This window comes from Flaviaestuariibacter terrae (genome assembly GCF_054777635.1).
In genome coordinates this window covers 115,343-203,989 of the sequence record NZ_BAAHAL010000022.1, presented here as the reverse complement: position 1 = coordinate 203,989, position 88,647 = coordinate 115,343, and the positions used below count along the sequence as shown (strand labels likewise).

At 59.7% G+C, this 88,647-nt stretch carries 33 protein-coding genes, 2 tRNA genes and 1 pseudogene (1 of these 36 running past the window's edge); 12 read left to right on the top strand and 24 right to left on the bottom strand.

The window, feature by feature from the left end:
• The coding region (locus tag ACYU7Z_RS17610) for a T9SS type B sorting domain-containing protein (RefSeq protein WP_460572891.1) at nucleotides 1-2,597 on the top strand (2,597 nt) is incomplete at its 5' end.
• 24 nt (nucleotides 2,598-2,621) lie between these two features.
• Complete coding sequence (locus tag ACYU7Z_RS17605; protein ID WP_460572889.1) at nucleotides 2,622-3,635, top strand: PorP/SprF family type IX secretion system membrane protein; 1,014 nt, start codon at nucleotides 2,622-2,624, stop codon at nucleotides 3,633-3,635.
• Between the two features lie 536 nt (nucleotides 3,636-4,171).
• Here the strand turns inward: ACYU7Z_RS17605 and ACYU7Z_RS17600 are convergent.
• Nucleotides 4,172-4,245 (bottom strand) — tRNA-Pro (locus ACYU7Z_RS17600).
• Nucleotides 4,246-4,403: 158 nt separating this feature from the next.
• On the opposite strand from ACYU7Z_RS17600, the gene ACYU7Z_RS17595 reads away from it, so the two are divergent.
• Entirely contained in the window at nucleotides 4,404-5,618 is a 1,215-nt protein-coding gene (locus ACYU7Z_RS17595) for an aminopeptidase (protein ID WP_460572887.1), read from the top strand.
• Nucleotides 5,619-5,700: 82 nt separating this feature from the next.
• On the opposite strand, the gene ACYU7Z_RS17590 is transcribed toward ACYU7Z_RS17595, so the two are convergent.
• From ACYU7Z_RS17590 to ACYU7Z_RS17580, 3 genes are all read right to left on the bottom strand, one after another.
• Nucleotides 5,701-5,789, bottom strand: a tRNA-Ser gene (locus ACYU7Z_RS17590).
• Between the two features lie 80 nt (nucleotides 5,790-5,869).
• Nucleotides 5,870-8,287, bottom strand: coding sequence for a hypothetical protein (locus ACYU7Z_RS17585; protein ID WP_460572885.1), 2,418 nt, complete (start codon nucleotides 8,285-8,287; stop codon nucleotides 5,870-5,872).
• A 69-nt stretch (nucleotides 8,288-8,356) separates the two neighbouring features.
• On the bottom strand, nucleotides 8,357-9,712 hold the full coding sequence (locus ACYU7Z_RS17580) for a voltage-gated chloride channel family protein (RefSeq protein WP_460572883.1): 1,356 nt from the start codon (nucleotides 9,710-9,712) through the stop codon (nucleotides 8,357-8,359).
• 111 nt (nucleotides 9,713-9,823) lie between these two features.
• Between ACYU7Z_RS17580 and ACYU7Z_RS17575 the strand changes: the two genes are divergently transcribed.
• Nucleotides 9,824-10,018: a hypothetical protein gene (locus tag ACYU7Z_RS17575; protein ID WP_460572881.1), complete on the top strand. Its 195-nt coding sequence runs from the start codon at nucleotides 9,824-9,826 to the stop codon at nucleotides 10,016-10,018.
• 78 nt (nucleotides 10,019-10,096) lie between these two features.
• On the opposite strand, the gene dnaA is transcribed toward ACYU7Z_RS17575, so the two are convergent.
• The 3 genes from dnaA to ACYU7Z_RS17560 all read right to left on the bottom strand — a co-directional run bounded on the left by dnaA (nucleotide 10,097) and on the right by ACYU7Z_RS17560 (nucleotide 13,338).
• Nucleotides 10,097-11,530 carry a chromosomal replication initiator protein DnaA gene (dnaA, locus tag ACYU7Z_RS17570; RefSeq protein ID WP_460572879.1) on the bottom strand — a complete coding sequence of 478 codons (1,434 nt, stop codon included), beginning with the start codon at nucleotides 11,528-11,530 and terminating at the stop codon, nucleotides 10,097-10,099.
• Between the two features lie 130 nt (nucleotides 11,531-11,660).
• Nucleotides 11,661-12,596, bottom strand: coding sequence for a bifunctional metallophosphatase/5'-nucleotidase (locus tag ACYU7Z_RS17565; RefSeq protein WP_460572878.1), 936 nt, complete (start codon nucleotides 12,594-12,596; stop codon nucleotides 11,661-11,663).
• A complete protein-coding gene (locus ACYU7Z_RS17560) occupies nucleotides 12,586-13,338 on the bottom strand; it encodes a bifunctional UDP-sugar hydrolase/5'-nucleotidase (protein WP_460572876.1) in 753 nt (250 codons plus the stop codon). Before ACYU7Z_RS17560 ends, ACYU7Z_RS17565 begins: the two co-directional genes overlap by 11 nt.
• Before the next feature lie 186 nt (nucleotides 13,339-13,524).
• Between ACYU7Z_RS17560 and ACYU7Z_RS17555 the strand changes: the two genes are divergently transcribed.
• A complete protein-coding gene (locus ACYU7Z_RS17555; protein ID WP_460572874.1) occupies nucleotides 13,525-15,090 on the top strand; it encodes an NAD(P)/FAD-dependent oxidoreductase in 1,566 nt (521 codons plus the stop codon).
• 302 nt (nucleotides 15,091-15,392) lie between these two features.
• Here the strand turns inward: ACYU7Z_RS17555 and ACYU7Z_RS17550 are convergent, their stop codons facing one another.
• Complete coding sequence (locus ACYU7Z_RS17550; protein ID WP_460572872.1) at nucleotides 15,393-16,388, bottom strand: zinc dependent phospholipase C family protein; 996 nt, start codon at nucleotides 16,386-16,388, stop codon at nucleotides 15,393-15,395.
• 151 nt (nucleotides 16,389-16,539) lie between these two features.
• Here ACYU7Z_RS17550 and ACYU7Z_RS17545 point away from each other — a divergent pair, with 151 nt between their 5' ends.
• From ACYU7Z_RS17545 to ACYU7Z_RS17530, 4 genes are all read left to right on the top strand, one after another.
• Nucleotides 16,540-17,475, top strand: coding sequence for an ABC transporter ATP-binding protein (locus tag ACYU7Z_RS17545; protein WP_460572870.1), 936 nt, complete (start codon nucleotides 16,540-16,542; stop codon nucleotides 17,473-17,475).
• A 12-nt stretch (nucleotides 17,476-17,487) separates the two neighbouring features.
• Nucleotides 17,488-18,810 carry an ABC transporter permease gene (locus tag ACYU7Z_RS17540; RefSeq protein ID WP_460572868.1) on the top strand — a complete coding sequence of 441 codons (1,323 nt, stop codon included), beginning with the start codon at nucleotides 17,488-17,490 and terminating at the stop codon, nucleotides 18,808-18,810.
• Nucleotides 18,811-18,993: 183 nt separating this feature from the next.
• On the top strand, nucleotides 18,994-19,677 hold the full coding sequence (locus ACYU7Z_RS17535; protein ID WP_460572866.1) for an HlyD family secretion protein: 684 nt from the start codon (nucleotides 18,994-18,996) through the stop codon (nucleotides 19,675-19,677).
• A gap of 139 nt (nucleotides 19,678-19,816) precedes the next feature.
• Nucleotides 19,817-20,365 carry a 2'-5' RNA ligase family protein gene (locus ACYU7Z_RS17530; RefSeq protein WP_460572864.1) on the top strand — a complete coding sequence of 183 codons (549 nt, stop codon included), beginning with the start codon at nucleotides 19,817-19,819 and terminating at the stop codon, nucleotides 20,363-20,365.
• Nucleotides 20,366-20,467: 102 nt separating this feature from the next.
• Here ACYU7Z_RS17530 and ACYU7Z_RS17525 read toward each other — a convergent pair whose 3' ends face one another.
• The 4 genes from ACYU7Z_RS17525 to ACYU7Z_RS17510 form a co-directional block, all read right to left on the bottom strand.
• Nucleotides 20,468-20,875: a carboxypeptidase-like regulatory domain-containing protein gene (locus tag ACYU7Z_RS17525; protein WP_460572862.1), complete on the bottom strand. Its 408-nt coding sequence runs from the start codon at nucleotides 20,873-20,875 to the stop codon at nucleotides 20,468-20,470.
• A gap of 50 nt (nucleotides 20,876-20,925) precedes the next feature.
• Nucleotides 20,926-21,873 carry an NAD(P)H-dependent flavin oxidoreductase gene (locus ACYU7Z_RS17520; RefSeq protein WP_460572860.1) on the bottom strand — a complete coding sequence of 316 codons (948 nt, stop codon included), beginning with the start codon at nucleotides 21,871-21,873 and terminating at the stop codon, nucleotides 20,926-20,928.
• Nucleotide 21,874: 1 nt separating this feature from the next.
• Nucleotides 21,875-22,306, bottom strand: a complete 432-nt coding sequence (locus tag ACYU7Z_RS17515) for a DUF4293 domain-containing protein (protein WP_460572858.1) — start codon at nucleotides 22,304-22,306, stop codon at nucleotides 21,875-21,877.
• A 129-nt stretch (nucleotides 22,307-22,435) separates the two neighbouring features.
• Nucleotides 22,436-23,713: a serine hydroxymethyltransferase gene (locus ACYU7Z_RS17510; protein ID WP_460572856.1), complete on the bottom strand. Its 1,278-nt coding sequence runs from the start codon at nucleotides 23,711-23,713 to the stop codon at nucleotides 22,436-22,438.
• A gap of 180 nt (nucleotides 23,714-23,893) precedes the next feature.
• Between ACYU7Z_RS17510 and ACYU7Z_RS17505 the strand changes: the two genes are divergently transcribed.
• A complete protein-coding gene (locus ACYU7Z_RS17505; RefSeq protein ID WP_460572854.1) occupies nucleotides 23,894-24,886 on the top strand; it encodes a sugar phosphate nucleotidyltransferase in 993 nt (330 codons plus the stop codon).
• A 146-nt stretch (nucleotides 24,887-25,032) separates the two neighbouring features.
• Here ACYU7Z_RS17505 and ACYU7Z_RS17500 read toward each other — a convergent pair whose 3' ends face one another.
• From ACYU7Z_RS17500 to ACYU7Z_RS17475, 6 genes and pseudogenes are all read right to left on the bottom strand, one after another.
• Nucleotides 25,033-37,812, bottom strand: a complete 12,780-nt coding sequence (locus ACYU7Z_RS17500) for a fibronectin type III domain-containing protein (RefSeq protein ID WP_460572852.1) — start codon at nucleotides 37,810-37,812, stop codon at nucleotides 25,033-25,035.
• 1,022 nt (nucleotides 37,813-38,834) lie between these two features.
• Complete coding sequence (locus ACYU7Z_RS17495) at nucleotides 38,835-39,794, bottom strand: PorP/SprF family type IX secretion system membrane protein (RefSeq protein ID WP_460572850.1); 960 nt, start codon at nucleotides 39,792-39,794, stop codon at nucleotides 38,835-38,837.
• A gap of 30 nt (nucleotides 39,795-39,824) precedes the next feature.
• Complete coding sequence (locus ACYU7Z_RS17490) at nucleotides 39,825-51,731, bottom strand: Ig-like domain-containing protein (RefSeq protein ID WP_460572848.1); 11,907 nt, start codon at nucleotides 51,729-51,731, stop codon at nucleotides 39,825-39,827.
• A 471-nt stretch (nucleotides 51,732-52,202) separates the two neighbouring features.
• On the bottom strand, nucleotides 52,203-52,442 hold the full coding sequence (locus ACYU7Z_RS17485; RefSeq protein ID WP_460572893.1) for a T9SS type A sorting domain-containing protein: 240 nt from the start codon (nucleotides 52,440-52,442) through the stop codon (nucleotides 52,203-52,205).
• A 4,095-nt stretch (nucleotides 52,443-56,537) separates the two neighbouring features.
• Nucleotides 56,538-63,368, bottom strand: a pseudogene (locus ACYU7Z_RS17480) (beta strand repeat-containing protein); the annotation flags it as partial.
• Between the two features lie 1,564 nt (nucleotides 63,369-64,932).
• Nucleotides 64,933-78,105 carry a hypothetical protein gene (locus ACYU7Z_RS17475; RefSeq protein WP_460572847.1) on the bottom strand — a complete coding sequence of 4,391 codons (13,173 nt, stop codon included), beginning with the start codon at nucleotides 78,103-78,105 and terminating at the stop codon, nucleotides 64,933-64,935.
• A gap of 372 nt (nucleotides 78,106-78,477) precedes the next feature.
• On the opposite strand from ACYU7Z_RS17475, the gene ACYU7Z_RS17470 reads away from it, so the two are divergent.
• Nucleotides 78,478-79,692: a GAF domain-containing protein gene (locus tag ACYU7Z_RS17470; RefSeq protein ID WP_460572845.1), complete on the top strand. Its 1,215-nt coding sequence runs from the start codon at nucleotides 78,478-78,480 to the stop codon at nucleotides 79,690-79,692.
• 117 nt (nucleotides 79,693-79,809) lie between these two features.
• Here the strand turns inward: ACYU7Z_RS17470 and ACYU7Z_RS17465 are convergent, their stop codons facing one another.
• From ACYU7Z_RS17465 to ACYU7Z_RS17440, 6 genes are all read right to left on the bottom strand, one after another.
• Nucleotides 79,810-80,406 carry a hypothetical protein gene (locus ACYU7Z_RS17465; RefSeq protein WP_460572843.1) on the bottom strand — a complete coding sequence of 199 codons (597 nt, stop codon included), beginning with the start codon at nucleotides 80,404-80,406 and terminating at the stop codon, nucleotides 79,810-79,812.
• A 324-nt stretch (nucleotides 80,407-80,730) separates the two neighbouring features.
• Nucleotides 80,731-82,662: a protein-disulfide reductase DsbD family protein gene (locus ACYU7Z_RS17460; protein WP_460572841.1), complete on the bottom strand. Its 1,932-nt coding sequence runs from the start codon at nucleotides 82,660-82,662 to the stop codon at nucleotides 80,731-80,733.
• A gap of 67 nt (nucleotides 82,663-82,729) precedes the next feature.
• Nucleotides 82,730-83,182, bottom strand: a complete 453-nt coding sequence (locus tag ACYU7Z_RS17455; RefSeq protein ID WP_460572839.1) for a protein-disulfide reductase DsbD domain-containing protein — start codon at nucleotides 83,180-83,182, stop codon at nucleotides 82,730-82,732.
• Nucleotides 83,183-83,264: 82 nt separating this feature from the next.
• Nucleotides 83,265-83,945 (bottom strand): phosphoribosylformylglycinamidine synthase subunit PurQ, encoded by a 681-nt coding sequence (gene purQ / locus ACYU7Z_RS17450; protein WP_460572837.1) that lies wholly within the window; start codon nucleotides 83,943-83,945, stop codon nucleotides 83,265-83,267.
• 135 nt (nucleotides 83,946-84,080) lie between these two features.
• On the bottom strand, nucleotides 84,081-85,064 hold the full coding sequence (locus ACYU7Z_RS17445) for a hypothetical protein (protein ID WP_460572835.1): 984 nt from the start codon (nucleotides 85,062-85,064) through the stop codon (nucleotides 84,081-84,083).
• A 5-nt stretch (nucleotides 85,065-85,069) separates the two neighbouring features.
• Nucleotides 85,070-86,596 (bottom strand): hypothetical protein, encoded by a 1,527-nt coding sequence (locus tag ACYU7Z_RS17440; RefSeq protein WP_460572833.1) that lies wholly within the window; start codon nucleotides 86,594-86,596, stop codon nucleotides 85,070-85,072.
• Between the two features lie 174 nt (nucleotides 86,597-86,770).
• Between ACYU7Z_RS17440 and ACYU7Z_RS17435 the strand changes: the two genes are divergently transcribed.
• On the top strand, nucleotides 86,771-88,647 hold the 5' portion of the coding sequence (locus tag ACYU7Z_RS17435; RefSeq protein WP_460572831.1) for a KUP/HAK/KT family potassium transporter. The gene runs 94 nt beyond the window's last position; 1,877 of the gene's 1,971 nt are visible here — the first part of the coding sequence; its start codon is at nucleotides 86,771-86,773; the stop codon falls past the right edge of the window.

The following is an 88,647-nucleotide window of genomic DNA, read 5'->3' as shown; positions in this document are numbered from 1 at the left end:
GCACCGATACTACGGTACTGCACCTCACTATCGCCAGCGGCCTGCACAGCGATACCACGGCTACGGCTTGTGGATCTTACCAGTGGAACGGACAGACCTATACCACGAGTGGGGATTACAGCTTCACTACGACCAACGGAGCCTGTACCGATACTACCGTGCTGCACCTCACTATCGCTAGCGGCCTGCACAGCGATACCACGGCTACCGCCTGCGGATCCTACCAGTGGCACGGACAGACCTATACCACGAGTGGGGATTACAGCTTCACTACGACCAACGGAGCTTGTACCGACACTACCGTGCTGCACCTCACCATCGCCAGTGGCTTGCACAGCGATACCACGGCCACGGCTTGTGCCCAGTTTATCTGGCATGGACAGACCTACACGTCTTCGGGAGACTACAGCTTCACAGCCCCGAACGGTGCCTGCACCGATACCACCGTGCTGCACCTGACCATCGCCAACGGCACCCATACCGATACCACGGCTACAGCCTGCGCCCAGTATGCATGGCATGGACAGACGTATACCACATCTGGAGATTACAGCTTCACGACTCCCAACGGTGCCTGCACCGATACCACCGTGCTGCACCTGACCATTGCGAACGGTACCCATACCGATACCACGGCTACGGCTTGCGGCTCCTACCAGTGGCATGGTCAGACCTATACCACCAGTGGTGACTACAGCTTCACCACGACCAACGGAGCCTGTACCGATACTACGGTGCTGCACCTCACCATCGCCAGTGGCCTGCACAGTGATACTACGGCTACTGCCTGCGGCTCCTACCAGTGGCATGGTCAGACCTATACCACCAGTGGTGACTACAGCTTCACCACGACCAACGGGGCTTGTACCGATACTACGGTGCTGCACCTCACCATCGCCAGTGGCCTGCACAGTGATACTACGGCTACTGCCTGCGGCTCCTACCAGTGGCATGGTCAGACCTATACCGCATCTGGAGACTACCCCTTCTATGCTACCAATGGCTCCTGCCAGGATACCGTAGTTCTCCACCTCACCATCGCCAGTGGCCTGCACAGCGATACCACCGCTACGGCTTGTGCCCAGTTTATCTGGCATGGACAGACCTATACTACCAGCGGCGACTACAATTACTATTTATCCGGACCGGGCTGCACCGACACTACGGTGCTCCACCTCACGATCACGAACGGTGGCACACGCACCGACACAACCGCCACGAGCTGCAACCCCTTCGACTGGTACGGCGTTACCTATCCCGAAAGCGGCACGTATTACCACATCACGCAGGATCCCGCCGGCTGCCCCGATTCGATCGTGCTCCACCTCAGCATCAACGCACCGAATCTCCGCATCAACGACCCCGCCATCACGTGCAACCAACCGACCGTTGACCTGACCGCTCCGGCCATCACCGCCGGCAGCAGCCCGGGGCTGAGCTATTCGTACTGGATGAACCCGGGCGCCACCCAGCCGCTGCCCAACCCGAACGCCGTAAGCAACAGCGGCATCTGCTACATCAAGGGAAGCGGCGCCAGCGGCTGCCACCGCGTATCGCCGGTCAACGTGCGCATCTCCAACATGAGCCTTACCGCCGATGCACAGGCTGCAACCTGCAGTGGCGCCACCGGCTCCATCAGCGTCAACGCCAGCAACGGCGTACCACCCTACCGCTACAGCCTCGATGGCAGCAACTACCAGCCCTCGCGTATCTTCAATAACCTGGCGGCCGGCACCTATACCGTATATGTACAGGACGGCGGCGGCTGCGTCGGCCAGCTGCAGGTAACGCTCGAAGGCAGCATCAGCGCGCGGATCGAAGGCGGCGGATCGCTTTGCAGCGGCAGCTCCGACACCCTGCGCGTATACTGCACCGGTTCCGGTCCCTGGACGCTCGTGTACAGCGAAGGAAGCGTACAGCACAGCATCAGCGGCATCAGCGCATCGCCCTACCTCATCGCTGTAACACCCGCCGGCAGCACGACGTACAGCCTCGTGAGCATCGCCAACGCACAGTGCAGCAACAACAGCCTCAACAGCTCCGCGACGATCAGCGTAGCGCCCGCGATCACCGGCGTACGTTACCCCACGGAAATGGCGGAATCTGATACGCCCAAGCAATTACAGGCAAGGAATTTGGGTGCTAATTGTAGTTATCAATGGGCACCGCCAACGGGCCTGAACCTCACGACAGTCTACAACCCGGTATTCCGGCACAACCAGGACCAGGAATACCTCATCCGCATCAGCAACGGCACCGGATGCAGCACGGTAGATACCGTATTGGTACAGATCCGCAACAGCACGACACAGAGCATCCATTCCGACATCTTTGTGCCGAAAGCCTGGAGCCCCAATAACGATGGACATAACGACCGGCTCTACCCGCTGACGGTCCACATCAGGGAACTGTACTACTTCCGGATATTCAACCGCTGGGGACAACTGATGTTCGAGACCAATATCATCGGGGCAGGCTGGGATGGCCTCTTCAAGGGACTACCACAAGTGAATGATACTTATACGTGGACACTGGAAGCCGTGGGCGAGGATGGAAAGTATTACAAGCGAAGTGGCAACTCAGTATTGTTACGCTGACCGCTAACCTATAAACACCCTACCATGACTTGTCTTCGACTGATGGCAATCGTATTGTCATTTGTTAAGCTGACGCGTGCCGACGCGCAGGACCCGAGCTTTTCGCAATTCTTTTCCTCACCGCTCAATATAAACCCCGCCCTCACCGCCAATATCAATTCCGACTGGCGCGCCATCATGCACTTCCGCGACCAGTGGAGCGGCCCCGCGCATCCTTACGTGACCGGGACCCTTTCCTTCGACAGCAAGATCCTCCAGCACAAGATCGCCCACATGCCCGAGCAGCCCAACATCTGGGGCGTAGGCGGGCTGCTGATGTACGACCGGACGATGGGCGGCGCCGTACGCAGCACCTATGCCACGATGACCGGCTCCTACAGCATGCGTTTGTACGACGGCGACTATGTTCACCGGGTCAACGTCGGCTTCGGCGGCACCTACGGTCGGCGCTATATCGATTTCACACGGCTTGATTTTGAAGAGCAGTTTACCGGCAACGGCTTCGACACTAACCTGCCCACCGGCGAAGTGTACCTCGAGAATATGAAGCCCTTTGTTTCGCTGAGCGCCGGACTCACCTACAGCATCAAAAGCGAGCGGACCAACTTCGACGCAGGCCTGGCAGCCTACCACCTCAACAAGCCGCAGCAAACCTTTCTCAAAAACGACAACCAGGTGATCCCGCTGCGGAAGGTGGCCCATGTCAATTTCGAATCGCTCATCGGCGACGAGCTGCTGCTCAGCACCAACGCCATCTACCAATACCAACTCAACGCCAACTACCTGTCGGTAGGCGGTGCGATGGGTTACTTCATCAACGAAGCAACGATGATCGACGCGGGCGTCTGGTATTGGTCGAAGAACGCGATCATTCCCTACATCGGCTTCGGGATCGGTTCCCTGCAGGTCGGGATTTCGTACGATGCAACCCTGTCAAAGCTCAAAAGCGCATCGCCACGACCCAACACCTGGGAGGTGGCCGTCATCCTGCGCGGCATCCGCGAGCCGACCAAACTGATCTATTGCCCATGGAAGTAAGTCGACGCAAACGCACAGCCAGCCTGAGCTTCGCGCGAAGCACGCGGCAATGGCGGCACAAAAAAAACAGCGCACTTTCCCCGTGGAAATACAATTGTGGCACTCTATTGGTCTTTGAATTACCGGCAGCGATCAATAGACCCGGCAACCGCCGGTCGATTTGGTCCGGCCGTTGCTAACCTCCTATCTTACCCGATCCTGCGCATTGTTGCAGGAGTCAAAAAGGCCTCTTCCAACGAAGAAGCCTTTCCTTTTTTTAATGCCTGCGGGAAGTTCCGCTGCGGGTACTACCTGTTCATTGGCAAGTGAATGCTGGCGAAACTTTCCGTAGTGAAAAATTGATGTCAAAAAATGAATCAAGTGCCGAAGGCTGTTGCTTTCGGGAAGGCTGGCCAGTGTTCGAATCTTCTGCTCAATGACGTAAACCGGATTTGAACCGTTCTTGTCGGGCCTCGCCCGACGAAGCCCGCTGCAAATCGGGACACGTGCGAAAATAAAAAGCCCGCCGTCGCTCTATCGAGCTCTGGCGGGCGATGTCGGGAAGACAGGATTCGAACCTGCGACCACCTGGTCCCAAACCAGGTACGCTACCGGACTGCGCTACTTCCCGAACCTGTCCGCCGAAGCCTGGGCGATGGCGGGCCAGTTCCCTCTGCAGGGGCAGCAAAGCTAGACTTTTCAAAGCTAGCAAGCAAAAGAGTTTGCAGGGCGCAATAAAACCGCCGCAGTTGCCCGCAGCTTACCTTAGTCGCACCCAAATGTTGAACTATGCAGCTTGACGACAGCCTACTGAAAAAATACGCCCAGGTGATGGTTCGCTACGCCCTTAACCACGGCAAGGGCATCAACCCAGGCGATACCGTGTTCCTTGTGGCACAGGAGTGCGCCAAAGACCTCTTTCTGGCCGTAGCCCGCGAAGTGTACGAAGCCGGCGGCAACCTCATCCCCAACTTCCAGCCCGACAACACCCGCGGCGGCAGCCTCGCCCGCCTGCTGCTCGAAAAGGGCTCCGAAGAGCAGGTGGCCTTCTTCGCAAAACCTTACTGGCAGGGCATCGTCGAGGCAACGGACCATTTCCTCTTCCTGCTCTCCGAGCCCGACATCCACTACCTCGAGGGCATACCCGCCGCGCGGATCAGCCGGATGAACAGCGCCCGTGCCCCTTACATGCAGATGCGCGAGCAAAAGGAGCAGGCCGGCAAGCTCTCCTGGTCGCTTTGCCTCTACGGCACGCCCTCCATGGCCGAGGAAGCCGGCCTCTCGCTCGAGGACTACTGGGAACAGATCATCGAAGCCTGCTACCTCCGCGAAGACGACCCGGTGGCCAAATGGAAATCGGTGCAGGCCGAGATCGAAGCCATCAAGGACCGCCTCGACGCGCTGCAGATCGAGTCGCTGCACATCGCCGGCGACGATGTCGACCTCCGCATCCGCCTCGGCGCGGGCCGGCAGTGGCTCAGCGGCGGCGGCAAGAACATCCCGAGCTTCGAGATCTTCACCTCACCCGACTGGCGCGGCACCGAGGGAAGCATCCGCTTTGACCAGCCCCTCTACTATTCCGGCAAGCGGATCGCCGGCGTATCCCTCCGCTTTGCCAACGGTGTCGTTGTCGAAGCATCGGCAACGGAAAACGAGGAAGCACTCAAGGAAATGATCGCGCAGGAAAACGCCGACAAAGTGGGTGAATTTTCGCTCACCGACCGCCGGCATTCGCGCATTACCAAATTCATGGCCTCCACCCTCTTCGACGAAAACCGCGGCGGCGAGTCCGGCAACACCCACATCGCGCTGGGCAATGCCTACAAAGACGCCTACCCCGGCGACATCGCGGCGATGACCGAAGCGCAGTGGGCCGACCTGGGCTACAACGCCTGCCCCAAGGTGCACACCGATATCGTCAGCACGAGCAACCGCACGGTCACCGCGCTGCTCCCCGACGGCAGCGAGCGGGTCATCTACCGCGATGGCCAGTTTGTTTTGTAAAGGAAGGGTCCTGCTCCGTCCGTCCTTGGATCACAGGCCGGGAAATAAAAAACCCACGCGATTGCGTGGGCTTTTTTTGGTGCGGTGAGGGCGGGATTCGAACCCGCGGTACAGTTTAACCCGTACGGCAGTTTAGCAAACTACTGATTTCAGCCACTCATCCACCTCACCTTTCCGTAGAGTGGGGGGCAAAAATAGGGAGTTCCGGTTAACTGCCCAAGATTTTTGACGCAAAAAACTGCTGGCCGCCACTACTTTACCGCCGCGGCCGCCAGCTTTTTCTCCACGTGAATCAGCTTGCCGTCGGCATTGAAGCCTTCGAGCACGATGCGGAAATTTTTCGTGATGTCGTTGTTGTAAAACGACACGCGCGCCTTGCGGCGGTTGCGGTCGAGGTAAATCACCGGCGCCCAGTACAAGGTCGTGCGGTAATCGGCCACCGAGGGAGCATCGGCGCTGGCGTAATCGGGCGAATAAAAAACACGCTTCGGAGTATACCCCATCACGCGGGCCGAGCCCATATTGCTTGGCTTGTTGTCCACCGCTACGTCGCCGCCCTTGCGGGTGTATACAGCGATCACGCCACCGCCACCGCCCGACATGATGCTTTCACCGGGCCGGAACACTTTCACATAGGCGATCTCGCTCATCGGCGTACTCGCCAGCTGCTCCACATCGGCCTGCATCTCGTTGAGATAGATCGCCGGGCTGCCCCCGCGCCACTGCAGGCTCGTACTGGGTCCGCCGCCGGTGATCTGGAGCCCCGCCACCTTTCCCTGCAGGTATTGAAAGATGTTGGCGTAGTTGCGCGCAAACGGATCGTTCACCAGGTCGAAGGCCGGCGCATCGCCACCGAAAAGAGCGCTTACATATTTCTGCTCCATCTTATCCTTCGTTGTCTTGCTCCGCCCTTTTACGGTGATGTTCTCGAGCTCCACGTTCCGTGCGAGCTTCGTAGCACTTTCACGTGCAACAGCAGCTATCCGTGCGTTTACAGCCGCTACCGCAGGCGATACGTCGGGAAGAGCGCGGAAGAGCGCCGAGTCGGGCCGGAAGCGGGGCGCGCCTTTGTACAACCCGTTCTGCAGTTGCAGCAGGCCCGTGCCGGGAGGAATGCCTTTATCGCTGAAGCTGAAATAGAACCGGGCGGTGTCATAAAACACGAGCCCGTCGGCCAGCACGCCGCCCTTGCGGTCAACGGGGAGCACGATAAAGCTTCGCGCCGATTCGGCCGTCTCGAGGATGCCATTGAGCTCCAGGTGGCCCGACAGACGCCCGGGCGGAAGTCCCTGCACCTGGCCCTGTACCTGCAGGTACTCGGTTTCGGCAAAGCGATGCGCCTCCGTATCGCCCGACAACACACGCGGCCAGTCGTAGCGACGCCAGCCGTGCGTAAGCAACACGAGATCGAGCTGCACCGGGATGCTGTCGTTGTTGCTGTAGAAATAATAGTAAGGATTCTCAATGCGGCCGCGGAGCTCGCTGGTCAGCAGCAGCCGGCTTACGATATTATCGTCCATACCGGCCGCCTCGTTGATGTCGGCATCGGTTACCGAAAGCGAAAGGTTGGCGAGCGACGTATCGGTCATCGCGATCTCCAGCTTGTTGAGCGCGCGCTTCGCATCGCTCTTCTGCACCAGGTACGCATCGGCATCGAACTCCATATCGTGCTTGTTCACAAAGCTGACGCGCTCCTGCAGCGGACGGTAATTGTTGTCGAAAACAGTGATACAAAGAATCCCCGAAGGAAGCGGCCCCGTGGGGAAAAGCCCGCTGGCCGTGCTGCGCACCGCGAGGTTGATATCGGCCTTGTAAAAAAGAGCGCCGTTCATCGTAGCCACCACGTGCAGGCTCTTCGCGGCTTCGCCGGCAGCAGCCGTGCGCGTTACCGTAAAGCGCTTGTTGTCGCCATCGTCGGCCACGCGGAGACTTACGCCCTCGGCCTGCACGGCGGGCAATGTTGTGTTATAGGTCTTGCCCCGCGCATCCTTCCAGCGCGCCGTATAGGTAGTACCTACCTGCCCTGTGAGTTCCAGCTTGCCCATACCGTTGTGGATGCTCGCGAAATCGGCCAGCTTCACGCCCTTAGCGTCGACGATGGTTCCGCTCACGGCCACGGGTAGACCCTTCGCATCGCTGGCGATAAAGGCGATCGTTGTCGGGATGCCGGCTACCCAATCACCTCCTTCGGGCAGGAAGCTCAACGAGGTGAGGGCCGGAGCAGTTGCAACCGGGCGCGCAGCGACAGCGGTCTTCGGTACCACGCGGATTGCCTTGTTATATAGAAATGACGTGTCGCTATTGAGCATCGACATCGTATAGGCACGGAAATAAAGCGCGCTCTTCGCATAGTTGCTGTCGAGGGCAAAAGACCCGCTGGCGCCGGAGAAGCTGACGGGCGTAGTCACGCGCGCCAGCACCCTCCCGCCTTCATCGGCGAGCTCGGCGTATACGTTCCTGCTCACATCCGAGGGCATCCCCCCGGCAAAGAGGTAGGCCTTGAACCAGATAATGTCGCCGGGGTTGTACAGGTTCTTGTCGAAGTGCACATAGATTTTTTCGCGGGGGTCGGCAAGTCGTTGCCGCTCTAGGAGCGAGTCGAGACCCTGGGCGCGAAGTCCGATGGAAGAAAGGCCCAGTACGAGCAGGAGCAATACACGTTGGATCATAAGCACCGCTAAGTAAGCGCAGTCCCGTCAAACCGCCGCGACATTAACACGGCGTTTACCTGTGCCCCCTTAGTCCTCGTTCACCGCAGCCTTATGCCGCGCCTTCATCTGCTCGTAAAACGAGTGCCGGTCTACCAGGTTGGCCGCCAGGCTGGCGATCATACCCGCAAGCAGCAGCTGAAAGATCACGTTGTGCCGGTCGGTCATCTCGAGCACCAGGATCGCCGAAGTAAAAGGCGTGCGGGTTACACCGGTGAGGAAGCCGACCATCCCGGCCAGCACCAGCACATTGGCCGCGGCGCCGCCTGCGCCCGTGATGCCGGCCACCCAGCCGCCGATGGCCGCCCCGCCGGCAAGGGCGGGCGCAAATACGCCACCCGCCGCGCTCACGTTGAAGCAAAGCAGCGGCCCTGCCATCCGCAGCAGGATCGTGGTAAAGCTACAGGCCTTGTCGGCGGTGAACAGCAGGTGGTTGATCAGCTCCTTGCCCGAGCCGAGCACCCCGGGATCGATGTAATAGCACAGCGCGGCCATCGCCAATCCGGCCAACAGTATATATACAATATGTCCCCAGAGCGGCATCCGGCTTTTCATCCGCACAAGCGCCAGGATGGCCTTGCACAGTCCCGCGCCGCCGAAGGCCGACAGCACCGCTACGAGCCCCAGCGCCGGGAACAGCCGGAAGCTCAGGCCCGGCACATCGGGGTAGCCGAGGTAGAGATAAGGCCCCAGCAGCGCCTGGGCGGTAAGGCCCGCGACGATAACCGAAGTAAAAAGGGCCGTACGGAAATAGCGCACGTGCACACGCGCGAGCTCCTCCACGGCAAACACGAGACCGCCGAGCGGCGTGTTGAACGCGGCTGCTAGCCCCGCCGCGGCGCCGGTAAGCAGGAAGCTTTGCCGCGCGAGCCTTGGCCAGCTCGATGGGATCCATTTATTAAAGGCGTGGAAGATGGAGCCGGCGATCTGGATCGTGGGACCCTCGCGGCCGATGGCGCCGCCGCCGAGCACCATCAGGAAGCTCGACAGGATCTTGACCCATACCACCCGCAGGCTGACGAGCTTCTTCACCTTGTGCTCATGGCCGGGCACCGACAGGTCGATCGCGGCCATCACCTGCGGGATGCCGCTGCCGCGGGCAAAAGGCGCCCAAAGGTGCACGGGCAGCCAGGCCAGGAAGAAGAACAGCGGGGCCAGGAAGAAGATCCAGGCCCGGTGCGCGTGCAGCACGTCCTGCAGGAGGTGCTCGCCGAAACCGAAGATCTTGGTGTACCCTACCGCAACAAGCCCGACGGTAAGCGAGGCGAGCCAGAAGGGAAGCGCGTGCGCCGCATGGCGAATGAAGGGCCGGTTCATCCAGCCTTTCCGCACGGGGGTAAGGGCTTCCGTCGCAGCCACGGGTGTTTCAACAGGTATCTCGCTCATGGCGCAAATTTCGACGCAATACCGGGAGGCTGCGGGCGAACTAACCGCATTCTAATTAGGGCCGCCGTTCATGCCGGTATCATTGTTGCGGCTCTTCTCAAAACAAAGGTTATGAAAGACGATAAAAAAACGCCGGGATCTCCTGCCGATGAGCAGAACCGCAAAACAGAAGAGAAGAGCCGGGAGAAGCACCTGACCGATGACGGCCGCGAGTCGAGCAACGGTAAGGTACGCGGTGTCGAAGGCAAGGACTATGTGATCCTTTCCTCGGGCCTTGGTATCGATGAAGACGAAGTAACGGGCTAGATCCCTGACGATATCCGCAAATCGAAGATCCCGCCACGAGGCGGGATCTTTCATAAGGCAAGCAATCGCGAAAAATAATCAGAGGGCCGCCAGCTGCACTTTCTGCTGCAGCTCAACGACGTTCTCCCGGAAGCCGCTGTCGGTGTCCATCAGGTCCTTCACGGTCTGGCAGGAGTGAATAACGGTTGTATGGTCGCGTCCGCCGAAGTGTTCGCCGATGCTCTTGAGCGAGTTCTTGGTAAAAGCCTTGGCGAGGTACATTGTGATCTGGCGTGCCTGCACGATCTCGCGCTTGCGGGTTTTCTGCAGCAGCTTTTCGTAGGGCACCTCGAAGAAGTCGCACACCATCTTCTGGATGGTATCGATGGTGATCTCCTTGCTCGAAGACTTCACGAAGTTGCGGAGCACCTTCTTGGCCAGCTCCAGGTCGATCTCCTTGCGGTTGAGCGACGACTGGGCAAGCAATGAAATCAGCGCGCCTTCAAGCTCGCGGACGTTGTTATTGATGTTATAAGCGATATACTTCACCACTTCGGCCGGCATCTCGAGACCGTCGTTCTTCATCTTGCGCTCCAGGATCTCGATACGCGTCTCGTAGTCGGGCACCTGCACGTCGGCGCTGAGGCCCCAGCGAAAGCGGCTCAGGAGCCGCTCCTGCACGCCCTCGAGGTCCTTGGGTGCCTTGTCGGAAGTCAGCACGAGCTGCTTGCCGCTCTGGTGCAGGTGGTTGAAGATCGAGAAGAACGCGTCCTGCGACTTCTCGGCCTTGTTGAAGAACTGTACGTCGTCGATGATCAGCACGTCGATCATCTGGTAGAAGTGGATAAAATCGTTGATGGCCTGGTTGCGGCTGTGGTCGATAAACTGGTTGATGAATTTCTCCGACGACACATACAGCACCACCTTGTTCGGATGCGTGCGCTTTACCTCATTGCCGATGGCCTGCGCGAGGTGCGTCTTGCCAAGGCCCACGGTACCATAGATCACCAGCGGGTTGAAGGAGTTGGCACCGGGCTTCTCGGCTACGGTCTTGCCGGCGCGGCGGGCTACGCGGTTGCAGTCACCTTCTATATAGGCGTCGAATGTATAATTCGGGTTGAGCTGCGGGTCGATTTGCATCTTCTTCAGACCGGGAATCACAAACGGGTTCTTGACCGGCGTGTTGATCACGAGCGGGAAGTCCATTTCGTTTCCGGCAAAAGATTTATAGCCCTGGCCCGCCATATCAACAGTTACGGGCTTGTTGTAGTTGTTGCCCCCGTCGACCATGATGCGGTATTCGAGCTGCGCATCTTTTCCGAGCTCGCGCTTGAGCGTCTTGGCGAGCAGGTTTACGTAATGCTCTTCGAGGTATTCGTAAAAAAACTGGCTGGGAACCTGGATGATTAATACGCTCTCTTTAAGGGCTACGGGTTTAATGGGTTCGAACCATGTTTTGAAATGCTGCCACTCCACAATATCCTTGATGATCGCCAGGCAATTGTTCCAAACAAGTTCAGCATTCTTCTCCATGCAATTCAAGCAGTTTATATTGAGTTAGGACTTTTCAACGCGGTGTTCACATTCGCACAAGCCGTGGATAACTTAATTTTTTTAAGTCAGGAGGACGAAATTGACTTAAAAGAAACTCAGAAAAAAATTTTTATCCTTCGGTTTTTTTCGTAACTAAAATCGACTGTGAATTAGCCAAATTTTTTCCTTTCTTTTTCTCAAAAACAAAGTCCAGGCGACCCAGCTGGATACCGGCCCAACCCACCTGGTTGATCAGGATATCGTCGCCCTTGGTATTCTTCAGCACCTCGGGTGCCTCCATGAAGGTGTGGGTATGTCCGCCGATGATCAGGTCGATATCCTGCGTAGCCACGGCAAGCTTGCGGTCGGAGATGCGGTTGTCGCTGTCGTACTTGTAACCTAGGTGCGAGAGGCAGATGACGAGGTCGCAGCCTTCGCGCTTCAGGAGGGCGGCCGTCTCGTTGGCCTTCTGCACCGGGTCGAGGTATTTGGTGCTGGCCCACAGGTTGGCGGGAATGAGCCCGTCGCCGTCGATGCCCACGCCGAGCACGCCGATCTTTAAGCCGCCCTTGCGGAAGATCTTGTACGGTGCATACATCGTTTCCATCGGCGTGCCCGTGAAGTCGTAGTTGCAGACGATCATCGGGAAGCGCGCGTGCCGCGAGAGTTGCGTGGCCAGGTCCTCAAGCCCCGCGTCGAAGTCGTGGTTGCCGATCGTCGTTGCATCGTATCCCATCGCGGTCATCGCCTTGATCTCGGGCTCGCCTTTGTAAATATTAAAGTAAGGTGTGCCCTGGAAGATGTCGCCGGCGTCGAGCAGGAGCACGTTGGCCTCGCGCTCGCGGATCGATTTGATCAGCTCGCTGCGTGCGGCCACGCCGCCAAGGCCCTGGTTCTTGCCGCCATCCATCGGGAAAGGATCGATGCGGCTGTGGGTATCGTTGGTATGCAGGATCGTCAGTCGCTTCGGCGCATCGGCTTCCTCCACGGCTCGGGCAAGGGGCGCAACGAGCAAGGCGCCGGCGGCCAGTGCTGTTTGCTTCAGGAATGTTCTTCTAGGGTACATTGACAACACGGTTTTCTTCGTTAGCGGAAATATTTTTCCCCTCGCTCTTGAGGTGACGGATGTATACGAACAGCGCATCGCGCATCAGGTAGCCGACATTCTGCTGCGGGATGTCCTTCAGCATCGCGGCCTGGTCGCCGCCGTTGGCCACGTAGTCGGAGTTGACGAGCGTGTAGATCCTGGCAGGATCGAGCGGCTGCCCGTTGATCTTTACATTGACCGCCTTGCCGCCCTGGATCTCCATCGTGATGCCGTGCACGGGCCATCCTTTTTTGGAAGCCGTGAGGTCGAGCAGTTGCTGCAGCACGCTGCCGGGCACCTTCTGCAACACGAGCAGGTTATCGAAGGGCATCAGCTCGAATACCTTGCCGCGCGTAACCGCGCCGGCGGGAAGCTGCGTGAGGCGGATGCCGCCGTAGTTGAGGATGCCCACATCGGCCTTTACGCCGAAGGCCTGCTCTGCGCCATAGAAGAAGGCGTCGACCATGAAGTTGCCAAGTGTTCCTTCGGGCTGTTTTTTGTCGAGGCTCTTATCGGCATAGCCCACCACTTCGTTCATGCTCCGGTCGACACTGTCGCGGTAAGGACCCATCAGCCGCTGCAGCACGGTGTCGCGCCGCAGATCCGTAGTTATACGGTAATCGTTGTAGTCGGCCCGTACCGGCTGCTGCGTAGTCCGGCAGGAAAGTGAGCCGGCCAGCAGCACAAGAAGGGCTACAGATGTATGCGTTTTTTTCAACATGGTTATTCGTGTGGAAAAGTAGTTCCGGGCGGTTAAAGTACACAAGTTTTCAACATTTCCCGAGGGGTATTTTCCGCGCCGTTGCCTTTCGGTTGCCAAAGCGTTAAAAGACGCGGGGCAAGGAAAGATCCCGCCAAAATCCCGGACCTTTGCAGCACGTTTCAGGATAAAAACCTGACCTCATTTATGCCCCAGCAGATTACCCTTCGCATCCGCGCCGAAGAAGCGCAGGAGGAGCAAAGCATCCGCCGCGCTGCCGCCGAAACGCTCGCCCTTCCCGAAACCGCTATCAGCGGTGTACAGCGGCTCCGCCAGTCGCTCGACGCACGGGGCCGCCAGGCCTGGCTGCAGATCAAAGCCAATGTATTTGTCAACGAGCCCTATAGCCCCGAGCCTCCGCTCCACCTGCAACTCCCCGACGTGAGCCGCGCACCGAAAAGCGTCATCGTTGTTGGGGCTGGTCCCGCCGGCCTCTTCGCCGCCCTGCGTCTTATCGAACTCGGGATAAAGCCCGTTGTGCTGGAGCGTGGCAAGGACGTTCGCGCCCGCCGCCGCGACCTGGCCGCCATGAACAAGGAAGGCATCGTCAACCCGGAAAGCAACTATTGCTTCGGCGAGGGTGGTGCCGGCACCTACAGCGACGGCAAGCTCTACACCCGCAGCACCAAGCGCGGCGACGTGCAGCGCATCCTCGACCTGCTCGTGAACTATGGCGCCGACGACCGCATCCGCTACGAGGCACACCCGCATATCGGCACCAACAAGCTGCCGCATATCATCACCGCGATCCGTGAGGCCATCATCGCACAGGGCGGTGAAGTGCTGTTCGAAAAAAAGCTTAGCGACTTTACGCTGGAAGGCGACCGAGTTACCCGCATCCGTACCGCGGATGGTGATGAGCTGCCCGCCGATGCGCTGATACTGGCAACAGGCCACTCGGCCCGCGATATCTTCGAGCTGCTTCCCAACAAAGGGCTGCGCATCGAGTTCAAACCCTTTGCGCTCGGTGTCCGCATCGAGCACCCCCAATCGATCATCGACCAGGGACAGTACCACTGCGACCTGCGCCCCGAATGGCTGCCGCCTGCAGCCTACAGCCTCGTACAGCAGGTGGATGGGCGCGGCGTCTTCTCCTTCTGCATGTGCCCGGGCGGCATCATTGCTCCCGCGGCTACCGCGCCCGGCGAAGTGGTGGTGAACGGCTGGTCGCCGTCGAAGCGCAACAATCCCTACGCCAACAGTGGCATCGTCGTGAACGTGGAGGAAAAAGACATCCGGGATTTCCGGAAGATGGGACCGCTTGCGGGCGTGGGCTTCCAGGGCGCCGTGGAGCGGAAAGCCTTCGCCGCCGGCGGCGGGAAGCTCGTGGCGCCGGCGCAGCGCCTTGTCGATTTCACCAAAGGAATTACCTCTCCTACCCTGCCCGACTGCAGCTACCTTCCCGGTATTCATTCCGTAGATCTACGGTCCGTGCTCCCGGGCTTTGTGCACGCCGCGCTGCAGCAGGCCTTCAAAGAATTCGGCCGCAAGATCCGCGGCTATTATACGAACGACGCCGTTGTGGTGGCTACCGAGTCGCGCACCTCCTCGCCCGTACGCATCCCCCGTGACCCCGGTACGCTTGCGCACCCGCAGGCCGCCAACCTTTATCCCTGCGCCGAGGGCGCGGGTTACGCCGGCGGCATCGTTTCGGCCGCAATGGATGGCGAGCGGGTAGCGACGCAAATCGCGAAGGTTCTCGTGGGTGCTTAGGGTACTGAAAGGTTTTGAAGGTTTTGGAAGGTTTTGAAGGTTTTGAAGGTTTTGGAAGGTTCGGGCGCGAAGCGTCATTGCGAGAAACCGTTGCTGAAGGCAAACGGCTTCGAAGCAATCTTTCGGGGTTTTACGCTGAGGTAACACATGGCCGCAGCGTATACCCCACGGGATTGCTTCGCTGCACTCGCAATGACGGCCCTAACAACAAAAAGGCGCCGCACGCGCGACGCCTTTTTTCATAGCCATTCTATTCTATTAGTAGTCTATTCCATTAGCAGACTACCCAATTAGCAGACTTCTTAATCAGCACTCCCCTCCTGCTTCTCGCGGGCGCGGAGCATTTTGTTTTGCAGCAGCTGGTTTGTTTTGTACGAGATCAGCTCCTGGGCCCAGGCGCTGCGGGCTTCGGGTGTTACGGGAGCTTTCAGCAGTCCGTCCAGGTTGGGTTTGCCCGCGTCGACCCAGGCGGTGTACCAGAAGTCGGCGATGAGGTGCGCGGACTTGAGCAGCTGCTGGTTGATCGTCGGCGCCAGCTTCGCGGCATAGGCACGGGCAAAGGCAGACGAATAACTCCGCGACTCACGACCGTTGCGCATCTGCACGCGGTACTTCGTGGAATCGGTGAAGTCTTTCGACACTTCCTTCTCCATATCGAAAAGCTGCGGAAGGAGGGCGTGCGCCTCGCGCACGGCTTTCCATACTGCCTCTTCGGGCTTTTTGAGGTAGGTGGCCTTGTGCTCCTCGTAAAGATTGTAGCCGGCGAGCTCGATCTCCGGGATGGTGCTTTCCCAGAGGCTGTGCAGGCCCTTCTGGCCGGTCAGCTGGCCGTCGTGGTTTTCGGTGGTATGCAGCGGAACGTTGGCATCGCCTACATAGTGGGCGAGGTCGGCGGCATAGAACAGGATGCTGTCGCGGTTGCCGCTGCGGAAGGCCTCGGTTAGCTTGTCTTTCTGGTTGACGACCCAGTAGGGAACAACGCCGTTGCGGGTGAAGCTGTCGGCGCCGTACTTCGCCACCGCGCTTTTCCAGTCGAGGGGCATCGTGTTGGCTGCATCGGGGCCGAAGCGCTCGAGATCGATGAAGTGTTTCGGACCTTCCGTGGGATCGCTGTTGCGGCGCTGGTCGGGGCGCACCGAGTAGCGCACCAGGTAGTCCATGTTGTCGTAAAAGAAGTGTTGCACGTTATCGGGAAGCTGGTATACGGCCAGCTGGGTCGTTGTGCGGTGCACCAGGAAGCCCCAGGAGCTGAGACCCAGAACGAGCACGGCCAGGAAAAGCAAGCGAGCGTTGCGCATGTTCGGAAATTTTGGGCAAAGGTGGCCCTTTCTGCAACAGCACCCAAAGGGCGCGCTCCATTTCGTCCTGCCGAAACGCGCTTTTGTCAAATATTTAGCGGCAAACGGGCCCGGTCGGGTAGCTTGCATACACTTCAACCAAAACAAGGATATGATCCTGGAACTTCGCAATCTCCGGAAACACTACGCCACCCAGAAGGCCGTCGACGACATTTCCTTCTCCGTAGAGGAAGGCAGCATCTTCGGGCTGCTTGGCCCTAATGGCGCCGGCAAAACGACCCTCATCCGCATGATCACCGGCATCTTTCTCCCCGACGCGGGTGAAGTGCTTTTTGAAGGCCGCCCCTTCCGCCCCGAGCACGACATTGCCGCCATCGGCTATATGCCCGAGGAGCGTGGCCTGTACAAAAAAATGAAAGTGGGCGAGCAGGCCGTCTACCTCGCGCGGCTCCGCGGTCTTGGCGCCAAAGAAGCCGACGAGCGCGTACGCGAGTGGTTCGACCGCCTCGGGATGCAGACCTGGTGGAACCGTAAGGTCGAAGACCTCTCGAAAGGCATGTCGCAGAAATTGCAGTTTGTAACAACGGTCGCCCACCGCCCCCGCCTCATCATCCTCGACGAGCCCTTCAGCGGCCTCGATCCCGTCAACAGCAATATCATCAAGGAAGAGATCTTCCGCCTGTCGCGCCAGGGCAGCACCATCCTCTTCAGCACCCACCGCATGGAGCAGGTGGAGGAGATCTGCAACGGCATCGTGCTGGTCAACAAAGGCAAAAAGATCCTCGACGGCACCATTAAGGAAGTAAAGCAACACTTCAAGGAAAACCTGTTCCGCATCGGCTTCGACACATTGCCGCGCGTGCTGGAAGGCCCCGGCTTCGCCGTTATGGGCGCCGTACCCCACGAGCCCGTCATCACCGTGCGCATCGACGACGGCGTATCGCCCAACCAGGTGCTGCAGTTCTTTATCGAAAAGGATATCACGGTGCGCTCCTTCAACGAAGTGCTCCCCACCCTCAACGACATTTTCATCCGCCTCGTGGAAGGCACCACCGCCTCCCGCTCCTTCCAAACCATCACCGAATAAATACGGGCCGCCATGAGTAAGATTGGAATCATCATCAAACGCGAATACATCAGCCGCGTACGCAAGAAGACATTTATCCTCACCACCCTCCTCACACCGCTGTTCTTTGTGGCGCTGATCGCGGTCGTCACCGCCATCACGATGAAGAGTATCCGCAAGGAAAGCATCGCCGTGGTCGACCCGAGCGGCCTGCTGAAGGAGACGCTCCTGAGCAGCGACAACATGGGGTACGACTTTTCCGCCAACGCCGACACCAGCAACTTTACCGCGAAAGGCTTTTCGGCCATCCTGTATGCGCCACACACGGGGATCAACCAGGGCAATGCCTACCAGGTGGTATCGCAGAACAGCCTGAGCCGCTTTGCCCACGACAAGATCGAGCATGACATCGACCGCGCGGTGGAGAATCACCTGATCAGCCGCGAGCTGCAGGTTGATCCGAAGCGCATCGACTCGATCAAGAAGGTTGCCGACAAAACGAAGATCGTACAGATCAAAAAGAGCGACCTCGAGCGGAACACGCAAAGCAACTTCGGTCTCGGCCAGGCCATCGGCTACGTGACTGCCTTCCTCATTTACATCACGCTGTTTATTTATGGAGTGATGGTGATGCGCGGCGTCATTGAGGAGAAAACGACGAAGGTCGCCGAGGTGATCGTGTCGTCGGTGCGCCCCTTCGAGCTCATGATGGGAAAGATCCTCGGCATTGGCGCCGTTGGCCTCACGCAATTCTTTATCTGGATCCTGCTGATCACGGGACTCAGCATGGCCGCCAGCGCCTTCATCCCGCACGAGCTGCTGTCGCAGGCACAGCAGGCCTCGCAGCAGGTGCCCGGCTCGATGCAGCAAAGCTCGGAAGCCGCGCAGGCCATCATCCAGGCGCAAACGATGCTCGGCTCGGTCAACTGGCCGCTGGTCATCGGCTGTTTTATTTTCTACTTCATCGGCGGCTACCTCTTTTACGCGGCACTCTTTGCAGCCGTGGGCAGCACCGTTAACGAAGACCCGGCCGACGCACAAAGCCTCACACTCCCGATCACGATGCCGATCGTCGTGGCCATTATCATCATGATCAATTCCATCAACGACCCGAGCAGCCCGCTGGCCACCTGGGCGAGCCTCATACCCTTCACGTCTCCGATCGTGATGATGTCGCGGATTCCCTTCGGTGTGCCTGATACTGTTCCGTATTGGCAGCTGGCCGTCTCCATGATCCTGCTGGTGGCCGGCTTCCTCGGCACCACCTGGCTCAGCGCACGCATCTACCGCACGGGCATCCTGCTGTATGGCAAGAAGGCAACGTGGAAGGAGATGATCAAGTGGATCGCCCGGTAGAACGCACGGGGATAACGCAGATAGATACAAGGGGCCGTTGCTATGCAACGGCCTTTGTCATTGCGGGCGCAGCGATCCGGACAGCCTTCGTTAACAATTCCAAAAAATCCACGGGCAACATTCTATTTACGAATTTCATCGTATTATTGTACGAAACATTTCGTTTACCACAAAACCCTTGTTATGAAAAAGACCCCACGCAACCTGCTCTTGGCCACCCTCCTGCTCGCCGCCTGTGGCGCCGCCGCCCAGCCTGCACGCCCGAAAGCTCCGGAAGCCGCACCGACGCCGCCGGCCACCGAGCGGAAGATCCGCAACTTCGATGACGTCGAAGCCGAGCTGAACCGGGTGCAAAAGCAACTTGATGAAATGCAGGAGTCTCGCCTGCCTGCGCCGCCTCCACCGCCACGCATCGACTTCGCAGAGACCCGCCGTGAGCTCGACCGCGCGGACAAGGAGCTCGCACGCACCCACGAGCTGAGCGCCCGGCAACTCGAAGACGCGCGCCGCCAGATGGCCCGCGCCCGCCAGGAAATGGCCCGCGTGGAAGCCGACCTGCCGCGCATCCAGGCCGAGGCAGCACGCTCCCGGGAAACCGCCCGCCAGTCGATGGCCGAAGCGAAACTGCGCATGGCCGAGGCGCGCGCCGAGATTAAGTCGTACAGGGAATTTGAAGACGCGCTCGTAACTGCCGGGCTCATCAGCCGCGATCACTATACCATTGAGCACCGCGACGGCAAGCTCTTTATCGATGGAAAGGAGCAGCCCGCCTCCGTGTACGAAAAGCACCGCGCTTTCCTCGACAAGCACAAGCGCTTTACCTGGAAGAAAAGCGACGACGAGTTCCAGATCAACGATCATGACTAAGCAGCGTGAGCGTGTGAGCAAGTGAGCGGTGAACGAGGCACAATGCCAGCCAAACGGTCGACGGAGATAAGCTCACCGCTCACCACTCACCGCTCACTGATACCACTGTCCCGTACCTTTACCAGTACGGGATTTTTTTATGCAGATGTACTACGTAGCGATCGTACTTCCGGAGGAACTCAACCGGAAAATACATCCCTTCAAGGAGTGGATGCGCGAGCGCTTTGGCTGCCTGGTGGGATTGAAGTCGCCGGCCCACATCACCCTGCTGCCGCCGTTCTGGATGGACCCGGCCCGCGAGCCGGACTTCAGCGCCGACCTCGATGCCTTTGCCCGTACGCAGGCACCGATACCGGTAACGGCTTTGGGCTTTTCGGCGTTCAAGCCGCGCACGCTGTTTATTGATGTCGTGGCCGACGAACCGCTGCGCGCGTTGAAGGCAGCCTGCGATCATTGGTTTGAAGCCCGCCCGCAATACGGGATCCGGATCGACCGGCGTCCCTTTCACCCGCATATCACCATTGCCACGCGCGACCTGCCCAGGGGTTCCTTTGCCGAAGCCTGGGCGCACTTCGAAGGCCTTCGCTTCCAGGAAACCTGGACGGCCGATGCGGCAACGATCTTAAAGCACAACGGAAAGGGCTGGGATGTTTGGACGGCCGCGCCTTTCGGCAATCGTGAATCGTGAATGGCTGGCGCCAACAAAAAACGGATGCCTTTGGCATCCGTTTTCTTTATTGGCCGCGCATTGCGGATTGACGATTCACGATTGACGATTCACGACTCACCACTACTGAAAGTCGAAGAAGTGCGCGGGGCCGGGCGTAAAGTCGTACGTAGAATGTTCTTCGAGTGTAACGTTCAGCTCGGCAGCCTCATCGACACGCTGGATGGTTTTTTCGCGAACCACTTTGCGGAAGCCGGCCTTCTCGAACACGAACCGGTAGGTTCCGGGCTTCAGGTCGTCGAAGGTATAGGCGCCGCTGGCGTCGGTCTGCACCACCTGTTGTTTCTGGTTGTTGCTGTAAGCGGTAACGGTAACGTTACTGAGCGGCTTTCGCGAGTCGCTGTGGAATACACCGCCGGCGACATCCGTCTTCCGGGTGCTTTCTTCGCCGGCGCCGCAAGTGCCGTTATTGGCGCGGGCGCCCACTGTGCCTGCAAGCAGACCAACCAGCAGCAGTAAACGTAGTTTCATGACCGTTGTTTTGGATGAGGAAAAAGCCAGGAACGAACTCCTTCGTAAAGTTATAGTTTTTGCAGCGGATTTTCCAAGGCTTCCGAAAATTCCTTCCACACCTCTTCCACGATGGCCGCGGCCGGCTCGATCTGCCGGATCAGGGCGCACACCTGGCCGATCTCCAGCTCACCTTCATCGAGGTCGCCCTCGTACATGCCCCGCTTGGCGCGGGCACGGCCCAGCAATTCCTGCAGCTCCTCGGCCGATGCGCCTCTCGCCTCCGCTTCCTGTACCTGCGCGGCAAATCGGTTGCGCAGCAGCCGCACCGGTGTCAGTGCTTTTAAAGACAGGCGCGTGTCGCCTTCCGCTGCATGGACCACGGCATCCTTGAATGCCGGGTGCGACGAAGCTTCTTCCGAAGCTACAAAGCGCGAGCCCATCTGCACCCCTTCGGCACCGAGCACCATGGCTGCCAGCATCTGCCGCCCGGTGGCGATACCGCCCGCGGCGATCACCGGGATCTGCACGGCGCGCGCCACGGCAGGCACAAGCACCATCGTGGTGGTTTCCTCGCGGCCATTGTGCCCGCCGGCCTCAAAGCCTTCGGCCACCACGGCATCGCAGCCGGCTTCCTCCGCCTTCCTGGCAAACTTGCTGCTACTCACCACGTGCACCACCCTGATACCCTGCTGCTGGAAATGCTTTGTCCAGGTTTTCGGGTTGCCCGCCGACGTAAATACGATGGGAACTTTCTCTTCGATGATGACCTCGATATGCTTGTCGAGATCGGGGTACAGCAGCGGCACGTTGACGCCGAAGGGGCGGTCGGTGGCGGCGCGGCACTTGCGGATATGATCGCGGAGCACTTCGGGGTACATGCTCCCGGCACCGATGATCCCCAGGCCGCCGGCATTAGACACAGCGGCAGCAAGGCGCCAGCCGCTGGCCCAGATCATACCGGCCTGGACGAGCGGGTAGCGGATGCCGAAAAGACGGGTGATTCGGTTCTCAAACATGTCAGCGGAGTCGGTCCATGCTCCGGATCAGCTTCTGGTCGCGCACAACACCGCGGATGGCCAGGAAGAAAGAGACCGGGATTACAAAATAAAAGATGCTGGATAGCGCCATGGTGCCGCCGGCAAAGCCCGTAAGCTTTACGAAATAAAGGGCGAGCAGGAGCAGCGACAGCAGGAGGCCGAAGATGCAGAAGCGCAGCTGCAGCTTGCGGTTGCCGTACAGGAAGATCGTAACGAAGGCAAGGCCGCAGAGCAGCGCCGTCAGGATCGTATACAGCAGGCTTGTTTGTGCGGTCAGCTCGAGGTGCATCGGCGGAACGACGCTTGTCCACTTCGGATCGCGGTACTCACCGGAGTAAAACGGAAAGCGAAAGGTTGTGGCGGCGAAAGCAGCAGCCAGCAGCAGCCATACACTTTGAATACGTTGTAGCATAGAAATAATTAGTTTATTGGTTGACGGACCCATCGGCTGCAGCCGGGACGACAACGAGTATTGTCAGCCCCGGGACAAATCCTTTCAAAACCCTTCAAAACCTATCAAAACCTTTCAAAACCTGTACACTTAAAGACCCGGGTACAAGGGGAAAGCTCCCATCAGTTCCTTCACCTCTACTGCCGTCTTCGCAACCATGGCCGCGTCATCGATATGCATCAGCACATTATCGATCAGCGAAACGACGGACTCCATGTGCTCTTCCTTCATACCACGCGTAGTGATCGCGGGCACACCGATGCGGATGCCGGAGGTAACGAAGGGGCTTTTGTCGTCGTAGGGAACGGCGTTCTTGTTGAGGGTGATATGGGCGCGGTCGAGGGTCTCCTGCGCTTTCTTTCCGGTGATGTTCTTGTTGCGCAGGTCGATCAGCATCAGGTGGTTGTCGGTGCCGCCCGAGGTGATCTGGTAGTCGCGCGCCACGAGGGCCTTTGCCATCGCCTGTGCGTTGCGCTGCACCTGCTGCGCGTAGGCCGTGAAGTCGTCCGACAGGATCTCGCCAAAGGCTACGGCCTTGCCGGCGATGACATGCTCCAGCGGGCCGCCCTGCGAGCCGGGGAAGACGGCCATATCCAGCACGTGCGACATGGCGCGGATGTTACCCTTCGGGTCTTTGATACCAAAGGGATTATCGAAATCCTTGCCCATCAGGATAATGCCGCCGCGGGGTCCGCGGAGCGTCTTGTGGGTGGTGGATGTAACAAAGTGGCAATGCTCGAAGGGCGAAGCCAGGAGGCCTTTTGCGATGAGACCGGCGGGGTGCGCGATGTCGGCCATCACGAAAGCGCCTACTTCGTCGGCCACGGCGCGGATGCGCGCATAGTCCCAGTCGCGGCTGTATGCCGAGGCGCCGCAGATGATCAGTTTCGGCTTCTCGCGACGGGCCACTTCTTCGAGCTGCTCGTAGTTGACGAGGCCGCTCTCTTTATGCACACCGTAGAAATGCGGTTCATAGAGCTTTCCGCTGAAGTTGACCGGCGAGCCGTGTGTCAGGTGGCCACCCATGCTCAGGTCGAGACCGAGGATCTTGTCGCCCGGCTTGAGGATGGCGAGCATCAGGGCGGCATTGGCCTGCGCGCCGCTGTGCGGCTGCACGTTGGCGTATTCGGTGCCGAACACCTGCTTGATGCGGTCGATGGCAAGCTGCTCCACCTCGTCGACAAATTCGCAGCCACCATAGTAGCGGCGGCCCGGGTATCCTTCGGCGTACTTGTTGGTCAGCACGGAGCCCATGGCCTGCATCACGGCAGGCGATGTGAAGTTTTCGGAGGCGATCAGCTCGATGCCCTGGCGCTGGCGCTCCAGCTCTTTGCGGATGATATCAAATACGGCGGCGTCTTGTTGCATAAGGGTTGTATTGGTAACGATGCGGGCAAAATTAAGCCCCCTCGCCATAGGCGAGGCAAATTGCCCGGTAAATTCAGCTAATTTTGCCGGCTCGTTCATAATTTAGCCCAACGCCATGGCGTTAGGTTCCTGGTGGTGCAGCGAAAGGCAGGTGCAGAAAGACCATCCAAACAAAACCGAATGAAAGCGATCATACCCGTGGCCGGTGCAGGTACCAAACTCCGGCCGCATACTTATACACAACCCAAAGCTCTCATACCGCTGGCCGGCAAAACGGTCTTGAGCATAATCGTGGACCAGCTCCGCAACGCCGGGATCAACGAGTTCATCTTCGTGGTGGGCTACCTTGGCGAGAAGATCCAGGACTACGTTCGCTACAATTACCTCAACATCACCGCGCACTTCGTGCAACAGAACGACCGGCAGGGCATCGGCCATGCGCTGCAGCTCTGTGCCGACATCGTGAAGGACGACGAGATGCTGGTAGTGCTTGGCGACACGCTTTGCGAATACGATATCGACTCCGTGCTCCGTAGCGAGCATTCGCTCCTCGGCGTCAAGAAGGTCGACGATCCGCGCTCCTTCGGTGTGGCGGAGATCGATCCCGACGGCAACGTGACCCACGTGGTGGAGAAGCCGCAGATCCCGAAATCGAATATGGCACTTGTGGGGATTTACAAGATCCGCGAGAGCGCCCTCCTCTTCGAGTGCCTTGCCTCCAATATGGCGCAGGATCTCCGCACGCACGGCGAGTTCGGCATCACCGATGCCATCGACTGCATGATCCGCAAGGGCGCCGGCTTCCGGGCCTTCAAGGTCGACTCCTGGTTCGATGCGGGCAAGCGCGAAACACTGCTCGAGTCCAACTCCACGCTGCTCAAGAAATTCGGCGGCTCCATGATGTCAAGCCAGGCCTATGAGAACACCGTGATCATCCAGCCCGTGCGCATCGGCAAGGGCTGCGATATCCGCAACTCCATCATCGGCCCCAACGTCACCATCGGCGACCAGACCACCGTCGACTCCTCCATCATCAAGAACTCCATCATCGGCTCCTACTCCAACCTCTTCGACATCGTACTCGACTACTCCATCATCGGCTCCGACACCGGCATCCGCGGCGAAACCCGCACGCTCAACATCGGCGACAATACGGATATAGATTTAGGATAAAGACGAGAACAACAGAACAGCAGAACAAGGAACAAGGAAGGCTGAATAAAGAAGGGATGGCTGAATGAATTCCTTGTTCTTTCTTCCTTGTTCCTTGTTCATCTGTTCTAACAAAAAGCCCCGCCAACCGGCGGGGCTTTTTGTTATCAGAGCTTAACGATCTGTTTTTGTACCGTTTGCTGTGTGCGCGGGTTGATGACCTGCAACACATACACACCCGGTGTCAGTCCCGTGAGGTCCATCGTATAGCTGCTGCCCGTGAAGGTAGCCGGCTTCGTAATGGCCTGGCCGTACTGCGTAATGAGCTGCACGGTGAAGGGACCTTCGTCCGTGCCGCGGTAGCTCACCGTCACCCGGCTCGTCGCCGGGTTCGGGCCAACAACCACCTGGTCGGCGATACGGGCCGTCACATCGCTGCCGCTATGGTCGCCGGCCTGCGTGGCGCAATCAGCAACCATCAGCACAAAGGCGTAGGGCGTGCCGGCGCACTTGCTGGCCATGGGCGTTACCGTTACCGTGGCAGTGCTCGCGTTGCCGGCAAGCGGATTGGCTGCAGTGAAGGCCGGGATACCGCCGCTGCCGCGGCTGCCCAGGCCGATCGCCGTGTTGCTGTTGGTCCACGTGTAGGAAGTACCGGGCGTTGTGCTCGTGAAGGTCACGGGCGTTGTGAGTACGCCGCGGCAATAGGGAGCCACCGATACCGGGTCAACCACCGGGCGCGGGTATACGGTGTAGCGGAACGCCAGCGGGCTGGAGTTACAGGTGCTGCTGCCATCGCCCAGCGCCATTACGTTGACCTGTGCGGTCACAACCGTCGAGCCGTTGTTGACGGCCGTGAAGGACGGAATCGCGCCGTTGCCCGAGGCTGGCAGGCCAACAGAGGGGTTGAGGTTTACCCACGAGTAGCCGATGGCGTTACCGGTTGGTTGCACGAGCGTTGTTGCATTGCCTGCGCAGACGGCCTGGTTGGAGATGCCGCCCGTAATGGTAGCCGCCGGGAGGATCGTGATCGAAGTGGTAGCTACGCCACCGCAGCCGCCGGCCGCACCCGTGATCGTATACGTTACCGTGTAGGTGCCCGGTGTAGAGGCTGCCAGGTTGATCTCGCCGGTGGCGGTGCTGTAGAATACAATACCGGCCGGTGCGGCGTATACCCCCCCGCGGGTGCCGGTGAGCTGCGGGGCAGCCGGCCCGGCCTGGCAATAAGGCGTATTGGGATAAGCGATCGTGGCCGAAGCCTTGTTGACCGTGATGCTGAACGAAGACGAAGCTCCGGCGCAGCCACCCAGGTAGGGCGTCACCGTGAAGTTGGCCGTAAGGGTGGACTGGGCGCTGTTGTTCAGGGCCACGAACGACGGGATGGTACCGGCGCCCTGCGCCACCATGCCGATGGCCGGCGTCGTGTTGGTCCAGTTGTACGTGGTTCCGGAGAGCGCGCCGCTGAAGGTAATGGCCGTTGTCGGCGTACCCGCGCAGAGGCTTTGGTTACCGACGGCGTTGACGGTGGGCTTGGGCTGCACGAAAATCCGGAAGATGATCTTGTGCACCTCGCAGCCGGCTTGCTGCAGGTTGGGCCATACGGCGATGTCAGTATAGACGTTGCCGGTTGTTGCGTTGACGGCGGTAAACGATGGCAGCTGGGTGCCGGTGCCGGAAGTCTGCGCGAGGCCGACCGCCGGGTTGCTGGAGGTCCAGTTGTACGTAGTACCGGCAGGGAAGTTACCCGTGAAGGCGATGGGGCCTACTACAGAACCTGCGCAGACGCTCGGGTTAATGAGCTGGTCGGCAACGAGTGCTCCTACATAAACGGTAGTGCCGGTAGTGACAACAGTTGCGCAAGTGCCGTTGCTCACGGCGGTGATGGTATAGGTCGTGTTGACGTTCAGCGCCCCTGTGGGGAAGCTGGCGGCACCACTGCCATCAAGTGTATAGGTTGTCGCGGCGCCGCCGTTCGTGCTGACGCTCACTGTTCCCAGGGCCGGGCCACCACTGATGCGGATCATCGTGGCCGAGCCGGTTGTGCAGAGAATGTTGTTATCAGCACTGATGCTCGCCGTAAAGGGACCGACAGCGTTGAGTACCGCGGAGCCCGACATCGAGCGGGAGCATCCCGAAGCGTTGCTGGCCACGACCGTATAGGTGCCCGAAGGTTGTGCGCCGAAGCTCAGTGAAGCACCGGTGCCCGCAACAGGAGCACCCTGGTTGACGCCGTCTTTCAGCAGCTGGTAGCTGGCACCTGCTTCGGAATTCGACAGGCTGACGATGCTGCCGATGCCGTCGCAGTAGGTAGCCGAGCCCTGCACGGTGTAAACAGCCGGGTAGCTGTTCACCGTGAGCAGCACGCTGTTGGAGTTGGCCGAGGAGCAACCGCCACCACTCGTAACAACAGCCCGTACATAGAGCGATTGTGTAAGGGCCCCGATCTCGGCGCCGGTCAGCGTTGCCGCCGACGAGCCGTAGGTCGTGAGGTTCTGCGTAAAGGCCGCATCCGTAGCCGACTGCCATACGATCGTGCCGGTGGAGCCACTGAGCGTGAGGTTTGCCGCGCTGCCGCCCGAGCAGATGCTTTGGGCTGACGACAGTGTGCCGCCGGCCGATGCCGCATACACCGTAACGGCAACCGGGCTTGCCGCAGCAACGATCGGGCTGCAGGGAGCCGTACCGCCTTCGGCGCGGAGGTAGTAGCTCGTGGTCGCCGTCGGCGATACCGTGAGCTGCGCGTTGGCCGAGGTCAGCTGGCCACCCACGGTTTGCGTGAAGGAAGCATCCTGATACCACTGCCAGTAAGCACCCTGGCCCAGCGTGCCGCCGGTTTGGGTGAGGATGACGTTGGTGCCGGGGCAGAGAGTTCCTGCAGCAGACTTGTTGAGCGTGCTCGGAGCAACGGAAGGCGTTACCGTAGTAATCGTCACCTGGTTGCTGCTGGTACAGGTGGATCCAGCAACGGAAGCCGTTACTGTATACGTGAAGGTTCCGGTTGTCGCAGGGGTTACACTGATGCTGGCGTTGCTGGCAGTGGCTGCCTGTTGAGCCAAGCTCAGTCCCGAACCCGTTGCCGACGACCAGGCATACTGCGCAACCGGTGTAGCGATCACCGAGATATTGTCCACGGCCCAGAAATAGTCCCAGGTAGCGTCATAGCGGAAACGGATCCGCACATTCGGCATTCCGAGAGCAGCTTCGGGGAGCGCCGCGCTGATGTTTACAGCAGTGGGAAGCGTTGTGGATGCATTTGCCGTCGACGCGGTGTATTGCTGCACTGTCGCCCAGGTTGTACCGTTGTCGGTGCTGTATTCAACGCCGGTGAATACCTCGGAGGCGGCGCGGAAGAAGTGTGTGAAGTTGACGACCCCGGCGCTGTAGCCTACCGTGCTGAACGATGTGGACACAAGGCGCGTATTGGTCTTGCTGCCGCTTCCTGCCGAATCGCTGTTGGCAAGCATGAAGGGCGTGTTGTCGAGGGTCGCGTTTGTCAGCGTTGTTTTATACGAGTACAGTGCCGGGCGGCGGATCCAGCTCGTTCCGGTATTGTTGACCGAGCTGTCTACGACGGTAAAGTTGTAGGGACCGCTGCCATTGAAGTTCTCGCTCAGAAGCGTAATGCCGGGCGTCGAATTGCCGACTGTAGACGCCGCCGAGAGGCTGACTGCGCTGCCGAGGCAAACGAGCGTGCTGGCGGAGGGCGTGATTGTAATGGCGCCGGGGAACGGTGCCAGTGTCACGGTCGTGCTGGCCGATGTCGCGACGCAGCCGGTGCTTCCGTCGGTAACCCGGAGGCTATAAGTGCCGGAGGCAGATGCCGTATACGAAGACGTCGTTGCACCGCCGATATTGCTTCCATTGAGCAGCCATTGGTAGCCCGCGCTGGCAGCATTGCTGCTCGAGCCGAGCGCCAGCGATGTGGCACACACGGTTTGTGTTCCGCCCGGTGTAACCGTTACCACCGGCAGCGCTGTTGCTGTTACTGTTACCTGGCTCGAAGTCATCGTACCACAGGCATCGGTAACACTAACTGTGTACGTAGTGGTAGTGCCCGGGCTCACCGAAACGCTGGCCGTAGTGCCGATGCTGTTATTCGACGCATCTTTCCAGCTATAGGTATAAGGCTGGCCGCCACCGGTTGCCGTTACATTGAGCGTGGTGGTTGTACCCGAACAGATTGCAGACGCTGTTGCGCTTGCCGTTGCCGACAGGGCACCACCGACGGTAATGGTAATCGGCGTTGCCGATACAGCGCAACCCGAAGCAGTATGGGTATATACCGCCGTGTAGGTGGTTGTGGCCGATGGTGTAACCGAGACCTGGGCGGCTGTGCCTACCGTGCTGCTGCCGTCGCTCCAGCTGGCAGTAAGCCCGCTGTTGCTCGAAACACCGGTGCCGGCAAACTCGACGTTGGGACGCGACTTGCTCAGCGTCGCCGTCGGGCTGGAAGTCCAGAACGATGTGTTGTTTGTTGTCGTGTAAGCGTAGGCCACCGAGTTGAAGGCCGTCGTCGTATAATAAGTCAACGCATTGTACAGGCCATCATTACCCGTACCGCGGATGTCGACAATGATATTATCTGTTCCGTTCCATACAAAGGGCGTCAGCGTAAACGCGTTGTCGCCACTTTGCTGGGTGAACGACCCGTTGAATACCGTGCTGAGGCCGCTGGTTACAAAGTCAGTCAGGACGCTGTTGCTGGTAGCCCCCATGCGGATCGTCCAGCCGGAAGGTGTACCCGATGCAACGTCATTGAGCTTGAACGTAAGCTTCGTGATGGGACCTGCGCGGAGTCCAAGCGCCTGCAGTTCAGCAGCGGTGAAAAGGAACTGTTGCCAGTCCTGGTAGTTATAATATCCGAACAGTGTCGGGTAGCCCGAGCTGCTGCTGTTATAGGTCGTGGCGGTACCCGCAGCAGCGGCAACGTTCGGCGCAAGAACCGACGAAGTAAGCGTGGCGCTGTTGCCGGGGCACAGGCTGCCGACACTGCTGCTGGCGATAACGCTGATACCGTAGTTGGGCTCGTCACTGTACGACGAACCGTTTCGCTGCACGGTGAACGATCCGTCGTTAACACGTACATAATAGCTTACCGACGCATTTGCGGGTGCGGCAGCTGCAGGGATATCAGCTGTCCAGTTGTTGCCACCGCCGTTCGTCATGCTGATGGTCGTCGCCGACCCGCCGTTGTAGGCATACGTCAGCGTAACCATGCCCGCAGTGATCGGCGTACCGCCTGCAGTCACCACAGCGCTTACCGTATGACTGACGGCGGCACATTGGTTCCCGGCAGGCGTGTGGCCGTTGAGCGTAACCAAAGGCACAGCAGAAATACCCGCGAACTCATAGGCTCCGATGTCGGGCGTGCTGCTGTTACGCGTCGTCCCGGCAAAGTCGGTCGTGATACCGCTGACGGGAGTCGCCTGGCCTTCCAGGGCCGAAGGCAGTGCTGCATTCGGGCTCAGGTCCGGTACGGCAGCCGTCGGGTTGTTGAAATTCGGGTCGGCCGAGTAGGAGCTCAGGTCCAGGCCCGGGCCATTGCCCGAGGCATAAGTCGTGGTCTTCCAGGCAGTCAGGCTCGTTACATCCGTGGAGTTGTAGCGACCGAGAAAGCCGCTGGCCGTGTAGTACACGTTGTTGTTCAGTGTCAGGCCGCTCGGTGACGCCGTCGTTCCACCTACGTTGAGCACATAGTGCTTTCCGCCGGTAGTAGCGTTGCTGCGAGCATTCTGGAACGCGTTATTCTGTATGACGCGTGAGCCCGTATTCGTGCTGTAAAAGGCATAGGTGCTGCTTGTAGCCGTGCCCGCGCCGCTGCCGCCGATATAGATGCTGTTGTAATACCAATTGTTGGTACCCGATGTTTCGAGCACACCGTTGATGGTATTGGCGAGCGTCTGGTTGACGAGGCCGAGGCGGATGACGTTGTTGTCGAAAGTTGTGGCACCGGCGTTTACCTGGATGCCGTTCAGCACAGAGGAAGTGCTCGTACCGGTCACACCGAGGCTGTACACCAGGTTGCGCGATACGTTGTTCACACCCGTCGTGCTGCCGGTGAGGCTGATACCGGTTACCGTTACTCCGGAGTTGGAGCTGTTCGTGAGATTATAGATCGTGTTGGCATTGATGCTCTGGCCGGTTGCGCCGCTGCTCATGCTGATACCGATCAGCGAGGCGCTGCCTGTCGTGGATGTATTGGTCGCGCTGCTGGACAGGTTGCGGATCGTGTTGCCGTTGCCGGCGGCACCGATCGTGTTGGCACCAGCCGTTACGCTGATACCGGTTACCTGGGCAGAGGAGCTTGTGCTGGTCGACATGAGGTAGCCGATGCTGTTGCCGCTGATCGAGAACGTTCCTGCGTTCGACTTTGCGATACCGTTGACGGCACTGTTTGTGCTGTTGGTCAGGGGGGCAGCGGCCGTGCCGATCGTGTTGCCGCTGATGACGTTCGTACCGGTCATGGTTGTGACCGAGAATACATTGATACCCGTGAGCTGGCTGGTATTCGAACCCGACACGGCGATACCGGCAACGGTGTTCCCGATGATCGACAGGTTTTGGCCGGTCGTCGAAGTTCCGTTGAGGGCCACGAGGCCACTGAAGCCACCCGCCGACCCACCGCTGAAGGCAATAGAGCCCGCCGTGCTGGCACTACCGATCGTGTTGTTGCTGATCGTAGCCTGGCCCGCATGGACCCCGATGCCGTAGTTGAGTGTGGTGGTTGTGTTGGCCGTTGTGATGCTGATATTCTGTACCGTATTATTACTGATCGTGCTGGTACCCGTAGAGCCCGGGAAGAGACGCATGCCCGAGAAGGCATAAGCGCCTGCGCCGCTCAGCGTAAGGGCAGAGCCGCCGGCAGCTGCCTGCGTACCACCGATGTAGTTGCCGGTGATCGTCAGGGTCGGGCCATCCCCGCCATCCTGGTTGATGGCGTGAACACCGGTTACGGCGTTCGCGTAGCTGCGGGCCACGGTCTGGTAAAAACTGTTGCCGCTGATGGTCCAGCTGCCGCCTGCCGTTACCGAGTTACCGCCGCCGATCTGGATACCGGTGTTGCGGATAGATGCGACGTCGCTGTAATAGTTGTAGATGTTGTTGTTGCTGATCGTGATAGACTTGTTGTCGGCAGGAGCCGCCGAGCCCGACGCGTAGACCCCGTTGGGCGAGGTGCCATTGCCGTCGATGTTGTTGTAGCTGATCACGTTGTTGTTGTTGCCGTTGCTGGTGGTTGCGCCGGCAGCAGAGGTGATGCGAACGACACCGTTGCTGGCCGACGTGTTGGCCGCCTTCAGGGTTGTGTAGGTGATGGTATTGTTCTGCGCGTCGTTGAAGAGACGAACCGCAGCACCATCACCCGTGTTGCTGATCGTCAGGTACGAGGTCGTGCCGGTGCTTCCGGGACGGCCATCGATGCTGTAATATTTTGCACCCGAGAAATCGATCAGGGGGCTGCTGCTCGAGCCGCTGAGCGTGAGCATAGACGATACCGCATCATCCGGGCGGATGCTGATCGTATTCGTGGCGCTGGCGCCGCTGTTGGCATAGAATACAACAGGATAGGTATCGCCGGCGCCGTTGTAGTCGGCGTTCAGCTTGACTACCGTTGGCTGGCTTACCGGGCAGCCATTGAGCAGCAGGGCGGCATCCGACAGCCGGGCAAAGTCAGCACCCGAGGCACCTACCGTTACCACGCTGTTGATCGTGGTACAGCCGGAGGTCGACTGCGAGCCCATGAGAGCCGCGCCGAACACAGGGCCGTTGAGGCAGCTCGTGTTGTTGTACGGGTAGATATAGAAGTCGTAAGCCGTGCTGGGCGACAGTCCGGTGGCGGTAAAGCTGGTGCCGGTCAGAACGTGCGTGATAACGCCTGTACCGAGGCTTTGACCAACCGTGTAGGAAGTCGCATTGCTGGGTGCTACTTCGGCAGCGCCGGCTGGATAGCGTACCACCATGTAGCCGCTTGGGGCGGTTGCCGCCGCCGTGAAGGAACCGTTGATGGTGCCGGGGCCCGTTGTCGGGAAGGTCAGCGCCGTAGGAGCCGTCGGTGTGGCACACGGAGCCTGCACGGATATTTCGTCCACGTACAGGTAGAACTGGTTGGCAGCCGAATAGGCATTGAAACCGATGTAATACACCGCCGACACCGAAGGAGTGAACGTTACCGCATCGCTGCCAACAGTAGCACTGTTGATGGTCGGGTAATCTTTGATCAGGTTCGTCATTGATGCCGATGTAGCCGAAGTGCCGTAGTACACTTTCATCTTCTCTGTGTACGTAGCGTTATTATTTCCGTACTTGAAGCTGAGGCGATAGGTGGTACCGGCTGTCAGTTGTAAGCCTGGCGTATACCACCATGCGTTGGCCGCGTTCGAACTATTGTAGGGGTAGTACAAAACATTTCCGGTGTACCCGGTAGCCGAGGTAACCGACCAGTTGTTGCCGCTACCGGCATTCTGGGTACTGCTGCAACTGGGTACCGACGAAGCGACGTCGAAATTCTCCGAGTAAGGCACGGTGAAAACGGGGCACACGGAAATAGTGTTGCTGCTCGCAGAAGCGCAGGCGCTGTTTACGGCACGCACGCGGTAATACAACTGCACGTTGGTGTTGCCCGCGTTGTTTACCACAACGCTGGTAACATTGCCAACGTTGCTGCTGTTATAACCACTGATAAAGCTGCTGAAACTGCTCGAGGTCGAGACGTCGAGCTGGTAGCTGACGGCACCTGTGACGGCAGTCCAGTTGGCGGTAAATCCTGAAGCGGTCGTATTTGTGGCCGCATTGGCGGCCGGTGCCGTGGGACAGGTCGTGAAGCTGGCGCTCAGCGGCGCTGCCGTATTGTAGGCGATCCCGGCGCAAGCGGTATTGTTATACGAATAGATATAAAACGTGTAGATGCTGTTCGCGGTCAGCGAGCTGGTTGTGAAGCTGAGGCTGCTGCCCGAGCTCACAACCGTACCCGTGCCGAGCGTCGCTGCGGCGGCATACGTGCTGCCGTCGGCCGGTGCCGTCGGCGTGGAGCCGTTGGGATAGCGTACAACGAGGTAACCCGAGGCACCGCCCACCGCAGCTGTGAAGCTGCCATTGAGCGACGTAGCTGTTGACGCGGTATTCAGCAGGTTGCTCGGCCCGTTGGCAGGCGCCACGCAGGGCGTCAGTGTGGCAAAGGCGAGATACGCATTGGCTGTCAGGGTCGCAGCGGCAATACCGGCGTTCGTAGTCACCGTGCCGCTGGCAAACGACGTGGTTAGTCCGCTGATGGCATCGTAGACACCTGCGGCGCTGGAAGCCTGTACCAGCGACTGGCTGGCCGACGTGATGGCAGCATCCGATACGCGAACCCGGCTTGAGGTCAGGTTGGCAAAGCCACTCGTAGTAGCTACCTCCCAACGGTTGCCGGAAAGACCGCTCACCCCGTTGGCCGTAGTGCCACTATTGCCGGTAAAGCCTTCTGCACGAAGCACAACGGCACCGGTCGTTGTAGGGTCAAGATAGATCGTAGTGAGCACGCTGCCCTTACCTACCGGGAACATCGTCGTGGCATCGTAGGTGCCCGTGGCGCTGCGGGTAGCGAACGTACGCGCAAAGGGACCAACGATCATGTTGGTCGCTGAAGGCGTTGCGCTCAGCGTACCGGCGGCGCTGGCTGTGCCGAGTGTCAGCAGGTTCGTGCTGCTTGTATTGATGAGACCGCTGGTCATCGTCAGTGTGCCGCTCACGGAGAGCGGAACGTTCAGCGTGATGCCCGAGGCGTTGCTGTTATTCGTAGTCAGACCGGCAAGGTTGGCGCTCGGGGACGTCGTTGCATTTCGGAAGATACCGGTGCCACCGATTGTCTGCGCATTGGTAGCCGCCGAAAGAGTCAGGTTGCTGCCGTCGAGGAAGCTCGAGGCGCCGATATAGAGCAGTCCTGTAGAAGTAAGGGTACCATTATTGACCACGCTACCCTTGACATAGCTATTTGTTACGGCCCATTCACTGTTGGGATTGATGGTAAGATCGCCGACAACAGGAAGGTTGTAGAGGCTTGCAACAAGGCGGTTAGTTCCACCGTTATTGTCTACGACCACATTTCCCAGGGGAAGGCCAGTCGTGTTTGACCAGGTATTAAGATAGAAGCCATTGCTGATTCCACCGGCATCGGTGGATGCGCCATTACCAAAGCGGAAGGTATGACCGGAAGTCACATTCACGCCGCCGGAAACGGGGCCGCTGAGGTACACCGCATACGTAGAGGTGCTCGAGCTTGCATGCGGATCCACGATGGTAATGCGGCCGCCGGTAAGATTCACGCTCGTCAGGGCAGTTGGGTTGAAGGAAAGCAGGTGCGTTCCCGAAGCCACACTGTTGGCCGCAACGCCCGCGGCATTACCGTCGATGGTCACCTCACCACCCGACTGGTTGAACGTCGACGAGGAGGCATTATTGAGGTTACCGTAGATATTCAGGTTGCCGCTCTGGATCGTAAGCGTTCCGTTGTTGGTGAACGTGCGGTTGTTGACTGTGTTGTTGGTCACTCCCAGGCTCACCGTGGCGCCGTTCACCGTAATGGTGCCACTATTGGAAATACCCGAAGCCGAAGCCCCGGTGATGCTTAGCGTACCAGCCGTGGCGCTGATGGCTCCTGTGGAAGCAACATTCAGCGAAAGTGCGGCGGCATTGCCGGTTACCGTCACAGTATGACCAGCCGCGATGTTCACCACGTCGGCAGATGTTGGCACCGTCCCTTTATACCAGGTACTCGCATTGTTCCAGTCGCCGCTTTGTACAGATATGTACGGCACGTCGGAGCTGTTGATGCCCATAAAGAAGGAGCCGCTGGTAAGATCGGCCAGCGAAAGCGTAATGCGCTGGGCATGCGGAAGCACGGTGCCTGTCTGGTTGGCGCCCAGGACGGTGCCGCTGGTTACGAGGCGTGCGTTGGCCGAACTCGGTGCAATGCCGAACGCGCCGGGCGCGGAAGCCGCAAGTTTAAACGATCCAGCCGACGGCGTTGTACCGAAGGTGCTTACTGTCCAGAAGCCGTTGTAGATCTGGTTAACGAGGTAGCCCGCGTCGTTGGCAGAAAACGAAGAAGTACCCGAGCCGCCGGTGTAGGTAACAGCCGTAATGCCTGCAGCCGCAGGCGTAACGCGCTCGATCCAGGCGTGGCGCACGTTAGCACTGGCGCTGGCAGCATCAATAAACGGGAATTGACTTGTGGTTGCCGCAGGTACCGTACCCGCCGCAATAGTTCCGCCGGTTTGACCACCGCTCCAGCTACGGGCGAACGTGCTGCCTGGAAGCATACCACCCGATGTGATCGTCAGGGCAGTGCCCTGGCCGGAAACGGTTCCCCAGCAAAGTGCGTTACCGGTAGCTGTAGTGGCATACCCGTTAAAAATGAGTGTACCTGAAACGCTGGCCCCGCTGAAGCTGGCATAGGTTGGTGCAAATACATTATTGAGCGCCCCAAAGGTGACGCCGCTCGACGAGGTATTGGTGATCGTAATACTGGTGAAGTTGGCCGTAGCTGAAGAAGCCAGGTTCTGAATCGAACCCGTGCCGCTCACGCTGACGCTCTGGGCCGTTGTTTGTGCTACGGCTGTAGTGCCGCTGCTAACGGTGGCAAAGTTGATCGTGCCTTTGGCATACAGGGTAGCGCCGGTTGCCACGCTGATATTGCCGCCGACGATCAGCGTACCTGTATTGGCATCGAATGCATTGGATGTCACAGTCAGGTTGCCGAGGATGGCATTGCTCGCGGTTCCCACCGTCACAAGACGGTTCGTGCCCGTATTGCTGTTGACCACAACGGAGCCTAGATTCAGGCGGCCCGAGCCGGCAAAGAGGTCCCAATAGAAACCGGAGGCAGAAGCGCCGGCACCCGTCGATGAGCCATTGCCGAACTGTGTTGTGTGGCTCGGCGAAGCAAAGAAGTTAACACCCGAAGCCAGGTTGCCATAAATCGAATACGCGCTGGTATTCGTTGCGCTGCCCGCATGTGGGTCCACGATCGTAAGCGTACCTGCCGTGAGGCTGATGGTACCGGAGCTGTAGGAAGTACCTGACGTACCAAACCCCAGGAGCGGACTGCCGCTGGCTACCGAGTTGGCATTGCCCGTAGTACCACTGTTGTCGTTACCGTCGATATTGACGGCGCCGCCCGACTGCTTGAACGACGAGCCCGAAGCATTGGCGATATTGCCATTCACGGCAAGCGTACCGCCCTGCACATCAATCGTACCGCTGTTGTTTACGAAGGCATTGTTGTTGGTACAGCCCACCGTCAGTGTGCTGCCGGTTACCGTAATTGTACCGCCGCTGTTGATCGTCAGCGTACCTGCGTTGGCCACGCCATCTGCGGCGCTTACCGTTACGTTGTGACCGCTGGCGATAACCACATTGGTACCACAAACGGGGACAACACCACCTACCCAGGTGCTGCTTTGGTTCCAGGGACCCGAAGCAGCAGAGGTAGTAACGGCCGACGTCGATTGAGAACCGGAAAGGGCTGTCGAAGTGGTGGCTTCCGACAAGGCAATGACACGCCAGTAATAAGTAGTGCTGTTGCTCAAGCCACTTGCCGCGTACGTGTTTGTGCCCACCGGAACCGTGGTAATGAGGCTGAAGTTGCTATTATCGGTAGAGCGGTAGATGCCGTATCCATAAACAGCGGTCGCGGGCGATGAAGCCGACCAGTTGAGCGTCATCCCGGTCAGCGATACGCTCGAAAACGAAAGACTCGTCGGAGCGGCTACCGATGCGGCGGGTGTGAAGCGGAAATAGCGACGGCTGCCGTTTGTTGCCGAATTCAGATTTGTAATAGCCGAATTCGCAGCATAGGAAGTTGTCGTGTACGAAGTACTGCTCGTATTATAAGTTGGTGTTCCTGTAATTGTAGTTAACTGGCCAATAGAGCCAGCCGTATTACTCGACGAAAAGCCAATAGAGGAAGACACAGAAGCTGATCCGTTATTGAACATCTGACCATATACGTATTCGACTGTTCCATTTTCGTATAAACGCGCTTGGAAAGTAGAGTAGCTAGCGTTCGATGCTCCGTTAAAGGGAATCTGAATTCCATTCCATTCAACGATCATGACGCGGTTAGGCGCTGATCCTTGTGTTTTGTAGACAACTTTACCGTTGGTTGCATTCGTTTTTGCATCCGAGTTGTGAAGGATCAGTAATGAAACCCCTGACGTTGCGCTCGACGAAGTTGCAGTACTGATTGCAGTTCCCCCTAACCTCATCTGACCATCAGGGTTAACGCTGAATTGGGTGTAGGTTGTACCCATGAAAGGAAACGTAAAGCCGATGTTTTGGACCGCGCCCGTGTAGGTATCAACGTTCGCACCGTATATCTGTGTAGTACCCGAAGTCATATCCACTGAGCTGCTGTTCAGGTCGAGGACCAAGCTACCTGTTGCACCCGTGGAATAAGTGTAGTTCGCCGTGCTTTGCGCCTGCACCGCCCCTCCTATCGCCAGTGCGGACAGGAAGGCAAGCAGTCGCCGCCCGAAGCGGGCTTTGCGGTTTGAGGCGGGGGTGCCGGCAATAGACGGCAGGGCGCACGCAGGGGTGCGCGAGAGAGCGGGTTGCTGACTCATAAAGCAGGTTATGTTTTTGGTTGGCTCCTCAGGGATGTCGGGGCGGTCTCAGTTGGTCGTTCTGGTAAGAGAAAAAACGGAAGGGTAGAGGAAAGTTAAGCCTATTTTAATCCGATCCTAATATCCAGGTAAGTGTAATTCCGCACATGATGGGGAAAAAGGTCCTTTTTTCGACGAAATGGGCCGAACGCCGGATGAAACCACAACCCTTTTCTACCGCTTCCCCTCCCCTTTCCCCAAAAAAAGGCGCCCCTCGGGGCGCCCATTCTATCGGTCTTTCTATTTCCTTGTTCTGCTGTTCCTTGTTCCTTGTTCCTTGTTCCTTGTTCTTCTGTTCTAAAAAGAAAGCCTCCCATCAGGAGGCTTTCTTTTTAGAAACTATGTGCGAGCATGATCTCCAGGCTCTGCCGGTTAAGGCCGGCCTGCTTGCTCTGCGAGGTGGTGACGTCGTAGGTGATGGCTCCCTTCGTGCGGCCGTAGCTCAGGCCCAGGTAGGGAATGATGGTGCGCGTGTCGCGGCCCAGCAGCCCCAGGTCCAGCGTCGTCTCGGTGGTGGACAGGTGGATGTTCTTCGAAAAGATCAGCCCACCCTGCAGGTAGCTCTGCTCGCCAAAGGAGTTGTACAGCGCCTGCACCGTTACCTTGTCGCCGCCCGAGGTGCGGCCATACACCTGGCCGTGCACCGTGTAGGCCATCGGCAGGTGGTAGTCCGCGTTCCAGAACGATTCCTGGGGACGGTTCACGTGGCGCAGCGCTCCGCCCACGGCTGCACCCCAGCGGGCGGCATCGTGGGTAAGCTGCAGGCCTACGTTGAGGTCCAGGTGGTGGTCGGTGCCGCCGCGGGCAGCATCGCGCGAGGGCACGGTGGAAAAGCCGCCGGAGCCGAACTGGTCTTCGAAGGTGAGCTTGTTGGTGTTCAGCGAGCGGGCGGCATAGAGGGCCTGCACGCCCACGCCCAGGCGGGTGGCACCCGTGGTGTTGAGGGCTTTGTTGAAGGCCAGCGAGGCGCCGAAGTAGTTGGTCTTGAGCGCGCCGCCGGAGCTTTGGTCGAGGTAGCCGAAGACACCGAAGCCGAGGCGGTCGTTGTCGGAGACGCCCTTGAACTTAAGGCGGGTGTCGGCGGAGAGGTAGCCGGTGGAGAAGGCATTGGTACCGCCCGAGAAGGAGGTGTTGCGGTAGCCGCCGGCAATGCGCCACTGCTTGTCCATGAGGCCCGTCTGCGCGGCGTTCAGGAGCAGCGGCGCATTGAAAATCTGCGACAGCTGCGCATCCTGCGCCCCGGCCGCCGTAGCGGCCGTGAGCAGGGTTAAGGTTGCCAGTATCTTTTTCATAATTCGGTTTTTAGTTTATCAGTGTTCTTGTTAGCGTACCAGTACTACCTGGCCTGTTTTGCGGATGATCTGTCCGTTGCTGTCGCGTCCTTCCACGACCCAGATGTAGGTCTCTGCCGGCAGCGCTGTTCCGCGGAGCGTGCCATCCCAGCCCTGGTTGATCTGGTTGGTCGCAAACAGCTCGCGGCCCATGCGGTCGTAGATGTGGAAACTGCGGAAGGTGCTGAGGCCAACGGTGATCGGGCGCAGCACATCGTTCACGCCATCGCCGTCGGGCGAGAAGGCCGTGGGAACGAAGATGTCATCACCCTTCTGCACGCGTACCAGCAGGGTATCCACTGTGATGCAACCCGAGTTGAACGACATCTGGATGCGGTACTCCTGCTCCTGGCTCAGCGTGGCCACCGGGTACCAGAGAGCGGGGTTGCTCAGGCCGGTCGTGGGTGTCCAGCTGTAGTGCGCGTTGGGCAGGTTGCGGGCATGGATCTCCGTGGGGCGGTTGGCCACAACGTCGATCGTAGCGAGGCGCTGGCCCGGGAGCGGTGCTTCGATGCCGATGGTCTTGGTCACCGTATCGTTAAGCGAGGGGCAACCGGAGTAGGAAGCCACGAGGCGAACGGAGTAGTTACCCACCGATGCAAAGCTGTGCGTGGGGCTCGTTTGCGTGCTCGTGCCGCCGTCGCCGAAGCTCCAGCTGTAGTCAACGGGGATGGTAGCCGACGTTGTTGTCGTATTGGTGAACTGCACAGGGCTGTTCACGCAATAGCTGTTGAACGTGAAGTCGGCAACCGGCGCCTGTACGGAACCTACCGTGATGCTGTTGCTGGCAGGACCGGTACAGCCCTGGGCGTTCGTGATATTGACCGTATACGTACCCACCTGCGCGGCGCTGTAGCTGGAGCCTGTGGCGCCGGTGATCGGGTTGCCGTTGAAGAACCACTGGTACGATGTACCGCCGGTTACCTGCAGCGGAACCGCCGTACCCTGGCAGATCAGCGTGCCGTTGGGCGCCGTGATGGTACCTGTCGGCATCGGGTTCACCGTGATGCTGAAGGTGTCAGGACGACCCGGGCAGGTCTGGCTGCCGCCCGTGAACTGCGGCGTTACCGTGATGATCGCCGTTACAGGGCTGCTGCCGCTGTTCGTAGCTGCGAAGGAAGCGATGTTGCCGGTACCCGAAGCCGGGATGCCGATCGACGGGGCGCTGTTGGTCCAGCTGTAGGTGATGCCGGCGGGGCTGCCGTTGAAGGCGATCGCCGTCGTGGATGTACCCGCGCAAAGCGTCTGGTCAGCTACCGGGTTGACCGTCGGGTTCGGGTTCACGGCGATAGTAGCCGTTGCCGCCGGGCCCGTGCAGGTCGTACCGCCGTTGCTGTACGATGCCGTTACCGTGATCGTCGCGGTTTGTACCGTACCGGTTGCGTTGGCAGCCGTGAACGAGATGTTGCCGCTGCCCGAAGCCGGGAGTCCGATCGAGGGATTACTGTTGGTCCAGGCGTACGTGGTGCTGCCACCGGTAGCCTGTGTGCTGAAGTTGAGAGCGGTCGCCGCGCCGCTGCACACCGTTTGCGCAAGCAGCGAAGGCGTCGTTTGCGGGATCGGGTTCACGTTCACCGTTACCTGCTGCGATACCGAAGTGCCGCAGAAGTTGGTTACGGTTACTGTATAAACACTGGTCGTAGCCGGGCTCACCGTGAGAGTGGCGCTGCTGCCAAGGTTCGTGTTGCTGGCGTCGGTCCAGGCGTAGGTGTACGGAACACCGGTGCCCGTCGGTACGGCCGTAAGCGTGGCGCTGCTGCCGGCGCAGATCGTGGCCGGGCTGCTGCTGGCCGCAACGGTGAAGGCCCCTCCTACCGTTACGCTCACCGAGTCCGTGGCAAAGCAGCCGGTGCTGGCGTTGGTGGCGCGCACCGTGTAGGTCTGAACGCCGCCTGTGGTTGGTGCCGGTGCGATCACCTGGGCGCCCGAAAGGTTGCCCGGGTTCCAGGTCCAGTTCAGGGTGCCGGTAACATCCGTATTCACCTGGCCTTCCACGATGATCCGCGGGCGGGTCGTGTAGGTCAGCAAGTTGGTCGTTACATCGCCACAGATCGTCGGCGATGTGGCCGCGGAGGTCACATGCGTTTTGATCACCGAGGTGTACGAGGTGACGTCGGCGGGCGAAGTGCTCGACAGCGTGGCGGTGGAAGACGGGTTATAGAAGCAGAGATCGATCACGAGGTTCGAAGTGCCATCCCAGTTGAAGGGAGTCGTCAGGGCTACGCGGTTGTCCGTGTTGGCTGTCTGCGCCAGCGAGGGAGCCGTGAAGACCGTCGTCAGACCCGACGTGAGGAACGTGCTCATATCGGCCTGCGCCGTTTGCGCGAGCTTGATGGTTACGTTCTGGATCGCGATCGTACCTGCGGTGGTCGGGAAGTTCAGGGCCGTGATGTTGCCGGCGCGCAGGTTGGCGGCGGTCAGCTCGGAAGCCTTGATCATGATCTGCATGTGCTTGTTCGACCAGAGCGAGTAGAACGGAGCGTTGTACGTCGAAGTGGTCGTGGCGCCGGCACCGATGCCCGTGCTGCCCGCAACAACGTTGTTGCTCGAAGCCGTCAGGGTGATGGTACCACCCGAGCAGACAAGCGTCGGGTTGGCCGAGATGGACGTGATGGCCGGGTTCGGGTTCACCGTCACGTTGGCCGACGAGATCACCGTGCAGGAGCCGGCGGGGTCGAAGGCAGTGACTGTGTAGGTATAGGTACCGGCAGCGGTCGGTGTGACCGTCTGCGTCGCGCCCGTTACCGGTGCGCCGAGGCCGGAGCCTGCGGCGGGCGATCCCGTCCAGGTATACGTGTAGTTGTTGCTGCTGCCGGTCTGCGTGGCGCTGAGGTTTACCGCGCTGCCCAGGCAGATCGGCGAGTTCGCGCTTGCGGTCACGGCATCGGGCTGGGTCACGTTGGCCGTTACCGGTACACGTGCGCTCTCGCAGCCTGTCGTCGTATTTACTTCAGATACGTAGAAGGTGGTCGTTGCATTGATCGCAGTCTGGTAAGTGGTCTGCGTACCGGTCTGTACCGCAGTACCGCCGGTGGGGGCTGCATACCAGTTGAAGGTCGGGGTGGCGAGGCCGCTGTTCGAGGCAACCGATGCCGTCGGTACGGCAACACCGCACTGCGTGCTGTTGGTAGCCGTCGGGGTGGCAGGCGTTGCGTTCACCGTAACGTTCACCGTAGCGCTGCTGGCGCAGCCCGTCGTGGCATTCGTAGCGGTTACCGTGTACACCTGTGTGATCGGCGCACCGGTGTTGTTGGCGGGAGCCGTAGCCGTTATCGAGGCGCCCGTGAGGCCACCGGGGTTCCAGGTCCAGGTATAGTTGCCCGTCAGCACGTTGCCGACGCGTGCACCGAAGATCATGTTCGGACGCATGCTGGCCGAGCCGCTCACCGATGTGGAGGTGCAGGCGCCGCTTCCACCCGCGCCATCGGCAGCGTAGTATACGCTCGAGGAGAAGGACGTAGCGGTCTGCTTCGTTTGTGCGGAGCCGTTACCCGTTACGCTGTTGGAGAAGCAGATGTCCACGATCAGGTTGGACGTGCCATCCCAGGCAAACGGGGTCGTGAATGTGTGCGTATTGATGCCCACAACCGGCGTATAGTTCTGCGGGCCCCACACCGTAGTGAAGGATCCTGCCTGGAACGCCGTGATCGAGGTTGCCGTGGTTGTGGCGAGCTTGATGGTATAGCCGTTGAGCGTGGCGGGGTCGCCGTTGGCGGTCACCACGTCGAAGGCGATCGAGGTCAGGTTGCCCGGAACAACGCCCAGGGCCTGGAGCTCCGAAGCCAGTACGAGGTACTGCTGGCGGCCGTTGCCGAACCAGGTCGGGTAGGCAGCAGCCGACGATGTCGTAGTACCATTCGTACCCGTGGCGGTGCCGAGAGCGACCGTACCGTTTTGTGCCGGAACGCTCTGCGCCGACAGGGCCACTGCCGAGCCCGGGCAGACAGCGCTGCTGGGGCCGGTAGCCGATGTGATCAGCGGGTTCGGGTTTACTGTTACCGAAACCGTGCTGAAGGTCGTGCAGGCGCCGCTGACGCCGGTTACGGTATATACATAAGTGCCGGCGGCCGTCGGGTTAACCGTCACCGCAGCACCGCTTGCGGAGCTGGGGATGCCGGAGCCCGCAACCGGGGAGGCGGTCCAGGTATAGGTATAGTTCTGCGTGTTGCCCGTTTGCGTAACCGTCAGGTTCACCGCACCGTTGGCGCACACCGTGCCCGCGTTGGCAGCAGCGGTGATGGCATCGGGTTGGTTTACGGTAACTGTCACCGGCACGCGAGCGCTTTCGCAGCCTGTCGTCGTATTGACTTCAGATACATAGAAAGTTGTCGTTGCGTTGATTGCGGTCTGGTAGGTCGTTTGTGTTCCGGTCTGCAGCGCCGTACCGCCCGTCGGGGCAGCATACCAGCTGAAGCTCGGCGTGGCCACACCGGTGTTCGAAGCTACCGAGGCCGTCGGCACACCGTAGCCGCACTGCGTGCTGTTGGTAGCCGTCGGGGCGTTGGGCGTCGGGTTCACCGTGACGTTAACGACAGCGCTTGTCGAGCAGCCGTTGGCGGCGTCGTTGGCCGTAACCGTATAGGCCTGTGTGATGGGGGCACCCGTGTTGTTGGCGGGAGCCGTCGTTGTTACCGAGGCGCCCGTGAGGTTGCCCGGGTTCCAGGTCCACGTATAGTTCGACGTGATGTTGCTGACGGCCTGGCCTTCCAGGATCACCTTCGGACGGGTCGTGTAGGTCAGGAGGTTGGTGGTCGTGTTGCCGCATACCGTGGCTGCTGCGGTAGCTGCCGAGATGTGGGTCTTGATCACCGAGGTAAAGGAGGTCACATCGGCGGGCGAGGTGCTGCTAAGCGTCGCGCTCGAAGAGGCGGTGCCGAAGCAGATCTCGATTACCACGTTGGAGGTGCCGTCCCAGTTGAAGGGCGTGCTCAGCACCACGCGGTTGTTCGTGTTGGCGGTTTGTGCGAGCGAGGCGGCCGTGAAGACCGTCGTGAAGCCGGAGCTGACGAAAGTGCTCAGGTCCGTCTGGGTCGTATTCGCCATCTTGATCGTTACGTTCTGGATCGCGATGGTGCCCGAGGTGGTCGGGAAGTTCAGGGCCGTGATGTTGCCGGCGCGCAGGTTGGCGGCGGTCAGCTCGGAGGCGCGGAACATGATCTGCTCGTGCTTGTTCGACCAAAGCGAGTAGAACGGAGCCGGGTAGGTCGACGTCGTCGTCGCGCCGGCGCCGATGCTGGCTGTGCCGGCACCAACACCGATGCTGGTTGCCGCGAGGGCCACGCTGCCACCCGGGCAGATGGTACCCGGCGTAGCCGTTGCCGTCGTGATAACGGGGCTCGGCTTCACGGTAAGGTTTACAGTCGACGAAGCCGTGCAGCTTCCGTCAACGGCGGTTACCGTGTAAGTGTAGGTGCCCGAAGCCGTCGGTGTTACCGAAACCGTAGCGCCGCTGATGCTGGTCGGGATGCCCGAGCCGGCAACGGGGCTGGCGGTCCAGGTATAGGTATAGTTCTGTGTCGAGCCGTTTTGTACCACGCTGAGCGAGGCGGCCGTGTTGGGGCAAACCGGACCACCTGCAGAGGCGGTGACCGGATCCGGCGCGGCAACCGTGATGGTCACCGGCACGCGGCTGCTTTCGCAACCCGTTGCGGTATTTACTTCAGACACATAGAAGGTGGTGGTTGTGCTGATCGCAGTCTGGTAAGTGGTCTGCGTGCCGGTCTGTACCGCGGTACCGCCGGTGGGGGCTGCATACCAGTTGAAGGTCGGCGTAGCGAGGCCGCTGTTCGAGGCAACCGATGCCGTCGGTACGGCGAGGCCGCACTGGTTGGAGTTGGTAGCCGTCGGGGTGGCAGGTGTTGCATTCACCGTAACGTTCACCGTAGCGCTGCTGGAGCATCCGGTCGTGCTGTTGGTAGCCGTTACCGTGTACACCTGTGTGATCGGGGCGCCGGTGTTGTTGGCGGGAGCCGTGGCCGTTACCGAGGCGCCCGTGAGGCCACCGGGGTTCCAGGTCCAGGTGTAGGTCGACGTAAGATCCACACCGGCAAGTCCGCCGAAGATCATGTTCGGACGCATATTCTCAGAGCCGCTCACGGTCGTGGTAGTACAGGCGCCGCTTCCACCCGCGCCATCGGCAGCGTAGTATACGCTCGAGGAGAAGGACGTAGCGGTCTGCTTCGTTTGTGCAGAGCCGTTACCGGTTACGCTGTTGGAGAAGCAGATGTCCACGATGAGGTTGGACGTGCCATCCCAGGCAAACGGGGTCGTAAATGTGTGCGTATTGATGCCCACAACCGGTGTATAGTTCTGCGGGCCCCACACCGTAGTGAAGGATCCGGCCTGGAACGCCGAGATCGACGTTGCCGTGGTTGTGGCGAGCTTGATGGTATAGCCATTGAGCGTGGCGGGATCACCGTTGGCGGTCACCACGTCGAAGCCAAGGGAGGTCAGGTTGCCGGCTACCAGACCGAGAGCCCGCAGCTCCGAAGCCAGTACGAGGTACTGCTGGCGGCCGTTGCCGTACCAGGTCGGGTAGGCGGCTGCCGAGGAAGTCGTTGTGGCATTGGTACCCGTGGCTGTGCCGAGGGCAACCGTACCGTTTTGTGCCGGAACGCTCTGCGCCGCAAGGGCAATAGAGGCGCCGGGGCATACCGGCGAGGTGCCCGTTACCGAAGTAATGGCGGGCGGTGCCGTGATGGTTACATTCACCGTAGCAGAGGCCGTACAGGTACCGTCAACTGCAGTGAGCGTGTATACGAACGTGCCACCGGCAGTCGGCGTTACGGGTACGCTGGCACCGGTAACGTTTGTCGGGATACCCGAGCCGGCTGCAGGCGAGGCAGTCCAGGTATAAGTATAGTGCTGCGTGTTTCCGGTCTGCTGGGCCGTGAGTGTTACTACTGTACCCGGGCAAACGTTGTTGACGTCGCTCGAAGCCGTCACAGGGTCAGGCGTGGTCACCGAAACGGTCACTGCCGTGCGGGCGCTTTCGCAACCGGTGCTGCTATTGAGCTCCGACACATAGAAGGTCGTGGTTGCGCTGATGGCGCTTGTGTACGTTGCCGAGGTGCCCGATTGAAGCAGGTTGCCGCCCGTGGCCGCATCGTACCATTTGAAGGTCGGCGTGGCTGCAGCCGTGTTGGAAGTAACCGAGGCCGTCGGAACCGCGAGACCGCACTGCGTGCTGTTGTGGGCCGTCGGGGCTGCCGGGAGCGCATTCACCGTGATGGGAACGAGGTTGGAGATATCGGTGGTGCAACCGTTGGCATCCACACCAAGAACCGCAGCGTTTTCACTTGTCGTCGGAACATAAGTATAGGTGTTGCCGGTCGTGCTGTTGCCGTCCTGCCACAGGTAGCTGTTGAAGGTGCCCGAGCCCGGGAGGCCGATGCGCACGTTGTCGATCATCCAGCCGTAGTACTGCACCGAGCCGTCGCTGGTGATGCGGAAGCGGATGCGGAACTGGCTTGTGAGGGCAGCCGCGGGAATGTTGATCGTTTCGTTCTTCCAGAGGTTATTGTTCGGAACAACGGTAGCTCCCGTATAAGTACTGATCCAGTCGGAGTAGCTCTTCGTGGAGAAGCTCACGGCGCTGTTGAACAGCGTGCCGCTGCCGGCATAGCTCGAGGTCGGGAAGTTGGTCCATGTAGCACCGCCGTTGGTCGAGTACTGCACGTAACCGTAATCATAGGAAGTAATGTATCCTTCAAGGATCGCCTGGTGGCTGAAGGTCAGCTGGGCGCTGCTGAAGCCAGACAGGTCGAAGTTCTGCGTCATGGCGTAGCCGGCGTCCATATTGTCGGCGTAGGTAAGGCGAACCGCGCTGCTGCCTTCTGCGAAGTAGGCCGTGCTTTGCGTTGCCGTGAGCGGTGCCGTCGCTGCGAAGGTTGTCACCGGGAAGGATTCAAAACGCTCGCGGAACGAGGGGTTTGCCGTGAGGGTTACCGGTTGGCCCGCGCACACCGTAGTGGGGCTGGCTACCAGGAAGGGCACAACGCCTACCAGCGGTGCGTCTTGATAAGGTGTGCCGGTGATGGTCGATGTGAGTGAGTTGGCATCGGTAACCGTTACGCTCCAGGCAACCGTAGCACCTGCAGGAGTTACCGAGGGGATCGAACCGCTGAAAGTCGATCCGCTGAGGGTCATCGTTACATTCTGGGGCGTACCGCCATTCACGGTATACGTGAGCACCGCGCTGTAGGGAGCGGAACCGCCGCTGACGTCCACCGTAACCGTGTGCGGAGACGAGGTCGTACAGTTGACGCTCGTCGGCGCGATCGTCAGGTTGCTCAGCACCGGGGGCGACTTGAGCGCCATCAGGTAGAAGCCTGCCAGGCTCGTAACGGCCGGTGTCGTAGAAGTGATGCTGCCTGCAGCCAGCGTCGGCGAAGCACCGCCAACCAGCGTGTAGGTGCCGGCCTGGGTGGCGCTGTAGCCGATGGCATCGAAGGAGCCGCGGGTATCGTTGAGGCGGATAAGCGAGCTGCCGAAGTTGGCGTTGCCGCTCGGCACCTGCACTTCCCAGTAGCGGGTCGTGCTCAGGCTGCTGAACATCGTTCCGGGCGTGCCGCCTGCGTTGCCGTCGAAAGCTTCTGCGCGAACGATCACGGTACCACCTGCGGTGGTCACCGGGTTCACGAGGTCGAGGCCGTTGTAGCCACTCTTGCCCACAGGGAACGAGAACGTGCTGCCGGTCGCGAGGCTCGCGGGCAGCGTGCGCTGCAGCGGTCCGTTCACATAAGAGGCAGCCGAGCCACCGCTGACGCTGCCGGCAGTGATACCGGTTACGGTGAGCAGGTTGCTGGCGCTTGTATTGAGGTTACCGGCGGTAAGGGTCAGCGTGCCCGAAGAGAGCGCGCCGTTGAAGGTGACGCCGTTGGTGTTGTTCACGATGAGGGCGCCGATGCTGCGGCTGGCGGGGATCTCCAGGGCCAGTGTGCGGAGAACGCTTTCCTGCTGGGCCGAGATCGTATAGGTGCCGGTACCGAGGTTGAAGATCGGCGATACGTCGAAGAAGCCCCCGGGACCGGTATTGCCGGCATAACCCGTTTGCACCGTTACGCCAAGAGCGGCGCCCGTGCCGAGGATGATCTTGTTGCTGTTCGTGATGGTGCCGTTCTGCAGCTCCACGCGCAGGGTATTGAACGAGCTGGCGTGGCTGATCGTAAGGCCGCCACCCGAGCGCACGATCAGGCCGTCGAGGGGTGTCGTGAAGGCACCGCTTCCCGCGAGGGTCTGGGCGCCGGCCGACAGGAACGACAGGCGGCTGCCCGATGCGCTGCCGTTGATGGTGCCGTTGTTGGTCAGCGTCGTACCGCGCTCCGTCAGGGATGTCCCGTTCAGGTTGAGCGTTGTACCGATGTTCACCAGCACGTCGCCGTAAGCAATGGCTGGTGAGGTTGCCGAGAGTTGGGCCGTCTTGTTGTTCGTTGTGTTATCGATCACCACGTTGGGCATCGAGCCCATGATGACGAAGGTGAATTTAGTGACCGTTGCAGCCGTACCGACATTCAGGGTACCGCCGGTAATGGTCGGGTTGGCAGCCGCTACATAATAATCGTAGGGCGTAGTGCCGGTCGAGGCCTGCACCAGGTTGATGCTGCCGCCCGACATGGTGAAGGAGGCCGCCGTGCTCGTGATGCCGAGGCCGGCAGCGGTGGTGCTGCTGTTGCCAACGGTGGTCACGTTGATGGTGCCGCCCGACATATTGAAGGTGATGGCGTTTGCAGTGTTGAAGCGGCCGGCGAAATTGATCGTACCGCCGGTCACCTGGATGTTGGCGGTAGCGGCAGCGCCCATGGAGTTACCGGTAGCGGTACCAACATTATAGGTACCTGCGGTCATCGTCAGCTTGCCGTTCAGTGTCGGCGAGCCATTGAGCCCGGTGATGACGGCGTTGCTGTTGTTGACCGTCAGTCCGCCGGTAGCCGGGATCGTGTACGCCGCTGCCGCGAAGAGCGGAAGCTTGTAGGCCTGCGTGCCACCTGCTACGAACGTACCGTTCGTCAGGGTGAGGAAGCCCGGGCTGGCAGCCGACAGGTTGGAAACCGTGGAGCCGAGGACGACGGCATTGGCCGACAGCGCAGTCGTGGGCGCCGCGGATACGGTGAATTGCGTGCCGCTGTTCACCGCCGTAACCTTGGTGCCGGCAGCGAACGTGCCGGTACCCGACACAACGCTTACATACATACCTACGGTGAGGCCGGTGGTGCTGGCTACCGAGATGGTCGTGCCGGAGCTCACGGCGCCGGCGGCCGACAGGAAGGAGGCGGGTGCGCTGAAGGTCAGCGTAGCTGCTGCGGAAGTGCCTTTGTTGACGGTAACGCCGGCGAAGTTGGCCATCGTGCCGTTACTCAGGTCGAATATATTGTTGCCCGTGCCGGTGAAGGTCACAGCGACGCGAGATGCATTTACGGCGGTACCGCCGGCTCCTGCCGTGGAGGCGAAGTCGATCGTGCCGTTGTTTACAAGGTTGCCGCCGATGGAAAGGGCATGCGTCGTGATGGTGCTGGTGGATCCAACAGCCGCTGCACGGAAGGAGCCGCCGCTGTTGATCGTCAGTTGGCCGGTCACGGTGAGGGTCTGCGCAGCATTGGGGTTGTACACCAGGATGCCGGAGGTCCCCTCCCCGATCGTCAGGTTGCTGACAACGGGGTTGACATCGATGATCACCGTAGAACCGTCGACGATGGTTACCTCGTCGCCGGGACCGGGCACCGTGCCGCTAACCCAGGTAGCAGGCTGGCTCCACAGGCCGCCGGTAGCAGTCGAGGTATAAACAGCCGGGATCAGCGTGGGGTTGGAACCCGTCAGCGCATCCGACAAAGAGCCTTCCCCTACCGCGTATACTTTCCAAAAATAGTTGGTGGCGGGCGTGAGGCCGCTGGCGGTAAAGCTGTTGGTGCCTACGGGAACCGAGCCGGCAAACGTAAAGCTGCTGTTGTCGGTGGACGAATAAATAGCGTAGGCTGCCGTATTGCTCAGGGGCGTGGGCGCCGTCCAGTTCAGCGTCATGCCGAGGGCCGTCGTGTTCGTGAACTGCAGGTTCGTCGGGGCGGCAGTCGGGGCGGTCGGTGTAAAGGTGTACACGCGGCGGCTGCTGTTGTCCGTGGAGCTCACAGGGATCGTAGCCGGGGCAGTCGAACCAAGGTTGTAGTTGGTCGTGCCGCCGGAGGTCGTCACGGCATTGCTGCCGATATTGATCGTAGCGTAGGTATTGTTCGTGTTCGACGACTGGATACCGGCCGATACGGTGGTGGTTCCCGGTACGTAACGGTAGGTCATATCGCCGTAAATGAAGCGGATCGATCCGTCTTCACCGAGCAGTGCCTGGTAGGTACCATCGGCGGTACCTGAGTTCCATCCGATCTGCATGTTCAGGAACTCGATCGCCAGCACGCGGTTGGGTGCCGTGCCGGTAACCATGTAATGGACCTTGCCGGTGGCCGACGTTTTCGTGTCGAGCGAAAAGGGCGAGATCAGCGGTGCCGAGGCGGTTCCGCCGATCTGCGTGTTGCCCGTCGTTCCAACAGCTGTTCCACCGAGGCGGATGAGGCCGTTGCTGTTCACGGAAAACTGCGTGTAGCGGGTTCCCATAAACCAGAAATCGAAGGGGAGGTTGGTAATGGCCGACTGCGCATCGTCCTGGCTGCTGGCGATAAGCTGGGTGGTTCCCGAGCTCATATCAACGAGCGAGCCGTTGGTAGCGGTGCTGAACACATAGTTGGCGGTACTTTGCGCTTGTACGGATGCTGCGAGGACCAGAAGGCTCAACATGCCAACCAGGCGACGGCCGAAGCGGTGCCGGAGGGAATGGCGGGTCTTGTTTTCGCGAACGAGGGTAGCGGGCAGGTAGGCACACACAGGTGTACCAGGCAGGGCGGTGCACTGTCTCATAAACAGATAAAGGTTTTTGTTTGCTCCCAGGAAGAATGCTTCCGGGAAAGCGTTTTGGCGTTTTTCGAGGTCGTAGCGTGCATCGACCGGCGGCCAGCCAGGAGCGTCGGAACGCTATCTGCCTGAAAACAAGTCGTTTACCCGGTTCCTTAGATTGGTTTCGATGCTGTGGAACCGAATTTTGCAGGCGAAAGTTAGGCGATATTTTTTTAATATTTCATTCACAGTTATTAGAATCCTGATAGAACTGCTTGACTTACACCGCGTTTTAAGCGTAAAAAATTAAAAAAGGGCCCCTTTCCGGGAGCCCTTTTTCTAATCTTCTTCCCTCCTTCCGGAGGCACAATTCCTTGTTTTTTCTTCCTTCTTCCTTGTTCTTTCTTCCTTGTTCCTTGTTCCTTGTTCCTTGTTTCTTGTTCCTTGTTCCTCTGTTCTAAAAAAAGCCCCGCCAACCGGCGGGGCTTTTTGTTATCAGAGCTTAACGATCTGTTTTTGTACCGTTTGCTGTGTGCGCGGGTTGATAAACTGCAACACGTACACACCCGGTGTCAGTCCCGTGAGGTCCATCGTGTAGCTGCTGCCCGTGAAGGTAGCCGGCTTCGTAATGGCCTGGCCGTACTGCGTAATGAGCTGCACGGTGAAGGGACCTTCGTCGGTGCCGCGGTAGCTCACCGTCACTCGGCTCGTCGCCGGGTTCGGGCCAACAACCACCTGGTCGGCGATACGGGCCGTGACGCTGCCACCGCTGGTGCCAACTGCCTGCGTTACCGGTGCGCAGTAGCTTACCGTGTAGCGGAAGGACATTGGCTTACCGGCGCATACGTTGGCGTCGGCCACCGGTGTTACGCGGATGGTGCCGTAGATCGAGGTGGGTCCCGGGTTCGTAGCTACGAACGAAGGCAGGCTGGTGCCGCTGCCCGAAGCAGCGAGGCCGATGGCCGGGTTGTCGTTCGTCCAGTTGTAGCTGGTAGCCGTACCGGTGAGGGCGATCGGGTTCGTCGTCACACCCTGGCAGGTAACCTGGTTGGCGATTCCCGTAGCAACAGCCACCGGCTTGATGCGAACCTGCGTCTGAACAGGGCCGTTACAGCCACCAGCCGTTGTCGGCGGGCTGTAGGTCACGGTGTAGAGGCCTGCGGCAGAAGAGTTCAAAGTGATCTGTCCGGTGCTGGCGTTGATCGACAGGCCTGCAGGCGATGCCGAGAACGTACCGCCGCGGGTGCCGAGCAGGGTCGGGTTCACCGAGCCGGCCTGGCAGAACGGACCGTTGGCGTAGCTCACCGAGTTGGCCGAGCTGTTGACGCTGATCGTAAAGGTCGTCGGCGTGCCCGAGCAACCACCGGCTACCGGCGTTACCGTAAACGTTCCGGTAATGCTGCTGGAGCCTGTGCTGTTCTGGGCGAGGAAGGCAGGCAGGTTGCCGCCACCGGCCGACGTGATGCCGATCGCCGGGTTGCTGTTCGTCCAGTTGAAGGTGGCCGTAGGCACCGACGAGGAGAAGGCAACGGGGCTGGTCATCGTACCGGCGCAAACCGTCTGGCTGCCTACGCCATTGATCGACGGCGAAGGCTTGACGAAGATGCGGAATCGCATCGGCTGCACCTTGCATTCAGAGTTCGAGATGATCGGTGTTACCGTGATATCCGTGTAGATCGAGCTGCTGCCGTTGTTGACTGCAGTAAACGAGGGAAGCTGCGTACCGGTGCCCGAGGCCTGGGCCAGTCCAACCGCGGTGTTGGAAGAGCTCCAGTTGTACTGGGTGCCCGCAGGGAAGTTACCTGTGAACACGATCGGTGCTACAGTCGTTCCGCCGCAAACTTCGGGGTTGTTGTTCTGGTTGGCCATCAGCACGCCGACGTACACGGTTGTGGACGCGGTGGTCGTTGCTGCGCAAACACCATCCGTTACCGAGGTAACCGCGAAGGTTGTGTTGCTGCTGAGCGGATCCGAAACCATCGTGCCGTTACCCGAAGCATCGAGCGTTACGCTGCGCGGGTTGGCGCCGTTGCTGGTGACGGTCACGGTGCCGTTGGCCGGGCCACCGCTGATGTTGAGGCTGGCGCTGAGGCCTGTGGAGCAAAGCACCGGCTGCTGGGCCGTGATGCTGGCCGTGAGCGCAGCGCGTACCGATACCGTTACCGAACCGGATGCGGCTACCGTGGAAGCACAGGGAGCAGTGCCGCCTTCGGCGCGCAGGTAGTAGGTGGTCGTCGTGGTCGGTGTTACGGTGATCTGCGCGTTCGCGGAGCTAAGCGCGCCACCTACCGTTTGCGTGAAGGCAGCATCCTTATACCACTGCCAGTGTGCGCCGTCGCCCAGTGTGCCGCCCGTTTGGGTCAGGATCACGTTGGAGCCCGGGCAGGTCGGCGTCGACACCGAGGAGTTCAGCATGGCCGGCGTCGTCGAAGGCGTCAGCACGTTGAGGGTAACCGTTGTGGTATTGGTGCAGGAGTTACCGGGCACCGAAGCCGTTACCGTGTAGGTATAGGTTCCGGCAGCCGTGGGCGTTACGCTGATGCTGTTATTGGCAGCTGCAGCGGTTTGGGCCGGCGTCGTGAGGCCAGCGCCCGTACCGGAGCTCCAGGCGTAGTAAGCCTGCGGCGTACCAAGAATCTGGATGTCGTCCACACCCCAGTACCAGCTCCATCCGGCATCGTAGCGGAAGCGAACCTGCACGCTGGGCTGGTTGAGGGCACCAGCGGGGAAGTTCAGGCTGGTCGACGTGATCGTCGGCGAGGTCGTCGTGGCACCAGTAGTACCCGCGCTGAAGTCGCCGTTGGTAAATGCCGTCCAGGTGCTGCCGTTGGTGCTGTATTCAACGATCATGGTTCCACCCGAGCGGGCGAAATGCTTGAAGTTGATCACCGCGGCATTGAGACCTGCCGTGCTGAAGGCATTGGAAACAAGACGCGTTTGCGTCGTGCTGCCCGAGCCGGCGGCATCCGTGTTGGCGAGTATGAAGTTCGTTCCGTCGATCGTCACGTTTGTGAGGTTCGTGCTGTACGTATACGGGGTCGCACGAACGGTCCACTGTCCATTGAGGTTGGTCATCGTGCCGTTCACTACAGAGAAGTTGTAGGGACCAGCGCCGTTGAAGTTCTCCGCAAGGATCGATGCCGAGGGAACCGTGTTATTCTGCAGCGTTGCCGACGAGGTCAGTGTCTGGCTGCTGCCGAGGCAAATGGTAGTAGTCGTAGCCGGTGTCGCTGTAAGGCTTGCGGGGTAAGGCAGCAGGTTGACCGTTGTGGCGGCCGAAGTCTGCACGCAACCCGTTACACCATCCGTCACCTTGAGGCTGTAATTGCCCGTGGCGGTAGCGCTGTAGGCAGCACCCGTTGCCGCACCGATGTTGCTGTTATTGAGCAACCACTGGTAAGCAGGCGAAGCAGCGCTCGTGCTGGAGGTCAGGTTCTGCGACGAAGCGCACACGTTGGTCGTCGTGGACGGAGTGATGCTTACCGTCGGCAGCGGGTTGACCGTTACCGTGATGGTTTGCGAAGCGCTGGTATTGCAGAAGTCAGATACGGTAACCGTGTAGGTCGACGTAGCTGCCGGCGTAACCGATATGCTCTGGGTAGTGCCCACAACGGTGTTGTTGGCATCCTTCCAGCTATAGGTATACGGAGCACCACCGCCCGTTACGTTGGCTGCGATCGTGGCGCTGCCGCCTACGCAGATCGCGGGAGGCGTGCTGCTGGTAGTGACTACGAGCGCGCTGCCGACCGATACGGTAACATCCTGGGTGCTGAAGCAACCTGTGCTGCCGTTGCTGGCCTTGGCGGTGTACGTAACCGTACCAGGCGTACCGGGCACTGTGGCTACTACACTGGCGCCACTGAGGTTGCCCGGGTTCCAGGTCCAGGTATAGTTCGACGTGATGTCGGTGAACAACTGGCCTTCGAAGATCACTTTCGGACGGGTTGTGTAGGTAACTACGCTGTTGGTCGAATTGCCGCAAACCGTGGAAGCCGTGGCCGTAGAGGTCATGTTATTCTTGATCACCGAAGTGAACGAGGTAACATCGGCGGGCGACGTACTGCTCAGGGTAGCGGTCGAACTCGGGTTGTAGAAGCAGATCTCGATCACGACGTTCGAAGTACCATCCCAGTTGAACGGCGTTGCCAGTGCTACGCGGTTGTCGCTGTTGGCGGTTTGTGCCAGCGAGGCAGCCGTGAACACGGTCGTAAAGCTCGGCGCCAGGAAAGCGGTCACATCGGTCGACGACGTGTTGGCCATCTTGATGGTCACGTTCTGGATCGCAGTTGTGCCCGATGTCGTCGGGAAGCGGAGCGCGGTGATGTTGCCGGCGCGCAGGTTCGCAGCCGTCAGCTCGGACGCGCGGTAGAGGATCTGCATCCGCTTGTTCGACCACAGCGAATAGAAAGGAGCATTGTACGTCGATGTCGTCGTGGCGCCACTGCCGATCGTGACAGTGCCTGCAACGATTGCCGACGACGTACCCGAGAGAGCTACAGTTCCGCCGGGGCAAACCGAGGCGGGTGTTGCCGTTGCCGTCGCGATCGACGGGTTGGGGTTAACCGTTACGCTGATGGTCGAGGTAGTGGCACAGGTTCCGTCAACAGCGGTTACCGTGTACACATAGGTACCGGCAGCCGTCGGTGTTACCGATGCCGTTGCACCCGCAACGCTCGTAGCGATACCGGATCCGGAAACCGGCGAAGCCGTCCAGGTATAGGCGTAATGGTTCGTCGAGCCTGTCTGCGTGGCAGTCAGGTTAACTGCGCTTCCGAGACAAACCGGTCCGTTGGCAGAAGCACTTACGGCATCCGGAGCGTTCACCGTTACGGTCACAGCCGTACGCAGGCCTTCGCAACCGGTAGCCGTGTTGAGTTCGGCAACATAGAACGTGGTTGTTCCGTTCACCGCGGTCGTATAGGTCGTCGATGTGCTGGTCTGCAGCAGGTTGCCTGCGCTGGCAGCATCGTACCACTTGAAGGTCGGAGTGGCAAGGCCGCTCGTGGAGGCCACCGAAGCCGTGGGGACTGCCGTACCACATTGCGTTGAGTTGCTCGCGGTCGGAGCCGTGGGCAGCGGGTTCACCGTTACGGTAACCGTGTTGGAAGCTGCGCTCGGGCAACCGTTGGCACCTACCGACTGTACAGAGTACGTCGTCGTGCTGGTCGGGTTCACCGTGAGCGGGCCGCTGGCACCGGTAGTCGTGGCGCCGGTGCTCCAGCTGTAGCTGACCGGTGCTGCGCTGATGCGCACGTTGTCGATCAGCCAGCCATAATAGTTGGTCGAAACGTCCGTCGTATAGCGGAAACGCAGGCGGAACTGGCTTGTGAGCGCGGCCGCAGGGATGTTGATCGTTTCCGTCTTCCACAGGCTGTTGCTCGGCAGGGAGGCGCTGCTCGTGAAGGCAGCGATCCAGTCCGGGTAGCTCATGGTCGAGAAGCTGACGGCACTGTTGAACAGCGTACCGGTGCCAACATAGCTGCTGGTCGGGAACGTAGTCCAGGTAGTACCGCCATCGTTGGAGTATTCTACGTAGCCATAGTCATAAGAAGTCGTGGGGCCTTCCATGAGCGCCTGGTGGCTGAACGTCAGCGTGGCGCTGGCGGTGTTGCCCAGGTCGAGGTTGCTGTTCATCGCCATCGTCGCGGTAGCGCTGGTGCTGGTCGTGTTGAACAGGACCGAGGAGCTGCCTTGTGCGAAGTAGGTGCTGTTTTGCGTAGCGGTGGCATTGCTGCTCACCGTGAAGCCGTTCAGCGGGAAGTCAGCGCTTTCGAAGGCGACGGTGTTCGTCACACCCGGTGCAGGCGTCAGCACTACGGGCGCTCCGGCGCATACCGTTGTTGCAGAAGCGGTCAGCGAAGGCGCCGAGAGCGGGCTGTTTACCGTTATACTCACCGTGGAAGTCGCCTGGCAGGTGCCATCCGTTGCAGTGACGGTATATACATAGGTACCAGCAGCAGTCGGGGTTACGGTAGCCGTTGCACCGGAAACACCGCTCGGGATACCCGAGCCGGAAGCGGGCGAAGCCGTCCAGGCGTAGGTGTAGCTGTTGGAAGAACCGGTTTGTGCAACCGACAGGTTGGCTGCTGTGCCGAGACAAATCGTAGCGCCACCGGAAGCAGTCACCGCGTCAGGCTGGTTTACCGTGATGGTTACGGGCGTACGGGCGCTTTCGCAACCTGTCGTCGTATTCAGTTCAGCAACATAGAACGTGGTCGTGCTGCTCACCGCGGTCGTATAGGTCGTCGAGGTGCTGGTCTGCAGCAGGTTGCCTGCGCTCGCAGCATCATACCACTTGAAGGTCGGAGTGGCTGCGCCGGTTGTGGAAGTCACCGAAGCCGTCGGCACATGCGAACCGCATTGCGTGGAGTTGCTGGCAGTCGGAGCCGTGGGCAGCGGGTTCACCGTTACGGTCACGCCGGTGGAAACGTTGCTGCTGCAGCCGTTGACATCGGTAGCTGTCACGGTGTAAGTCGAAGTCGAAGCCGGGCTCACGGTGATGCTCGGGCTGGCAACCGTTGTGGTCGTGCCCGTGCTCCAGGTGTAGCTGGCAACGTCAGCGCCGGCACTGATCTTCAGGTTGTCGATCAGCCAGCCGTAGTAGTTAACCGTAACGTCCGTTGTATAGCGGAAACGCAGGCGGAACTGGCTGGTAAGTGCGGAGGCGGGAATGTTGATGGTCTCGTTCTTCCACAGGCTGTTGCTAGGCAGGGAGGAGCTGCTCGTGAAGGCAGCGATCCAGTCCGGGTAGCTCATGGTCGAGAAGCTGACTGCACTGTTGAACAGCGTACCGGTACCGGCATAGCTGCTGGTCGGGAACGTAGTCCAGGTAGTACCACCATCGTTGGAGTATTCTACGTAGCCGTAGTCATAAGAAGTCGATGGGCCTTCCATGAGCGCTTGGTGGCTGAACGTCAGCTTGGCGCTGTTGTAGCCGCTCAGGTCGAGGTTGCTGTTCATCGCCATCGTCGCGGTAGCGCTGGTGCTGGTCGTGTTGAACAGGACCGAGGAGCTACCTTGTGCGAAGTAGGTGCTGTTTTGCGTAGCGGTGGCATTGCTGCTCACCGTGAATCCGTTCAGCGGGAAGTTGGCGGACTCGAACGCGTTTGCAAAGGAGCCTGACGGCGTCGGCGTAAGAACGGATGATCCACCAACACAGATGGCGGCAGGAGCGGCACCGATCGTGGGTGCCAACGGAGCCATGTTCACCGATACGTTAACGGTCGAAGTGGCGGTGCAGGTACCGTCGACAGCGGTTACCGTGTAGGTGTACGTGCCACCGGCCGTCGGGCTGACGGATACTGAAGCACCCGTTACCGAGGTCGGAATGCCCGAGCCGCTAACAGGCGAGGCAGTCCAGGTGTAGGTATAATGGTTCGTGGAGCCGGTTTGCGCAACGGAAAGCGTTACGGAGTTGCCCGGGCAAAGAGCACCGGCAGCGTTGCTGCTGGCCGTCACGGCGTCGGGCGAGGTCACGGTAACCGTAAGAGCCGTGCGGGGGCCTTCGCAGCCTGCGGCCGACTTCTCCGATACATAATAAGTGGTCGTGCTGCTGATGGCCAGCGGATAGGTGGCCGAAGTAATAACAGCATTGCCGTTGTTGGGGTTCGTCAGCGGCGATCCACCCGTGGCGGCTGCATACCAGCGGAAGCTGGGCGTAGCCGTACCGCTCGTAGTCGCAACCGAAGCGGTGGGAACAGCCGTACCACACTGGAAGCTGTTGCTGGCAGACGGAGCGGTCGGTGTCTGGTTGACCGTAACAATCTGCGCGCCGGATACATCCGAGAAGCAGCCGTTGTTGTCTACGGCCACCACGTTGTATTGCGTCGTGCTCGTCGGCGTGACGTCGAGCGTAGGGGTGCTCGTTGTTTCGCCACCAGGGCTCCAGAAGTAGTTCGGCTGCACGCGGTTACCCGTGATCACGACGTTGTCAATCATCCAGCCGTAGTACTGTACCGAGCCGTCGCTGGTCATGCGGAAACGGATGCGGAACTGGTTGCTGCTCAGCGCAGCAGCCGGAATCGTGATTGTTTCATTCTTCCACAGCGCGTTGGTAGGCACTACGGTCGACGACGTAAAGTTGGCCGCCCAGTCGGAATAGCTGGTTTTGTCGAAGCTGACCACGCCGTTCTTGAGGGTGGCCGAACCGCTATAGCTGCTGGTGGGGAACGACGTCCAGGTCGACCCGCCGTCGGTCGAGTACTGTACCCAACCGTAATCGAGGCCAGTTTCCGTGGCCAGAATATGGGAGAACGTCAGCGTAGCCGATGCATAGTTTGTAAGGTTGATGCTGCTAGACGTATAGGCCGCGTCGATGTTGGCGGTATAGGCCAGTCGAACGGAGCTTGCGCCCTGCGTGAAATAGGTGGTGCTCTGCGTGGCCGTCAGCGGAGACGTTACCGCGAAGGACGTTACCGGGAACGTCTCAAACGTTTCGGCGAAGGCGGCCTGCGGGATCGACGCGGTGAGGGTCACCGTGGCGCCCGAACAGATCGTGGACTGCGATGCCGTGATCGAGGGTACCATGCCGAATAGCGGCGCGTCCTGGTAGCTTGTGCCAGTATAGGTCGTGGAGAGGCCGTTGACGTCGGTAGCAGAAATGGTCCAGGTAACCGTTGCGTTGACAGGAGTTACCGAGGGGATGGTAGCGGAGTAGTTCCCGCCGCCATTGTTGGTCATGTTGATGTTCTGGGCCGTGCCACCGTTTACGCGGTAGGTCAGTACCACGCTGCTCAGGGTTGCACCGGCAGTGATGGTGGCCGTTACCGTGTGCGGCTGGCTTGTGTTGCAATCCACCGTGCTGGCGTTCGGCGTCATCGTCACAGCGCTGATAGCAGGAGGAGCGGTTACGGCCATCAGGTAGAAGGCACCCAGGTTGGCACCGCTTACTGTCGGGGATACCGAAGTGAGGCTGGTGCTGGTTTGCGTTGCCGGGAAGCCGCCCACCATGTTGTAGGTGCCGGTCACCGTGCTGCTCGAGCCGATGGCATCGAAGGAGCCGCGGGTGTCATTCAGCTTCACCAGTGTAGACGTCAGGTTGGCGCTGTTGCCCACCTGCACCTGCCAGTAGCGGCTCGTGCTTAGCGAGGAAAGCGTTACACCCGTGCTGCCACCGGCGTTGGCGTCGAATACTTCTGCCTGTACCGTCACGGTACCGCTGGCGCCCGTAACCGGGTTTACCAGCTCGAAGGCGTTGTAGCCCGACTTGCCAACAGGGAAGGTATACGTGGACCCTGTAGCGAGGCTGACGGGCAGCGTGCGTACGAGGGGGCCACTAACATAAGAAGTGGCCGAGCCGCCGCTGACACTGCCGGCAGTAGTACCGGAAACGGTCAGCAGGTTTGTAGCATCGGTAGCCAGCTTGCCGGCAGTCAGTGTGAGCGTGCCGGTGGACAGTGCGCCACCGCCAAAGGCAACGCCATTGCTGTTGTTGATCGTGAGGCTCGAGAGGCTGCGCGAGCCGAGCTCGAGGCCGAGTGTGCGTTGCGCGCTTTCCTGCTGCGCCGAGATGGCGAGGCCGCCGGTGCCCAGGTTGAAGGTCGGGGCCACATCGAAGAAGCCGCCGCTGCCGCTGTTACCCGAGTAGCCGGTGACGATAGTAGCCGCCGTGCTGCCTCCGTTGCCGATTATGAGCTTGTTGCTGTTCGTGATCGTACCGGCCTCGAGTTGCACGCGCAGTGTCGTAATGCTGCTGGCATGGTTGATGGTGAGGCCGCCGGTGGAGCGAACGATGAGGCCATCGAGCGGCGCGGTAACCGTACCGCTGCCATCAAATGTCTGCGCTCCTGTCGACAGGAACGAAAGACGGCTGCCCGAGGTGCTTCCGTTGAGTGTACCATTGTTGGTAACGGAAGTGCCGCGCTCGGTGAACACGAAACCATTCAGGTTGAGGGTCGTACCGCTGTTGATCGTGGTATTGCCATAAGCAGTGCCGGCCGCGTACAGCGTGGCATTCTTATTATTGGTCGTGTTGTCGAGAACAAGGGCCGGGAACGATCCGGCGATGCGGAAGGTGAAGTTGGTTGCGGTGGCAGCCGTACCGACATTCAGCGTGCCGCCGGTAATGTTGGGCGATGTGGCCGCAACGTTATAATCCTGCTGCGTAGTACCTGTGGAAGCCTGTACCAGGTTGATGGTACCACCCGACATCGTGAAGGAGGTCGTTGTGCTGGTGAGTCCAAAGCTGGGCGAAGAAGAGGTGCTGTTGCCCACGGTTGCTACATTAATAGTACCGCCCGACATATTGAAGGTCATGGCGCTGCTCGTAGCGAAGCGGTTGGCTATATTAATCGTACCGCCATTGATGTTCCAGACAGTGGTTGCCGCGGCACTCATGCTGTTGGTAGTCGTTGCGCCACCGATGTTGTAGGTACCTGCGGTCATCGTCAGCACGCCATTGAAGCTTGGCGAGCCGTTCTGGCCGGTGATGGTAGCGTTGGCATTGTTGAGCGTGAGGCCACCCGTTGAAGGAACGGTATAGGAAGCGCTGGAAAACAGCGGTGTGCTGTAGGCATTGCTGCCGCCAACAACGAGCGTACCGTTTGAAATTGTCAGGAAGCCCGTGCCCGCTGCCGAAGAACCGACAACGGTGGATCCGATGATGGTTGCGCCGGCGAGCGTTGTTGTCGGAACTGCGGAAACCGTAAAGCTGGTGCCGCTGTTGATGGCCGTTACGGTCGTACCGGTAGCAAAGGCGCCCGTACCGCCGGTAACGCCTACATACATGCCTACGCTAAGTCCGGCCGTGCTGGCAACCGTAACAGTTGCTGCCGACGAATTCGCGCCGCTGCCGGCGTAGTTGGCCGGTGCGTTGAAGGTAAGCTGCGGAGTTGCAGATGTTCCCTTGTTCAGGGTAACCGTGGAAAAGTTGGCAGCGACGGCGTTGCCCAGGTCGAAGTTGGCATTGGTCGTTCCGGTGAATGTTACATTCACTTTAGTTGCGTTGACCGTAGTGCCGCCTGCGCCAGCCGCCTGGCTGAAGTTGATCGTACCATTGTTGGTCAGGCTGCCGGCAAGCGAAAGCGTGTTGGTCAGCGTGGTGGTTGAGCCGGGCGCCACCGTGCGGAAGGTTGCACCGGGGGCGATTGTTACATCGCCCGAAGCCGTCAGCGACTGGGCTGCGACTGTATGGTATTGAAGGATACCCGAAGTGCCCTGGCCTACGGTCAGGTTGTTCACTACGGGACTTACATCGATAGAAACGGTAGCACCGTCGGCGATCGTTACGTTGTCGCCGGGACCAGGTACCGAGCCGCTGGCCCAGGTAGAACCCTGGCTCCAGAGACCGCCGGTGCTGGTCGAAACAGCCGTGCCGGCAGAAGCGGCAGTAGCCTGCGAGCCGGTCAGGGCGTTGGCGGCACCGCCCTCGGAGAAGGCTACGATCTTATAATAATAGGTAGTAGCGGGAGATTCATTTGTAAAGGTATAGCTCGTTGTGGCCGGGGTAAGCGTCGACACCAGCGTGAAAGTGCTGTTGTCGGTGGAGCTGTACAAATTGTAACCTGCGAGGCCGGTAGCCGGCGAAGAGCCGGTCCAGTTGAGCGTCATCCCTACCGTACCCACGCTCGCGAAACTAAGGTTTGTTGGAGCTGCGGGTGCTGCAGGCGGCACGAACCGGAAGTAGCGGCGCGAACCGTCGGCCGAAGAGTTCAGGTTGGCCATTGCTGCACTTGCCGCGAAGGTTGTGTTTGTATACGAAGTAGCCGACGTGTTGTACGTCGGCGTTGTGTTGATCGTTGTCAGCTGCCCGATCGTTCCGGCCGTATTGCTGGACGAGAAACCGATGGCGTCTGTTTTCGTTGTGGTTGAACTGTTCCACATCGTTCCGTACACGTACTCGATGGCACTGGTTGCCTCGTAGAGTCGTGCCTGGAAAGTGGAAAGTGTGGTGCCGGTAGCGTTCCAGTTGATCAGGATATTACTCCATTCAACCACGAGTACACGGTTGGGTGCCGACCCGAAAACTTTATAGTGCACTTTGCCACTGGTCGCATCCGTCTTTGAGTCGATGTTGTTCAGCACCAGGTAGGCCGTACCGGAGCTCGCCGATTCGGTATGCGACGAGATGGCCGTCGAGCCAAGGCGGATTGCGCCGTCTGGGTTCGCACTCCATTGCGTGTAGGGTTGCCCCATGAAGTAAAAGGTAAATGGCAGCGTCTGCACAGCGCCTGTATAGGTGTCGACACCCGTGCCATACAGCTGCGTGGTGCCGGACGACATGTCGAGGCTGTTACTGTTCATGTCCGTAGCAAGGCTACCATTGGTACCCGTGCTGTAGGCATAATTGGCTGCAGATTGCGCCTGAACGGCGCCTGCCAGGAAAACGCTGGCCAGCATACCGATCAATCGTCGCCCGAACCGGGCTTTTGAAGTGGAAGATGTTCGGCCGCCGGCAATAGACGGCGGGTTGGCACAAATGGCTGTGCCAGGCAGGGCAGTGCACTGTCTCATAAAGCAGATAAAGGTTTTTGTTTGGGCTTTCCCGGATCTTGGTGGTGCTTAACGCAGGCTGGCGCGCTTGTTTCGGTAGGTAGGCGGGGTCGGTGTAACTAATCTAGTTTCACGAATCGGACAGAGGCTCGAAATCTTGCAGATCAGGCTTTTGTCTGGCCGGATCTCGATGGTGCGTAACGCAGGTTGGCGCTCTTGTTTCGGAAGGTAGGTGGGTAGGTGTAACTAATCCTTTCTCTCAGTGTCGGGGGCGTCGTTCTCTTAAAGCCGTTCACGGACTTTTACGACCGTAAACATAAAATCTGCATCCCCCAAACGGGTGATGCGGATGAAAAGTACAGCTTTTATTTAATCCAACTCTAATATTTTTTTAACAACCGGGAAAAACTCGCCCAATCCGCCTGCGTGACTTAGTTCCTCCCCCACGCCTGCCCGTTACGAAAATAATTTTACGCTAATTGTATAGCGTCCTGGCGGTAAATCGGACGCGAAGCCCCTCCCCCGGTCACGTGTATCGAATCAAACCGCAAAGCACGCGCGACGACTATTTTCTATCGCTCAATGGGATCTTCCGGAAAACGCTTCTCGCTGACCAGCGCCATACTTTCGGATCCGCACCTGACAGTAGAAATACGCATCCCCCCGAAGTGGGAAACCTGGATTTCTTCCAGGAACGCCTCCAATCGCGGGATGGGCGCTGCTTGACGGTAAATAAAAGAAGGCCCCCGAGCGGGAGCCTTCTGTTGTTGTATCGGAACCGGAGAGCCGGGACTTCTTAGCGTGTTACCAGCACTTTCTGGCTGAACTGCTGGCCTTCGAGCTGAGTTACAAGGTAGTACACCCCGCTGCTGAGCATTGCCGGCACATCCAGGCTTAGGGCCGTCGTACCCGCCTGCAGCGATTGCTGCTGGCTGAATACGACGCGGCCGTTTCCGTCGCTGAAGTAGAAGCGGGCCGTTGTGGCCACCGTGCTGCGTACCTGCAGTTTCAGTGCCGTCGTTACCGGGTTCGTCAGCAGCGTTACCGCGGGCTCCAGGCTCTGATCACGCAGGGTGAGCGTTACCACGGGGCTGTAGGTAAAGGCGCCGTTGAGATCGAGCTGCTTGAGGCGGTAGTACACGCGTCCGGCAGACAGGCCCGACAGGTCGTCGGTGTAGCTGTAAAGCTGCGCGGAAGCAAGGTTGCGGCCATTGACAAAGCCAACCTGCGTGAAGCTGCGTCCGTCGGTGCTGCGCTCAACGCCATAGCCGCGGAAGTTCTCTTCGTTAACGCTCTTCCAGTTGAGCAGCGCGTTGCTGCCCCGCTTCTCACCGGTGAAGGTGATGAGGTGCACGGGAAGTGCCTGCTCGAAGCCGACCTGGTAGGTAGCGGTCGTACCGGTAAATCCGGCGGCATCTTTCCAGGCGTACTGGAAGGAGAAGCCCGAGGTACCGTTCTTCACAAGCAGCTTGAGCGAACTCAGGTCGTAGGCGGGAAGCTCCCACTTGCCGGTGGCGTTGTTGAAGAGCGAGCAGCTGCCGTTGCCAATATCGCCGCCCTGGCAACCGCCGGCCTGCAGCTGGATGCCGTTGTATTCGAGCATCACCGCGTCGCTGTAGGCGGAGCCGTTACGGAGACCGGCGTACGAGGCCGGGTCGATCACCACCGTCGCCATGCTGCTGCCGCTGGTCAGCGTGGCTGCGAAGCCGTTGCTGCCATCGGGGTCGAGGCCGGTAAGGGCACCGGGTGTGGCACCGCTGGAGGAGGCACCGCTCAGGGTGATCCGGGCCGCGTAGCTGTTGGCGGGGTTGGCCGAGCTGGGGATAGTCGTTTGGGCGATAGCGGGGTTCGTGTTGGGTCCCATCGTGTAGCTCTTGGCATCGGCAACTGCGAGGCGCTCGATACCGAAGTTGATACCCGTAAGGTTGCTGCCAGCCAGCGTGATGAGGTTGAGCCCGTCGGCCGTGCCATCGGCAGTGCTGCCGCTGCCTTCGCCGGTCAGTACCCAGCCGCTGTTGACGGCCGCACCCGTAGCGCTTGCCGAAGTGGTCAGCGTGAGGGTATAGTTTCCGGCATTGAGGCCGCTGAGGCTGTAGGTACCGTCGCTGGCAACAGCGCTGCTGGCTACTACCTGGCCGCCGCCGTTGACCGCGTTCACATACAGACCGCCGCCGTTGCTGCCAAGGCCGTTGAGCAGGCCGTCGTTGAGGGCATTGTAATCATCATACAGCGTACCCGTGATCAGCAGGGTGCTGAAAGGCTGGCTGGCCGTGGCCGCCGCGCTGCTTTCCTGGCCTGCGTTGTCGACCACTTTGTACGGGATAACAACCGTTACCGCGCCGTCGACCGGGTCGACCTGCACCGACATTGCGTCCGTGAGGTTACCGTTGCTTCCGCTGGCGATGTAGATACCGCCCGCGGGGAAGTTCGCCGACGTATAGCTGTTGCTGCTCACCGCGCCGCCCGCCGTCAGGGCACCCGAGAGGGTGATGCTGGTGGCGTTGGTCGGGAAGCCCGTGATGTGCACGTAGTTGATCCGGCCACCGGCAAGATCCGTAGCGTCCGATCCGCTGAAGGCCGTGGCCGGCACTGTAGCGTTGGTCGCCCCACCGGGATTCACCTGGGTAGCGGCCGTATTCGTTGCGGCCACCGGGAGCGCTTCGATCGCGAAGTCGATGGTCTGCGTGGCAGCAAGGGCGCCGCTGAAGCTGAAGAGACCATTGATGCTGCCGTCGCCCGCCGTACCGCTCGTGCCTTCGGCCGTATTCACCCAGGCTGCGGAAGGCAGCGCGGCTGTTGTGGCTGTGGGGCTCGCGGCAAGTACGAGCTGGTAGGTGGTCACCGCGGCTTCGATACCGTCGGCAGAACCGAAGGAGTAGGTGCCGTCCGTCAGCGTCTTGCTGGCCACCACCGTGTTGGTAGCGGTATTCACCAGGTTCACGTACAGCTGGCCGCCGGCGTTGGCGATCGCAGTGCCGTTGATCGTGCCTGCGTTGGCATCGTCATAAACGGTACCGGTGATGAGGATATCGCTCAGGGGCTGGCGGGCGATGCCGGAAGCATTGCTCTCCGTGCCGGCCTGGTCGATGGAGGTATACGTGAAGTCAACATTCACAGCGCCGCCTACCGGGTCTACCGTGATGGTACCCGAAGGATTGCCGCTACTGTTGGCCGCGAGGTACACACCGCCCGCCGGGAAGCTGGCAGCCGTGTACGACTGGGCGCTGTAGCTGCCATTCACCGAAGTGGCGGCAGAGGCGAAGTTCACCGTCGTCGTGTTCGACGGGAAGGTCGTTATGTGGATATAGCTCACTACACCACCGCTGACATCCGTTGCGTCGTTGGCGCTGAAGGTCGTGGCGGGAACCGTTACCGTGGCGGTTCCACCCGGGTTCTGCTGTGTGATGGCCGTAGTGAGTGCATCGGTAACGGGTCGGGCGTTGATACCGAAATCAACTACCATCGGGCTGCTGACAGCGACGCTGAGGGTATAGCGTCCGTTGGCGAGGCCATCAGGTGTTGCGTCGGGACCTTCGCCGGTATTGACCCAGGCGGTTGCACTGGGCAGACCCTGCGTGGTTGCCGTTGCCGAGGAAGCGAGGATGAGGCGGTACGTGGTTACATCGTTGCGCAGGCCATCGGCGGTGCCGAAGGAGAAGGCGCCCGAGGTAACAGCCTTGCTGCTGATGACGGTGTTGGTACCGTCAACCAGGTTCACATAGAGCTGGCCGCCGGCATTCGAGATAAGCGTTCCGTTGATGAGGCCGTCGTTGTTACCGTTGACGTCATCGTATACATTACCGCTGATGGTCAGGTCGGTAAACGGAATCTTGCCAATACCGGTGTTCTGGCTTTCCACGCCGGCTTCGTCGATGGCGCGGAACTGGATCAGCACCGTGTCGGCACCGTTAACCGGGTCCACATAGAACGAGTCAAGCGTTGAGCCCGAGGCATTGGTGGCCACATAGATACCACCGGCCGGGAAATTGGACGAAGTATAGGTTGTTTGCACAAGTGCTCCGCCCGGTGTTTCCGATGCCTTTACGATAACGGCATTGGCGTTGACGGGAAGCGACAGCACGTGCAGGAGCTTCACCTGGCCGCCGGTTACATCTACCGGGTCGGCGGCAAGGGGAAGGTTGTTGGCGATGCCTACGAAGAGGTTGCCACCGGGGTTCACCTTGGGCGTTGCCACGGTAAGCGGAACAGCTACCGGGCGGGCATCCAGGCCGAAGTCGACGGCAACATTCGATGTTACCGCGCCTCCGAGTGCATAGCCACCATTGGCGTTACCATCGCCGCTGCTGTTGCCGAGGCCTTCTGCCGTATTCACCCAGGCGGTGGAAGGCAGTGCAGGCGTTGCGAGCGCGGCGCCCGTTGTCAGAACAAGCTTATAGGTCGTGACCGTGTTGCTCAGGCCATTTGCGGTGCCGAAGCTGAAGGTGCCATCGGTGAGTTGCTTGCTGGCGATCACCGTAGCGGTTGCCGTGTCAACAAGGTTCACATAGAGCTGGCCACCGGCCGTAGAAATACGGGTACCGTCAATGATACCAGCATCTACGTCGTCATACACGTTACCCGTGATGAAGAGGTCGGCCAGGGGCTGGCGGGCAATACCGGTGCTGCTGCCTTCCTTGCCGGCGTTATCGATGGCACGGTACGAGAAGTCGACAGTCACTGCACCGTTCACCGGGTCAACGGTAATGGCGCCCGTGGGATTGCCCGAAGTATTGGTGGCAACGTATACACCAGCCACGGGGAAAGTAGCGGAGGTATACGACAGCGCACCGTAGGTTCCGTTCACCGACGTAGCTGCCGAAGCAAAGCTCACGGTCGTTGCGTTGGTCGGGAACGAGGTAATGCGGATATAGTTCACCTGCCCGCCGCTCAGGTCCGTTGCATCGGAAGCCGAGAAGGTAGTAGCGGGGATGGTTACCGTATTAGTACTGCCCGGGTTCGCCTGTGTTGCGGCAACCGTGATGCTTGCAGGAACCGGGAGTGCGTCGATTCCGAAATCGATCACGCGGCTGCTGCCGACGGCTCCACCGAACACGAAGCGGCCATTGACCGTTGCGTCACCCGAAGTGCCGCTGTTGCCCTCGCCCGTATTAACCCAGGCGCTGCTGGGCAGAACGGGTACGGTAGCGCTTGCGCTGTTGGTCAGCATCAGCTGGTAGGTGGTCACGCTGTTGTCGAGACCATCGGCCGTGCTGAAGGAGAAGGTGCCATCGGTAAGTGTTTTGCTGGCCACTACCGTGTTGCTGGCAGTGTTCACCAGGTTCACGTACAGCTGGCCGCCGGCGTTGGAGATCGGCGTGCCGTCGATGGTGCCGGCATTGGCATCATCATATACGGTACCGCTGATGAAGATGTCGGTCAGGGGTTGCGTGGCGGTTGCCGTTGCGGCGCTTTGCACGCCGGCATTGTCCACCACTGCATAGGTGAAGGCAACGGATACCGCGCCGTTCACGGGATCTGCTTTCACAGCGTTGGCATCCGAAAGATTGCCGTTGCTGGTGGTGGCAATATATACGCCAGCAACAGGGAAGTCGGCAGACGTGTAGGTTGTTGTCGTCACTGCGCCGCCGATCGACGTGCTGCCGATCACCGTGATCGACGTGGCATTTGTCGGGAAGGCCGTGAGATGCACATAGCTGATGAGGCCGCTCGCGCCGTCACCGGCGTCGGTACCGCTGAAGGCGGTTGCCGGAACGGTTACCGTGTTGGTACCACCGGGGTTGGCCTGGCTGGTAGCGGTATTGTTCTGGGCCGTGGGCAGGGCGTCGATGCCGAAGTCGATGACCTGGCTCGTGCTGATGCTTCCGCCGAAGGAGTAGGCTCCGTTGGCAGTGCCGTCACCGCTGCTACCGCTGACGCCTTCCGCCGTGTAGGTCCAGGCAGCCGAGGGCAGCGTGGAGCTGGTAGCAGTCGCGCTTGAAGCAAGGATCAGCGCGTAGGTCGAAACATTGTTCTGCAGACCGTCGGCCGTACCGAACGTAAACGTGCCGTTCGTGAGTGTCTTGCTGGCTACGACCGTGCTGGTAGCTGTATTCACCAGGTTGACATAAAGCTGTCCGCCTGCATTCGAAATGGGCGTGCCGCTGATCGTGCCTCCGTTTGCGTCGTCGTAAACCGTACCGCTGATCGACAGGTCGCTCAGGGGCTGAGAAGCCGTAGCCGTATTGGTACTTTCCTGGCCGCCGTTATCGACCACTGTATAGGAGATCGAGATCGTTACAGCGCCGTCAACCGGGTCTACGCTCAGTGCGCTGGCATCCGCAAGGTTGCCGTTGCTGTTCGTGGCAATATAGATGCCGCCTGCGGGGAAGTTACCCGAAGTATAGTTGTTCGTGCTTACCGCGCCGCCGGCCGTCAGGGCACCTGTTACGGTTATCGACGTGGCATTGCCCGGGAATGCCGTGATGTGTACATAGTTGACCCGGCCGCCTGTTGCCGCATCGAGGTCGGTGCCGCTGAAGGTGCTGGCAGGGATCGTGATCGTATTGCTGCCGCCGGGGTTAACCTGCGTGCTGGCCGCATTGCTGGTCGCTGTCGGCTTGCCGTCGATGCCGAAGTTGGCACCCGCAACACCGTTCGAGCTCAGTACAACCGTTTGCGTTCCGTTGTGGTCACCGTCGCCGGCAGACGTTGTGCCTTCGCTGGTGAAGGTCCATCCGCTGGGGAGCGCAGCTGTCGTGGAGCTGTTGCTCGTGGTCAGCACCAAGGAGTAAGTGCCGGCGCCAAGACCCATGATCACATAGGTGCCGTTGGAAGCGACCGTAGCCGATGCCACGACCGTGCCACCGCTCACGGCGTTCACGTAAAGCTGTCCCGAAAGGTTCGTACCCACACCATCGAGCGTTGCATCAGTGATGCCGTCGAAGTCGTTGTAAACCGTACCGGAGATAGCTCCCGTGATGAAGGGAACCGTAGTTACTCCGCTGTTGCTGCTCGTTTGTCCGGCGATGTCGATCACCTCGAAGGCAAAGGCCGACGAAGTAGCACCGTTCACCGGGTCGATGGCAAGTGCATCAACGGGTTGCAGGTTACCGTAGTTATCGGTACCGATATACACGCCGCCCGCCGGGAAGTTGGCCGATGTGTAGGTAGTAGTGGTTACAGCGCCGCCAGCTGTCAGGGCACCTGTGACGGTGATCGACGTGGCGTTGCTGGGGAAGGCCGTGAGGTGCACGTAGGCAATGCCGCCGTTGCTGTCCGCATCCGTTGCCGGGAAGGCAGAGGCAGGGATGGTCACCGTATTGCTGCCACCGGGATCGGCCTGCGCCGTAATGGTCGTTGACGAAACCGTGGGGCGGATGTTGATGCCGAAGGCAAGTGCCTGCGGGCTGCTGATGGCGCCTACGGTGTAGAGACCGTTGGCGAGCGCATCACCCGAAGTGCCGCTGAGGCCTTCTGCCGTATTCACCCAGTTGGCCGGGAGCGAGCCGCTTGTGGCGGTAGCATTCGTAGCGATTACCACGGCATAGGAAACGCCCGTCTGGACGCCGTTGGCCGAGCCGAACGTGAAGGTGCCGGTGCTTCCCGACGTGGGCAGGGCCACGCTGGCCACAACCGTGTTCGTTCCGGTATTCACCAGGTTCGCGTAGAGCTGCGTGCCCGATGCGCTGCCGGTGGCCGTACCGTTGATCGTGTTGTCTTTGCTGCCGTTGGCATCGTCGTACAGTGTGCCGCTGATAGTGAGGTCGCTGAGGGGCTGGCGGGCGATGCCGCTGCTCACGCTTTCCTTGCCGCTGTTATCAATGGCGGTATACGTAAAGTCAACGTTCACTGCGCCGTTCACCGGGTCGACCGTTATGGCACCCGAAGGATTGCCGCTGGCGTTTGTTGCGAGGTATACACCACCGGCTGGGAAGGTCGCGGAGGTATACGAAACCGCGCTGTAGGTTCCGTTCGCCGAGGTAGCCGCCGAAGCGAAGTTCACCGTAGTGGTATTGGTCGGGAACGATGTGATATGGATATAGTTTACCTGGCCGCCGCTCAGGTCCGACGCATCGGACGCCGAGAAGGTCGTGGCCGGGACGGTCACGGTATTCGTGCCGCCGGGGTTTGTTTGCGATGTGGCGGTCGTGAGTGCAGCCGGAACCGGCAGTGCCTCGATGGCAAAGTCGACCGACGTATTGCCGGTCACGACAGCACCGAAGCTGTAGCTGCCGTTCGCAGCGCCATCGCCACTGCCGCCGCTCAGGCCTTCGGCCATATTTACCCAGCCCGTCGTGGGCAGGGATGCCGTGGTAGCAGTTGCTGTTGAAGCAAGTACAAGCTGGTAAGTGCTGACGTTGTTGAGCAGGCCGTCGGCAGTGCCGAAGGAATAGGCGCCCGAAGTAACGGCTTTGCTTGCGACAACCGTATTGGTAGCCGTGTTTACGAGGTTCACATACAGCTGGCCAGCGGCGCTCGAGATGAGCGAGCCGTTGATCGTGCCGCCGTTCACATCGTCGTACACAAGACCAGAGATCGTCAGGTCGGTCAGCGGCTGGCGGGCAACTCCCGTCGTGCTGCTTTCCTTGCCGGCGTTGTCAAGAACAGAATAGGTGAAGTCAACATTCACGGCACCGTTTACAGGATCAACCGTGATGGCGCTCGTGGGGTTGCCGCCCGTGTTGGTCGCAACATACACACCACCGGCCGGGAACTGGTTGGCAGTGTAGGAAAGCGCGCCATAGGTTCCGCTCACCGAGGTGGCGGCATTGGCGAAGTTGACGCTCGTTGCGTTGGTCGGGAACGAAGTAATATGGATATACGCGATCTGGCCGCCGGAAAGATCCGTAGCGTCCGTACCGCTGAAGGTCGTTGCCGGGATGGTTACCGTGCTCGTGCCGCCGGGGTTCGTTTGCGCCGTAGCGGTCGTGAGCGTAGCCGGTACGGGAAGCGCGTCAATACCAAAGTCGATTACCTGGCTGCCGGTAACCGCTGCACCGAACTGGTAACCGCCGTTCACGTTGGCGTCGCCCGAAGAGCCGCTGATGCCTTCGGCCGTATTGGTCCAGGCAGCAGAGGGCAGGGAAGCCGTGGTTGCCGTCGCGCTCGAAGCGAGGATCACCGAGTAGGTCGTCACGTTGTTCTGCACACCATTGGCGGTGGTGAACACGTAGGTGCCGTTGGTCAGCGTCTTGCTGGCAACAACCGTATTGATTGCCGTATTTACCAGGTTCACATAAAGCTGGCCACCCGCATTCGAAATGGCCGTTCCGTCGATAAGGCCGTTGTTGCTGCCGTTGACGTCATCGTATACCGTACCGGAGATCTGCAGGTCGGTCAGCGGCTGCCGTGCCGTGCCCGTTGCGCTGCTTTCCTTACCGGCATTGTCGATCGTCGAATAGGTAAAGTCAACATTCACGGCGCCGTTCACCGGGTCGACCGTAATGGCACCCGCGGGATTGCCGCTGCTGTTGGTAGCGAGGTATACGCCGCCGGCCGGGAAGGTCGCGGAGGTATACGAAACCGCGCTGTACGTTCCGTTGACCGAAGTGGCGGCCGAAGCAAAGCTTACGGTCGTTGCATTGGTCGGGAATGTTGTGATATGAATATAATCCACCTGGCCACCCGAAAGGTCGCTGGCGTCGGCACCGCTGAACGTGGTAGCCGGGATGGTCACCGTGGAAGTGCCACCGGGGTTCACCTGGCTGCTGGCCGTATTAAGCGATGTCACCGTGGGGAGCGCATCGATACCGAAGTCGATCGTAGCGTTGGCGGTTATGTTCGCGCCGAAGGCGTAGCTGCCGTTGGCCGTGCCGTCTCCGCTGGTACCGGTCACGCCTTCCGCCGTATACGTAAAGGCCGCGGAGGGAAGTGTGGAGGTCGTAGCCGATGCGCTGTTGGTGAGCACCAGCGTATAGGTGCTTACGTTGTTCAGCAGGCCATCAGCGGTTGTGAAGCTGTAGGTACCGGCACCCGATACGGCTTTGGAAGCCACGACCGTTGCGCCGTTTACGAGGTTTACATAGAGCTGGCCGCCGGCGTTGCTGCGCAGCGTACCGTTGATGATGCCCGCATCCGGGTCATCGTATACCGAGCCCGAGATCGTCAGGTCGGTCAGCGGCTGGCGGGCTACGCCGGCCGTCAGGCTTTCCTTGCCGGCATTGTCTACTGCCTTATAGGAGATGTCGATGTTTACCGCGCCGTTCACGGGGTCTACCGTGATGGCGCTTGTCGGGTTGCCCGATGTATTGGTTGCCACATACACACCGCCGGCCGGGAAGGTCGCCGATGTATACGAAACGCTGGAGGTTGCGCCTCCTGCCGTGGCAGCGCCGGCGGCAAAGGAGATGGAAGTTGCGTTGCTGGGGAACGCGATGACATGGATATAGTTCACCGTGCCGCCATTGGCCGCATCGGCGTCCGTAGCATTAAATGTCGTAGACGGGATCGTCACCGGGTTGGTTCCGCCGGGATTGCTTTGCGAGGTCGCCGTGGTCAGCACCGTCGCTGTCGGCAGCGCGTCGACACCGAAGTCGATCGTGGCGTTGGCCGTTACATTGGCGCCGAAGCTGTAGGTACCGTTGGCTGTGCCGTCGCCACTGCCGCCGCTAACGCCTTCCGCCGTGTAGGTCCAGGCCGTCGAAGGCAGCGTGGACGCCGTAGCCGTAGCGCTGTTGGTCAGCACCAGTGTGTAGGTGCTGACGTTGTTCTGCAGGCCGTCGGCGGTCGAGAACGAATAAGCGCCCGAGGTTACTGCCTTGGAGGCAACCAGGGTACTGGTAGCCGTGTTCACGAGGTTAACATAGAGCTGGCCACTGGCGCTCGAGATGAGCGTACCGTTGATCGTGCCGCCGTTGACATCGTCGTACACCGAGCCCGAGATCGCGAAGTCGGCCAGGGGCTGGCGGGCGATACCTGCGCTGAGGCTTTCTTTCGATGCGTTGTCGACCGCTTTATAGGAAATGTCCACGTTCACTGCGCCGTTGACCGGGTCTACTGTGATGGCGCTTGTGGGGTTGCCGCTCGTGTTGGTAGCAACGTATACACCGCCGGCGGGGAAAGTAGCCGACGTGTAGGTGACACTCGACGTGGCGCTACCGGCGCTGCTGGCGCCAGCCGCAAAGCTGATCGAGGTTGCGTTCGTGGGGAACGAGGTAATATGGATATAGCTTACGGTACCGCCGTTCGCAGCATCGGCATCGGTGCCGCTGAAGGTCGTGGCCGGAACAGTCACGGTGTTGGTGCCACCGGGGTTCGTTTGCGAGCTTGCCGTTGTCAGCGCCGTTGTCGTCGGAAGGTTGTCGATACCAAAGTCGATCACCTGGCTGCCGGTTACAGCGGCAGCAAAGCTGAAGCTGCCGTCGGCTGTGCCGTCGCCGGTGCTTCCGCTTGTGCCTTCAGCCGTATTGGCCCAGGCCGTTGTGGGAAGGGCGGCCGTTGTTGCGGCAGCGCTGGAGGCGAGCACCAATTTGTAGGTAGTAATGTTGTTCGCGAGACCATCGGCTGTAGCAAAGGAAAAGGCACCCGAGGTTACGGTCTTGCTGCTGACCACCGTGTTGCTGGCGGTGTTCACGAGGTTAACATAAAGCTGGCCACCGGCGTTGGAGATGAGCGTGCCGTCGATCGTGCCGCCGTTCACATCGTCGTATACCGAGCCGGAGATCGTGAGGTCGGTCAGCGGCTGGCGGGCGATACCGGTTGTGCTGCTTTCCTGGAGGGCCTGGTCAACGGCCTTGTAGGTAACGTCGACATTCACCGCGCCGTTAACAGGATCAACCATGATGGCAGAAGTAGGGTTGCCCGACGTGTTGGTGGCTACATACACACCGCCGCCGGGGAAGGTTGCCGACGTGTACGACAGCGCGCCGTAGGTACCATTCGCGCTTGTAGCGCCGGAAGCCAGCGACAGCGTCGTGGTATTGGTCGGGAAAGCCGTAATATGAATATAGGAAACCTGGCCGCCGCTTACATCAACGGCATCGGTACCGCTGAAGGTAGTCGCGGGGATCGTTACCGTGTTCGTGCTGCCGGGGTTAGCCTGCGAAGCAGCGGTGGTCAGCGCTGTCGGCGAAGGAAGTGCATCGATACCGAAGGCGAAATTGGTATAGGTCGTAACGGCCTGGCCGATCGTGTATGTACCGTTGGCGGCTCCGTCGCCCGTTCCGCCGCTGAGGCCTTCACCCGTATTTACCCAGCCGGCAGGCAGGGAGGCCGAGGGAGTGGCTGCGCCGACGGCCACGTTGCTGCTGCTGAGCACAAGGCGATACGTGGTTACGGAGGTGCTCACACCATCCGAGGCGCCAAAGGCAAAGGTTCCGTCGGTAAGCGCCTGCTTCGCCACCACGAGGCCGGTAGCCGTGTTGACTACGTAGATATACAATTGCGTGGAAGAAGCGGTACTGATCGCCGTACCGTTGATGGTACCGGCATTGATGTCGTCGTAAACCGTACCGGCAATGTATTTACAGTTGGGAAGCGCATAGGTGCTCTGGCTCGAAGCGGTTTCATTACCCCACCACCAGGTGTTGAGGGTGCGGATGTTACCGTAGTCGTCGCAGAGAAGTGTCGATGTGGCATCGCCGCCGCCGCCGGCCGGGGCAGGCACTGAGCCGCCGGAGCCGGTTCCGTTCCAGGCACGCCCCACGAAACCGAAGGTTGAATAGTTCACCTGCGCCATCCCGTTGATCGAGCTGTCGGGACCGGCCGTGGTGGTTTGGTTGTTTGAGGTCGTAGTGGTACAGCCCGAGCCGACGGTCGTCAGCAGGGCGTCATTGAAGTATAGGCGCGGCGTATAGGTCACCGGCTCGAGGCCCGTAACCGCCATACCGTTCACATTCAGCTCCGCGTCGTAGATCGGCAGGTTGATACGGCCGCGGCGGAGATAGAGGGTCATCTTCGCGGTGGTCGTGCTCACGCTGTTGCCCAGGCCGTCCTTGCCATCCCAGGCAATATTGTAGGTGCCGGCGGCCTTGCTCGTGTCGGTGAGGTAAAGGTCGGAGGTGCCGAACTGGTAGCCATCGGTGCCGTTCAGGTCAAGAAGGATGGCCACGTCGCCGGGCATGCTGATCGTGTAGTTCACCGTATAGGAACCAGGACAGCCCGTTACGCTGTTGATCGCCGGGGTGGAGGGAGCCGCAGAACGCGTATAAAGCGATGCAGGGCTGTTCAAAAAGAGCTTGTAGCCGTTGGGAAGGCTCGGCTGCGTGGTACCGGTGTTCTGCGACTTGCGGTCGGCATACCAGTCGCCGGTATAAACGGCGCCGAATTTATTGAAGGCCACCACGCAGGCAAGGGGCTTGAAGCCCGCGTTGAACGCCACCTTCGAAACGGTGGAGTCGGCGGTATAGCCGTAGAAGGTCGACTGCATCGGCACGGTGTTGTCACCGGCGAAGGTCGACGTGTTGTAGGTGATAAGGCTCCAGGCCTGCGAATGCACGCGGCCGCTGTAGCGCGTGTTGCCCGTGGTGGCAACGGTGAAGTCGAAGTAGATGCAGATATTCGTCTGCGATGCCGAGGCCGTAGCGCCGTTGTCGGTGCTCTCGTAGACCTCGATGTAATATTCACCCGCAACCGTGGGGTCGTAGATAGCCGGGTTGTAGCCCGCAGGAACGGCGCCGCCGATATTGGGGCCGGCGGTCGCCTGGGCGTAGGTGTTGATGTGACCGGTGCTTCCTGCCGTCGATGTGATCGTACCCAGCGCCACCTGTGTGCCCGACGGGTTGATGATGCGGTAGTACATCGTAGCCACTTCCGCAGGCGTGCTGTTCCGGTTATACGTGCGGATACCGAAGTACAGGTTCTCCGTGCTCGCATCCGCGATGTAGAAGCGTACCCGGTTTTCCGAGCCCGCGCCGCGATACGGACCCGAGGCAAGGCTCGGGTTGATGTACAGGCCAACCCCGTTGCCAGAGTTCGGCATAACCTCCTTGGTTCCTTCAGCGCCGGCGGTCAGGCTGAGCGCCAGCAGGAGTACGGAATACAAAATGGCCCGGACGGTACGACGGGCCTTGCAGGCAAAAGACGTATGCATGGTATTGAGTTGGATGGGTTGGACGGGCAACGGAGTCAAAGCAGTGTTAAAAAGACGATCCTTAGCTACGGGCATTGGGCACATTTTGGTTTCGCAATCCGCTGTTATTTTTTTTAAGCGTATTTACTTAAATCAAAAGTAGAAGTACCGAACTTTAGGTAGGGACGTTTTAGGTGAAGGCGGACTTTTACCCGGTGAAATCGAATAATATCGACAATATGCTAAGTATTATTACCTATTTATACATAAAATGATTGAGGCATGTCCGAGTATGAAGGATTTTTGTCTGCGGGATAGCCTGCGCCGGGAAAGCAATAAGGCTTTTCACTTGGACCCCGTCTGTGTTTAAAAAAAACTAAGTAACTTTCCAGTATGATTTCACATAGCGCCGAAGAACAACGTCTGGAAGCCCTTCGCAGGCTGGAGCTGATGGACACGGAGCCCGAAAGCGAGTTCAACGAACTTGTATCCCTTGCATCCGAGCTTTGCCAAGCGCCCATTTCCCTGATCACACTCCTGGACGAGAACCGCCAGTGGTTTAAGGCCCGGAAGGGCTTAAGTGCGACGCAAACCGACCGCTCGGTTGCTTTTTGCGACAAAGCCCTGCTCCAGGACGACATTTTTGTGGTGACCGATGCGGCCAAAGACCCGCGTTTTGCCAAGAACCCGCTTGTTACCGGCGACCCGAATATTCGCTTTTACGCCGGCGCCCTCGTGCACTCACCCGAGGGACACAAGCTCGGCACGCTCTGCATTATCGATACCGAGCCCCGCGAGCTCAGCTGGCGCGAGGCCAACATCCTCAGCAAGCTGGCCCGCCAGGCCACCCACCTCATTGAGCTCCGTAGCCGGCGCCGCGAAATGGCCCGTCTCCAGGACGAGCGCCGCGCGCAAAATGAAGCTCTCGAGCTCCAGCAGTTTCGCTACCAGCGCCTCTCCCACCTTGCCTGGCTGCAAACGGAAAGCATGGCCGCCTTCCTGGATAATGGCATGGACGCCCTGCAAAGCGGCCGTTTCACGAAAAAAGAAATAGCCGAGGTTGTGGAAAAGGCCGCCGCCCACCGGGCGCAGGCCGCCGCCTTCAACGAGGCGCTCCGCCTCCTGGCCCGTTACAACCAGCCGACAGAGACCCAAGAACTGCCACCCGTCCGCATTCCGGACCTGCTCTCGGAGCTCTTCACCGGCCTCGCACCGCTTGTCAAAAGCAGCGGCAACCGGGTACAGCCCCTTATTCCCGCCGACCTCAGCCTCCGCCAGGACCCCGAATTCCTGCGCTGCGTTTTCCGGATCCTCCTCAGCGCCCTGCTGGGTGCCGTCAGGAATGCCGATATCAGCCTCGTAGTCAAAGACCAGCCCCAGGGGATCGACGTAACCGTGCATATCCCCGAGCACAACCTCGTGGATGCGCTGCAGCGCTACATGCCCGATGCGCCTGCGCTTGGCGCCGAACACCTCAGCGGACTCCCCTTCCATGTGGAGCTGGCGCTTGTGAAAGACCTGATCATCGCGGCCGGAGGCCGCAAGACGCTTCAGAAGCTCGGCAACCGGGGCACCGCCATTGAGTTCTTTCTACCCCACGCCGGCTAAGCAGCACCGTAACTTACCGAACCGCCCGATGGGCGGTTTTTTCATGCCCGCATGGCCAACAGCAAAACGGCCCCGCCAGGAGGCGGGGCCGTTTATTATCGTGCGTATCTGCTTTTCTTAGTTATCGAAACCACCCACGCAACCGATGCCCTGGAACCAGAGGGGACCGCAGCCCGTGCGGGCGCCGCTCTTGTAGAAGCCGGCAGCGGTGGCTACCTGGTAGTCGCCTTTTACGATGAGGCGGCAGTAGGTTTTTGCCGAACCGGACGTACTGACGTTGAATTTCAGAACCGGGGTGATCACGCAGCTCTGGCTGGGATCTACCTGCAGGGTCGGGGTAAAGTTGGAGAAGTTGTTACCGTTCATGCTCGTGGAAGCGCCAACGATATCGAGGAAGTTGATGCAGGAACCAAGCGACATGCTCCAGTGGCTGAGGGCCTGGATCGTGCCGTTGTTGCCGTTACCCGGGTTCGGGTTCTGGATGCTCCAGGTCCAGGTCCAGGTGCCGTCGTTGTTGGCTACGTGGCTTTCCAGCTTAACGGTATAGGCGTTGGTATTTTCCCAGCTGCCTGTGCTCTGGTCCCAGGAAGCGCTTGTTTCGAGGCTGGCCGCATCGCTGCCGGCAGCGCGATCCGACACGAGGTCAGCTTTTTTGCAGGAAGTAAAGGCCAGGGAAGCAGCGAGGAGGAGGGTACCGAATTGAAGCAGTTTCATGTTGTTTGGGTTTTTTGTTTGACGTTTTAAAGGGGCGGTTCTTCGTCGGAGTTGAATTCGGCGCCTTACTTACGAATGAGCGCCTCACTTAGTTTTCGGTAAGGGGATTTTTTTAGTTTCTTGCTGATCCGCTGTTCCGATTGACGATGCAAACATAAAACACCCAGCCGCCCTAAGCAAATCACTTACGACAATAAGTGTTTTTTTATAGACGAAAAGGCACAAATTAAGGTTAACCCCTAGACAACCCAACGACAAAGGCCCCCGAAACGGGGGCCAAAGGGGAAAATCGTCGGTCAGCCGGCCGCAGGGGCGGCCAGGCGCTTATTTCTTAAAGGCGGCAAGACCGCAGCGGAGCCATTCGGCAAACTCGCGCGGGCTTTGCGTATAGGTCTTGGGGCGGGTCAGGGCCTTTTCGTCGGGGCTGATGATCGCATACTGGGGCTGCGAGACGGCGAAGAAGTTCTCCGACTGGAAGGTGGCCCACTTATCCCCTACCGTTACGATCTCGCGCTTGTCGCCGCGGCGCGCGGTGTAGGTTGTCTGCTCAGCCAGCGGCAGGTTGCGCCGCTCGTCCACGTAGAGCGATACCACAACGAAGCTGTCTTTCATCAGCCCGGCCACCGTAGCGTCGGTCCACACGCGTTCTTCCATCCGCCGGCAGTTGACGCAGGCCCAGCCGGTGAAGTCGATCAGCACCGGCTTACCCTGGGCGCGGGCAAGGCGCAGGGCGCCGTCGTAGTCGTTGTGCATGGGCGCCACCGCGTGCGACAGGGCCGCATGATGCTTGTAGAGACTATAGGTCAGCGGGGGCGGGAAGCCGCTGATCAGCGGAAGGCCCGCTTTGGGTATGTTGAACAGGCCGGGAATAATATAGCCGGTCAGGGCCGCAAACAGGATCACGAAAAAGGCCCGCACCCCGCGCACCCGTGGCCGCGGCGGCTTGTGGAAAAAGCCAAGCAGGTAGGCAACGATCAGGATGCCGATGATAGCCCAGGCGCCCAGGAAGATCTCCCGCGGGAGAAGGCCCCAGCCCTTCACCAGGTCGGCATTCGACAGGAACTTGATCGCCATGGCCAGCTCGATAAACCCGAACACGACCTTCAGCTCGGTCATCCAGCCGCCGCTGCGCGGCATCGACTGCAGCCAGCCCGGGAACAGCGCGAAGACCACGAAGGGCAGCCCGAGGCCAAGTCCAAAGCCCGCCATGCCGGCGGTCAGCTGCCAGGCCGCGTTGGAGCCGCTGAGCGAGCCCGCGATCAGCGCGCCCAGGATACCGCTCGTACAGGAAAAGGAAACGATGGTGAGCGTGAGGGCCATGAAGAAGATGCCCCAGATATCGGTGGCTCCCGACTTGGAGTCAACCCGGTTGGCAAGCCCGCTGGGCAGCGTGATTTCGAATACCCCGAAGAAGGAGATGGCAAAGACCACGAACACGGCGAAGAAGACCAGGTTGAGCGGGACATTGGTGGAGATGTTGTTAAGCACCTCGGGACGAAGCTTGAAAAGGTGAAACGGCAGGCTCAGCGCCGTATAGATCAGGAAGATCGAGAAGCCATAGAGGAAGGCGTTGCGTACGCCGCGGCGGCGGCTGGGGGCCCGCTTGGTAAAGAACGAAACGGTCAGCGGGATGAGCGGGAAGATGCAGGGAAAGAGCAATGCCAGAAGACCGGCGCCGAAGCCGATGAAGAAGATGCTCCAGCTGCTTTTATTGCCGGTCATCTCGTCGCCGCAGGGGCTGACGGGATGATTCACGTCGATGCTGGGAATGAGAATGCGGTTCTGCGCGGATACACCACCCTCGAGGGCTACCGTGAAAGGCGCCTCGGTGCCCGGGTACAGTTCGTCGTTGCGGCCATACGTATATAAGAGTGTGCCCCGGAGCCGGGCGGGCGCGGGCCCGCTGAGCGTGAGCACGGCGTGCCATTCGGCCGGGCCGCTGGTAACCGCCACCTGGGCGCCGTCGAAAAGCGGGCTTTTGAATTGCGCGCTCGCCGGGGTAACCGCCGTGACCGACGAAGCATGGATCGTGCTGTCGGGAAGCTGCAGCTCGCCAAAAGCAATATCGCGCACATTGGCCTGCTCGGGCTGGTACAGCTGCCAGCCGGCAGCGCCCTCCGTGCGGAAGGTTAGGTCGTACCGGCGCTCGCTTACCCGCTTCGCGGTCACCTTCCAGGTAAAAGGCGCGCTGCCCTGGGCTAAAACCGCGGTGGAAAAAAGAAGGAGCAGTACGGGAAGCAGGAATCGGAAACACATACGGTTGGGTTGAAACAACAAACGGATTCCGTAAAGAATCCGTTTGCAAAGCAAGGGTAAAAACAGGTTAATTGAGTGAGAAGGTAAAGGGAACCGTCTCGGGTCGCAGGCACTTGTCGCCGTTACAGGTCTGGAACACCAGCTTCCCGGCAACCGCCGTCCTGGCCTTGGCCTTCAGCTTCACCACCTGCACGAAGTCGACCTTGTTGCTGTACTGGTGCGCCGTTACGCCCAGCACTTTGTCTTTGTACTTCTCCAGGTTGCCTTTCTCCTGCACCTTTCCCTGCAGGCTGAGAAGGGGGTTCTTGTTGAAGGAGAAGCTTGTCGGCTCGGCGATCGCGTCGGCGGGCTGCTGCTGCGCATACAGGTGCCAGCCATTCTGGATCGTTGCCGTCATGTGGAGCTCGTAAGTCTTGTCATTGATCTTCTTCGTCGAGAACGACCAGCTGACCGGGGTCTGCGCCGATGCGGCGGCTGCGACGAGAACAAATAAAGTAAGGGTAAAAAATAGCTTTTTCATACGCGGTGACTATGTAACAAAATTCGGGGACGCAAGCGGGTTTTGGTGTTAAGAGATCAGCAACCGGTCGTTAAACCTTTCCTTATATAAGCTCCGCCAGCGCCAGCGACTTAAAGAGGATGTTGAATATCCGGCGGCCGTCGGTATTACCCAGGGCGCCGCTGCAGGCGCGCTCGGGGTGCGGCATCATGCCGAACACGTTGCGCTCTTCGTTGCAGATACCGGCGATGTTGCGGGCCGACCCGTTGGGATTGGCATCGCTGGTCACGTTGCCGTCAGCATCGCAATAGCGGAACAGCACCTGGCCGTTCGCTTCGAGTTCATCCAGGATGGCCGGATCGGCGTAATAACGGCCTTCGCCATGCGCGATCGGTATCTGGTATACCTCGTCGGCGCGGTCTTTCATATAGATGTTCTTGCAGATGTATTGCTGGTTGTTGTTGCGGAGGAGGGCACCGGGGAGCAGGTGGCTCTCGCAGAGGATCTGGAAGCCATTGCAGACACCCAGCACCTTGCCGCCCAATTCGGCATGCTGGGCCACGGCGCGCATGATGGGACTGAAGCGCGCAATGGCGCCCGTACGCAGGTAGTCGCCGTACGAAAAGCCGCCGGGAAGCACCACGCAGTCCTCGGGACCGAAACCCGGAAGGTCTTCGTCTTTATGCCACAGCATGGTACATTGCTGCCCGAGGTCGTGCACCAGGGCATCATGCATATCACGATCGCAGTTGGAACCGGGGAAAACGACAACGCCGAATTTCATAATGGAGGGTTGAAAGGCAAAGTTAGTTTGGAGTTTGGAGTTTACCGTTTGGAGTTAATGAAAACCATGAAAAATAACTCGCTGTTAATAGGCCTGTCAGCCAGCGTCAAACTCCAAACCCCAAACTACAAACTGTTAGTGCTTTACCATCGCGATCCCATACTGCAGCGCGAGGATATAGCAGACGATGATAAAGAACAGCAGCACCGGCGTCCAGCGGCGCGCCGGGTACAGGAACGCGCAGGCATGGAAGGCGGCGAGTGGCGCCGCCACCAGCACCCAGCCAGTATACTGGCCGTCGTTGTTGAAAAACGGCAGCCCCAGGGCCAGCAGCACGTAAAACAGCACGAGGCTCCAGTTCTTGCGCGCCTGGATGAGCATCTTGCGGAGGTTCGCCTGCACATAATACGAGCCCAGCAGGAAGGGCATCACCAGCAGCACCACCGAGCCGAGAAAGGCATATGTGGGCCGGTTGCGGATGGGACCGAAATGCAGCCAGGGCACCAGCAGCGACCAGTTGAGGCGATCATAGAGAAAAAGGCCCACCCCGTAGAAATACGTAGGCGTCATCACGCCCAGCAGGAAGAGCAGGAGCTCCTGCACCCGGAACGGCCGGAGCACCATAAGCCCGAGCAGCGCGATAGCGCCGAAAAGAAGCGAGGGCGTAAAAAAGAAGCCCGCCAGCCCCGTGAACAGGCCGATGTTGAAGATGCGCCCGCCGGCCCTGGGGGCCGCATAGAGGCGAAGGATGATCCCGAACGCGATCACCAGCACGGCGTTCGCGCAAAGCGGCGCCGACAATCGGCTCCACTCGGGCACCAGCGAGGTGATGAGCAAAAACGAAAGGGCCGGCAGAAAGGTCTGCCGGCTCATCATTCGGTATTGATTGACCAGGGAGTTAATGGCGAGTGCCGTCGCGAAAAGAATCACAAAGGCCAGGAACCCGTACAGTGCGGGCGGCGCCCCCTTCAGCTGCGCGGTCAGCAGCCGGAAAAGAGGCCCGTCAGAGGGCGCCTGCTGCAGGGCAGGGCCGGTGAAAAGAGGAAGCTTCAGCAACAGGCCGGTAACAAAAAGAACGGCAATGGTGCCTGGCGACTTTTGTTTAAAAAGTGCGATCACTAGGATTATGGATTAGTATAGTCAACTTTTGCAAAGCAAATATAGTTTCTATAATAGCAGGGAACAATAAAGGTGCGCGCCGACACCTGCTTGCCGTAGCGGGGCAGGAAGTCGAAGTTGCGGTCCAGGTTCTTGAGCGTCGGGTTGCGCGTCATCTGGCCGTCGGGGGTCAGCACGTAGTCGTTAAGCAGCTGCACGCGCTTCTCGTCCTGGTTGAAGAGGAAGTGCAGCGCGCCACCGGTGTTCATCACCTGGTACGAAATGGCGTCGTCGGCATCGTCGTTGAACTGCGTCTTGTGGATCACCGAGCTCCACTGCAGCTTGCCGGCGGGATCGAAGGAAAGTACGGTCACATTGTCGGCGTGGTAGCGAACGGCCTGGCTGTTATTGTAGCGGTTGCGCCAGTACCAGCTGTTGTACGGCGAATAGTTATAGTACCCGTAGTTGCCCATCGTGTACGGAGAGCCGTAGAGGTAATCCCAGCGGTTCCAGTTGTTGAGACGCGATGTGGTGTAGTAGCTTTCGGCGCCGATGAGGAAGCCGCCGTCTTTCTTTACGATGATGTTGCGGATGAAGTAGTCGTTGAAAGCCATCCGCGGCGACGCGTCACCACGGGCCTCGCGGCGCAGCTCGTCGCCGAGGGCGGTGGCGCTTTCGAGCACGGCCTTCTTGCTGGCCTTGTCCCACACATAAAAATAAAAGCCTTCGATATTGCCGCGGCGCTTCGTGTAATAGAAAGAGGTGATGAAATAGCGGCGGTTGGGGTTATCGGCCTTGATCTTGATCTCGTCGAGGAACATCTTATCGAGGTTGAGATCCACCTGCAGCAGCGAATCCACCGATGCCGCCTTGTAAAACAGCGAAGCCTGGTTGATATTGTCGTCGTTGACGCGGGCAAAGCGGGTGAATACGAGGTCACCGTCGTTATCGAGCTGGAACTGGCCCAGGTTGTCGTCGCGCTCTTCCATCGGGATATTGTGGCTGCTGCGGGCCAGCTCGTGGAGGGAGCTGTCGAGCAGCACCGTGCTGAGCCGGTAGAGACTCTTGTTGCGCGAGTTGATCTTGAAAACCATCAGCTTGCTCCGGTCTTCGCTGCCGATGACGCTGTATATCTTGTTGTTGGTAACGGCGTTGATATGCGCCGTATCAAGCTGCTGCGGCTCGCTGAGCTTGTGGCCCAGGGCGTCGACCGTCACGGCTTCGCAGTACACCACGTTCTTCTTCTGGTATTCATACACCACGTAAACATGGTTGTCGTAGGGGAAGAAGTCGACGTTAATCAGCCGGTCTTCGGGCAGGTAGCTCTGCACCTCGTTCGACAGGTCTTTCATATTATTGTCGAAGGCCGCGATGTAGCTGCGGCTCCGGTTGTTCTTATACACGAGGTAGTTGCCCCCGACCTTGCCGATCACCTCGAAGGTGGTGCGGCGGGTATCGTCGCGGGCGGGCTCGGAATACACGATTTTCTGGGCGGAAGCGGCAAGCGTCAGCAGGAAAGTGGCGGCAAAAAGAACGTATCGGATTGTGCGCATGGTTCGCGTTGATTTCTAGCTAAAATTAGGGTTTCCAGCCCTTTAAACGGGGTTAAAGTTCACCTTATTGCAGGGCCCCGCCGCGCCGTTTGCGGCAGCCATCGTTTTTTGGTACGCGTTTAGGGCATTCCGCTACCTTTATGCGGCAAACCATTCATACAACGGCTTAACAAGATGCCTTCACATCATAACAGCAGGGCGACCCTCGGGGGTCTCCTCATCGCTCTCGGGATCATTTACGGCGACATCGGTACCTCCCCTCTTTACGTACTCAACGCCATCGTCAGTGGCAAGACGATTACCGAAGAGCTCGTAGTCGGTTCCCTTTCCCTGATCATCTGGACACTCACACTCCAAACCACCATCAAGTACGTGATCCTGACCCTGCGGGCCGACAACCGGGGGGAAGGCGGCATCTTCTCGCTCTTCGCCCTTGTGCGGCGGCGGAAGCGCTGGCTCGTGGTGCCGGCGATGATCGGCGGCGCGGCCCTGCTGGCCGACGGCATGATCACGCCACCGATCTCGGTCACATCCGCCGTTGAAGGTCTCAAGCAGATCCATTCGCTGCACGATATTGGCCAGTGGACGGTCGTATATATTGTGCTGGCCATCCTCGGCGCGCTGTTTTTCCTGCAGCAGTTCGGCTCCGCATTTATCGGGCGCTTCTTCGGGCCGATCATGACGGTGTGGTTCCTGATGCTGGCGGCGCTGGGCCTGTACCACCTTTCCGACTACCTGCACATCTTCAAGGCGTTTAATCCCTGGTACGGGATCCGCCTGCTGATCAACTATCCCAATGGGTTTTACATTCTCGGCGGCGTCTTCCTGTGTACCACGGGTGCCGAGGCACTTTACTCCGACCTTGGCCACTGTGGCAAGTGGAACATCCGCTACTCCTGGATCTTTGTGAAGACCTGCCTTATCCTCAACTACCTCGGGCAGGGCGCCTGGCTCCTGTCGCACCATACCGGCGAGCACATCACTGCCGACATGATAGAAAGCGGCTTCAACCCCTTCTTTGGACTCATGCCGCAATGGTTCATCTACTTCGGCATTACCATCGCCACGGCGGCGGCCATCATCGCCTCGCAGGCCTTGATATCGGGCTCCTTCACGCTCATCTCCGAAGCAATGCGCCTCAACCTGTGGCCGAAGCTCCAGATGAAGTATCCCACCGAAGAGCGCGGGCAGGTGTATATCGGCGGCGTCAACCTGATGCTGTTCGTGGGCTGCGCCGGCATCACCCTTTACTTTCAGAAAGCGTCGGCGATGGATGCGGCCTACGGTCTCGCCATCACACTGTGCATGATCGCCACCTCGATGCTTTTTGCCAACTACCTCGTGCTGAGGAGGGTGCGGCCCGCTTTCATCTACCTGTATCTCGCGGTATACCTTACGATCGAGTTCGCCTTCCTCTTCGGTAACATCGATAAATTCCCCCACGGCGGCTACGTGACGATGCTGGTCGGCGGCCTCCTGTTCTTTATCATGTACGACTGGTTCCGCGCCCGCAAGATCAAGAACCGCTACGTGGAATTTGTGCGTCTCGACCACTACATCCCGAAGATCCAGGAGCTGAGCAACGACCGCACGGTGCCTAAGTTCTCGACGCACCTTGTATACCTCACATCGGCCGACAACCCGCGCGAGATCGAGCACAAGATCATCTACTCCATTCTCAACCGGAAGCCGAAGCGCGCCGACATCTACTGGTTTGTTCACGTGGATACGCTCGACGATCCGTATACGATGGAATACAAGGTGGACCATATCATCCCCAACGATATCATCCGCGTGGAGTTCCGCCTCGGGTTCCGCGTGGAGCCGCGGATCAACCTGATGTTCCGCAAGGTGGTGGAAGACCTCGTGAAGAACCGCGAGGTGAACATCACGAGCCGCTACGAAAGCCTCGAGCGGAGCAAGGTGGTGGGCGACTTCCAGTTTATCGTGATGGAAAAGTACCTGAGCCAGGACAACGAGCTTCCTTTCCTCGAGCGGATCATCATGAAATTCCACTTCTGGCTCAAGGAAGCCTCCCTCTCCGAGGAGCG

Excerpts from the sequence above, each read along its gene's own strand:
- ACYU7Z_RS17605 (WP_460572889.1), top strand. The coding sequence starts at position 2,622 with ATGACTTGTCTTCGACTGATGGCAATCGTATTGTCATTTGTTAAGCTG.
- ACYU7Z_RS17595 (WP_460572887.1), top strand. The coding sequence starts at position 4,404 with ATGCAGCTTGACGACAGCCTACTGAAAAAATACGCCCAGGTGATGGTT.
- ACYU7Z_RS17585 (WP_460572885.1), bottom strand. The coding sequence starts at position 8,287 with ATGATCCAACGTGTATTGCTCCTGCTCGTACTGGGCCTTTCTTCCATC.
- ACYU7Z_RS17580 (WP_460572883.1), bottom strand. The coding sequence starts at position 9,712 with ATGAGCGAGATACCTGTTGAAACACCCGTGGCTGCGACGGAAGCCCTT.
- ACYU7Z_RS17575 (WP_460572881.1), top strand. The coding sequence starts at position 9,824 with ATGAAAGACGATAAAAAAACGCCGGGATCTCCTGCCGATGAGCAGAAC.
- dnaA (WP_460572879.1), bottom strand. The coding sequence starts at position 11,530 with ATGGAGAAGAATGCTGAACTTGTTTGGAACAATTGCCTGGCGATCATC.
- ACYU7Z_RS17565 (WP_460572878.1), bottom strand. The coding sequence starts at position 12,596 with ATGTACCCTAGAAGAACATTCCTGAAGCAAACAGCACTGGCCGCCGGC.
- ACYU7Z_RS17560 (WP_460572876.1), bottom strand. The coding sequence starts at position 13,338 with ATGTTGAAAAAAACGCATACATCTGTAGCCCTTCTTGTGCTGCTGGCC.
- ACYU7Z_RS17555 (WP_460572874.1), top strand. The coding sequence starts at position 13,525 with ATGCCCCAGCAGATTACCCTTCGCATCCGCGCCGAAGAAGCGCAGGAG.
- ACYU7Z_RS17550 (WP_460572872.1), bottom strand. The coding sequence starts at position 16,388 with ATGCGCAACGCTCGCTTGCTTTTCCTGGCCGTGCTCGTTCTGGGTCTC.
- ACYU7Z_RS17545 (WP_460572870.1), top strand. The coding sequence starts at position 16,540 with ATGATCCTGGAACTTCGCAATCTCCGGAAACACTACGCCACCCAGAAG.
- ACYU7Z_RS17540 (WP_460572868.1), top strand. The coding sequence starts at position 17,488 with ATGAGTAAGATTGGAATCATCATCAAACGCGAATACATCAGCCGCGTA.
- ACYU7Z_RS17535 (WP_460572866.1), top strand. The coding sequence starts at position 18,994 with ATGAAAAAGACCCCACGCAACCTGCTCTTGGCCACCCTCCTGCTCGCC.
- ACYU7Z_RS17530 (WP_460572864.1), top strand. The coding sequence starts at position 19,817 with ATGCAGATGTACTACGTAGCGATCGTACTTCCGGAGGAACTCAACCGG.
- ACYU7Z_RS17525 (WP_460572862.1), bottom strand. The coding sequence starts at position 20,875 with ATGAAACTACGTTTACTGCTGCTGGTTGGTCTGCTTGCAGGCACAGTG.
- ACYU7Z_RS17520 (WP_460572860.1), bottom strand. The coding sequence starts at position 21,873 with ATGTTTGAGAACCGAATCACCCGTCTTTTCGGCATCCGCTACCCGCTC.
- ACYU7Z_RS17515 (WP_460572858.1), bottom strand. The coding sequence starts at position 22,306 with ATGCTACAACGTATTCAAAGTGTATGGCTGCTGCTGGCTGCTGCTTTC.
- ACYU7Z_RS17510 (WP_460572856.1), bottom strand. The coding sequence starts at position 23,713 with ATGCAACAAGACGCCGCCGTATTTGATATCATCCGCAAAGAGCTGGAG.
- ACYU7Z_RS17505 (WP_460572854.1), top strand. The coding sequence starts at position 23,894 with ATGAAAGCGATCATACCCGTGGCCGGTGCAGGTACCAAACTCCGGCCG.
- ACYU7Z_RS17495 (WP_460572850.1), bottom strand. The coding sequence starts at position 39,794 with ATGAAAAAGATACTGGCAACCTTAACCCTGCTCACGGCCGCTACGGCG.
- ACYU7Z_RS17490 (WP_460572848.1), bottom strand. The coding sequence starts at position 51,731 with ATGAGACAGTGCACCGCCCTGCCTGGTACACCTGTGTGTGCCTACCTG.
- ACYU7Z_RS17475 (WP_460572847.1), bottom strand. The coding sequence starts at position 78,105 with ATGCATACGTCTTTTGCCTGCAAGGCCCGTCGTACCGTCCGGGCCATT.
- ACYU7Z_RS17470 (WP_460572845.1), top strand. The coding sequence starts at position 78,478 with ATGATTTCACATAGCGCCGAAGAACAACGTCTGGAAGCCCTTCGCAGG.
- ACYU7Z_RS17465 (WP_460572843.1), bottom strand. The coding sequence starts at position 80,406 with ATGAAACTGCTTCAATTCGGTACCCTCCTCCTCGCTGCTTCCCTGGCC.
- ACYU7Z_RS17460 (WP_460572841.1), bottom strand. The coding sequence starts at position 82,662 with ATGTGTTTCCGATTCCTGCTTCCCGTACTGCTCCTTCTTTTTTCCACC.
- ACYU7Z_RS17455 (WP_460572839.1), bottom strand. The coding sequence starts at position 83,182 with ATGAAAAAGCTATTTTTTACCCTTACTTTATTTGTTCTCGTCGCAGCC.
- purQ (WP_460572837.1), bottom strand. The coding sequence starts at position 83,945 with ATGAAATTCGGCGTTGTCGTTTTCCCCGGTTCCAACTGCGATCGTGAT.
- ACYU7Z_RS17440 (WP_460572833.1), bottom strand. The coding sequence starts at position 86,596 with ATGCGCACAATCCGATACGTTCTTTTTGCCGCCACTTTCCTGCTGACG.